The organism is Pseudomonas sp. Lb2C2, assembly GCF_052112205.1.
GTDB classification, from domain to species: Bacteria; Pseudomonadota; Gammaproteobacteria; order Pseudomonadales; family Pseudomonadaceae; genus Aquipseudomonas; species Aquipseudomonas kilonensis.
On sequence record NZ_JAUTYW010000006.1, the window covers coordinates 57,672 to 173,014 of the forward strand.

Sequence of the window (115,343 nt, forward strand, 5' to 3'; positions counted from 1 at the left end):
TACATCACCTTACGTCGCTGCCTACAACTACGCCAGAATCCGCCGGCTTGTGCGCCTTGGAGGCCCTCGGTAACTTGATTCCCGTCACTGCCCTTCAGTGATCGGGTTTAGTCGCCCGAGGTTTTCAGCGGGTTCACAAGCTTCGTCAGTCAGGTATTTCATCCCTGCACTTGATGGTGGTTGTGCGCAGGGCGCCTTTGGGCGCGCCGGTAATGCTGGACTCCCCGGTAGACTAACCTGCGTACAGCCGCCGCCCTGTGGCGAGGGAGCTTGCTCCCGCTGGGCTGCGCAGCAGCCCCAAAGAAGGTGAACGCTATTTTCCTGAACCACCGCAATGTCCGGTTTTAGGACCGCTTCGCGCCCCAGCGGGAGCAAGCTCCCTCGCCACAAGGATCTCATGCGCCCTTCAGACCCGGGCGACACTCTCGATGAGGGGCCAGCCATGCTCAGCGACCTGGCATTCGATCTGGAGGGCTCGCGACGACATATCGCGCAAGGGGTCCAGCAGATGATTGAGTTGAGCCAGTTGTTGGCAAATCGGGCGCTGGATGTGGTCGATCCGAGATAAGCGACAGGACCTTGGGTTTGATCAAAAACGATTGGTCAAACCCAACCCCTGTGGCGAGGGAGCTTGCTCCCGCTGGGCTGCGCAGCAGACCCAAAGAAGGTGAACGCTATTTTCCTGAAACACCGCAATGTCCGGCTTAGGGCCGCTTCGCGCCCCAGCGGGAGCAAGCTCCCTCGCCACAAGGATCTCATGCACCGTCAGAAGGTGGATGACATTACCAATGGAGAGTCAGTCATGGTCGAAAAACTCACGCGTTTCGACGCTGCAACCTATCTCAATACATATGAGGAAATGGTCGCTTATCTGGTTGCCTGTTTCGAAGAGGATGCCGGTGATGGGATACTGATTCGCGCGACCCTTAACGACGTCGCACAGGCAAAAGGGATGATGCAAGCCACTCTTAATGAAGATATAGAACAATCGAGTACCAACTGATCAAAATCCCTCGCCACAAAAGCACTCACTCGAAGATCTGTTGCTACTGTTAACACCAGCCCTGCGACCCTACACCGCACGTGGCCTTTTTACTTCTCAACCCCGATCAGGCTAAATACCGCCACCTGATCGCCCATCGAGCGGATTGCCCCATGTCCCGACAACGGCTTGCATTTGCCTGGATCGCCTGCTTCGCAGTGCTGTTCAACATGCTTGCCATGCCGCTTTCCAACAGTGGCGGTGCAACCGCCAATTCGCCAGCCGAGCAACTGCTGTGGGGCAGCTTCTGTTCCTCCAGCGGCACGAAAATGGTCGCGGTGTCCCTGGGCAAGTTCGAACAGGGCACGCCACAGAAAGACAATCACTCGACCATGCAACATTGCTGGTGCTGCTCAGGTTCAGCGCCGTTGGTGGCGCTCGCCGGGCATGTCCCGCAGTTGTATCTGGATGCACAGCTGGCCCATCGCAGTGCCGTCCATTCGAAGCTCGACAGCCCCACGCCACGTCAGCAATGGCCCAGCCTCAATCCCCGCGCCTCGCCTCTGGCCTGATTCTTCCCGCATAAAACTGCGCCCTGAATCGTTCCGGAGAATTGCCATGTTGAACAGACTTATCCTGCTGGCTGCCCTATTGCTTCCCGTCGGCTTCGCCCAGGCTCACCAGTACAAGGTGGGCGAGCTTGAGATCGCCCATCCGTGGTCCCAGGAGTTGCCGCCCAACGCACCGACCGTGGCCGCGTATTTCGTGATTCACAACGGCGGCACGACCGCCGACAAGCTGCTCAGCGTCGACTCGCCGATTGCCGGCAAGGCCGAACTCCACGAGCATGTGATGCAAAACGACCTGATGAAAATGCAGCCGGTGCCCGTCGTCGATATCGCCCCCGGTGCGACCGTCACCTTCGCGCCGATGGCGTATCACGTGATGCTGCTGGACCTGAAGGACCGCAGCCTGCTCAGCGATGGCAAACGCTTTGCCATGACCCTGCATTTCGAAAAAGCGGGGGATGTCACGGTCGAGGTTGCGGTGCAGAAAAAAGCACCCGACGGCACCAAGACGCACATGCACGCCCAGTAGTCGTAGCCGCCCGTGCAACCTCTTCGCGCCAGGCAGTCCATGCCCCGCCGTCAGCCCATGAGCCTGACCCGCGGCAGTTGGATCAGCCTGTTCGCCATGCTGATGATCTTTATCGGTCCGCTGATTTCCCAGTCGATGCCGATGGGTCAGCGCATGTCCATGCCTGTGTCCATGGAGATGAGCATGGACATGTCGGCGCACGAAGCGCCGGCAGCCGAACACTGCCCGCCCCAGAGCGAGCACCATGCGTTGTGGGAAAAATGCGGCTATTGCAGCCTGCTGTTCAATTGCCCCGCACTGCCTGGCGGTCACACCTTCGCGGTCTTCGACACACCCCACACCAACACCTACACCAGCCTTTCCCCACGCCTGGGCCATGCCCGGCCTGCGTTCTTCCCCGGTGCCCGCACCCGCGCACCGCCCCTCGACGCGTAAGCCCGACACTTACTCACCCCGGTCGTACAAGACAGCTTCAGGCTGCCCGACCGTGTCGTCTACGTTTGTTCGATGGAATTATCATGTCCAGGTTTTCTGCTGACATCGCTTTGGGCGCTGCCCAGGTTCGCTGCCCACTGAACGAGCCACGGGTTCGTTTACGCCAGACCATCGCCGCCCTGTGCGGCCTGCTGCTCACTCCACTCGTATTCGCCGATGAGCACGAGCATCACGACAATCAGATTGAAGAACTGAGCCCGACGGTCATCACCGCCATCGCCCCCAGCTCGCCCCTGACCGTCGTCACCAACCCCAAGGACCCGCGCCAACCGGTGCCGGCCAGTGACGGCGGCGACTACCTCAAGACCATTCCGGGCTTCGCCCTGGTACGCAACGGCGGCACCAATGGTGACCCGGTGTTGCGCGGCATGTTCGGCTCGCGGCTGAACATCCTCACCAACGGCAGCATGCTGTTGGGTGCTTGCCCAGGCCGGATGGACGCGCCGACGTCCTACATATCGCCGGAAACCTACGACAAGCTCACGGTTATCAAAGGCCCGCAAACCGTGCTCTGGGGCCCCGGCGCATCGGCCGGGACCGTGCTGTTCGAGCGCGAGCCGGAACAGTTCGGCGAACTCGGCACCCGGGTCAACGCCAGTGTGCTGGCCGGTTCCAACGGCCGTTTCGACAAAGTGGTGGATGCCGCCGCCGGTGGGCCGCTGGGGTATGTACGGGTGATCGGCAACACCGCGCATTCGGACGATTACCGCGACGGCAATAACGACACGGTGCCGTCGCGCTATGACAAGTGGAATGGCGACGTCACCCTCGGCTGGACCCCGGACGCCGATACCCTGCTGGAATTGACCGCCGGCAAGGGCGACGGTGAAGCGCGCTACGCCGGGCGCGGCATGGACGGCTCGCAGTTCAAGCGCGAAAGCCTCGGGCTGCGTTTCGAGCGCTCGAACATCGGCGAGGTGCTGGACAAGGTCGAGGCCCAGGTCTACTACAACTACGCCGACCACGTGATGGACAACTACACGCTGCGCACGCCGTCCGGCACCGGGATGATGGCTGGGCCCATGGCCTCCAACGTCGACCGCCGCACCCTCGGCGCCCGCATCAAGGCCACTTGGCGCTGGGCCGATGTGCAACTGATCAGCGGCCTGGACGCCCAGACCAACGAGCATCGCCAACGCAGCAGCATGGGCGTGGACACCTACAAGGACCTGCCGTACACCAAGGACGCCGACTTCCACAATTACGGCGTGTTCGGCGAACTGACCTGGTACGCCGCCGACCGCGACAGGGTGACCACCGGCGCCCGGCTCGACCGTGCCTCGGCCAAGGACTACCGCCAGAGCATCGGGTCCGGCATGTCGGCCCGCCCCAATCCCACCGCCGATGACACCCGTGCCGACACGCTGCCCAGCGGTTTCGTCCGCTACGAACATGACCTGGACGACAGCCCCACCACCCTCTATGCAGGCGTGGGTCACGCGCAACGCTTCCCGGACTACTGGGAGCTGTTCTCGGCGAATGTCGGCCCCAGCGGCTCGCTGAATGCCTTCGACGCGATCAAACCGGAGAAAACCACCCAGCTCGACTTCGGCCTGCAGTACAAGACCGAAACCCTCGAAGCCTGGGCGTCGGGTTATGTCGGCCAGGTGCGCGACTACATCCTGTTCGATTACACCCCTGGGATGATGGGCACTACCTCGCGGGCCGAGAACATCGATGCACGGATCATGGGTGGTGAATTGGGTGCGGCCTACAAGCTGAGCGAGCGCTGGAAAGCCGACGCCACCTTGGCCTACGCCTGGGGCAAGAACAGCAGCGACGGCAGCGCCCTGGCGCAAATGCCGCCGCTGGATGCACGCCTGGGCCTGACCTACAGCGAAGACCGCTGGAGCGCCGGCGCCCTGTGGCGTGTGGTGGCGGCGCAGCACCGGGTCGACGAGAACAAGGGCAACGTGGTGGGCAAGGACTACGGCAAAAGCTCCGGCTTCGGCGTGTTCTCGCTCAACGGTGCCTACCGCATCAACCAGCACTGGAAGGTCAGCAGCGGCGTCGACAACCTGTTCGGCAAAGCCTACGCCGAGCACTTGAACCTGGCCGGCAACGCCGGGTTCGGCTACCCGGCGAGCGACCCGCAGGCCATCAACGAACCGGGGCGCACGCTCTGGACCAAGGTGGATATGAGTTTCTAAAAGCATCGCGGGCAAGCCTTGCTCCCACAGTATTTGTCATGGCTAAGGGACAAATTGTGCTCCCTCAGCAATGGGAATACCTGTGGGAGCAAGGCTTGCCCGCGATCGGTTGCGCAGCAACCGCCAAAAACATAACAACCCCATTTGCCCTGCGGAGCGCTTTCTGATGAGCCAACCGAAACCCAATTTCTACAACCTGGCCTGGCGCTGGCATTTTTATGCCGGGCTGTTCGTGGCGCCGTTCATGGTGATGCTGGCCCTGACCGGGATCATTTACCTGTTCAAGCCGCAACTCGATCCACTGATGTACGCCAGCCTGCTGAACGTGCCGGCCGGGCATCACACCCTGGCGGCGGACGACCTGCTCAAGCAAGTCCGCCAGGCCTACCCCGAAGGCCAGGTCAAACAGTACCTGCCACCGGTCAATGCCGAGCGCAGCGCGCAATTCGTGGTGATCGACCAGGGTCGGGAACTGAATGTGTTCATCGACCCGTACCACGGTGATGTCCTCGGCGAGCAGGATGCGAAGAACAACCTGCAAGCCATGGCCCGGGCCATCCACGGCGAGCTGCTGATCGGCACGGTCGGTGACCGGCTGGTGGAAATGGCCGCCGGCTGGGGCGTGGTGCTGGTGGTCTCCGGGTTGTACCTGTGGTGGCCGCGCGGGCAATCATCGGCCGGTGTGCTGTGGCCACGCTGGAGCGCGCGCGGTCGGCTGTTCTGGCGTGACCTGCACGTGGTCGTCGGTTTCTGGGGCGCGGCCTTCCTGCTGGTGATGCTGCTCAGCGGCATGACCTGGACCGGCTTCTGGGGCAAGCAATACGCCGACCTCTGGAACCGCTTCCCAGCGGCGATGTGGAATGACGTACCCAAGTCCGACGTCGAGGCCGGCAGCCTCAACAACGCCCACCGCCAGACCGTGCCGTGGGCGGTGGAAAACACGCCGATGCCGATGTCCGGCGACCATGCCGAGCACATGGGCCACGGCGGCATGCACGAAGGCCCCGCCGCCCCGACTGTCAGCCTGAAAGCGGTGCAGGACATCGCCACTGAACGCCAGGTCACGCCCGGGTACAGCATCACCCTGCCGACCACTGCCAGCGGTGTATTCACCGTTGCCGTGTTTGCCGACGACCCGCGCAACGACGCCACCCTGCACGTGGACCAGTACTCCGGCAAGGTCCTGGCCGATGTGCGCTGGGAGCACTACGGCGTCGTGGCCCGTGCCACCGAAACCGGGGTAATGCTGCACGAAGGCAAGATGTTCGGCCCGCTGAACCAGATCATCGTGCTGCTGATTTGCCTGATGATCCTGCTCAGCGCCGTGAGTGGCCTGGTGATCTGGTGGAAGCGCCGGCCAGAGGGCAAGTTCGGCGTGCCGCCGCTGCGTCACGACCTGCCGACCTGGAAGACCGGGGTGTTCATCATGCTGGCCCTGGCGGTGGTATTTCCGTTGGTGGGGGCGTCGCTGATGGTGGTGTGGTTGCTGGATCGCCTCGTCACCCGGCTCAATCGCCAGCCTGAGATTGCTTCATCTTCAAGCTGAAGACAGTGCGTTAACGGAAGGCGGTGCGAAACCTCTACAATCGCGACCGCTTTCCAAACCACGAACACAGTTCAAACTGTGGGAGCGGGCTGTGTGGGAGCAAAGCTTGCTCGCGATCCAGGCGCTGCGGTCCTCAAGAGACCGCGTCGTTTTCATCGCGGACAAGCCTTGCTCCCACACAGCCCGCTCTCACAATGAGACTGTGTTTCACACCAAATGCCGAGTAGCTGCATGACCTCCCTGACCCTCTCCCACCTCGCCTGGACGCCCCTGGGCCATGGCCATTGTCATCACCAGTTCCAGCTGCGTGACGTGTCATTGCAGGTGGCGGCCGGGGAGTTTGTCGGGTTGATCGGGCCCAACGGCAGCGGCAAGACCAGCCTGTTGCGCTGCGCCTATCGCTTCAGCCGGCCGGAACATGGCGAGGTGAAACTCGAGCATCACAACGTCTGGAAACAGTCCTCGCGCTGGTGCGCCCAACGCATCGCCGTGGTCCTGCAAGAGTTTCCCGACGCTTTCGGCCTGACGGTCGAGGAAGTGGTCGCCATGGGCCGCACGCCCCACAAAGGTCTGTTCGACGGCGACAATCACGGCGACCGTCGGCTAGTGCTCCAGGCTCTGGAATCGGCCGGGCTTGCAGGCTTTGGCGATCATGCATTCGCCACCCTCTCGGGCGGTGAAAAGCAACGGGTGATCCTCGCCCGGGCCCTGGCCCAGCAACCGCAGTTGTTGATCCTCGACGAACCGACCAACCACCTCGACCCCCACTATCAATTGCAATTGCTGCAACTGATCAAGGGCCTGGGCATCGGCACCCTCGCCAGCCTCCACGACCTGAACCTGGCTGCCGCCTTCTGCGACCGCCTGTACGTGATCGAACACGGGGGCATCGTCGCCAGCGGCACGCCCAAGGACGTCCTCAGCGTCGAGCTGTTGCGCGAGGTGTTCGGCATCGAAGCCCTGGTGGATGAACACCCGCTGTCCGGCTACCCACGAATCACCTGGATAACCCAACCATGACCTTGCGTTCCCTGCTGTTGCTGCCCCTGCTGCTGGGCAGTGCCCACGCCTTGGCCGAAGCCACCCACTACCCGTTGACGATCCAGAGCTGCAACCGCCAGGTGGTGTTCAACGAGGCACCTCGGCACGCGGTCAGCCATGACATCAACATGACCCAGATGATGCTCGCCCTCGGGCTCAAACCGCGCATGGTCGGCTACAGCGGCATCAGCGGCTGGAAATCGGTGACGCCCGAGATGGCCAGGATCCTTGATGGCCTGCCGGAACTGGCCGCCAAATACCCCTCGGTGGAAACCCTGCTCAATGCCAACGTCGATTTCTTCTTCGCCGGCTGGGACTACGGCATGCGGGTGGGCGGCGACCTGACCCCGCAGACCCTGCAACCGCTGGGCATCAACGTCTACGAACTGACCGAATCCTGCGCGTTCGTGATGAAGCGTCCTGCGGCCTCGCTGGAGGATACCTACAACGACCTGCGCAACCTCGGGAAGATCTTCGACGTGCAGGATCGCGCCAACGCGCTGATCGCCACGATGCAGGCCCAAGTGGCCGACGTGCGCAAGCACCTGCCCGCCCAGCAACCGCGTGTGTTCCTGTACGACAGCGGCGAAGACCGCGCCATGACCTCCGGGCGCCTGGGTATGCCCCAGGCCCTGATCGACGCGGCCGGTGGGCGCAACATCCTCGATGACGTGGAAACCAGTTGGACCCGGGTGAACTGGGAGAACGTGGTCGAGCGCAACCCGCAGGTCATCGTGATCGTCGACTACGGCGAAGTCAGCGCCGAGCAGAAACAGCAATTCCTGTTGAACAACCCGGCCCTGCAATCGGTGGAGGCGATCCAGCAACGGCGCTTCATTGTGATTCCCTACGTGCAGGCCACGCCGGGCATCGACAACGTGCTGGCGGTGCAAACCCTGGCGCGGGGTTTTCACGGCCAATGAACGGTCATCGCTACGGCGCCCTGCTGATGGTCCTCGGCGCACTGCTGCTGGTGTCGTGCGTGGTGTCCCTGGGTTTCGGGCCGGCGCGGGTGCCGGTGGCCGTGGTCTGGGACATCCTGCTGAACAAGGCCTTCGGAGTGGGTGACGTCCATTGGACGCCCGGCCAGGAGCATATCGTCTGGCTGATCCGCGTCCCGCGGCTGCTGCTCGGTGCCTTGGTCGGCGCCGGGCTGGCGTTGATCGGTGCGGTGCTGCAAGCGGTGACGCGCAACCCGCTGGCTGACCCGCACCTGCTGGGCGTCACCTCTGGCGCGACTCTGGGAGCGGTGATCGTGGTGCTGCATGTCGGCGAGATTGTCGGCTTGCTGACCCTGCCGCTGGCGGCGTTCATCGGCGCGCTGCTGAGCATGCTGCTGGTGCTGACCATCGCTGCCCGCCAGGGTCGCCTGGAAAGTGATCGCCTGTTGTTGTGCGGCGTGGCGGTGTCCTTCGTGATGATGGCGGCGGCCAATCTGTTGTTGTTCCTCGGTGACCATCGCGCCAGTTCGGCAGTGATGTTCTGGATGCTCGGCGGCCTGGGCCTGGCCCGCTGGGAACTGCTGGCCGTGCCGGCGGCCAGTGTGGTGCTGGGGCTGGTGTTGCTGCTGGGCATGGCCCGGCCGCTGAACGCACTGATGGCCGGCGAACAGACCGCCGTGACCCTGGGCCTGAACGCGGCGAAGGTGCGGTTGTGGATCTTCTTGATTGCCTCGCTGATGACCGGCGTGCTGGTGTCCATCAGCGGCTCGATTGGCTTTGTCGGGCTGATGGTGCCGCACATTGCCCGGCGCCTGGTGGGCGCCGAGCATCGTCGGTTGCTGCCGGCTTGTGTGCTGCTTGGCAGCCTCTTCCTGGTGTGGGTGGACGTGGCGGCGCGGACATTGATCGCCCCGGAAGACTTGCCGATTGGTGTCGCTACAGCCGCTATCGGCGGGTTGTTCTTCATCGGCCTGATGCGACGTCGCTGAGCGGCGTCTTTTCCTGAATCACAAAAATCGCCTGTGGGAGCGAGCTTGCTCGCGATAGCGATGGATCAGTCAAATTAGCGGTGACTGACACACCGCTATCGCGAGCAAGCTCGCTCCCACAGAAGCATCGCAATTCTCTCGCCCCAATGTGGCGCACCTCTTCGCACCAGCCCCCGCAATGCGTTCACTCATGGTGCAACCGCTCGTACACGTCCCACGCCACCCCCGCATTTCAAAGCCTTCCCCCGACCGGGCACACCCCTTGCAAAAGCGCTTTCAGCGTTTGCATCTGCCACCCAAAAAACTCATAAGTCCATGGAGATCGCACAATGAAGCGTCGTAGCTTGATCAAGGCTTTTACACTCTCGGCAAGCATTGCCGCGATGGGCATGGCCTGGACCGTCCAGGCCGCCGAGACCATCAAGGTCGGCATCCTGCATTCGCTGTCCGGCACCATGGCGATCTCCGAGACGTCCCTCAAGGACATGGCGCTGATGACCATTGATGAGATCAACGCCAAGGGCGGTGTGAACGGCAAGAAGCTTGAAGCGGTAGTCGTGGACCCGGCGTCGAACTGGCCACTGTTCGCAGAAAAAGGTCGGCAGTTGCTGACCCAGGACAAGGTCGCCGTGGTGTTCGGCTGCTGGACGTCGGTGTCGCGTAAATCCGTGTTGCCGGTGTTCGAAGAGCTCAATGGGCTGCTGTTCTACCCGGTGCAATACGAAGGTGAAGAGATGTCGCCGAACGTGTTCTACACCGGCGCAGCGCCGAACCAGCAGGCGATTCCGGCGGTGGAATACCTGATGAGCGAAGAAGGCGGCAGTGCCAAGCGCTACTTCCTGCTGGGCACCGACTACGTCTACCCGCGCACCACCAACAAGATCCTGCGCTCGTTCCTGCACTCCAAAGGTGTGGCGGACAAGGACATCGAAGAGGTCTACACCCCGTTCGGCCACAGCGATTACCAGACCATCGTGGCCAACATCAAAAAGTTCTCGGCCGGCGGTAAGACCGCCGTCATTTCCACGGTCAACGGCGACTCCAACGTGCCGTTCTATAAAGAACTGGCGAACCAGGGCCTGAAAGCCACCGACGTACCGGTCGTGGCGTTCTCGGTGGGCGAAGAGGAACTGCGCGGCATCGACACCAAGCCACTGGTCGGCAACCTGGCGGCGTGGAACTACTTCGAATCCGTGGAGAACCCGGCGAACAAGAAATTCGTCGATTCCTGGAAAGCCTACGCCAAGGCCAAGAACCTGCCAGGCGCGGACAAAGCAGTGACCAACGACCCAATGGAAGCCACCTACGTCGGCATCCACATGTGGGCGCAAGCCGTGGAAAAAGCCAAGTCCACCGACGTCGACAAAGTCCGCGAAGCCCTGGCCGGCCAGACCTTCGCCGCACCGTCGGGCTACACCCTGACCATGGACAAGACCAACCATCACCTGCACAAGCCAGTGATGATCGGCGAGATCCAGGCCGACGGTCAGTTCAACGTGGTCTGGCAGACCGAAGGCCCGATCCGCGCCCAGCCTTGGAGCCCGTTCATCGCTGGCAACGACAAAAAGCCTGACTATGCGGTGAAGAGCAACTGAGCCTGGGAACAAGCCCCTAACTCTGTGGGAGCAAAGCTTGCTCGCGATCGCGGTCATCCAGACACACCGCCATCGCGAGCAAGCTTTGCTCCCACAGGGTCCGTCGTCGCCTTACAGGACGTAGCTATGTCCCTTTATCGTTTGTTCCTCCTAGCATGTTTGCTGCTACCAATGGCCGCCCACGCCGGCGACGCCGAAGACTTCGTCGCCGCCAACCCGACCCAGCAGGCCAAGCTCCTGGAAAGCTGGGCCGCGCAGCCGGAGCCTGCGCGCGTCGAACTGATCAACGCCCTGCAACAGGGCCAGTTGACCGTCGAGGGTCAACCCAAGACCCTGCGCCTGAACAACCGCTTGCGCGGGCTGATCGAAACTGCCCTCGCCAGCCATCAACTGCTCGCCGTCGACGCCCGCGTACGCCTGGCTGCCGCGCAGCAATTGCAAAAAAGTGCCCGCCCGGCGCAACTGGCGTTTCTTGATCGGCAACTGGCCGGCGAGCAGGACGAAGATGTGCATGCCGCCCTGAGCCTGGCCCTGGCGAACCTGCAACTGGTGGACACCAACCCGAACGTACGTCTGGCCGCCGTCCGGCTGCTGGGGGAAACCGGCGATCCGCTGGCCCGCACGCGCCTGGAAGGTTTGCTCGAACCCGGCGTCGAAACCGATGCCGCTGTGCGCACTGCTGCCGAAACCAGCCTCAGCCAGGTCAAACGCAAACTCCTGGTAGGCGAGTTGCTGGGCCAAGCCTTCAGCGGCATGTCCCTGGGTTCGATCCTGCTGCTCGCCGCCCTCGGCCTGGCCATCACCTTCGGCCTGCTGGGGGTGATCAACATGGCCCACGGCGAGATGCTCATGTTGGGCGCCTATTCCACCTACGTGGTGCAGTTGCTGTTCCAGCGCTTCGCCCCGAACGCCATCGAGTTCTATCCGCTGATCGCCCTGCCGGTGGCATTTTTCATCACCGCCGCCATCGGCATGGCCCTGGAGCGCACGGTGATCCGCCACCTCTATGGGCGCCCGCTGGAAACCCTGCTCGCCACTTGGGGCATCAGCCTGATGTTGATCCAACTGGTGCGCCTGGTGTTCGGCGCGCAGAACGTCGAAGTCGCCAACCCGGCCTGGCTGTCGGGCGGGATTCAGGTATTGCCGAACCTGGTGCTCCCATACAACCGCATCGTGATCATTGCCTTCGCGCTGTTCGTGGTGGTGCTGACCTGGCTGTTGCTGAACAAGACGCGCCTGGGCCTGAACGTGCGCGCGGTGACCCAGAACCGCAACATGGCCGCCTGCTGCGGCGTGCCCACAGGGCGGGTGGACATGCTCGCCTTCGGCCTCGGCTCGGGCATCGCCGGGCTCGGTGGCGTGGCGCTGAGCCAGATCGGCAACGTCGGGCCGGACCTGGGCCAGAGCTACATCATCGACTCGTTCCTGGTGGTGGTGCTCGGCGGCGTCGGCCAGTTGGCCGGCAGTGTGTTCGCCGCGTTCGGCCTGGGCATCGCCAACAAGATCCTCGAACCGCAGATCGGCGCCGTGCTTGGCAAGATCCTGATCCTCGCGCTGATCATTCTGTTCATCCAGAAGCGTCCGCAAGGCCTCTTCGCGCTCAAAGGACGGGTAATCGACTGATGAACCAGCCCCTGATGCTCACGGCCACGCAAAAGGCCGGTCCCAAAGTTACCCTCGCCGTCGGCGCGGTGATCCTGGCCGTGCTGTTGAGCCTGCCGCTGCTGTCGCTGCTGGCGGCGGACAATCCGCTGCACGTTTCGGCCTACACCCTGACCCTGGTGGGCAAGATTCTCTGCTACGCCATCGTCGCCCTGGCGCTGGACCTGGTCTGGGGCTACGCCGGTTTGCTCTCCCTGGGCCACGGCCTGTTCTTCGCCCTGGGCGGCTACGCCATGGGCATGTACCTGATGCGCCAGGCCGCCGGCGATGGCTTGCCGGCGTTCATGACCTTCTTGTCGTGGACCGAGTTGCCCTGGTACTGGGCCGGCACCGACAGTTTCCTCTGGGCCATGTGCCTGGTGGTGCTGGCGCCGGGTTTGCTGGCGCTGGTGTTCGGTTTCTTCGCCTTCCGTTCGCGGATCAAGGGCGTGTATTTCTCGATCATGACCCAGGCCCTGACCTTCGCTGGGATGCTGCTGTTTTTCCGCAACGAAACCGGGTTTGGCGGCAACAACGGCTTCACCAATTTCCGCTCGATCCTGGGCTTTGGCATCACCGAACCGGGCACCCGGGCGGTGCTGTTTTTCGCCACGGTGTTGTTGCTGGTGGCGAGCCTGTTCATCGGCTGGCGCCTGGCCCGCAGCAAGTTCGGCCGCGTGCTGACCGCCCTGCGCGACGCAGAAAACCGCCTGATGTTCTGCGGCTACGATCCCCGTGGTTTCAAGCTGTTCGTCTGGGTGTTGAGCGCGGTGTTGTGCGGCCTGGCCGGGGCGTTGTACGTGCCGCAGGTGGGCATCATCAACCCCAGCGAAATGTCGCCGACCAACTCCATCGAAGCCGCCGTGTGGGTCGCCCTTGGCGGGCGCGGCACGCTGATCGGACCGTTGCTGGGTGCTGGCGTAGTCAACGGCATGAAGAGCTGGTTCACCGTGGCGTTTCCTGAGTACTGGCTATTTTTCCTCGGTGCGCTGTTCATCGTCGTGACCCTGTATCTGCCCAAGGGCGTGATCGGTCTGCTGAAGAAAAGAGGTGAACAATGAGAATCACAGCGAGTGCCGAATTCATGCTCGAACCCGCTTTCTTTCCGCCGCAACCCAACCAGGACGCCGGCAGCAGCCGCGACGCCATCGGCCTCGGCCAAGCGGCCGGCGTGGGCCTGAACACCCGCCACGGCACCATCCTGACCCTGGAAGACATCAGCGTCAGTTTCGACGGTTTCAAGGCCTTGAACGACTTGAACCTGTACATCGGCGTCGGCGAATTGCGCTGCATCATCGGCCCCAACGGCGCCGGCAAGACCACGCTGATGGACGTGATTACCGGCAAGACCCGCCCCAGCCATGGCAAGGCCTGGTTCGGCGAAACCCTGGACCTGACCAGCATGAGTGAATTGGCGATCGCCCAGGCCGGCATCGGTCGCAAGTTCCAGAAGCCCACGGTGTTCGAAGCGTTGAGCGTGTTCGAAAACCTGGAGTTGGCGCTCAAGACCGACAAATCGGTGTGGGCCAGCCTGCGGGCAAAACTCACTGGCGAGCAGCACGACCGTATCAACGAAGTGCTCGAGACCATCCGTCTCACCACCTCGGTCAACCGCGCCGCCGGGCTGCTGTCCCACGGGCAGAAGCAGTTCCTGGAGATCGGCATGCTGCTGGTGCAAGACCCGCAATTGCTGTTGCTCGACGAACCGGTGGCGGGCATGACCGACGCCGAGACCGAGTTCACCGCCGAGCTGTTCAAGTCCTTGGCGGGCAAGCATTCGCTAATGGTGGTGGAACACGACATGGGCTTCGTCGGCGCGATTGCCGACCACGTCACCGTGTTGCACCAGGGCAGTGTGCTGGCCGAAGGGTCACTGGAACAGGTGCAGGAAAATGAGCGGGTGATCGAGGTGTATCTCGGTCGCTAGACCTGCAAGCACTGTTCCCTGTGGGAGCGAGCTTGCTCCCACAAGGGACTTGAGGAGAATCTGGAAAATGCTGCAAGTCGACAAACTGCACCAGTACTACGGCGGTAGCCACATCCTGCGTGGCCTGTCGTTCGACGCCAAGATCGGCGAGGTGACCTGCCTGCTGGGGCGCAACGGCGTGGGCAAGACCACCCTGCTCAAATGCCTGATGGGCCTGTTGCCGGCCAAGGAAGGCGCGGTGAACTGGGAAGGCAAAGCCATCACTGCGTTCAAGCCACACCAACGGGTGCATGCCGGCATCGCCTACGTGCCCCAGGGCCGGGAGATTTTCGGGCGGCTGACGGTGGAAGAAAACCTGCTGATGGGCCTGTCGCGGTTTCCCGGCTCCGAAGCCAAGGAGGTGCCGGCGTTTATCTACGAATTGTTCCCGGTGCTGCTGCAAATGAAACAGCGCCGTGGCGGTGACCTGTCCGGCGGCCAGCAACAGCAGCTCGCCATTGGCCGGGCCCTGGCCAGCCGCCCACGCCTGCTGATTCTTGACGAGCCCACCGAAGGCATCCAGCCCTCGGTGATCAAGGAGATCGGCGTGGTGATCAAAAAACTGGCGGCCCGGGGCGACATGGCGATTTTGCTGGTGGAGCAGTTCTACGACTTCGCCGCCGAGCTGGCCGATCAATACCTGGTGATGTCCCGGGGCGAGATCGTGCAGCAGGGGCGCGGAGAAAATATGGAAGCCGAGGGTGTGCGCGGGCTGGTTACGATCTAGTCTTAGCGTCCCGACGATAATTAGAAAATCATGAATCTACCTGTATCGCCATCAGCCCTGTTCACCCCCAGCTGGCACGCCGAGCTGGAACTGGGTTACGCCCGATTCGGCGATTGCTCACGCCCGGTACAGCGCCGCCATAAAGGCCCGCTGCGGGTGCAGAAGCACCTGTACGCCGAAGGCCCCGAGGTGTGTCAGCACATCATCGTCCACCCACCCGGCGGGATTGCCGGCGGTGACCGCCTGGACATCTCGGCCCACGTCGGCCCGGGCGCCTGGGCGCAGTTGACCAGCCCCGGCGCGGCCAAGTGGTATCGCGCCGCCGGCCCTGCGTACCAGCAGTTGACCCTGAGCGCGGCCCCCGGCGCGACCCTGGAATGGCTGCCCCAGGAAACCATCGTCTTCAGCGCGGCCCAGGCCGAACTCAGCACGAGCATCGACCTGCAGGGCGACGGGCGCCTGTTCTACTGGGACATGGTTGCCCTCGGCCGACCGGCCAGCGGCGAGCGGTTCGACCTGGGGCATTTCCAGTCACGGCTGGACATTCGCCGCGACGGCCAGTTGCTGTGGCACGAACGCCAGCGCATTGTGGGCGGTGATGGGTTGCTGGACTCACCCATCGGGCTGGGCGGCGATCCGGTGTTTGCCACGTTATTGGTGACCGGCGAGATCGACAGCGAGCTGTTGGAGCGGTGCCGATCCCTGGGCCATGACGTACGTGGCGACCTGACCCAATTGCCCGGCCTGGTCGTGGCCCGCTGCCTCGCGAGCGAGGCGTTGCTGGCGCGGGGGTGGTTGATTGAATTGTGGCGCTTGCTCAGGCCTGCATTGCTTGGACGAGAGGCCGTGCCTCCCCGAATCTGGAGTACCTGAATTTGCTTTTCTGTGGGAGCAATGGCATGCAAACAATGAATTTCTGTGGGAGCAATGGAGTGCAAGCAATGAATTTCTGTGGGAGCAAAGCTTGCTCGCGATGAACGATAACGCGGTCCTTCTGATCGACCGAGGCGCTGCTATCGCGAGCAAGCTTTGCTCCCACAGGTTTTGCTTTCACAGGTTTTGCTCCCACAGGCCCGCCTCCACAGTGGAATGGGTTTACCCCGAAAAAATTTTATCTGCCCTTATGGATTGCACATGGACCTGACCCCACGCGAAAAAGACAAGCTGCTGATCTTCACCGCCGGCCTCGTCGCCGAACGGCGGTTGGCCCGTGGCCTGAAACTCAACTACCCGGAAGCCATGGCCTATATTTCCGCGGCCCTGCTCGAAGGCGCCCGTGACGGCCAGACCGTCGCCGAGCTGATGCATTACGGCACCACGCTGCTGAGCCGCGAGCAGGTGATGGAAGGCATCCCGGAAATGATCCCCGAGATTCAGGTCGAGGCGACGTTTCCCGACGGCACCAAACTGGTCACCGTCCACCAGCCCATCGCCTGAGGCCACGCAATGACGCATCACGTTCGTGACGCCCAATACCCGGACCTGCCAGCGATCCGTGACATCTACAATGAAGCAGCCCTGAATACCACGGCGATCTGGAACGAGCAGGCCGTGGACCTGGGCAATCGCCAAGCCTGGTTCAGCGCCCGGCAATCCCAGGGCTATCCGGTGCTGGTGATCGTCGATGCCGATGAAAACGTGCTCGGCTATGCCTCGTTCGGCGACTGGCGACCCTTCGATGGTTACCGGCACACCGTGGAGCATTCGGTCTACGTGCGCAGCGACCAGCGCGGCAATGGTCTCGGCCCGTTGTTGATGAGCGCATTGATCGAGCGCGCCAGGGCATGCGGCAAACACGTCATGGTCGCCGCCATCGAGAGCGGCAACACGACGTCGATTCGCCTGCACGAGCGGGCCGGTTTCGTAATCACCGGGCAGATGCCCGAGGTGGGGACCAAGTTCGGCCGCTGGCTGGACCTGACCTTCATGCAGTTGAACCTCAACCCCGGGGCGCTACCGCCTGCCGTCAACAAGGAGTGAAAAACCAATGAACGCCGCCCAGTTGCGTCGAGTCCACGCCGAAAGCTTTGCGCACTATCGTCAAGGCCTGATCGATCTGTTGCTCGACGCCGTTGGGTACGGCGCCAGCGTGGGATTCATGGCCGATCTCGATGCCGTCCAGGCCCGCGCCTATTTCGACGAGGTCCAGGCCAGCCTCAACCAGGGCCACCTGCTGCTGTGGGTGGTGGTCAAGGATGAACAGGTTCAGGCCAGCGTCCAGCTTGCCCTGTGCCAGAAACCCAACGGCCTCAATCGCGCCGAAGTGCAGAAGCTGCTGGTCCGCGGCGAGGCGCGCCGCCGGGGCCTGGGCCAGCAATTGATGAGCGCCCTGGAACTCGGCGCCCGTCAGCACAAGCGCGGCCTGCTGTACCTCGACACCGAGGCCGGCTCCGAGGCCGAAGCCTTCTACCGGGCCATGGGCTACATCCGCGTCGGCGAACTGCCGGACTACTGCCAGAGCCCGGACGGGACCTACACACCGACCGCCATTTACTACAAGACTTTGGGGCAACCGCAATGATTCCAGGGCAATACCAGGTCCAGCCTGGCGACATCGAACTCAACGTCGGCCGCCGCACACTTACGCTGAACGTCGCCAACAGCGGCGACCGGCCGATCCAGGTCGGCTCGCACTATCACTTTTTCGAGACCAACGACGCCCTGACCTTCGACCGCGCCGCCAGCCGTGGCATGCGCCTGAACATCCCGGCTGGCACCGCGGTGCGCTTCGAACCGGGCCAGAGTCGCGAGGTGGAACTGGTGGACCTGGCCGGGCATCGCCGGGTGTTCGGGTTTGCCGGGCGGGTCATGGGCGACCTGGACTAAAGCGTTTCTGTGGCGAGGGAGCTTGCTCCCGCTGGGCTGCGTAGCGGCCCTCTCTTGGCGGTTGCTGCGCAACCGAGCGGGAGCAAGCTCCCTCGCCACAATGGACTGCATACGACTTAAGAACCTCAAGGCGAGCACATGAAGATTTCGAGACAAGCCTACGCCGACATGTTCGGCCCCACCGTCGGTGACAAGGTCCGCCTGGCCGACACCGAGTTGTGGATCGAAGTGGAAAAGGACTTCACCACCTACGGTGAAGAAGTGAAATTCGGCGGCGGCAAGGTGATTCGCGACGGCATGGGCCAGAGCCAGCTGCTGGCTGCCGAGGTCGTCGACACCCTGATCACCAACGCGCTGATCATCGACCACTGGGGCATCGTCAAGGCCGATGTCGGCCTCAAGGACGGACGCATCGCGGCCATCGGCAAGGCCGGCAACCCGGACATCCAGCCCGACGTGACCATCGCCATCGGCGCCAGCACCGAAGTGATCGCTGGCGAAGGCATGATCCTCACCGCCGGCGGCATCGACACCCACATCCATTTCATCTGCCCGCAGCAGATCGAAGAAGCGCTGATGAGCGGCGTCACCACCATGATCGGCGGCGGCACGGGCCCGGCCACCGGGACCAACGCCACCACCTGCACCTCCGGCCCATGGCACCTGGCGCGCATGCTCCAGGCCGCCGATGCCTTCCCGATGAACATCGGTTTCACCGGCAAGGGCAACGCCAGCCTGCCGGAGCCGTTGATCGAACAGGTCAAGGCCGGTGCCATCGGCCTGAAGCTGCACGAAGACTGGGGCACCACGCCGGCGGCCATCGACAACTGCTTGAGCGTGGCCGACCAGTACGACGTGCAGGTGGCGATCCACACCGACACCCTCAACGAGTCCGGCTTCGTCGAAACCACCCTCGCCGCCTTCAAGGGCCGCACCATCCACACTTACCACACCGAAGGCGCCGGTGGCGGTCATGCGCCGGACATCATCAAGGCCTGCGGCTTCGCCAACGTGCTGCCCAGTTCTACCAACCCGACCCGGCCGTTCACCCGCAACACCATCGACGAACACCTGGACATGCTGATGGTCTGCCATCACCTGGACCCGAGCATTGCCGAAGACGTGGCCTTCGCCGAAAGCCGCATCCGCCGCGAGACCATCGCCGCCGAAGACATTCTCCACGACCTCGGCGCGTTCTCGATGATCAGCTCCGACAGCCAGGCCATGGGCCGCGTCGGCGAAGTCATCACACGCACCTGGCAGACCGCCGACAAGATGAAGAAGCAACGCGGCGCCCTGCCAGGCGACGGCGAAGGCAACGACAACTTCCGCATCAAGCGCTACATCGCCAAGTACACCATCAACCCGGCGATCACCCACGGCATCAGCCATGAAGTGGGCTCCATCGAAGTGGGCAAGTGGGCCGACCTGGTGCTGTGGCGCCCGGCGTTCTTCGGCGTCAAGCCGACGTTGATCCTCAAGGGCGGGGCGATTGCCGCCAGCCTGATGGGTGACGCCAACGCCTCGATCCCGACGCCACAACCGGTGCACTACCGACCGATGTTCGCAAGCTACGGCGGCTCGCGGCATGCCACCAGCCTGACCTTCATCAGCCAAGCCGCCGCCGAAGCCGGGTTGCCGGAACAGCTTGGGCTGAAGAAGAAAATCGCCGTGGTCAAAGGCTGCCGCGACGTGCAGAAGACCGACCTGATCCACAACGACTACCTGCCGAGCATCGACGTTGACCCACAGACTTACCAGGTCAAGGCCGACGGCGTATTGCTGTGGTGCGAACCGGCCGAAGTGCTGCCGATGGCGCAGCGCTATTTCCTGTTTTGAGTTGAATCACACTGGGTATCCGGCCAACAGTTACATGTGGCGAGGGGATTTATCCCCGCTGGGCTGCACAGCAGCCCTAAAAAACTGATCACATCAACCTGATACATCGCGGTGGCCGGCTTTGGGGCTGCTTCGCAGCCCAGCGGGGATAAATCCCCTCGCCACAGGGTTCATTGACCCAGGCGGGAACGGGGTCGTCTTATAGGTCCGTGCTTTCCACCAGGGCGTCCAGCTCCTCTTCGGTCAATAACTGGATCAGCTCCGCTTCCTTGACCTTGTGTTGCAAGCCCAGTGTCTCGGATTGGCTGACATAGTCAGGCTCCTCCAGGGTTCCGGCCGCTTTCGCCTCATCCAGCGCAAGCTGATTGGCGATGAGGGCATCATTCATCGCCTGGAAAAGGCTCGCGCGTTTTTGCTTCACGTAATCGATCCAGAAGTCCCGGCCAACCAGCGACTGCAATTGCTTCGGTGAATCATCCAGCGCCAGGATCTCGGCTGCCGCCGCATTGAGCATCTCTGCCGTAACACCGGCCAGCTGGATAAAGCGCCCACCCTTGGGCTGTCCGGGCAGTTCCAGCCGATTCTTGAGACCGACACGGTAGGCCAGGCGCACCTCCACCTCTTCGATCTGCCTGATGAGCCGGTTCTTTTGCGCGGAGGTGAGATCCTCACGGGTATTGATCGTGTCACGCCGCTGCTGAATATCCTGCAGGGCAATGCGCTCCACTTCGTCAAGGCGAAACAGCCCCTTGGCCAGCCGGATCAGCGCCTCAGCCTCCTGTTCTCCCACCGTCAGGGCCTTGGCGTTGTGAATCATCAATTTGATTTCCAGGTAGCTGAAGGACAATGCAGCGCGATCCTCACACGTCGGCGCGCCAGCCAGGTCGAACAGTTCACGGCGCAAGTCGGTGGAATCCCTCATCGCTTCAAGCATCTGCCAGACACGCGCCTGGAGGTCCGGATAATTTTCCACGTCCTGGTAGGAGCCGGCCAATCGGTTCAACAGCTGAAAAAACTCCCTGGATTGCGTTTCAGCCTCCAGGCTCCGCCACAGCGTATTTTTGTCCTGCAGTTGCTCCCTGGGCAGGCCTAGCAGCCATCGCTCCACATCCGATAGCCTTCCCCCTGGGACATGTTCAAACGCGCCGGGCGAACGAAAGGTCACCCATTCGGGATTCGACGTTGAGAGGTTCGCCCAATAATCACGCAAGCGCTGCTGGGTCGCCTCGCTCAGTGGATTGTTCTGCACGAAGGTCACCCCATTGACCCGTGCCGTGGCGTGAGCACGCTCGGCCGGCGGATCCGTCAGCTCGGTCGGCACTTCGGTCAGCTCGTTGTTGCGCAAATCGAGCTCTTCCAGCGGCAGGTCGCGCAGGCCAGTCGGCCAAGTGCCGATATCGGTACCGTTCAGATTCAGCCCACGCAGGTCGGGCAACCGGCTGAAATCCGGCAATTGGCCCAGGGGGTTCCATTTCAGGTCGAGAATTTTCAGCTGGGTACGCCCTTCAAGGATCTGAATGCTACGCGCTGACAGGGTGATTTCATTCATCCCCACGTGCAGCCGGGTCAACCCCTCCATCAATTCCACCGAGGGGGGAAGATCGTTCAGGCGGTTGAACGACATGTCCAGCCAACGGAGCGCGGAGAAGCTCTTGAGGAACGTGTCGCAGGAGGGTTCCGCCAAGCGCATGCTACGCAGCTTCAGCGAGACCACATGGCTGAAGTCGGCCGACAGACCTGGCAGCGTCCCTAACGCCACTCCGCTCAGATTAAGCTCATAGCCGACTCTGCTGCCATCCACCGCCGCGACGATCGGGCCTTGGCGCCGCCAGCACCATTGAATTCGATTAGCCACACCCCGCTTGATCGCGGGCAGCAGTTGCTCGACACGATCATTACCCGCATCAAGCCATACTGGGGTGGTGGCCCAGCGGTCCAGATCGCGGATCAGCGTATCCAGCTCGACTTTGCGCCGCTTGAGCTCGGGAACGGCTTGATCCCCCAGGGACCGCAACAGGGTCTGGACTTGCTCGTTCGTATAGTCCGGGTACAAATCCAGCACCCGACGCTCGGGTGACCGGCCCAGGCCCAGCCACTCCCGCACGCCACTCATGGGGTAGCCAACCTTGCCCGAGGCCAGGCGCATCGGTGATTTGAAGGATGACTTGCGCGGTTGCATCTTCAAGTGTTTCGCCAGCGAAGCTCGACTCAATGGTGTTGCACCGACAGCCTTCTGCAGGAGGGCGCCGTGATGAACCGAAGGGCGGCCCATGGCCCGCCGCTCGGCATCCGGGAGCGCATGCTGCACGGCATCGTAAAGGCTATCCCAGTGGCTCAGTTCATTGCCGTTGTCGTCGAAGGCCTTGTAGCGCTCACCGTCCTTGACCACGACCTTGGTCTGCATTGCGTCCTGGGCACCAACGCTGTCGATCAAGGCGCCTGAAAATTCCTCCTCGCGCAGCTCGATGCGTACCGCGTCGTTCCAGCCGGGCAAGCTCTTCAAGGTCGCCAACACCAGTCGGGGGGTGTCGGCCGTGGCCAGTGCCTCGCGATAGAGCCCTTCGTAGGCCCGGTTCAAGCGCAGCGCCCGCTGGTAGTCCCGCAGCTCTTCGGCGATACGCAGCGGGATGGGTTTGGTCTGGGTCGTATCCGCGAAGTTCCAAGCGGCCATTTGCTGTTGCTCGGCCGGGTTGGCAAACGCCACCACCTGTTCGATGGCCGCCGCTGGAACCGAGGGAAACCGCGACTTGATCAGTGCTGCACGCGGCTCGCTCGACACGTCTTCCTTGGCGTAGAAATCGTTGAACACGTACACCTTTTCCCGCACCACCACGGCAGCGAGTGTTTTGCGCAGCTGCTGGATCCGGGCGTCCATATTGGTTTTCGCAATCGCCGGGCTCGTGCCCACCAACAGATCGCCCCCCGCAGCGTCCACCGTCTCGATCAGATTCTTCAACACCCAAGGTGTGCGGACTTTCCTCTCGGGGATGATGACGTCGCGAACCCGGTCCCCTTCTTCCGATGGGCGAACGTATTCCCAAAGCGTCTTGCCCCCGCCGTCGACTACTTTGAGCATGAGCCCTTTTGGCCACGGACCGTAGCCCGTGAGTAGATGCAACTGGGTCATCGGATCGGCGTGTTCATAGTGCAGCGGATCTTCGCTTTGCAGTTGCCCGATGAAATCGTCGACTTGCCGGCACAGGTCGAAGCGCTTGATCGTGTCGGCCAGCAAGGCCGGCATCGGTTCGCCCTCGACATGCAGTCGCCGCAGCACCTGCTCGCTGGTGCCACTGGCCGTACGGATCTGCTCCAGCTCAGCGTCGCTGAAGCCCTTGACGCAGTGACCAAGCCGGCGCATCAGCGTGGCCCCTTCCCAGCTGCGCGGCCGTTCCAGTTCATGGCTCCAGGCACCGCTGCCGTTGTCCGTCAGCCCAGGCTGATAGGCGTCCGGCCCCCGAGAAGGATGACGAATGCGATAACGCTGGGTCGTCGGGTCCTGTTGCACCTGGTAATTCTGGCCGCCCAGCGGCACGACTTCTCGACCGTCGACAAGGTACAGCCCTTGAGCATCCGGGAGCAAAGTCTCGGGCAACTCCAGCGAACTCTGGTAAGGCGTCAGCTCGGGGCGCCAGAGACGTGGATCGCCATTGGCCAGTTGGACCGGTTCCAACTGCTCCACCGTGCTCGACCACTGAATGTGCGGCAGCACCGCCGCACCGGTGGCGACGAACGCGGTGTTGAGGGCCACGCTGGAGAAATGCGCCCACATTTCCCTGGTCTCGCCGCGCTCGAACGCTTCGATGCCCTCGAACGCTTCGTTGAACATCTGCACAGCGCCCACCGTCAGCATCAGCGGCCCAAGCCCTGGCACCACGAACGCTGCCAGGTTGAAGACATCGATCACGGCATCCAGGTAACTGTCCAGCCGCGCCAGACGGGCTTTCTTGTCCTCATCACCAGTGGGCACCGCCACCGCCCGGGCATCGACCTGGATCTTCTGGATCTGCCTCAGACGTAGCGATTCCCACAACGGCTCGGGAATGGACGAAGTTTGCATAGGCAGTGCCGGCAATTTCGACTTCAGTGGGTAATCGACTTGATCATTCGCTGGCGCGCTGGGCTGATAGAGGCGGTTGAACAACTGGAAAAATCCGCCAAGTTGGCGCAACGGCACAAAACGGCTGAAGAAGCGCCGGTAGGCGACGCGATGCAAACGCCGGCGCAGATCGACCATGAATTCGCCGCTGGACGCATATTCCTTGAGAGGATGCTCAGGGTCGCCCGGCAGGTAGGCCACCACCCGTTCCACTCGACGACTGCTCTCCCGGTCGGGCCCGATCAACAGCGGGCCAACCAAGCCGATGCCGAAAATGCGCAATGAGGTGAACGTCACCGCCCGCCCATCGAGCATGGCCTCGCGCTGATCGCTGACCACCTGCTGCAACATTCGGTAAGCGGCCAGACTGATGTCACCCTTGGCCCAGGCGACCTCGACACAAAGCGCCAATCCCTCTTGGTGATGGGTGCGCAGTTGACGATCCAACTGGCCACGCGCCTCATGGTCGATCGGCCGTACGATGGCGTTGATGTGTTCCTGATACCGGCGCCCCAAGTCCAGCTTGCGGCACAGCCTGGCAAAGGCCTCGGGTGTGATCGGCAACGCCCCGGCGCGAAAGGCGTTGATGGCCGGAACAACCTCGCCCGTATAAAACGGCCGCACCGTAGTAATGAGGCTGCAGTCGTCACAGCCGGGCTTGCGCTCTTCGTCGGCGTCGAAATTGGCCAGCGCGGCCTCCAGCAACGAAGTGCCGTGGTATTCGTAGCGATCGAAATGGCTGCCCTCGCTGTCGAGCACCAACGCACCAAAAAAATCACCGCGCGCCTGGCGCCCGTACTTGCGGACGAAATAAACCTGGTTGACGTTCAGCGTGCGCTTGAACTCATCCTGGATCGCCTGGGTGAGCAGCGGCTCGGCAAAGGCGCGGATGTCCTGGACATTGCCCAGCACATTGTCGATCTGGTTCAAGGTTTCGCGGTAGTGGGCGTGGCTGTGCTTGAGGCGGGCTCGGGTTTCGTGGGAAGCCTTCACGTACCAGTCTGGAAGCTCCAGCGTGTGGTCGCTCAGTTCCTGCTGGCGCTGCACGATAGCGCCGCTGTACCAACCTGGAATTCGGGTCTTGAGCAGGTCCAGGTGCAGGCCGCGGCTTTCCGGGCGCACAGGGCCAAGAATGGGTTCTGGCATGTCGGGTCATCCTTGATGTGGAAAAACCCGAGCCTACTCAGTGCCTCAGTGCTGGATGTGGTAACTATCTATCGCTTTTTCGACGGGATATGACTCGCCAAACCGCTGTCACCCCACCCAACGTTTCAGTTGCTGTCGCAGCCGACGATTTTCGGTGCGCAACTGTTGCACCTCTTCCAGCAAGTCCAGGGCCAGGGCGACGCCTTCCCACTCCAGGTCCAGGTCGTGACGCAGCTTGGCGGCACGCTTGGCCAGGAGCAGTTCGTAATCGGTGAAACGCCAGTCCGTCGGCACCGTGCCTTCAGGCTCGAGGATCCCATGCTCGACGATTTCGATGACATGGACGTCCGCCAACGAGGCGGCCTCGCAGAACTCCCTCAGGTTCAGTTCAATGATCGGGTTGCTCATGGTCTGCTTCTCCCAATGCTTTAACTGTCGAGTCTAGCCATGATTGTGGCAAGTCTGGCCATGACCGTGGCGAGGGAGCTTGCTCCCGCTCGGCTGCGCAGCAGTCGTAAAAATCTGCCAACCGGTTTTTCCTGGTACACCGTGTTGATTGGTTTTGGGGCTGCTTCGCAGCCCAGCGGGAGCAAGCTCCCTCGCCACAGGTTGTGTGTTCAGTTGCTCATCGTCCTGCGTTCAGAAATTCTCCCGCGGATCGAACGCGGCTTTCTTCGCCAGTTCCGCCCACAACGCCTTGACCGCCTCATCGCTGGTCTTGGGCATCACGGCCTTGAGTTGCACGAACAGGTAGCCGCGCTCGCCGGCCTTGTTGCGCAGGCCGTGGCCCTTGGCGCGCATGCGCTGGCCGTTCTGGCTGCCGGCCGGGACCTTGAGGTTGATCTTGCCGGTGAGGGTCGGCACCGCCACTTCCGTGCCCAACGCCAATTCCCACGGTGCCAGGGGCAAGGTGATGATCAGGTCCTGGCCTTCGACGTCGAACTTGGGGTGCGGCGCGAAGCGAATGGTCAGGTACAAATCGCCATTGGCACCGCCACCGATACCCGGCGCACCCTGGCCCTTGAGGCGGATGCGTTCGCCGTCGGTCACGCCCAGTGGAATCTTCACGTTCAGGCTTTTGCTGGTGTTGCTCACGTGCTGGCCGGCCGCGTTGTACTGCGGCACCTGGAAGCTGACCTTTTTCGACTCGCTCGACAGGGTCTCTTCCAGGAAGATCGGTAATTCCATTTCCACGTCTTGCCCTCGACGGCCGGCGCTGCGACCTGACTGTCCGCCACCGAAACCCGGCCCGCGATTACCAAAAATCGAACTGAAGAAGTCCGAGAAATCCCCGGTGTCCTGGCCACCAAAACCACCACGGCTCTGCCAGCCCGGCGGGCCCTGGAACGGCTGGCCATGCTGGCCGTAGCGGCGCAGTTCGTCGTATTCGGCGCGTTTGTCGGCGCTTTTCAGCGCTTCATAGGCTTCGGAGACGTCCTTGAATTTGGTCTCGGCGTCCTTTTCCTTGCTCACATCCGGGTGGTACTTGCGCGCCAGTTTGCGATAGGCGGCCTTGATCGTGGCGTCGTCGGCCGTCGGCTCGACACCCAGGATCTTGTAATAGTCTTTGAAGTCCATTGAAGGATCACCATCCGTTATCGATATAGCACCGCCATGCACAGCATGCTCGTGGTACAAGCCTCGGAGTTTGACCAATCTCAAGGTTTGTGACCGGACGGTGCGTCAGAAGTTTATCGGCAGCCGGTGGCGGTTCTTGTACCGCCGTGTGCTACCAGGCCCATGCCAGCAAGTTTGGGGGTATAAGGGCCGCTTTCAAGGCCGACGATTGCGAATTAGCGGATAACCGGCCTTCGAATCCGCGCCGCACTGACATACACTGCGCGGCCGTTTTTTCAACTGGAACCCGAAAGACATGAAAAACGCATCCCCGGCCCGTGCCTGCGGCATCGACTTTGGCACGTCCAACTCCACTGTCGGCTGGCTGCGCCCCGGCATGGAAACGTTGATCGCGCTGGAGGACGACAAGATCACCCTGCCTTCGGTGGTCTTTTTCAATCTCGAGGAACGTCGCCCGGTGTATGGCCGCCTGGCCCTGCACGAATACCTGGAAGGCTACGAAGGCCGGCTGATGCGCTCGCTCAAGAGCCTGCTGGGCTCCAAGCTGATCAAGCACGACACCAGCGTGTTGGGCACTGCGATGCCCTTCAAGGATCTGCTGGGGCTGTTCATCGGCCAACTGAAGAAACGCGCCGAAGCCACCGCCGGTCGGGAATTCGAAGAAGTGGTGCTGGGGCGCCCGGTGTTTTTCGTCGACGACGATGAAATGGCCGACCAGGAAGCGGAAAACACCTTGGTGGACGTCGCCCGCGCCATCGGTTTCAAGGAAGTTTCCTTCCAGTACGAGCCCATCGCGGCGGCATTCGACTATGAATCGACCATCGAGAAAGAAGAGCTGGTGCTGATCGTCGACATCGGCGGCGGTACCTCGGACTTCTCCCTGGTGCGCCTGTCCCCCAAGCGCCGCGCCCACGACAACCGCCACGACGACATCCTCGCCACCGGCGGCGTGCACATCGGCGGGACCGATTTCGACAAGCAACTCTCGCTGGCCGGCCTGATGCCGCTGTTCGGCTACGGCAGCCGCATGAAGAGTGGCGCCTACATGCCCACCAGTCACCACATGAACCTGGCGACCTGGCACACCATCAACGCGGTGTACTCGCAAAAATCCACCCTCGCCCTGGGCAGCATGCGCTACGACATCGAAGACACCGGCGGCATCGACCGGCTGTTCAAGCTGATCGAACAGCGCGCCGGGCACTGGCTGGCGATGGAAGTGGAAGAAACCAAGATCGAGCTGACCCACGCCGACCAGCGCCACGTGCCGCTGGACCGGATCGAGCCAGGCCTGAGCGTGGACCTGAGCCGGGCCTTGTTCGAGTCGGCCATCGACGGCTTGCTGGAGCGGGTACGCGGCAGCGTCACGCAGTTGCTCAACGATGCCAACGTGCGGGTCGATCAGGTCGACACGGTGTTCTTCACCGGCGGTTCCAGCGGCATCCCGGCGCTGCGCAACAGCGTCTCGGCGATGCTGCCCCAGGCGCGGCATGTGGAAGGCAATATCTTCGGCAGTATCGGCAGCGGGTTGGCGATCGAGGCGATGAAGCGCTATGGGAGCCAGGTCTGATCCAGGACCGAGGCGCCTGAATCGCGAGCAAGCTCGCTCTCACAGTTTGACCGAGTTCTTTCAGAAGGAATGCGGCCGAATGTGGGAGCGAGCTTGCTCGCGAAAGCGGTAGACCAGGCAATACAACTACCCGATCAAACCATCCCCACCTGCTTCAACTCACTCTTGAGATACGCATAATAAATCGGCCCCGCCACCACCCCCGGCAGGCCGAATGCGGCTTCGAACACCAGCATCGCCATGAGCAATTCCCAGGACTTGGCGCTGATCTGCCCGCCGACGATACGTGCGTTGAGGAAGTATTCGAGCTTGTGGATCACGATCAGGTAACCCAGCGCCGCCACCGCCACCCAGATCGACAACGACAAGGCGACGATGGTGATCAGGGTGTTGGACATCAGGTTGCCAATGACCGGCAACAGCCCCAGCAGGAACGTCATCACGATCAGGGTCTTGGTCAACGGTAGCTGGATGCCGAACAGCGGCAGCACCACCGCCAGGAAAATCCCGGTGAAGAAGGTGTTGAGCAGGGAAATCTTGATCTGGGCGAAGACGATGTTGCGAAACGCCTTGACCAGCAGGTTCAGGCGATCGAACAGCGCCGCGGCCAGGGGTTTGCGCTTGGTCAGGTCGGGGATGCGCTGCAGGGCAACGATGGCCCCCAGCACCATGCCGATCAGCAACGTCACGAACATGTGAGCGGCGTCCTTGCCCACCAGTTGCAGGTCGCTCAGGTGCTTGCTCACCCAGTCACCGATCGCCACCCGGAACTCGGCGGCGCTGGCCGGCAGGTAAGCGTCGATGAACGGCGGCAACTGCCCACGGGCACGGTCGACCACCGCCATGAACTTGTCCAGGGACGCGCCTGGGTTTTCCGCTTCATGCAGCAGGAAACTGAAGGCGCCAGCGAAGATCAACGTCAGCACACTGACCACCAGCGTGCCCAGCAACGCCACCGCCAGCCAGCGAGCGCGGCGGCCTTCGATCAATCGCTGCAACTGCGGCGTGAGCATGTTGACCAGTTCGAACACCAGCAACCCGGCCAGCAAACTCGGCAACAGACGCAACGGCAGCACCAGCAACAGCCCACCAAAAATGATCACCCAACTGATCACCAACAACACATGACGCTGAGAAAACGTTGGCATACAGCCTCAGGACAAAACGGCGTGAAAGGATCGGCAGTCTGCCAGCGATCCGCTGGCAGCACTAGGGATTGTGTCGGCCGACCTTGGTCGCAGTTCAGGTTTTTTTTGTAAATTTTGCGCCGACCCTATCGCGAGCAAGCTCGCTCCCACAGTAGATCGGCGTTGCCCGGTCCATGTGGGAGCGAGCTTGCTCGCGATGGGACCTTACAGGTCAAACATCTACTTTTTCTTCAGGCACTCACTCATGAACGCCTTGCGGGCATCGCCCTTCAGCGCCTGCTCGGTGGCGGTGGCGTTGCAGCTCTTCATGCGCTCCTGCGGGGTAGCCTTGAGGCAATTGCTCATGAACACCTTGCGCTCATCGCCCTTGAGGGCCTTGGCGGTGGCGTCGGCGTTGCAGGTGGTCATCTTGTTCTGCTGCGCCGTCTCGGCGAAGCTCTGGGAACACAGCAATAAACCGATCATCAACAAAGGCACACGCAGCATCTTCATGGTGTTTCTCCTGGCTGCCACACGAGGGTGTGGCGATGAGGTGCAGTGTAGACAAAGCCTGTTACACCCTCATCTGCTCGATTTCCTGTGCCTGGTCTATCGCCATCGCGAGCAAGCTCGCTCCCACAGGGGGATTTGCAGCGCTCGGTCCATTGTGGGAGCGAGCTTGCTCGCGATGGAGGACAACTCGATCCGAAGCCCTACACCCCGGCAGCCTTCAACCGCTCGGCATGCTCGACAAACAACCGGATCGGCTCGGCCCCCTTGCCCACCAGCCCCAGCGACTGGTTGACGATGTCGAAGTGGTCCAGCGGATAGTCATCGCCGATGACCGTGCCCAGGTGCGAGCTGTAGCGTCCGACCATGCCGTCGCATTGCCCCGCCTCCCTTACAAAGGTGCGAGCAAATAAACGGCAACTGCGGTTGGTGCCGTCGAACAGGTTGCGCCCCTTGTCGGTCTTGCCCGGCTGCAAGGTGCCGGACCACGAGTAATAGCGCACGCCATTGACCACTTCCGGCCCATTCCCGCCCCAGGTAACCGGCAGGCCCTGTGGATAACGTTGGTTGAACACCCCCACCCCGGCGGTGGTCAGGGAGGCGTGGGAAGCGTGAACATCCACCGGCAGCTTCGGCCCACGATAGCCGGTGTCCAGCAGGCTCATCAGGGCGTTGATCAGCCGCAGCACGGCACTGAGCACACGCCCCTTGGCACTGTCGGCCGGGTAGTGGAGTTGCAGGTAATCGGCCAGTTCGGAACCGTGGTTGGTGCCGGCCACCGATGTGACCGACGCCACCAGGTCCGGGCGCTTGGCGGCTGCATAGCGCGCGGTGAGGCTGCCCTGGCTGTGGCCGATCAGATTGACCTTCTGCGCACCGGTGTGCCGCAGGATCTCCTCGATCCGTGCCAGCAATTGCTCGCCGCGCACCTCGGAAGAATGCAGCGGCGAAACCTTCACCGCCACGACCACGGCCCCGCCGCGACGCAACGCCGAGACGATCCCATACCAGTACGGATACAACACCAGGCGTATGAATCCGAGCATGCCCGGGACCAGTACCAGCGGGTAACGAGTGGCGCAGCGCTGCGACATGGCGACATCCTTGTGATCAAGAGGGGTCAGCATCGGTACCGATGATGACCAGTCTATGACATCCAGATGAATCCGTGGCGAGGGCGCTTGCTCCCGTTGGGCTGCGCAGCAGCCCCTCTCAGAAGGACTGCGCCAAGGCCAGCAAACGCTCCTCGGCCTCGGCGCAGGACAACGCAAAGCTGCGCTCGGCCGACTCTTCGCCTTCGGCCGCCACCACCGTCACATCGGTGATGCCGATAAACCCCAGGACAGTGCGCAACAGTGTGTCGGCGTGGTTCATGCTTTCCAACTGGCCGCCGGGGCCGAAACCGAAATCGCCGCGACTGGTCACGATCAGGGCCTTTTTGCCCAGCACCAGCGGCTCGTAGTGCGACACGCCGTTATCCAGGCTGTGGTTGAACGTCAGCCCGATGCGCACGATCTGGTCGATCCAGGCCTTCACGCCGCTGGGCACGCTGAAGTTGTGCATGGGCGCGGAGATCACCAATCGGTCATGGGCTTGCAACTCCTCGACCAAGGCATCGCTCAGGGCCAGGTCAGCTTGCATGATCAACGGTCGAGCCTGGGGCTCGGGGTAGAACGCCGCAGCGATGAACGCTTCGTTGACCGGCGCAATCACTGTCCGTCCGACTTCGCGACGGGTCAATTGGGATTGTGGATGGGCGGCCTGCCACGCCGAAACAAAGGCCTCGGCCAAGCGCCGGGAATGAGAACGCTCGCCACGGGGACTGCCATGCACCACAAGAATCTTACTCATCTGAATCTCCTTTATCCGGCTACAATCGATACTGCTTGTGCCTTGCAGCTTGAGGCCCAGCGCTGCTAGCAGACAAATGAGCGCTAATTCATCAGGATGAGTTAATTTCATCCATAGTTTTCAGGAGAGTTCAGATGTTCGCCAACCTGCCGCTCAACGCCCTGCGCGCCTTCGAGGCTGCCGCGCGGCTGCTCAGTTTCAAGGCGGCTGCGGCGGAGCTGTCGGTGACGCCTACGGCGGTCTCCCATCAGATTCGATCCCTGGAGACCTGGTTGGGGCTGGTGCTGTTCGAACGCCTGCCACGCCAGGTACGCCTCACCGACGGCGGGCAACGCTTGTTCCACAGCCTGCATGGGGCGTTGCTGGAAGTGGCACAAAGCGTCGACACGCTGCGCCCGCAGCGCAGCACCACGCACCTGACACTGTCCACCACCGCAGCGTTTGCCGCCCTGTGGCTGGTGCCTCGCCTGGGGCGGTTTTATGCGCGTCACCCGAACATCAACGTGCGCCTGGACACCCACTGCGAGGTGATCGACCTGCACCAGGACGCCAGCGTCGACCTGGTGGTGCGCTACAGCCTGGATGCCTACCCGAACCTCTACGGTATGTGCCTGTTCGATGAAAGCTTCGGGGTCTATGGCTCGCCTGAACAGGTGGCGCTGGCGGCACGGCAGGTGCCGACGCTGATCAGCGTGCAGTGGCACAACTCCAAGCTGTACGCCCACGGTTGGGATGCCTGGTGCGCCCAGGCCGGGGAAACCTGGCTCACCCGGCAGCCATGCATGCGCGAGTACGACGAGGAGCATTACGCCTTGCAAGCGGCGATTGCCGGGCAAGGCCTGGTGCTGGCGAGCAATATCCTGGCTTCCGAAAGCATCGCCAGTGGCTTGCTGGTGGGCTATCGCCCGGACGTCCAGGTCAATGGTGCCGGCTACAGCGCCCTGTGCGTCCCGGGCCGCGAACGCCATCCGCCGGTGCGGGCGTTCTTCCAGTGGCTAGGGGAGGAAGCACGGCTGTCCGGCTATGCGCTGAAAAACTCGGTAAAACTTTTCCAGGACCGTGTCGCTCAGACTTAGAGTGATCGCGCCATCAGAGCGTGACGCTCCCACCGGATCAGCCTCCAGGAGAACGAGATGAGCGACATGCACTTATCCGATGTAACCACCCTGCGTGAACGTGCACGGCAGAACGTGCAGAACGGTGCAGTGACCGAAGGCTACGGCGCCGATCGGCAGGAAGTTGTCCGCCTGCTCAACGAAGCGCTGGCCACCGAACTGGTCTGCGTGCTGCGCTACAAGCGCCACTACTTCATGGCCACCGGCCTCAAGGCCAGCGTGGCGGCCAGTGAATTCCTCGAGCACGCGAACCAGGAAGCCGAACACGCCGACAAGCTCGCCGAGCGCATCGTGCAGCTGGGCGGCGAGCCGGAGTTCAACCCCGACCTGTTGACCGGCAATTCCCACGCCCAGTACGTGGCGGGCAACACCCTCAAGGAAATGGTGTACGAGGACCTGGTGGCCGAACGGATCGCCATCGACAGCTACCGGGAAATCATCCAGTACATCGGCGAAAAAGACCCGACCACCCGGCGCATCTTCGAAGACATCCTGGCCCAGGAAGAAGAGCATGCCGATGACATGGCCGACATTCTGGCTGATCTCTAGTTCTAGTACCGCCATCGCGAGCAGGCTCGCTCCCACATGGAATCGCATTCCCCTGTGGGAGCGAGCTTGCTCGCGATGAGGCCAGTCGCCTCGCCGCAAGCCTGGCTTATCGGGTGGGCTTGACCGTCACCGGTGCCTTGCCCGCCTTCATCTGCTCCAGCAGCGGCGCGCACTGGTTCGGCTCACCACCGCTGGGTGCTACCAGCGCGAGCAAGCCGGCGGCCGGTGCAGCGATCACACCCAATGCCACCATCCCGGCGCCGCGCAGCATCAGCGGCACTGCCTTGACCCCGGCGGCGGGCTTGGCGAACGAGCCCCGCACGTACAACGGCGAGCGCAGGGAAATCAGGCGCCAGCCCTTGGATTCGGGGGTGATGGTCAGGTCCAACTGTTCAGTCGCCATGTTCGCCGTGCCGTCGATGTAGATGATCGCGTTCTCGGTGTCGAATACGAACAGGCGCGTGGTTGCCAGGCCAGTCTTGATGTCGAAGTCCGCCGCCGCGCAGTTGATCTTCACTTCCTTGTCGCCAAAAATTTTCCCCACCACGTAGTTGCCGACGTTCAGCCCCGCCAGCTCCATCAGCTCACGACTGATGGCACCATCGTTGATGAGCATTTTCAGCGTGCCATTGGAAGTGCCCAGCAACGCCGCCACCGAATTGCCGCGCCCGGTGATATCGGCATCGCCGTTCAATTCGCCGAAGCTGGTTTTCATCGGCTCAAAACCAGGGAACAGTTGCTTGAGCTTGAAACCTCGCGCCGTCAGCTTCGCCTGGCCTTCAAGGGGCCGGGTGCGCCCGTTGAGGCGGATCTGTGCATCAAGGCGGCCACCGGCCACGCCGAAGCGCAGCGGCTCGAGGCTCAACTGCCCATCGTTGAGCACCAGATGCGTGTAAAGGTCGGTAAACGGCAACTGCTCGCTGTGGACAATGCGTTTGCCGGTGAACTCGACATCGGCGTCCATCACGCTCCAGCGCTCAGTGCGAAACTCCTCCACGGGCAAGACCTTGTCGGTCGGCTGCTTGCTGGCGCCGCCCCGGGCCTTTTGCTCGGCATTGGAGTCAGCGCCGATCAGCGGCGCCAGATCACTGAACAGCAGTTGATTGGAGACCAGCGCGCCACTGAGTTTCGGCCGGGGCTGGCTGGCGACATAGGCCAGGTCGCCATGGATATCGCTGTCGCCGATCTTGCCGTTGAACGCCTCATAGCGAAACAGCGCCCCTCCCGGCTCATGCAGCTTGGCAATCAAGCGGCCATCGGTGGCATAAGGCGGCGAATCGGGCAGGGTCACGCCGGTCAGTGGGTAGAGATGGGCGAGGCTGTTGCCGGCCAGTTTCAGGCGCAAATCCAGGGCCCCGAGGTTCATTGGGTCGGTGAGGGTGCCGGCCAGTTCGACGCGGGTCTCGGCGATCTTCGCCTGAGCCTGGAGCGGAAAGGGTCGTGACGCATCCTGCAAGGCCAGCAAACCACCGACCTTGCCGGAGCCGGCCAGGTTTTGCCCGTGATACTGCCCGTTGACCTTGAAGGCGAACGCGTAGTCCTGCGGTGTGGCGCCCTGGTCCTGGGCTTTTTTGGCGGCCTTGTCACCGACGATATCGCTGAACGGGATGGGTTTGCCCAACGGGTCGATCAACAGGTCGAGCCGGGTCTTGAGCGTCTGGTCGTCAAGGGTGACGTGGCCTTTGTCGAAGCCGATGGCGCCGATGCCCACCTCCCAGCTGGACGGCTCGGCGTCCGGGTCTTTCGGATCGAATTGGAAGGTCCAGTTGGCGCGTCCGTCAGCCAGGCGCTGCAGGTTGGCATTGGGCTCAGTCAGGTCGATGCGCGGGATCTCCACCCGCCGGGCCAGCAAGGCCAAGGGGGACACGCGCAACTCGACACGCTTGAGCGTGACCATTTGCGGGTTTTTCGACCAGTCAGGGTTGCCCAGGCTCAAATCCTCAGCCACCACATGGGGCCAGGGCAGCCAGGCACGCCAGCCCCCTTCCTCGGGCTCACGCTGCCAGGCCACCGCCAGGTTGCCGTTGATGGCAAAGGGGCGATGCAACTCCTCGGAAACCTTGGCATTGAGCGTGGGCTTGATGCGGTTCCAGTCGAAGAATGCGATGACCAGGACCAGCACGGCCAGCAGGACAACAAGGCTGGCAAAGCTCCAGGCGAGGATTTTCGAGGTGCGCGTCATGCACAAGGCTCCTGATGACAAGTCAGCGTCCGCAACCGCGACGCCGTTGGAAACACGAACCTGCAGCCGGTTCGTCATAAAGGGTTGGACTGGTAAAACAGCCTACAGGTGCCGATGAACGGCACAAAAAAATGCCAGGATCCTGACCGATCAGCCAACAAACTGTTACCGCACCCGCACATTTGCGAGGCAACAGTGGGTACAAAATACCCACCTCGGTGCAAAACGGCACCTCGGAAACGCCCGTTCTAGAGGCTTCGCGCTGAACAATCAATTCCGTTGATTATTACCATTGCGTTTATGAACTTTTATATCGACTTATCGAGAGTAGCATTGCCCTCGTACCCACTTTATCGCCCTCCCAAGGAGCAACGATCATGAAACGCCAATTACTGATGAGCCTGTCCCTTTCACTGCTGGCCTCGACTGCCTTCGCACTGCCAGCTTCCGAACAAGCTACGCCACAGGTCAAGGACAGCCACTCTGTCTACAGCCAGACTGTTGCCGAAGGTGGCCGTGACAAACTGGAAGAAAAAGGCCTGGTTGAGGACGGTTATGACCGTACCAAACAGAGTGATGCCCTGGCCGCAGACGGTTCTGACCGCACTCCTGGCCAGACCATTGCCGCAGACGGTTCCGACCGCACCCCTGGCCAGACCCTCGCCGCAGACGGTTCCGACCGCACCCCAGGCCAGACCCTCGCCGCAGACGGTTCCGACCGCACTCCTGGCCAGACCCTCGCCGCAGACGGTTCCGACCGCACTCCTGGCCAGACCCTTGCCGCAGACGGTTCCGACCGCACTCCTGGCCAGACCCTTGCCGCAGACGGTTCTGACCGCACCCCTGGCCAGACCCTTGCTGAAGACGGGTCTTCCCGCACCAAACTGGGCGAAACCGTGGCCGAAGGCGGTGGTGATCGCACGATCGAACGCAATGGCACAGTGAGCTGAGCCCATGGTGGCCCAAAAAAAAGCCCGATTCCTGCAATCGGGCTTTTGACTTTTCAAGCCCTTCGTTTTCCCCGTCTGATCCCTCTCTACCGTTCGACGTCGGCAAAGCCGATTTGCTAGAGTGCGTCGCTCCCGTGAATCAGAAGCCAGCCCTGCGATGCTGCCCCGCGCCGAACAGAAACAACAGACCCGAATTGCCCTGATGGATGCAGCCCGTCATTTGATGGAGTGTGGCCGGGGATTCGGTAGCCTGAGCCTGCGGGAAGTCACCCGGACAGCCGGCATCGTGCCCACCGGGTTCTACCGCCACTTTGACGATATGGACCAACTGGGCCTGGCACTGGTCAGCGAAGTCGGCCAGACCTTCCGCGAAACCATCCGCCTGGTACGCCACAACGAATTTGTCATGGGCGGCATTATCGATGCCTCGGTGCGGATCTTTCTCGATGTGGTGCAGGCCAACCGATCGCAGTTCCTGTTCCTGGCCCGCGAGCAATACGGCGGCTCCCTGCCGGTGCGCCAGGCCATCGCCCAATTGCGCGAAGACATCAGCTCGGACCTGGCCGCCGACCTGGCCTTGATGCCCAAGTTGCAGCACCTGGACCTGGCCGCCCTGGGCGTGATGGCCGACCTCATCGTCAAGAGCGTATTCGCCACCCTGCCCGACATCATCGACCCACCCGCCCAAGCCCTCCCCGAACACCTCACGCCCCAGGCGAAGATTACCCAGCAACTGCGGTTCATCTTTATTGGCCTCAAGCATTGGCAAGGGCTGGGCAGCACCGAATAAACCCCGGATGTACCCCACTGTGGGAGCGAGCTTGCTCGCGATAGCGGTGCATCAGTCCCCATCAATGCCAACTGAACCAACGCCTTCGCGAGCAAGCTCGCTCCCACAGGTTCTTTTTGTGCCCGTCGCATAATGGTGCGCTACATCTCGGCGCGCACCAACATGGCACGCGATCCGCCCCACCCTGAAACGCCATCCCAGCTATTTCCTACACCTCTTTCGGTTGGCAAGCCCCTTGCTCTAAACACAGCACTGTTCATTGCTGGAAGCACTCCGATGCTGGTGATTCACCGCAGAATCGACACTCAACCGCGCTGGGACGCCGAGCTGCACCTGACCTTTGACGCCCGCAGCAAAAGCCGTCTGCGCTGTTTCAGTGCCGAGGGTGAAGATGTGGGGTTGTTCCTGGAACGAGGCCAACCGCCGCTGTACGACGGCGAATGCCTGCAGGCCGAAGACGGGCGCATCGTGCGCGTCTGCGCTCGCGCCGAACAACTGCTGCATGTCACCTGCGCCAACGCGTTTGAACTGACCCGCGCCGCCTATCACCTGGGCAATCGCCATGTCGCCTTGCAAGTGGGCGATGGCTGGTTGCGCCTGCTGGACGATTACGTGCTCAAGGCGATGCTCGAGCAACTGGGCGCCCGCGCCGAACCCATCGAAGCCCCGTTCCAGCCGGAACACGGCGCCTATGGCGGCGGTCATCATCACTCCCGGCACGGCGACGAAGATTTCAACTACGCGCCGCGCCTGCATCAGTTTGGCGTGCGCACATGAACCCCGCCTGGGCGCTGCTGCGTCTGGCCAGCCCGCAGTTGCCGATTGGCGGCTACAGCTATTCCCAGGGACTGGAGATGGCGGTGGACAACGGTCTGGTCAAGAATTGCGACGACGCCCGTCGCTGGATCAGCGATCAATTGCTGCTGAACCTGGCGCGTTTCGAAGCGCCTTTGCTGCTGGCGCACTGCAGCGCAGCAGCCGCTGACGATTGGAACGCGTTGCTGCAACGCTGTGAAGAGCATCGCGCCAGCCGGGAAACCCGCGAGCTGTACCAGGAAAGCCGGCAGATGGGCTACTCGTTGCAGCAACTGCTCGCCGGCCTGCCGGAACTCGACCTTCCCGCCCGGGACTTTCTCCAACAGCGCAGCGAGCCGCACCTGGCCTTGTGCTGGGCCCTGGCAGCCCGCGCCTGGCATATCGCCCCCCAGGACGCCCTCGCCGCCTGGCTGTGGAGCTGGCTGGAAAACCAACTGGCGGTGCTGATGAAAACCCTGCCCCTGGGCCAGCAAGCCGCCCAGCGCCTGACCAGCGAGCTGCTGCCGCTGCTGCAACAGGCCCAGCACGACGCCTCGAACATCGACCCCGATCATTACGGCAGCGCCGCCTTTGGCCTGTCCCTGGCGTGCATGGCCCATGAGCGCCAGTACAGCCGTCTGTTCCGTTCCTAGGAGACACTCATGAATACACAACCTCTGCGCGTCGGTATCGGCGGCCCGGTAGGTTCCGGCAAGACCGCCCTGACCCTGGCCCTGTGCCTGGCTCTACGTGAACGCTACAACCTGGCAGTGGTCACCAACGACATCTACACCCGCGAAGACGCCGACTTCCTGGTGCGCAACGAGGCCCTGGCGCCAGAGCGGATCATCGGCGTGGAAACCGGCGGCTGCCCGCACACGGCGATTCGCGAAGACGCGTCGATCAACCTTGAGGCGGTGGACCAGTTGAACCGACGCTTCCCGGGTCTGGACCTGATCCTGGTGGAATCGGGCGGCGACAATCTGTCGGCGACCTTCAGCCCGGAGCTGTCGGACCTGACCATCTATGTGATCGACGTCTCGGCCGGCGACAAGCTGCCGCGCAAGGGCGGACCGGGCATCTGCAAATCCGACCTGCTGGTGATCAACAAAATCGACCTGGCACCGCTGGTGGGTGCATCCCTGGAAATGATGGACAGCGACACCCGGCGGATGCGCAATGGCAAGCCCTTCGTGTTCAGCAACCAGAAGACCGGCCAGGGCCTGGACGACATCATCGCCTTCATCGAGCGCCAGGGTCTGCTGACCGCCGCCTGATCTTTCCGACTGACCACAAGGAAGCTTATCCATGACCTTCAAACGCATCCTCGGCGCCCTCGCCCTGCTGCTGACCCCGGCCCTGGCCTTCGCCCACCCAGGCCATGGCGACAATGGCCTGATCGCCGGCCTCGGCCACCCCATCGGCGGGCTCGACCACTTGCTGGCAATGCTGGCGGTCGGTTTGTGGGCCGCACAACAACAAGGGGCCGCGCGCTGGGCGCTGCCTTGCACCTTCGTCGGTACTATGCTGCTCGGCGGCCTCTTGGGTTTTGAAGGCCTGGACCTGCCAGCGCTGGAAAGCGGGATCGCCGCCTCGGTACTCGCCCTCGGCCTGGCGGTGGCACTGGCGGTACGTCCGCCGTTGAGCCTGGCGGTCGGTGCGACGGCACTGTTTGCGCTGTTCCATGGCGTGGCCCATGGCTTGGAACTGCCGGACATGTCGAGCCCGTGGGCCTATGCGGCGGGCTTCGTCGCGGCCACGGCGGCGTTGCATGGCGCCGGGTTTGCCCTGGTGCGGGTGTTGCCGCGAGCGGCGGCGCCATTGGTTCGATTGGCCGGGGCGGCTTCGGCGGGGGCTGGGGTCTGGTTGCTGGCGGGCTGATTCTCTAGCGCCTGCCAGGCCGCTATCGCGAGCAAGCTCGCTCCCACAGTTTGATCGGGTACACCAGCCCTTGTGGGGGCCAGTCTGCTTCCACACTTTGATCGGTGTACACCGCCCCCTGTGGGAGCCAGCCTGCTTCCACACTTTAATCGGTGTACACCGCACCCTGTGGAAGCGAGCTTGCTCGCGATGACGGACTTGCAGGCGCCATCTCTCTGAAGTCGGTCACTCTGCTACCATGTCGCGCAATCGCCCCCAGCCGTGACGACGTCCGCCAATGCCTGATGCTTCCCGCCCCGCTCCCCAGCCTGAATTGACTGCCCTGTTTGCAACGGTGCGTCAGCATTTTCACGACGTGATCGTGCCGATGTGGCAAGGCCCGGGCTGGAATGCCGAACTGGCGCTGCCCTATGAATCCCTGGATGCCGAACATGCGCCGCTGCCACCCCAGCGCTACCGCGCCATGGCCTGTGCGCGGCAGCTGTATGTGTTCGCCAGCCTGATTGGCGAAATGCCCCAGGCCGAGGAACGGGCCAGCGCACTGTTCCGCTCGCTGCAACGTCATTTCCACGACGCCGAACACGGCGGCTGGTTCTACAGCATCGACCCGCAAGGCGCGCCGCTGGACACCGGCAAAGACCTCTACACCCACGCCTTTATCCTGTTCGCCTGCGCCCATTACTGGGGCAAGGTTCGCGAACCGCTGGTGGAATCGGTGCTCAACGCAAGCCTGGAGGTCATTGCCAAGCGCTTTGCCAGCGCAGACGGTCTCTACGAGGCCAGCCTCAAGCGCGATTGGTCAACGACCGGATCCGGACCGTTGCAAAACCCCTTGATGCACTTGGCCGAAGCGTTCCTCGCCACCCTCTCGGTCCGCGAAGACGCCAACGCCCGCCAGGCGTTGCTGAGCCTGTGCGACGGGATGTCCAAGCAGTTCATCGAGCCGCAGCAACGCGTGATGATGGAGAAGCCGCTCAAGGCTGTGGATAACTGGTTCGAACCGGGACACCAGTTCGAATGGTATTACTTGCTGGCTTCATCGCCGCTGTTGCGCAACGGCAAGTTGCACACGGCCCTGGAGCGCAGCTTCGGCCATACCGAACAACTAGGTGTCGATCCGGACTCCGGCGCTGTGTGTGCAATGCTGGCCTTGGGATCCCAGGCAGGCCCACGCGATGCCACCCAACGCATCTGGGCCCAGGCGGAATACTTGCGGGCACTCACTTTGCGCCCGGGCAACCAGGGGCTGCTGCTGCGTCAATTGCAGGCGCTGCAGCAGCATTTCCTGCATGCCAAGGGCTGGAACGAATGCCTGGACGCCGACGGCATCGTCAGCCGCCGGGACATGCCGTCCACCACGCCGTATCACCTGCTGACCTGCTATCGCGGGCTGGCCGATTATCTCGCGTAACAGCTCTGTGGCGAGGGGATTTATCCCCGTTGGGGAGCGTAGCTCCCCTAAGACCCGAGCCCCGATCTATCTTTTTAGGGCTGCTGCGCAACCCAGCGGGGATAAATCCCCTCGCCACAGGCGCCCTATTAAGCCTTGTTGCGCTCAATGGCGAAACCGGCCCAGGTCTGGCTCACCGGCATCAGCTCCAGGCTGTTGATGTTGATGTGTGCTGGCGCATTGAGCACCCAGAAAATCGTATCGGCGATGTCCTGTGGCTGGATCGGCTCGGCACCAGCGTAGGTCGCGTTGTAGCGCTCCTGGTCGCCACCGAAGCGCACCAGGGAGAACTCGCTCTCGCACAGGCCCGGCTCAATATTGCTCACCCGCACGCCCGTGCCTTGCAGGTCGCAACGCAGGTTCAAGGAGAACTGTTTGACGAACGCCTTGCTCGCGCCATACACGTGGCTGCCCGGATACGGGTAGTTGCCGGCGATAGAGCCCAGGTTGACGATCCCGGCCCCACGACCATGGGCTATCAGGCGCGGCAACAGCAGGCGAGTGCTGTAGAGCAGTCCTTTCACATTGGTGTCGACCATGGTGTCCCAGTCATCGAGGTCGCACTTGGGCGCCGGGTCAACGCCCAGGGCCAGGCCGGCGTTGTTGATCAGCCCGCGCAATTTGGCGAAGGATGGCGGCAGGTTGGCGATTGCCTCTTCCATGGCCTTGCGATCACGCACATCCAATACCAAGCCATGGACTTCGGTCTGCTTCGACAGCTCGGCACAGAGGGCATTGAGGCGTTCTTCACGACGACCGGTCAGCACCAGTTTCCAACCGGCCTCGGCAAAACGACGGGCACAGGCTTCACCAAAACCGGACGTCGCGCCGGTAATAAACAGGGTGTCAGACATCGTGTTCTCCTTGTTTGAACTTCAACAGCCATTAAATGGAAATCGGCCCACAGCATGCCCGCCCTGGCACGGTAGGGGCAAGGCTTGCACACGGCTTTTGCCCCACAACTGCTCATAAAATAACCAATCAGCGCCAGGCCTTGTCCAACAAGGGCCGCAGCCGGTTGCCCGCACCTTATCCACAGGCACGTCCACAGTAATCGGGGGCAAGTGCAAAACCCGCAAGCCGCTGTGCATAAGGCTTTGCGGGGTATTTGGAAAATTTTTTCGCTTGACCCTGCAAGTGAGGTTGTGCAGCGCAAGTTATCTGCTATAAGCCAACGCGAGATGGGCGATGGCTCCAAGCCAGTAACGACGGTACTCAGCGCGGTCTTTCCAGAGTTTAATCACAGACTTATCCACAGGCTTGCCCACCGACTTTCGAGCCCATTGCAGTGTTCATAAAAGTGTTGACAACAGTCACTCCCGCTTGACGAAAAACGCCTGTTCAAAAAACAACCACAGGCCTGCAAGCCACGTATTCAAAGGCTTGCAGCCAGCTACTCCCACGTTACCCACAGCCAGTTCCACAGCAAACGGGGACAAGTCAAAACCGTGACAAAACAACTGTTTGCGGCGACTTTGTGTCGCGGTTTCGCAAGGACTCAGGATTGTTGTCCACAATTGCAAAAACGCATAAAAACCCTGTGGGGTTGGTGGTGTTTTGCAGAGATAAAAAAACCGGCGATCACTCGCCGGTTTTTTCATTGCAACAGCCGCCTCAATGCCCGCCCAGGTACGCGTTGCGTACTTCCTCGTTGGCGAGCAGCTCCTTGCCTGTGCCGGTCAGGCGGATTTCGCCGTTGACCATCACATAGGCCCGGTCCGACAGCCTGAGGGCGTGGTTGGCGTTCTGTTCCACCAGGAAGATGGTCATCCCGGTGGAGGCCAGCTCGCGCAGGGTGGCGAAGATCTGCTTCACCACGATCGGCGCCAGCCCCAGGCTCGGCTCATCGAGCAGCAACAACTTGGGCCGGCTCATCAATGCCCGAGCGATGGCGAGCATTTGCTGCTCGCCGCCGGACATGGTCATGGCCCGCTGGTTGCGGCGCTCCTTAAGCCGTGGAAACAGCTCGAACATGCGCTGCATGTCTTCGCTGGCATATTTGTCACCGATGGGAATGGTGCCCATCAGCAGGTTTTCCTCGACGGTCATGTCCGGGAATACCCGCCGCCCTTCCGGCGACTGCGCGATGCCGTTGGAGGCAATGTAGTGCGACGACTTGTGGGTGATGTCCACGCCCTGGTAGATGATCTGCCCGCCGGCTGCACGCGGCTGGCCGAAAATCGACATCAGCAACGTGGACTTGCCGGCCCCGTTGGAGCCGATCAGGCTCACGGTTTCACCTTCACCGATGTGCATCGAGACTTTTTTCAGGGCCTGGATCGGCCCGTAGAACACGTCCAACTCCTTGAGCTCGAGGATAGGTCCACTCATACCAGTTCCTCTTCATCGGCACCCAGGTAGGCCGCGATCACCTTCGGATCGTTGCGAATCGCCTCGGGACCGCCCTCGGCGATCACGTTGCCGTGGTCCAGCACCACGATGTGGTCGGAAATGCTCATTACCATGCCCATGTCGTGTTCGATCAGCACCACGGTCAGATCATGCTCGTCGCGCAGCAGCCGGATCATCGCGCTCAGCGCTTCGGTTTCCTGAGGGTTGAGGCCGGCGGCCGGTTCATCGAGGCAGATGATCTGTGGGCGTGTGCACATGGCCCGGGCGATTTCCAGGCGCCGCTGCTGACCATAGGAAAGCTCGCCCGCCAAGCGGTTGGCGCAATCCACCAGGTCCACCACTTCCAGCCAATAGAAGGCATGGTCCAGGGCGTCGCTTTCGGCCTTGCGGTAGCCCTTGGTGTTGAGGATGCCCGCCACCATGCTGCGGTTGACCCACATGTGCTGGGCCACCAGCAGGTTTTCCAGCACCGACATTTCCTTGAACAGGCGAATGTTCTGGAAGGTGCGCGCCAAACCGGCGCGGTTCACCAGATGGGTGCCGCCGAACATCTTGTAGTACAGCCGGCTGGCGAAGGACTTCGGCGAGACGAAGTCAGTCAGGCGAAACGCTTCGCCCAACAGCTTGATGACGTTGGTTTGCTCGCCACGCACACTGAGCTCGATCTTGCCGCCCGAAGCCTTGTAGAAGCCGGTCAGGCAGTTGAACACCGTGGTCTTGCCCGCACCATTGGGGCCGATCAGGGCGAAGATCGAGTTGCGCTTGACTTGCAGGCTGACGTCGCTGAGGGCCTTGATACCACCGAACTGCATCATCAGGTTTTCGACTTTGAGTACGACTTCGCTCATGGCGCTACCCCCTTGCGCGGCGTTACCCCGGTACGGCTGATACGGATCAGGCCGCGAGGCCGCCAGATCATCATCAACACCATCAGCACGCCGAACAGCAGCACCCGGTATTCAGAGAAACTGCGCAGCAGCTCCGGCGCCACGGTGAGCACAAACGCGGCAATCACCACGCCGACCGTCGAGCCCATGCCCCCCAGCACCACGATCGCCAGGATCAGCGCCGACTCGAAGAAGGTGAACGACGACGGGTTGACGAAACCCTGGTAACTGGCGAAGAACACCCCCGCCAGGCCAGCCGTGGACGCGCCGATGGTGAAGGCCGAGAGCTTGACCAGCACATGGTTCAGGCCCATGGAGCGACAGGCGATTTCATCCTCGCGCAAGGCTTCCCAGGCACGCCCGACCGGCATGCGGGTCAGGCGATGCTTGACGTAGAGCACCAGCAGCACCGTGATGAACAGCACGATGTAGATGAACAGGAATTTGATATTGGGGTTGTAGTCGAGGCCGAAGAACTCATGGAACGGCACCCCGCCATCTTTCGCTCGTCGGCTGAACTCCAGGCCGAAAAAGGTGGGCGACGGCACGGGCATGCCATTCGGCCCGCCGGTGAACGACAGCCAGTTGTTGAGTACCAGGCGAATGATCTCGCCAAAACCCAGGGTCACGATGGCCAGGTAGTCACCGTGCATTCGTAACACCGGGAATCCCAATATGCACCCCGCCATCGCCGCCGCGATGGCCGCCAGTGGCAGTACGGTCCAGAACCCCAGCCCCAGGTATTGGTAGCCCAGCGCCAGGCCATAGGCGCCGATGGCGTAGAACGCCACGTAACCCAGGTCGAGCAGCCCCGCCAGGCCGACCACGATGTTCAGGCCCAGGCCCAATAGCACATAGATCAACCCGAGGATGACCACGGTGAGCACGTATTTGTTGGCGAAGAACGGAAACACGATGGCAATCACGATCAGCGCCGGGATGATCCAGCGCAGCCGCGACTTGTAGTCGGGTGGCAGCACATGCACGCCGGAACCGGTGCTCTCGAACCCCTGGAGAATCTTCAGTCCCTTGGGGGTTTGCAGGAACAGGCTCAAGGCAAAGCGCCCGATCATCACGATCGCCACCAGCCAGCCGACGCGGGCCGGTTGCAGGTTGAAGCTGTAGCCGTCGAGCACCACGCCGACGATCGGCCCGAACACGATCAGCGAGATCAGGCCGGCCAGGATCGCGTCGATGACGCTCTGTTTGATATCAAGCGGTTTATTGGCAGCAGACATACTTATACCTTCGCCACGAGTGGGCGACCCAGCAGGCCTTGGGGACGGAAAATCAGAATCAGCACCAGAAGAGAGAAACTGAACACGTCTTTGTAGTCAGAGTTGATCAGACCGGCGAACAGCGACTCGGAAATGCCGAGGATGATCCCGCCGAGCATCGCCCCAGGCAGGGAACCGATGCCGCCGAGTACCGCCGCGGTGAACGCCTTGATGCCGATGATGAAGCCGGCATAGAAGTCGAACGTGCCGTAGTTCATGGTGATCAGTACACCGGCCAAGGCCGCCATGGCCGCGCCGATGATGAACACGTAGGAAATAACCCGGTCAGTGTTGATCCCCAGGATCGAGGCCATCTTGCGGTCTTGCTGGGTCGCGCGGCACATGCGTCCGAGCTTGGTGTACTTGATGATGTAGGTCAGCAAGGCCATCCCGGCGAATGCGGCGATCAGGATGAAAATCTTGGTGTAGGTGAGCTGGACGAAACCGCTGCCTATGTCGACGCGCATGGCGCCTTCAAGCAGTGTCGGGATACCCTGTTGGCGGGCGCCCTGGCTGATCTGTGCGTAGTTCTGCAGGATCAGCGAGATGCCGATGGCACTGATCAGCGGTGCCAGGCGGGTCGAGTTGCGCAGGGGTTTGTAGGCGACGCGTTCGATGACCCAGCCATAGACCCCGGTGACCACGACCGTGAACACGAGGGTGCCGAGGATCATAAGCGGAAAGGATTCAATACCGAAGTAAGCCAGCAGAGCCAGACTGATTGCCGCGAGGTAAGCGGAGATCATGTAAACCTCGCCGTGGGCGAAGTTGATCATGCCGATGATGCCGTAGACCATTGTGTAGCCGATGGCGATCAGACCATAGACCGACCCGAGGGTCAGGCCATTGATCAGTTGCTGCAGGAAAATACCATCCATAACGCAATCTCACGCAGTGAGAACCTGCACACCCTTGAGTGTGCGGTTCTTCTAAGGAAAATACAGATTTACGTCGGAGCAATGTCAGGCGCGACCGATGCGCGCACCTTGGAAACCGGGGCTTGCCCGGCTGCCAAAGGAGGCGTGGACGGTCGCTTCAGCCCTTACTTCTGTTTTTCCAACTGGTGGTATTTGCCGTCCTTGTCCCACTGGTAGACCACATAGTCGGAGACTTTCAAGTCGCCCTTGGTGTCCCACTCCTTCTTGCCCATCACGGTCTGGACGGGGTTGGCCTTGAGCCACTTGGCCGCGTCTTCGCCTTTGTTGGACTTGGCGCCATTGAAACCGGCGGCCAGGGCCTGGACCGAAGCGTAGGCGTACAGGGTGTAGCCTTCAGGCTCGGTGCCATTCTTGCGGAACTCTTCAACCACGGCCTTGCTGTCTGGCAGCAGGCGCGGGTCGGCGCCGAAGGTCATGTACACGCCATCGACGTATTGCGCGCCGCCGGCGGTGGTGACCAGTTCGTCAGTCACGATGCCGTCGTCGGACATGAACTTCACGTCCTTGAGACCTTGCTCACGCAGTTGGCGAACCAGTGGACCGGCTTCCGGGTGCAGGCCCCCGAAATAAACCACGTCGGCACCGACCGAACGGATCTTGGTGACCACGGCGCTGAAGTCTTTCTCGCCGCGGGTCAGGCCTTCGTACAGCACCTCTTTCACGCCACGCTTGGCCAGTTGTGCCTTGGTGGCATCCGCCAGGCCTTGGCCGTAGGTGTCCTTGTCGTGCAGCACGGCCACTTTCTTGCCCTTGAGCACGTCAACGATGTAGTCGCCTGCCACGATGCCCTGCTGGTCGTCACGACCGCACATGCGGAACATGGCGCTCAGGCCGCGCTCGGTAACCTGTGGGTTGGTGGAACCCGGGGTGATGGCGATGATGCCGGCTTCGTCGTAGACCTCGGAGGCCGGGATGGTGTTGGACGAGCAGAAGTGCCCGACCACGCCGATCACCTTGTCCTGGTCGACCAGGCGGTTGGCCACGGCCACGGCCTGCTTGGGTTCGCAGGCGTCGTCGCCGGCGACCAGTACGATCTTCTCACCGTTGACGCCACCGGCCTTGTTGATGGCATCGGCTGCCGCCTGGGCACCTTTCATGTACTGCTCGCCAAATGCAGCGTTGGCACCGGTCATCGGCCCCGCCACACCAAATTTCACATCAGCTTGAGCAAACGCAGAAACACCCAACGCAGCTGCCACTGCGAGGGCCAGGAAACCTTTCTTGTAAAACGTCTGGGACATGAGGTGGTGCTCCAAGGTTTTTTTTAGTTGGCACTGCGACTTCATTTCACTGAAAAGCTCAGAGCAAGGGCCGTGCCATCGGTTTTTTATTCTGAAAAAAGTCGCTGCTTTATTGTTATTTCGACTGTTTCGAGCCCTTTTTCATAGGGCGTGCAACCGTCTAAACCGCACGAGGTGCAACCTTTTATTTAAATGGGTGGAACCCTCCGTGAGCCATCATTGCAACCATCGCACGAAACGGCGTGCAACCACTGTGTAACAACCCGCGTCACCGAACTGCACACTGTCGGTGCGCGATTGCTACAACCCGCACCATAACAGGCTAGACGCTACGCCGGAAAAAGCGGGCTCCAGCAACAATTTTCAACACTCAAATGACGATCCGCAGGCACTGGCCCGCGTGATACAGCGAGAAGCCTGCCTCATACAAGCAACTGCGCAACCCCACCCCGGCCACCGGCTGCATGGGGGCGAACGGGATCGGCAGGGCCTGGGCATCGCCGTGGCACAGGTAGTCGGCGAACGCCTTGCCGACCACAGTACCGGTGGTCACGCCCCGGCCGTTGTAGCCGGTCACGGCCACCAGCCCGGGGGCCGGTTCGAACAGGCGCATCAAGTGATCGGGGGTGAAGGCAATGCAACCGGTCCAGGTGCACTCCCACTCCACCGATTTGAGGTAAGGAAAATAGTGCTGCTGCACCCGATCGGCCCAAGCCTTGAGGAACCAGGTCGGCTTGCGGTTGCCATTGCCCAGGCTGCCCAGCAGCAAACGGCCATCCTTGTCCCGGCGGATGCTGCTCAACACCTGGCGGGTATCCCACGAGCCCTGCCCGCCCGGCAGAATGCGTCGGGCGGCCTCGTCAGTCAGTGGGGCCGAAGCGACCTGATAGTAATAACCGGGGAAGAAATTTCGCCGCAGTTCGGTCCAGTCGCCCTCGGTATAGGCGTTGGAGGCGATCACCACCTGCTCGGCCAGCACCGAACCCTGGGCAGTCTGCACCGACCAGCGCTGGCCTTGGCGTTCCAGGCGCGTCACCGGTGAATGGTCGAACAACTGGCCGCCAAGGTCTGTGGCCGCCTTGGCCAACCCGCTGGTGTAGGCCATCGGGTTGAGCGTGCCGGCGCGACGGTCGAGCAGTGCCGCGGCGATTTTCGACGTGCCGGTGGCATCGACACAGGCCTGGCCGGTGAGCAATTCCACCGGGGCACCGCGGCGCTTCCATTGTGCTTCACGGCTGCGCAGGTCGGCCTCGCCCCGGGCGTTATGGGCCATGTGCAGGGTGCCTTCGCGGCGCAGTTGGCAATCGATGTTGTATTTATCGATGAGACTGAACACCAGGGCCGGCGCGGCCCCCAGCATGCGGTTGAGCTGGCTGCCCACCGCCTCGCCGAACCCGGCCTCGATGTCATCCGGCGGGATCCACAGGCCGGCGTTGACCAGGCCGACGTTACGCCCCGATCCGCCGTGCCCGGCCCGATGGGCCTCCACCACAACCACGCGCTTGCCTTGTTCGAGCAAATGCACCGCCGCCGACAACCCGGTAAAACCCGCGCCGATCACGCAGACGTCGGCCGTGACTTCACCGGTGAGCGCGCTGTTTTCAGGCCTTTGCGGCGTCAGTTTTTCCCACAGACATTCTTCGCGTAACGGCATTGCCAGACTCCGAAAAAGAAACCCAACCACCACACCATTTCATTTGTGGGAGCGAGCTTGCTCGCGATGACGGTTTATCTACCGATATTGATGTCGGCTGATTCGACGCTATCGCGAGCAAGCTCGCTCCCACAGGGGATTTCCGTTGACTCGACCTCAGTCGAAAGTAATCCCCTGCGCCAACGGCAACTCCAGCGAGTAGTTCACGGTGTTGGTCTGGCGGCGCATGTAGCCGCGCCACGCGTCGGAGCCGGATTCGCGACCGCCGCCGGTTTCTTTTTCGCCACCGAATGCGCCGCCGATCTCGGCGCCGCTCGGGCCGATGTTGACGTTGGCGATGCCGCAGTCGCTGCCCACGGCCGACATGAATTGCTCGGCTTCACGCACGTCGGTGGTGAAGATGCAGGACGACAGGCCCTGGGGCACGGAATTGTTCAGGTGCAAGGCCTCGGCAAAGTCCTTGTAGCCGACCACGTACAGGATCGGTGCGAACGTTTCGTGGCGCACCACATCGCTCTGCTCGGGCATCTCGACGATGGCTGGCGAGACGTAATAGGCATTCGGGAACTGGTCTTCAAGCTGACGCTTGCCACCAAAGACTCGCCCACCTTCGCTCAAGGCCTGCTCCAGCGCATCCTGCATGCTGTCGAAGCTGTGCTTGTCGATCAGCGGCCCGACCAGGTTGCCTTCCAGCGGATGGCCGATACGCACTTTCGAATAGGCGGCCTTGAGGCGGGTGACGATTTCTTCCTTCACCGATTCATGGGCAATCAGCCGGCGCAGGGTAGTGCAACGCTGGCCGGCGGTGCCGACGGCGCTGAACAGGATGGCACGCACGGCCATGTCCAGGTCGGCGCTCGGCGCCAGGATCATGGCGTTGTTGCCGCCCAGTTCCAAAATGCTGCGAGCAAAACGCGCGGCGACTTTCGGTGCCACTTCACGGCCCATGCGAGTGCTGCCCGTGGCGCTGATCAACGCCACGCGCGGGTCATCCACCAGCGCTTCACCGGCATCACGGCCGCCAATGATCACCTGGCTCAGGTACGGCGGTGCGTCACTGAAATTCTTCAGCACGCGCTCGAACAACGCCTGGCACGCCAGGGCGGTGAGCGGGGTCTTTTCCGATGGCTTCCAGATCACCGCGTTACCACACACCAGGGCCAGCGTGGTGTTCCAGGCCCAGACCGCCACCGGGAAGTTGAAGGCACTGATCACCCCAACCACACCCAGCGGATGCCAGGACTCTCGCATGTGGTGACCCGGACGCTCGGAAGCGATGGTCAGGCCGTACAGCTGGCGGGACAGGCCGACGGCAAAGTCGCAGATATCGATCATTTCTTGCACTTCACCCAGACCTTCCTGGGTGATCTTGCCAGCTTCCCACGACACCAGCTCGCCGAGGTCGGCCTTGTATTCACGCAACAGGTCGCCAAATTGACGCACCAGCTCGCCGCGACGTGGGGCCGGCACCTTGCGCCACAGGTCGAAGGCGTGTTCGGCACGGCTGACCTGCTGCTCGACTTCAGCCGCGCCTTCCCAGTTCACGGCGCCGATACGGCTGCCATCAATGGGCGAATGCACCGGTTGTGTGCCGTTCTGGTACAAGGCCGAGTCGACGCCCAAGCGATCAAGCAATGCAGCAACCATGGAAAATTTCCTCACACGAAAAACAAAGGATTGGCAGCCGGACGAATGCGACTGATCAGACCTGTAGTTGTAGCTGGCCTGAGTCTTGCCAACAAACGACCTTTAAGCGAGATATCATTCCGTTTATTCATGCTGGCCATGACCGGATAAGCAGAGCCACAAGAAATAAGGCCTCATCATGCTCAATAAACGCTATTTGCCGTCGATCACGGCGCTGCAATGCTTCGAAGCGGTGACCCGTCACCTGAGCTTCACCCGTGCTGCCGAAGAGCTGAACCTGACCCAGAGCGCCGTCAGCAAACAGGTCGCGCAACTGGAAGAGTTGCTGCAGCACTTGCTGTTCCGGCGCGTGCGCCGACGCTTGCAGCTAACGCCTGCCGGTGATTTGTACCTGGGGGAAGTGCGAAAAATCCTCACGCAGGTGGAGATGTCTACCCATTACCTGCGCTCCTACGGCGGCGACACCGAAGTCCTGCGCGTTTCCACGCCCCCGACCTTCGGCGCCCGCTGGTTGGTCCCACGCTTGAAGGGCTGGCGATTGCGGCATCCGAAGATTCATCTGGACCTGTGCAGCGAGCAGGAGGCCGACGACTTGCTGCAAGGGCGCAGCGACCTGGCGTTCTATTTCGGCCAAGGCTCGCGCCCCGGCACCGAATCCCTGAAGCTGTTTGGCGAAGAACTGGTACCGGTCTGCGCGCCCGGCAGCCTGCCTGAGCAGCCCTTCACCGACCCGACCCAACTAGCCGAGCTGGTGCTGCTGCAAAACGCCTCGCGCCCCCAGGCCTGGCACGACTGGTTCGACCACCAGGGCTACCACACCGAACACAGCTACCACGGGCCGCGTTTCGAAACCTTCTACATGTGCATCCGCGCCGCCCAGGTAGGCTGCGGCGTCGCCCTGCTGCCGCGGTTTCTGGTGGAAGAAGAACTGGCCGACGGCAAACTGGTCATCCCTTGGCCGCACGCGATGCCCAGCACCAACGCCTATTACCTGGCCTATCCAGAACATTCGGCGGAAGTGCCCAAGGTGCGGCTTTTTGTGGAGTGGATGCTGGAGCAGATCGACAGCCCGGATGCACCGCAATAGGGGCAGCCAACACAAAGCCTTGTGGCGAGGGAGCTTGCTCCCGCTCGGGTGCGCAGCGCCCGCATGGAAAGAGGGCCGCTTCGCGCCCCAGCGGGAGCAAGCTCCCTCGCCACAAAAAACACTGGCAATACCCACCACGGTTATGCGCCACTAGCCCTTTCACTACAAACCGCCGAACCTCGTTGCCCACTGCGCGGCCTGTCTGGAGAACCCTATGAGCGAGAGCGTATTTGCCGATCGTATCGTGCAGAACCTGCTCGACACCGACTTCTACAAACTGACGATGATGCAGGCGGTGCTGCACAACTACCCCAACGTCGAAGTCGAATGGGAATTCCGCTGCCGCAACAGCGAAGACCTGCGCCCGTACCTGGCGGAGATCCGCTTTCAGATCGAGCGCCTGGCCGAGCTGAGCCTGAGCGCCGACCAGTTGGGTTTCCTGGAGCGCATCAGTTTTCTGAAGCCGGACTTCCTGCGTTTCCTGGGGCTGTTTCGCTTCAACCTGCGCTACGTGCACACTGGTATCGAAAACGGCGAGCTGTTCATCCGCCTGCGCGGGCCGTGGCTGCACGTGATTCTGTTCGAAGTGCCGCTGCTGGCCATTGTCAGCGAGGTGCGCAATCGTTATCGCTACCGTGAAATCGTCCTGGAACAGGCTCGGGAGCAGTTGTATCGCAAGTTCGACTGGCTGAGCGCCAACGCCAGCGCCGAAGAACTGTCCGAACTGCAAGTCGCAGACTTCGGCACCCGCCGCCGCTTTTCCTTCCGCGTCCAGGAAGAAGTGGTCAACGTGCTCAAGCATGACTTCCCCGGGCGTTTCGTCGGCACCAGTAACGTGCACCTGTCCCGGGAGTTGGACATGAAGCCCCTGGGCACCATGGCCCATGAGTGGATCATGGCCCACCAGCAATTGGGCCCGCGGCTGATCGACAGCCAGATCGCCGCCCTCGATTGCTGGGTGCGCGAGTACCGAGGCCTGCTGGGGATCGCCCTGACCGATTGCATCACCATGGACGCCTTCCTCAAGGATTTCGATCTGTTCTTCGCCAAGCTGTTCGACGGTTTGCGCCACGACTCGGGCGACCCGGTGATCTGGGCTGAAAAAGCCATTGCCCACTACCACAAGCTCGGCATCGACCCGATGAGCAAGACCCTGGTGTTTTCCGATAGCCTGACACTACCCAAATGCCTGGAGATTTTTCGGGCATTGCGTGGTCGCATTAATGTCAGCTTCGGTATTGGCACCAACCTGACGTGTGACATTCCGGGTGTAGAGCCCATGAGCATCGTGCTTAAAATGATCAGCTGTGGCGGGCAACCCGTGGCCAAGATTTCAGATGAGCCCGGCAAGACCCACTGCAAGGACCCGAATTTCGTCGCCTACATGCGACACGTTTTCCAAGTACCTGCCGCCCTTTCAGACACATCAAGCAAGGAGTGAATTCATGCAAGCCGTACAGCGTGAGATTGCTGAACAGCTCAAGGTCCAGCCACCGTTCGCCGATGACGCCGCCCTCAAGGCCGAAATCGCCCGGCGGGTGAGCTTTATCCAGGATTGCCTGGTCAACTCCGGCCTCAAGTCCCTCGTACTGGGCATCAGCGGTGGCGTCGATTCGTTGACCGCCGGGCTGCTGGCCCAACGCGCCATGCGCGAACTGCGGGAGAAAACCGGTAACGCCGCCTACAAGTTCATCGCCGTGCGCCTGCCGTACGAAACCCAGTTCGACGAACATGAAGCGCAAGCCTGCGTGGACTTCATCGACCCGGACGAGCGCCATACCGTCAACATCGGCCCGGCGGTCAAGGCCCTGGCCGATCAAGTCGCGGCGTTCGAAGGCAAGGCAGCGGTCTCGCGGGACTTCGTGCTGGGCAATACCAAGGCGCGGATGCGCATGGTGGCGCAATACACCATCGCGGGCACCGAGCACGGCCTGGTGATCGGCACCGACCATGCCGCCGAAGCGGTGATGGGTTTCTTCACCAAGTTCGGTGATGGCGCTTGTGACCTGGCGCCGTTGAGTGGCCTGGTGAAAAACCAGGTCCGGGCCATCGCCCGAGACTTTGGCGCGCCGGAGTCGCTGGTGGAAAAAATCCCCACCGCCGACCTTGAGGACCTGTCCCCAGGCAAACCGGATGAAGCCTCCCATGGCGTGACCTATGCCGAGATCGATGCTTTCCTGCATGGCGAGCCTGTGCGGGACGAGGCGTTCAGGATCATCTGCGAGACCTATCGCAAGACTGAGCACAAGCGGGTGATGCCTTACGCTCCGTAACGGGTAATCACTGTGGGAGCGAGCTTGCTCGCGATAGCGGTGTGTCAGCTTGCATTGATGTTGAATGTAGAGAGGCGTGGGTTGGTGTGTATATCCGTTGCTGCGTAACGACGGCTGGCGGTTTCGCCCTTACGGCGAGTCACTTTCGAAAAGCCCGGAAGCCGGCCCAGTCGAAAGTAACCAAAGCGCTTCTGCCCCACCACTCGGCACCTCGCCTAGGCTCGGTGTGCCCGAACGAAGGCATTGCTCCGTGGGCCCGCCGCGAAGGGCCATCCATGGCCCAGCGCGGCTATCCCGGCATCCATGCCGGGATGCCCACTGCGCAATGCCTGCGTTCGGCCAGCGTGGTTTAACGGGGCGTCCAGATCAAGATCCAAAGCAAAGCAAAGCAAAGCAAGGCAAGAGCAAGAGCAAGAGCAAGAGCAAGAGCGGGGCATGCCGGCATCTATGTGGCTGAGCCACCGCTATCGCGAGCAAGCTCGCTCCCACATTGGATCTTCCGTAGACACAATATTTATGTGCATCCAGAGCCCCCTGTGGGAGCGAGCCTGCTCGCGAAGAGGCCGGCACATCCAACATCTTCATTGACTGGGACACCGTCATCGCGAGCAAGCTTTGCTCCCACAGATCTAATGGGTGTACGACCGCAAGAACCAGGTCGGCTACTAGGCCGCCTCGTGGAGGACGTTGATCTCGGGCGCCCCGTTAACCACGCTGGCTGAACGAAGGTGTTGCGCAGTGGGCAACCCGGCATGGATGCCGGGTTAGCCGCGATGGGCCATGGATGGCCCTTCGCGGCGGCCCACGGAGCAATGCCTTCGTTCAGGCATGCCGAGCCTAGGCGAGGCACCAAGTGGTGGGGCAGGAGCGCTTTGGTTACTTTCGCGCTTTTCGAAAGTGACCCGCTGTAAGAGCGGAACCATAAGCCGCCATTACGCAAAAAACGGATATACACCCCAAAGCAACTAAACACCGAGCTTTCTAAAAAGACAAAAAACGGCGCTTCCCATTTCTGAAAGAAGCGCCGCTTTTTTTGTGCCTGAAGCTGATTACTTCAGAGTAACGGTGCCTTTCATCATCGAGATGTGGCCCGGGAACGAGCAGAAGAAGCCGTACTTCTCGGAGGCATTGAGCTTCGACACATCGAAGGTCACTGAGTCGGTTTCCTTGGCACCAATGAGCTTGGTGTGGGCGATGATGCGTGCATCACCTTCCGGCAGGTAGTTCTTGTCGATGCCTGCTGCCAAACCAGCCGTGGCAATCGGCTGCATGTCAGCCTCTTTGCTCAGTACCCAGTTATGGCCCATGACGTTTTTCGGCAAGTTGCCCGAGTGAGTCAGCTCAACGGTGAACGTCTTGCAGCTCTTGTCGATCTCGATGGCCTTGGTGTTGAAGGACATCTGGTCGGTCGAGTCGATGGTGGTCTTGCACTCCGCTGCCATCAGTTGGCTGCTGGCCAGCGTCAACAGGGATACTGCAACAAGTTTGGCAAACATCGTGAATCTCCAAGGCATGGTTAACAAAAATCCGTCAAAGGGGAAGACTGCCTGAATTTCAGACAAGTTCCTATGACCTGAATCAAAGATTGTATACAACTTAAGGCTATCAGCCTGATGGACACAATCAACCAGCCAGAGGGATGACACCGCTCTATGATCAGCCTCACCACCTCTCGGGAGCGCCCATCATGAACGTCAACAGCCTGTTATGCAGCTTGCTCGCCGCCTACGCCTGCGGTGCCAGTGGCACCTACGAAAAACCCCAACGCGAGGTTTAATCGCTTTGCGCCACCAAGGCCAGGCTTTACTCTGGGTCGGTTACTGATCATGGAGTAAAGCATGTCCATCGCGTCTGTTTGTGTATTTTGCGGCGCCAGCACCGGCACCGATCCAGCGTATCGTGAAGCGGCGCAGGCCCTGGGTCGAGCATTGGCGGAACGAAAATTGACCTTGGTCTACGGCGGTGGCGCCGTCGGCCTGATGGGGATCGTCGCCGATGCGGCCCTGGCGGCCGGCGGCGAGGTCATCGGCATCATCCCGCAAAGCCTCAAGGACAAGGAAATCGGCCACAGCGGCCTGACCCGTCTGGAAGTGGTGGACGGCATGCACGCCCGCAAGGCGCGCATGGCCGAACTCAGCGATGCCTTCATCGCCCTGCCCGGCGGCCTCGGCACGCTGGAGGAGTTGTTCGAGGTCTGGACCTGGGGCCAGCTCGGCTACCACGGCAAACCGCTGGGGCTGCTGGAAGTGAACGGCTTCTACAGCAAGCTCACCGCTTTTCTCGATCATATCGTCGGCGAAGGCTTCGTCCGCACGCCCCATCGTGACATGCTGCAAGTGAGCGAATCAGCGCAGGACCTGCTCGATGCGCTGGACGAATGGCAACCGTCAGTGCAGCCAAAGTGGGCCGAACAAAAACCCAGCTAACGGCTCGGCCCCGATACAGGGCAGAATATGCGCCGCTCAACCTCACCTTCGACCCCAGAGGATCGCCCATGGCCAAACCCAATTATTCCTTCGCCAAACGTCAGAGAGACTTGGCCAAGGAGCAGAAGAAAGAGGAAAAGCTGCAGCGCAAGAAAGCCACAGCTGAAGAAGAAGCCGCACTGACCCCGGATACCGAAGGCGAAGTAGCAGCAGAAGATGATGTTGATGCACCGAAAGATCAGGCACCCGAGGCCTGATACCCCCAGGGCCCGATGATCCGATCCGGCCCCCCGGTTTTGTGTCCAGGGCCGGCAGTCCCACTGCCGGCCCTCACAATCCCAGCGCTTTGATAATCGACAGGCGATAGCCTGTAGGCAGGTTCACCGGTAATTGGTCCGGCTCGAACAACCCGATCTGCTTGTGCTCATGGCTGATCATCGGCACGAAACCGCCCAGCAACTGGCAGCGGTACGTGGAAATGAAGACGTGCTTGCCGGGAATGACCTCGAACAAGTACGAATCCAGCGGCTCCCCCACGCGCACCTCAACCGCCAGTTCCTCATCGATCTCCCGTGCCAGGCATTGCGGCGCCGTTTCGCCCAGCTCGATCCGTCCGCCGGGCAGTTCCCATTCGTCCCGTTCGTTGAGCATCAGCACGACCAGGCCCTCGGGAGATTGAAGCACGCCTTTGATGGAAACCGGGAACATGAAGAGGCCTCGTGGTTAATGTTTTACCTGTGGCGAGGGAGCTTGCTCCCGCTCGGTTGCGCAGCAACCGCCAAGAACCTGGGGGCCGCTGCGCGCCCCAGCGGGAGCAAGCTCCCTCGCCACAGGTATTTTCACTGGACAGCTGGGTCATGACTCCAGCGGCATCACCGTCACCCGCACCTCAGGATCATGATTGCCGCCCCCCAGGATCACCCCCCGCAGCGGCGACACATCGGAAAAGTCCCGCCCCCAGGCCAGGGTGATGTGTTCCAGGGCCGGCTGTACGTTGTTGGTCGGGTCGAAGTCCACCCAACCCAACACCGGGCAATACACCGAAACCCAGGCATGGGACGCATCGGCGCCAATCAGCCGTGGCTGGCCGGGTGGCGGCTGGGTCAGCAGGTAGCCGCTGACGTAACGCGCCGCCAGACCGCGCGAGCGCACGCAGGCCAGCATCAGATGGGCAAAGTCCTGGCATACGCCCCGCCGCCGCTCCAGCACCTCCACCAGCGGCGTCGCCACCTGAGTCGCCTCGGCATCGAAGGTGAACTCTTCGAAGATCTTCTCCATCAGCGCTCGAACGCCAACCATCAGCGGTCGCCCCGGCGGGAAGCAACTTTCGGAAAACTCGACGAAGCTGCGCTTGAGGTGCACATACGGCGACTCGAAACGATAACGGCACGCCTCCAGCAATGGTGCCGCCAGTGGCCGGCCACTGTAGCTCAGCGCGTTGCAGGTCGATTCCCAGGCCGGGGACAGGTCGAAATCCAGCGCGGGGCGCGCCAGCACTTCGACGCTCAAGCGAGCATTGACCAGCAGCTCGTCATGGGGCCGTTCGAAGGCCAGTCGGGTCAGCGGGTTGCCGAACACATCCAGCTCATCGCGACGGGTCGTCGGCTCCGGGCTGATCAGCAACTGCTGTTCGGTGCAACGCTGCCAGTCACAGGCGCGCGGCCACAGATGGGCAAGCTGCTGGGCCAGGGACACCGGGCTGTCGTAGTGGTAATGGGTGTCGTGGAGAATCTGGTAACGAGCGCTCATCAGACAGACACCGTGCGTTGGCTGACGTCATCGACGTGGGCGAAATGACGCAAGGCCAGGCGATCGGACACCTGTCCACCGACATCGGCCACTTCCTGCAACAGGTCGGCCAGCCCATCAAGTGCTGCGCGCAGGCTGGCTTCGCCAAACAGGGGATTTTCCAGGCAACGCAAGTCAAAGCGAGAAAGACGCGTCACCAATTCGGGCAAGGCCGTTTCCTTCGGTGCGCCAAAATCGTCGTTCAGGCGTTTGAGCGTGCGGGCCACCAGCTTTAACTGGAAAAGCACCGCGTGAGGGTTCTGTTCGTCCAGCAACAACAGGTCCAGCACCGGGATCAGTTGCGCCACCGCCAAGTAGCGCGAACGGTAGGTGATGCTGCTGTTGCCCAGTTCCAGCAGCCACTCCAGCCCGGCCTGGTCGAACACTGCATCGCTGCGCAAAAACGCCGCCAGGCTGCTGCTGAGGAACTGCAAGCGTTCCAGGCGTCGGCCAATCATCAAGAAGCGCCAGCCCTCGTCGCGGGTCATGTCGTCCAAGGCAAAACCAGACAACGCCGCCAGGGACATCACTAGCCGATTGAGAAAATCCAGCAACTCACCGAAATCCGGCTCCTCGGTTTCCAGCTCCATCGCTTCGCGCTGCAACTCCACCAGCGCCTGCCAGTTCTCCCGGGACAGCTTGCCGCGAACCTGCGAGGCCGCCCACTGCAAGCGCTGCAAGTTGGAGCGCAGGCTGAACGACCAGTCGTCCCCCAACAGCGCCGCCAGCAAACGCTCATGCAGCTCGCCCTCTTCAGGCAGCAGCATCAGGCTTTCACCCAGGGACACCGCCGACTGCAGGGCCTGCGGGTCATCGCCATCGACATAACGCCCCAGCATGATCCGCAGCAGCCGCGCGCTGTCGTCGCAACGCTCGCAGTAGCGGCCGAACCAGAACAGGTTTTCCACCACCCGTGAAGGCAGGTACGGATCGCGTCGAACCAGGTCGTGGACCCCCACGGTTCGCTGGGCCTTCCATTGTTCACCGCCGGGCGCCTGCTCGCCCAGCACCCAGGTGTCCTTGCTGGCGCCACCACGTTGCATCGACACCACTTCGGCGTCGGCCTCGGCGGCCACGCGGGTCAGGCCACCCGACAGCACCCGATAATCATCCTTCCCGGACACGGCATACACGCGCATGCCGATGGCCCGAGGCTGGATGTGCCCGTCTTCGGCCTGCCAGACCGGGGCCTGGGACAGTTGCGCCAACTCCTGGGCGACATAGGCATAGGGCCGAGCCTGCATGCGCGCCGCCAGTTGGCCACGCTGCGCCTCGTTAAGATCACGACCGAACACCGGGGTGAAGCTTTGGGAAGGAAACGCCGGCTTGATCAACAGTTGCGGAAGTTTTTCCAGGGCCTGGGCCAGCACCGGCGGCTCACCGCACCACCAGGTGGCGATGGACGGCAGTATCAATTCCTCACCGAACAGATACTGGTTGATCTTCGGCAGGAACCCCAACAGGCCCGGTGACTCCAGCACGCCGCTGCCCAGGGCATTGGCCACCAGCACCCGGCCCTGACGCACCGCTTCCAACAACCCCGGCACGCCGAGGGCTGAATCGGTACGCAGCTCCAGGGGGTCGCAGAAATCGTCGTCGAGCCGGCGCATGATGGCGTGGACCCGGCGCAGGCCACTGAGGGTCTTGAGGTAGACCGTGGCGTCCCGCACGGTCAGGTCGCCTCCCTCTACCAGCGGATAGCCTAGCTGGCGCGCCAGATAAAGATGTTCGAAATAACTTTCGTTGAACCGCCCCGGCGTCAACAGCACCACCAGCGGCGACTCACCGTCGCTGGGGGCCTGTCGTGCCAGGGTTTCTTGCAAGGTGCGGAAGAACCCCGACAAGTGCCGCACCTTCAAGTCGCGATACAAATCGGGGAAGGCGCGGGAAACGATCATGCGATTTTCCAGCGCATAACCGGCCCCCGAAGGCGCCTGGGTCCGATCCGCCGTGACCCACCAGCGGCCATCGGGCGTGCGCGCCAGATCCACCGCATACAAGTGCAGGAAGCTGCCGTCCGGCGGCGCGATGCCCTGGCAGGGCCAAAGGAAATTGTTGTGCCCGAACACCAGCTCTGCCGGCAACAGCCCTTCGCTGATCAGCCGCTGTGGCCCATACAGGTCGGCCAGCACCGCATTGAGCAGCCGCGCACGCTGGGCGATCCCGGCCGACAGGTGCTTCCATTCCTGCGGGTCGATCACGTGGGGCAGCAAGTCCAGCTCCCACGGCCGGTCGGCGCCCTTCGGATCGGCGTAGACGTTATAGGTGACACCGTTTTCCTGGATCTGCCGAGCCAGCAGCGCCTGTCGCTGGATCAGGTGAGCCGGCGTGCTGCGCTGCAACTGATCGAACAACCGCCGCCAGTGCGGACGCACCGCACCGTTGTCGTCCAACAGTTCGTGATAGGTGCCCGTCGTCAGCGGGTAACGGTCAAGCAGGTCAGGCATGGAAAGCTCGGCAGACGGCAATAAAAGGTGAGACTAGCGCAAGCGCATGACGCCCGGATAGGTGTGTTTGTGTTGGATCCGGCCTGGGTCTTCAGACTGCAATCATTGTGGCGAGGGGATTTATCCCCGCTGGGCTGCGCAGCAGCCCCCAAACCAGGCAACTCGGTGTGCCAGGAAGATTGAGCTAACTGCTTTAGGGCTGCTGCGCAGCCCAGCGGGGATAAATCCCCTCGCCACAAGGGCCACCTAGCGCTTTAACGCTCCTGGAAAACGTCGCAGATCGAGCGTGAGCGGAAACTCGTCATCCATGGCCAGGCTGGGTATCGGAAGTTTCCCAGGCGTGTGTCCGAGCCGGAAGAAACGCGCCATCCGCCGACTTTCGGCCTCGTTGGCATTCACCGGCAGGCTGTCGTAGTTGCGCCCGCCCGGATGGGCCACGTGATACTGGCAGCCGCCCACGGAACGTTGCATCCAGGTGTCGAGCAAATCGAAGACCAGCGGCGCATGCACCGGGATGGTCGGTTGCAGGCAGTTGGCCGGTTGCCAGGCGCGGAAACGCACCCCGGCGACGAACTCGCCGACCCGACCAGTGGGTTGCAAGGGCACCGGCACACCATTGCAGGTCAGCAGGTAGCGTTGCGGCGCCAGGCCGCTGAGCTTGACCTGCAAGCGCTCCAGGGAAGAATCCACATAACGCACGGTACCACCCACCGCGCCCTCTTCCCCCAGCACATGCCAAGGCTCGAGGGCTTGGCGCAATTGCAGTTCGATACCGCTGACCGCGTAATCGCCCACCTTGGGGAAGCGGAACTCCAGGTGCGCGGCGAACCACTCGGCCCGCAGCGGGTAGCCGGCGGCGTTCAGCTCATGGATGACGTCGGCAAAATCCTGCTCGATAAAGTGCGGCAACAGGAAACGGTCATGCAGCTCGGTGCCCCAGCGCGCCAGTTTCGCCGGCGCATAAGGCTCGCGCCAGAACCGCGCCACCAGCGCCCGCAGCAGTAATTGCTGGGCCAGGCTCATGCGGGCGTGGGGTGGCATCTCGAAAGCACGCAACTCCAACAGACCGAGACGCCCCGTGGCGCCGTCTGGCGAATAGAGCTTGTCGATGCAGAATTCGGCACGGTGCGTATTGCCGGTCACGTCGATCAACAGGTTGCGCAACAGGCGATCGACCAACCACGGCGGGCACTCCTCGCCGGGTTGCGGCATTTGCGCGAAAGCGATTTCCAGTTCGTACAACGCGTCATTGCGCGCCTCGTCCACGCGAGGCGCCTGGGAGGTCGGGCCGATGAACAATCCGGAAAACAGGTAGGACAACGACGGGTGGTTATGCCAGTAACTGATCAGGCTGCGCAGCAGGTCGGGACGCCGCAGAAACGGTGAGTCAGCCGGTGTCGCGCCACCCAGTACGAAATGGTTACCGCCGCCGGTGCCCGTATGCCGGCCATCGATCATGAATTTCTCGGTGGTCAGTCGGGTCTGTCGCGCTTCTTCGTATAGAAATTCAGTGCGCTCGACCAACTCATCCCAGGTGGCCGAAGGTTGCACGTTGACCTCGATCACACCCGGGTCAGGGGTAATGCGAAAATTGCCCAGGCGCGGGTCGCTCGGCGGCTCGTAGCCTTCCAACAGCACCGGACAGTGCAGCTCCTCAGCCGTCGCCTCGATGGCAATGACCAGTTCCAGGTAATCCTCGACCCGCTCCAGTGGCGGCATGAACAGGTACAGCCGGCCATCGCGGGCCTCGGCACAGAAGGCGGTGCGGGTCAGCCAGTCGGCGGATTTGTCGATCTCCGGGACACGCTCCTGCTCGGCCGCCGGCTCGCCGTGACGCGCCAGTTGCTCGGTGCCGGGCAGCTCGGGCAAGTCCTGGTTCGGGTCGGTGGGGTGGATGAACGGGTATTCGGCCGCCGTCACCCAAGGCTGCGACGCCAGTGGCAAGCGATAACCCAGGGGCGAATCCCCCGGCACCAGGCGGCAGTGGTTGTCGCGCAGGTACCAGCGACCGCTTTGCCATTGATCGCCCTTGGCGGTGCGGGCCAGCGGCAGGACCTGGCCGATGACCTTGTCCAGGCCCTGGCTGAAGACCTTGCGCAGCCGTGCACGCTCCAGGGCGTCCTCCAGGCGTGGGTCCTCGGCCGTGACATTCGAAGGCAATGCACCTTCGCGCCAGAGGTAATAGAAGTTGTCTTCGTAGGCCGGAAACACAAACCGCGCAGGAATTTTCAAACGCTCGGCAACGCTCGCCAGGAAACGCCCAGCCAGTTCGCCATCGGCGCCGTAGTCCTCCTGCTCGTCGGCGATCAACGCGCTGTTGTGCCAGATCGGCACCCCGTCGCGCCGCCAATAGCAGTTGAGCGACCAGCGCGGCAATTGTTCGCCGGGGTACCACTTGCCCTGGCCGAAATGCACCAGCCCCTTGGGCGCATAGTGATTGCGCATGCGCTGGAACAGCTCGGCGGAGAGCCTGCGTTTATCAGGCCCGAGTGCCGCGGTGTTCCACTCGGCACCGTCCGGGTCATCGATGGAGACAAAGGTCGGTTCGCCACCCATGGTCAGGCGCACGTCGCCCTCCAACAGGTCGGCATCGATCTGGCGCCCCAGCGCCTGGATCGCCAGCCACTGTGCGTCGGTGTAAGGCTTGGTCACCCGCGGCGCTTCCCAGACCCGCTCGACGGACATTTCGTGGCTGAACTCACACTCGCAAGGCTCCACCAAACCACTGATCGGTGCCGCCGAGGACGGATCGGGACTGCACGCCAACGGGATGTGGCCTTCACCGGCGAACAACCCGGACGTTGCATCCAGGCCGATCCAGCCCGCACCGGGCAGGTAGACCTCGCACCAGGCATGCAAATCGGTGAAATCCACGTCAGTGCCGGACGGGCCATCGAGGCTTTTCACATCGGCGGTCAACTGGATCAGGTAACCGGAAACGAAACGCGCGGCCAAGCCGAGGTTGCGCAACAGCTGCACCAACAACCAGGCCGAGTCGCGACAGGAACCGGACGCGTGCTCCAGGGTATGCTCCGGGGTCTGCACGCCGGGTTCCATGCGGATCAGGTAGTTGATGTCTTCGCTCAGGCGCTGGTTGAGCGCCACCAAAAAATCCACCGCGGGCAACGGCGTCCGGTCGATGCCGTCCAGATAGGCCTGGAACCTCGGCGTCAGCGGCAGGGTTTCCAGGTAAGGCGCCAGCTCCTTGCGCTCGTCGGCCGCGTAGGCGAACGGAATCTTTTCGGCGTAGGGCTCGAGGAAGAAGTCGAACGGATTGAACACCGCCATTTCCGCCAACAGATCGACCTCGATCCGCATCTCCCGGGTTTTCTCGGGAAACACCAACCGCGCCAGGTAATTGCCCTGGGGGTCTTGCTGCCAGTTGATGAAATGCTGCTCGGGCGAAACCTTCAGCGCATAGGAAAGAATGCGCGTGCGGCTGTGGGCCGCCGGGCGCAGGCGAACGATCTGCGGGCCGAGTTCGACGGCGCGGTCGTAGCGGTAATGCGTGACGTGATGCAATGCGACATGGATCGACACGACGTGCCTCCTGCGAGCCTGGGCGTTATCGAAAGCGGCGCAAGACTTATGCCATGCAGGCAGGCCGGACACTTTCTTTGTCTACTCAAGGCAGTAGAGCACTAAAAACGCGCGCTGCTCGCATTCGTGTGCAAAGAGGCGCACATAAATGTGGCGCAGAGGTAGCGAATCGACTCAGCGGCGCGTGCGTGGGGTCTTGGCAGCCTGGATGATGAGTTCGCGTTGGCGGCGGATTTCTACCAGTTTGCGGCGCATCTCACGATGGCGCTTACTATTGAGCAACAACAACCCCAACAACGGCAGCACCACAGCGAAGAGGTAGACGCCTTGATGCGGCCGGTAGGCAAACATCGGCAACGCCGCAACCAGACATGTCAGGAAATAACCCGTCACCAACCAGGCCGCCCAAGTGCGCCCGCGAGCAATCAAGAGGTTGCCCACGACCAGAACGATCACCAGGGCCAAAGTGCCGAGCCCGACATAGTCGGTCCTGGCTGACGGCTCCAGGGCACGCCAATAAGTGGTCCCAGCCAACACAAGCAGCGTGGACCCGGAAAAGCATCCCAGCAGGATCGTCCCCATGAAAACTGGAAAGTAACGGGCGAGAAATGATTTCAGCGATCCGCCACCGATCATTCCGTGAACTCCTCATATAGGCCGACGGCCACGGTCTTCACATGGCCGCCGCCGGTATAACTGCCGATAACGCCCAGGGCGCCACCCAACGAGTCCTTGATCTGAGTCAGGGTCGCGTGGCGGATTTCAGCGGAAGAATAACGTTTGGGCACGGCCCCCGCGCGTTGCTGCAACTTGAGTAGCTTCGCCGTCAGGCTCGGGTCCTTGAGCGTTAACAGCTCTTTGGTCAGCTTGCTTCGCTCTTGCCGATTCAGGCCCTTGAGCAACTGATACCAACTCTTTCCAGTGCCGGCCGCTTTGTTGGCCTTGAGCAGCCGGACAGTCGTCAGCGCCGAGCCACCGACACCCACCAGGGAAACCCCGTCAAGGATCGGCGACACTATGTTGTACCAGTCCGCGTCATTCATCTCATCGTTGCCGGTCGGATTGGTCAGCTCATTGGCCACCCGCATCCCGCCAATGACGCATTGCGCGGTGCTGGCCGTCGCGGCAGCGGCGCCCAGGGCAACGACAAAGGCGCTTGCCCCCGCCGTAAAGGGCACGGCGACGCTTCCACTGAACACCACCACCCAACCAATCACAGCGGCGACACAGGACAAGCCGGCATTGGTTGCTTCAAGCCCAAGCTTGGACTCGCGCGGGCTGCTTTTTACCTGATCGATGAATTGCTGCGGTGCGATGTATTTTTTCGCCTCGCGCAGAATGATGCGCTTGGGCGCGATGCTGCAAATCGGCTTGAATTCGCGTAGGACCACTACGTTGAACTCAGCATCGATGTACACCACGCCCGCACCGACAATGCCCGGATCGGCATCAATGGCGGCGAACAGCCGTGGCAGGTTGATTTGGCTTTCAATGCGGCGGCGGGCCATCATCTGGGAGATGCTGTTGTCCATGCCGATGCCGGGTAACGGAGTGCTCATATGAATCGTCCTTGAGAATCGGAGGGTGATACTTTATCCACACTGAACCTTGTGGCGAGGGGATTTATCCCCGCTGGGTTGCGAAGCAGCCCCAAAAAGGCTTAACGCAAACAGACTGCCCCGCCGAGGCGGAAGGTTTTAGGGCCGCTTCGCAGCCCAGCGGGGATAAATCCCCTCGCCACAAAGGCTACGCGTCCGCCATTGCGCGATAAGGCGGGCGCCACGATAACAAACGGCCAGTACTCTCGCTAGAAAGCAAAACGCCAGCACTTAGGCTGGCGTTTTACGAGGCGGCAGGGCAATCAGCGTGGCACGACAGGCTTGCGCGCCGGTTTCGGGCCCTTGCCCTTGGCGGCGTCCTTGCGTTCCTTGGCAGCCTGTTGGTTGCGGGCGAATGCCGCGGCCTTGGCTTGCTCGCGCTTGTCCCATGCGTTGCCACCATCGCTGGCGCGCGGTGGCAGGCCGGTGTGCTGGGTCAGGATCTTGGTGGTTTCCTTGCCCACCTTGTGGCTGCCGGCTGGCGTCGAGTTCTTGCGACGGGCGCTCTGGTAGCTGTCGGTGGCCGGCTGGTGCAACGGAATCAATTGGTTCTTGCCCGGCCCGATCAGGTCGGCGCGGCCCATGCGGGTCAGCGCTTCGCGCAGCATCGGCCAACCCTTGGGGTCGTGATAACGCAGGAAGGCCTTGTGCAGGCGGCGCTGCTCCTCGCTCTTGACGATGGTCACCGCGTCACTCTTGTAGGTGACCTTGCGCAGCGGGTTCTTGCCCGAGTGGTACATGGCGGTCGCCGTGGCCATCGGCGACGGATAGAACGCCTGCACCTGGTCGGCACGGAAACCGTTGCCCTTGAGCCACAGCGCCAGGTTCATCATGTCTTCGTCGGTGGTGCCCGGGTGGGCGGCGATGAAGTACGGAATCAGGTACTGCTCTTTCCCGGCTTCCTTGGTGTACTTCTCGAACATCCGCTTGAATTTGTCATAGCTGCCGATGCCCGGCTTCATCATCTGGTTGAGCGGGCCTTCCTCGGTATGCTCCGGAGCGATCTTCAGGTAACCGCCGACGTGGTGGGTCACCAGTTCCTTGACGTACTCCGGCGACTCGACCGCCAGGTCGTAACGCAGGCCGGAGGCAATCAGGATCTTCTTCACCCCAGGCAAGGCCCGGGCGCTGCGGTACAGCTGGATCAACGAAGAATGGTCGGTGTTCAGGTTCGGGCAGATGCCGGGGAACACGCACGATGGCTTGCGGCACGCGGATTCGATTTCCGGGCTCTTGCAGGCAATGCGATACATGTTCGCGGTCGGGCCGCCGAGGTCGGAAATGACTCCGGTGAAGCCCGGGACCTTGTCGCGGATCTCTTCGATCTCGCGAATGATCGACTCTTCGGAACGGTTCTGGATGATCCGGCCTTCGTGCTCGGTGATCGAGCAGAACGTGCAGCCGCCAAAGCAGCCACGCATGATGTTCACCGAGAAACGGATCATCTCGTAGGCCGGGATCTTCTCCTTGCCGTACGCCGGATGGGGAACACGTGCGTAAGGCATGCCAAACACGTAGTCCATTTCTTCGGTGGTCATCGGAATGGGCGGCGGGTTGAACCAGACATCGACTTCGCCGTGCTTCTGCACCAGGGCACGGGCATTGCCTGGGTTGGTTTCCAGGTGAAGCACGCGGTTGGCGTGAGCGTAGAGCACCGCGTCGCCACGAACCTTTTCCACCGATGGCAGACGAATCACGGTTTTGTCGCGGGTCATTTTCGGGCTCGCCAGGATCTGTACGACCTTGGCTTCGCTCGGGTCTTCGACCGGCCCCTTCTCCTGCTCGATGGCGCAGGCTTGAGTGTCCTGGGTATTGACGTACGGGTTGATGATCTTGTCGATCTTGCCTGGGCGGTCGATGCGCGTGGAATCGACTTCGTACCAGTCTTTCGGCGTATCACGACGGATGAAGGCCGTACCGCGTACATCGGTAATGTCTTCGATCTTGTGGCCGTAGGACAGGCGCTGGGCGACTTCGACGATCGCCCGCTCAGCGTTGCCGTAAAGCAGGATATCGGCGCAGGCGTCGATCAGGATCGAGTTGCGGACCCGGTCCTGCCAGTAATCGTAGTGAGCGATACGACGCAGCGACGCTTCGATACCGCCAAGCACGATCGGGACATGCTTGTAGGCTTCCTTGCAGCGCTGGCTGTAGACCAGGCTCGCACGGTCCGGCCGCTTGCCCGCCATGCCGCCCGGGGTGTAGGCGTCATCGGAGCGAATTTTCTTGTCGGCGGTGTAGCGGTTGATCATCGAATCCATGTTGCCGGCCGCGACGCCGAAAAACAGGTTGGGCTCGCCAAGCTTCATGAAGTCGTCTTTGGACTGCCAGTTCGGCTGGGCAATGATCCCGACACGAAAGCCCTGGGCTTCCAGCAAACGGCCAATGATCGCCATGCCGAACGACGGGTGATCGACGTAGGCATCACCGGTCACGATGATGATGTCGCACGAATCCCAGCCGAGCTGATCCATCTCCTCCCTGCTCATGGGCAGGAACGGCGCCGGGCCGAAACATTCGGCCCAGTACTTGGGATAGTCAAATAACGGCTTGGCTGCTTGCATGTCGATGACCGGTATAAAAGATGAAAAATCGCGGGCGCGGAATATAGCACAAAAAATAACCAATTCCGACGACTATGGTCGGAAATTGGTGGCCCCCCTGTTATTCGTCGTCGTCAAAATTGTAGCTACCCGGCGCCAGGTTCTCGAACCGGGTGTACTTACCGATGAACGCCAGGCGGATAAAGCCGATCGGGCCGTTCCGCTGTTTGCCGATGATGATTTCGGCGATGCCCTTGTGCTCCGTCTCGGGGTGATACACCTCGTCGCGGTACACGAACATGATGACGTCGGCGTCCTGCTCGATCGCTCCGGATTCCCGCAAGTCGGAGTTCACCGGACGCTTGTTGGGGCGCTGTTCCAGGGAACGGTTCAACTGGGAAAGAGCTACCACCGGGCAGTTGAATTCCTTGGCCAGGGCCTTGAGGGAACGGGAGATTTCGGAAATCTCGTTGGTCCGGTTGTCGCCGCTGGAACCGGGGATCTGCATCAGTTGCAGGTAGTCGATCATGATCAACCCGACCTCACCGTGCTCACGCACCAGGCGACGGGTCCGAGCGCGCATTTCCGATGGGCTGATACCGGCCGTATCGTCGATGAACAGCTTGCGGTCGTTGAGCAGGTTGACCGCCGAAGTCAGGCGTGGCCAGTCGTCGTCTTCCAGTTGGCCGGAACGAACCTTGGTCTGGTCGATACGCCCCAGGGACGAGAGCATACGCATGATCAGCGATTCACCTGGCATCTCGAGGGAGTACACCAACACCGCCTTTTCGCTGCGTAGCACGGCGTTTTCCACCAGGTTCATCGCAAAGGTGGTTTTCCCCATGGACGGACGGCCGGCGACGATGATCAGGTCGGACGGCTGCAGGCCGCTGGTCTTCTCGTCGAGGTCGGTGTAGCCGGTGGACAGGCCGGTAATGGCGTTGTCGGTGTTGAACAAGGTGTCGATGCGGTCGATGGCCTTGGTCAGCAGGTCGTTGACGCTGACCGGGCCACCGGTTTTCGGGCGGGCCTCGGCGATCTGGAAGATCTGCCGTTCGGCTTCGTCAAGGATCTCGGCGGCGGTGCGGCCTTCCGGGTTGAAGGCGCTGTCGGCGATCTCGGTACTGATGCCGATCAATTGGCGCAAGGTCGCCCGTTCGCGCACGATCTGCGCGTAAGCCTTGATGTTGGCGACAGACGGCGTGTTTTTCGCCAGCTCACCCAAGTAACCGAGCCCGCCGACCTGGGATGTCTGGCCTTCCTTGTCCAATTGCTCGGCCAGGGTCACGACGTCGATCGGCATGTTCTGATCGGCCAACTTGGCGATCGCACGGAAAATCAGCCGGTGGTCATGCCGGTAGAAATCGCCATCGGAGACTTGATCAAGCACGCGTTCCCAGGCGTTGTTGTCCAGCATCAGGCCACCGAGCACGGCTTGTTCGGCCTCGATGGAATGCGGAGGCACCTTCAGGGCAGCGGTTTGCAGATCGTATTGCTCGGGAGCGGTGATTTCGTTCATGGCCACTTCTGGTTATGAAAATCAGGAATTGCAGAAAGACAAAGGGCACGACCTGTAAACAGGATCGTGCCCGATGTTACCGGCAAGCACCCGAGGGTGCCAACCGACAGGTGTTGCTTAAGCTGCTACCACGACAACGCGTACGGTGGCTTCAACTTCGGCGTGCAGGTGCACGGCTACGTCGAATTCACCTACGTTGCGGATGGTGCCGTTCGGCAGACGAACTTCGCTTTTCGCAACTTCAACGCCGGAGGCGGTCAGTGCGTCAGCGATGTCGTGAGTACCGATCGAACCGAACAGCTTGCCTTCGTCGCCAGCGGTGGCAGTGATGGTCACTTCCAGCTCGGCCAGTTGGGCAGCACGGCTTTCAGCCGAGGTTTTACGGTCTGCGGCAGCTTTTTCCAGCTCAGCACGACGCTCTTCGAACGCAGCCAGGTTGGCAGCGGTCGCAGCGGTAGCTTTGCCGTAAGGCAGCAGGTAGTTACGACCGTAGCCGGCCTTAACGTTTACTTTGTCACCCAGGTTGCCCAGGTTGGTGACTTTTTCCAGAAGGATCAGTTGCATGTGAAAATCCTCTAACTTTTAACCTTCACCGTTCGCGTTGTCGGCGTCTTTCGGCGCCATACGACCGCGAAAATCAATCAGGCTGTCGACGATGGCCAAGACCACCAGCAACGGATAGATCAGTTGCATGAACAGCAACAACGTGACGTACAACCCCACCAGCCAGAACCTGGCCAGTCGCTTTTGCGCCACCAGCCCATGAATCAGGGCCAGGGCGGCAAAGACCAGCGGTACACTGCACAACGGCGTGAGCATCGCCATCTGCGGACCGAAGTTCGGCCCCAGTAGCATGCCCGCCAACAGCAACATCGCCAGCCCAAGCGGGAAACGGATGGCGCGAAACTCGCGACCAAAACCACCCGGGTTGTACAACAACGCCTGCCAGTAGCGCCCGATAACCAGGCTCAGCACACTGACGATTTGCAACAAGGCCGCAATCAGTCCGGTCAGGACGGGGGCGATCAGGGACGCGAAACGCGCCTGCTCTTCTACCGACATCTGCTGGTAGAGATCACCGAGCGCCTCGGGCAGGATTTTTATCAAAGCCTGCGACAGCATCTCGATCTGGGGTGCGAAAGCCACCCCGAGCACCACTGAAAACACCACACCTATCGCTATGCTGACCAGCAGCACGCGGTTCCAGGATTCGCTAGCGCGCAACACCAACGCCAGCGCCGAAGTCCCCAGCAGTACCATGACTGCACGCGGGTCCGCGGAATACAGCCACCAGAGCAAGGCCGGCAGCAGTCCTAGAGCAAGAACGCCCAAGGCGTCCCTCAATCCGCGCCGCAGGAGTACAAGACTCCCGGCGGCAGCACCCAACCAATACAACAACGGCAATGCCGCGCATCCAGCCACTACCAGAGTGGCCTGCATACGACCGCGCATGATGAACTCAGCTAAGGCGCGCATGCATTCAATCCCTTACTACTCGTCGACTGCCCGGTCTCAGCGGCCGTGGCTGTCGGTGTAGGCCAGCAGGGCCAGGAAGCGGGCGCGCTTGATAGCGGTGGCCAGCTGACGCTGATAACGAGCTTTGGTACCGGTGATACGGCTTGGAACGATTTTGCCGGTCTCGGATACGTAGGCTTTCAGAGTGTTGAGATCTTTGTAATCGATCTCTTTCACGTCTTCAGCGGTGAAGCGGCAGAATTTACGACGACGGAAGAAACGTGCCATGTGATTGGCTCCTTAAAAGGTCCGTGGATTACTCGTCAGCGTTATCGCTGTTGTCGCTGTCGCTATCGCTGTCATCGCCATCGGCGCTGTCAGAGTGCTCAGGACGGTCGCGACGCTCACGGCGCTCACTGCGGTTTTCTTCAGCCTTGAGCATCTCGGATTGGCCGGTGACGGCTTCTTCGCGACGGATGACCAGGTTACGGATCACTGCATCGTTGTAGCGGAAGTTGTCTTCCAGCTCGGCCAGGGCCTTGCCAGTGCACTCAACGTTCAGCATCACGTAGTGAGCCTTGTGAACATTGTTGATTGCGTAGGCCAGTTGACGACGGCCCCAATCTTCCAGACGGTGGATTTTGCCGCCGTCTTCTTCGATCAGCTTGGTGTAACGCTCAACCATGCCGCCGACTTGCTCGCTTTGATCCGGGTGGACCAAAAAGATGATTTCGTAATGACGCATGAATGCTCCTTACGGGTTGTAGCCTGCCGCTCAAAAACGGTCAGACAAGGAGTGAATGACACTTATGGACTTGTGGACGCTAGACACATAAGTGCCTGCCATCACAGCAAGGGGCGCAATTGTAGAGAAGGGCCGAGGGCGGCGCAAGGCAATTGGCGATTATTTGAACAACCGCCGATCCTTGCCCTGCACAAAGCACTGTGGGAGCGAGCTTGCTCGCGATAGCGGCGTGCCAGTCGACATTTCTGGCACTGATACACCGTCATCGCGAGCAAGCTCGCTCCCACATTTGATACACGTCTGGCTCAGGCTTTTTTGGCGGAAGCCTTGACGCTGCGCTGGCGCAGCGCTTCGAACAGACACACGCCGGTCGCCACCGAGACGTTGAGGCTGCTGACGCTGCCGGCCATTGGCAACTTGACCAGGTAGTCGCAATGCTCGCGGGTCAGGCGGCGCATGCCCTTGCCTTCGGCCCCCATGATCAGGATCGTCGGGCCCGTCAAGTCCTGGTCATAGATGCTGACCTCGGCCTCACCCGCCGTGCCGACCACCCACAAGCCGCGCTGCTGGAGCTTTTCCAGGGTGCGCGCCAAGTTGGTCACCGCCACCAGCGGAATCACTTCCGCCGCGCCGCAGGCCACCTTGCGCACCACCGGCGTCAAGGTTGCCGACTTGTCTTTGGGCACGATCACCGCCAATGCACCGGCCGCATCTGCCGAACGCAGGCAAGCGCCCAGGTTGTGCGGATCGGTCACGCCATCCAGCACCAGCAACAGCGGCGCGCCTTCGGTGCGGTCGAGCAACTCGTCGAGCATCGCCTCGCCCCAGACCTGGCTCGGGCTTACGTCCGCAACCACACCCTGGTGAACGCCTTCGACCCACACGTCCATTTCACGACGCTCGGCCTGGCCGATGGCAACCTTGTTTTGGGTGGCCAGTTCGACCAGCGCTTGCACACGCGGCTCGCTGCGACCTTCTGCCAACCACACTTGCTTGACGCGTTTAGGGTGGTGACGCAGCAGTGCTTCTACGGCGTGCACGCCGTAGATTTTTTCCAGACTCATGACTTGGCCTTAGGTTTGCGCGACCCGCCGCTTTTGGCGGGGGCCGAACCCGCTTTGGGCGGGCCTTTACGGTGTTTACTTGGCTTGCTCGACGGCTTTTCCGCCCCGTGGGACTTTCCCCCAGACGCCGCTTTACCACCGCTTTTGGCTTCGTTGAGCAACTGCTGCTTCAACTCGCGGCTCTTGCGCAGTTCGGCGTTTTTCGCCGCTGCGTCGCTGGGGCGGTAGGCTTCGGGAGCCTTGTCCTTGGCAGACGAACGGCGACCAGCCCTGGCTGGCTCAGGCTCTGCGGTTTTTGCAGGAGCACCTTTACCTTTGGTCGCAGGCGCTGCGGTCTCGTTGCCACGCTTTTTACGGCCAGTCGGTGCTTCGGCGGGCTTGTCAGACATTCCGAAGTCGATCTTGCGCTCATCGAGGTCGACGCGCATGACCTGCACTTCCACGGTGTCGCCCAGACGGAAGCTGCGACCGGTGCGTTCGCCCGCCAGGCGGTGGTGCACAGGATCAAAGTGGTAGTAATCACCCGGCAAGGCGGTGACGTGCACCAAGCCCTCGACGTAGATGTCGGTCAGTTCGACAAACAAACCAAAGCCGGTCACCGCAGTGATCACGCCAGGGAACGACTCGCCCACGCGGTCTTTCATGAACTCGCACTTGAGCCAGTTCACCACGTCGCGGGTAGCTTCGTCGGCGCGGCGCTCGCTCATGGAGCACTGCTCGCCCAACTGTTCCAGGCCCGCCTCGTCGTACGGATAGATCCGCGCCTTCGGAATGGTCATGGCACCGGCGCGCTTGACGTGCGGGGTGTTCTGCTTGGAATGGATCACGCTGCGGATCGCGCGGTGCGTGAGCAAGTCCGGGTAACGGCGAATCGGCGAGGTGAAGTGGGTATACGCCTCGTAATTCAGGCCAAAGTGACCCTGGTTGTCGGCGCTGTACACCGCCTGGCTCAGGGAGCGCAGCATCACGGTCTGGATCACATGGTAATCCGGACGGTCCTTGATGCTGGCCAGCAGTGCCTGGTAGTCCTTCGGCGTCGGGCCGTCCTTGCCTTTGTGCAGGGACAGGCCGAGCTCGCCGAGGAAGGCGCGCAGTTTTTCCAGACGCTCCGGCGGCGGGCCGTCGTGCACGCGGTACAACGCAGGAATCTCGTGCTTCTTGAGGAATTCCGCGGTGGCCACGTTGGCCGCCAGCATGCACTCTTCGATCAGCTTGTGCGCATCGTTACGGGTCGTCGGGGTGATTGCGGCGATCTTGCGCTCGGAACCGAAGACAATCCGGGTTTCCTGGGTCTCGAAATCGATCGCGCCACGCACGTGACGGGCCCCCAGCAACACCTTGTACAGCGAGTACAGCTGCTTGAGGTGCGGCACCACGCCAGCGTATTCGGTACGCAGGGCCTTGGCTTCACTGGTCTTCGGCGTTTCCAGGATGGTGCTGACCTTGTTGTAGGTCAGGCGCGCCTGGGAGTGGATCACCGCTTCGTAGAACTGGTAGTCGGTCATTTCGCCGGTTTTGGAGATGGTCATCTCGCACACCATGGCCAAACGGTCGACTTTCGGGTTCAGCGAGCACAGGCCGTTGGACAGCTGCTCAGGCAGCATCGGGATCACGCGCTCAGGGAAATACACGGAGTTGCCGCGCACCTGGGCTTCGTTATCCAGGGCCGAACCGATCTTCACGTAGCTGGACACGTCGGCAATCGCGACGAACAACTTCCAGCCGCCGGAGAACAGGCGCAGCTTGCCAGGCTTGGCTTCGCAGTAGACCGCATCGTCGAAGTCGCGGGCGTCTTCACCGTCGATGGTGACGAACGGCAGATGGCGCAGGTCGATGCGTTTTTCTTTATCTTTCTCTTCAACTTCCGGCTTGAGCTTGGCGGCTTCCTTGAGCACAGCCTCGGGCCAGACGTGAGGAATGTCGTAGGTGCGCAGCGCAACGTCGATTTCCATGCCCGGCGCCATGTAGTTGCCGACCACTTCAACGATATCGCCCTGTGGCTGGAAGCGCGCAGTTGGCCAGTGGGTGATTTTCACCTCGACGAACTGACCCACCTTGGCGGCGCCATTACGGCCCGGGGTAATCAGCACTTCCTGCTGGACCTTCGGGTTATCCGGCACAACAAAACCAATACCGCCTTCTTCGAAGTAACGGCCGACGATGGATTCGTGGGCACGGGACACCACTTCGACGATCACGCCTTCGCGACGACCGCGGCGGTCCAGGCCAGACACGCGGGCCAGCGCCCGGTCGCCATCGAACACCAGGCGCATTTGCGCCGGGCTCATGAACAGGTCGTCGCTGCCGTCGTCCGGGATCAGGAAACCGAAGCCATCACGGTGGCCGGCGATGCGACCCAGGATCAAGTCAAGCTTGTCCACCGGCGCATAGGTGCCGCGCCGGGTGTAGATCAGTTGAGCGTCGCGCTCCATGGCGCGCAGACGGCGGCGCAGGGCTTCGAGTTGGTCCTCGGTGGTCAGACCGAACTCTTCGACCAACTGCTCGCGGCTAGCAGGCGAACCCCGATCGGCGAGATGCGCCAGGATCAGTTCGCGGCTAGGAATAGGGTTTTCATATTTTTCCGCTTCACGAGCGGCCTCGGGATCGAGGGACTGCCAATCGGCCATTAGAGAGTTTTCACCTTGTCTATATGCGGGTTAGTTTGGCATAGGCTTAATGAAACGGGAAATTTCAAGCATCCGATCGCTTTTCTAAAGTCATTTGGCCTGCCTTGGAAGCCCGGAAAAGCGCCGCTCGTGAAATTTAGCGGTTTTTTTCTCAGGAGGGGTTTACAGTTAAAAAGACGCTCCGTATAGTGCGCGCCATCGACGACGTACACACGATGTCGATATTGCCCAGATGGTGAAATTGGTAGACACGCCAGCTTCAGGTGCTGGTGACCGCAAGGTCGTGGAAGTTCGAGTCTTCTTCTGGGCACCAATTTCGAGCAACAGGTCAATGGCCTGCTGGCTCAACAAAAACCCGCGAAAGCGGGTTTTTGCATTTTTGCCCCCTGCAATTGCGTTTGGCAATTACTAAAACAAAAACAGGGGTTTACAGATCAAAATGCGCTCCGTATAGTGCGCCACATCAACAGCGGCAACGCTGAAGATGCTGCCCAGATGGTGAAATTGGTAGACACGCCAGCTTCAGGTGCTGGTGACCGCAAGGTCGTGGAAGTTCGAGTCTTCTTCTGGGCACCAATTCAAGCTTCAAGGTTACACCTTGAACCTCACAGAAACCCGCGAAAGCGGTTTTTTGCGTTTCCGCACGCCTAAAATTGCCCCCCCCTGTGGCGAGGGAGCTTGCTGTGGCGCCCGCCTATGCGCTGGTGCTCCTGGATGCAATGGAGGAACTGACCACCGCGCTGCTGAGCCCGACCGGGCTCAATACATTGGCAACGCCGTTTGGGCCCATACCTCGAATGTGGAGTTCGCGGCGGCGCCTTATGCGGCGCTGTTGATTCTGGTATCGGGGTTGCCGGTTTATTTGCTGACGACGCGGATGTACCTGAGCCGCTGAGACCGCCATCGCGAGCAAGCTCGCTCCCACAATTGGATCGGGGCACGGCCGGAGAGACTGGTTGGCTGTTAGGCCGCCTTCGCGGGCAGGCCCGCTCCCACAATTGGATCGGGGTATGACCGGAGAGCTAGGTCGGCTATCAGGCCGCCTCGCGAGCAAGCTTTGCTCCCACACATCTGACGGGTGTACAACCGGGAGAGCCAGGTCGGCTACTAGGCCGCCTCGTGGTGGACGTTGATCTCGGCGCCCCGTTAACCACGATGGCCGAACGCAGGCATTGTGGAGTGGGCATCCCGGCATGGATGCCGGGATAGCCGCGCTGGGCCATGGATGGCCCTTCGCGGCGGCCCACGGAGCAATGCCTTCGTTCAGGCATGCCGAGCCTAGGCGAGGCACCGAGTGGTGGGGCATGAGCGTTTTGGTTACTTTTGCGCTTCTCAAAAGTGACCCGCTGTAAGAGCGGAACCATAAGCGGCCGTTACCACAGCAATGGATATGTACTCAGTCAAGCCGCCAGATCAGGCCCGGAACTGCCCCAGACTCGCCTTCAACTGAGCCGCCAACCCATCCAGGACCTTACCGCTGGCCGTGGTCTCGACCACAGCCTGGGCCGCCTTCTCGGCCTGGGCATGGATGGTTTCCACCCGCCCACGCACCGCTTGCGCACCCTGGGCCTGATGGGCCGCGGCCTGAGTCGCCAGGCCAATGGCCGCATGCACCTGCTCGACGGACGCCTGAACCGACTGCTGCAACCGCGCACTGTCTCGCAGCACCAACAAGCCTTCGCTGGCCTGGCGCCCGGCCTGGCCGATGGCGGCCACCGCCTCGCGAGCGCCCTGCTGCAAGGCCACGATATGCGCCTGGATATCGCCCGTTGAGCTTTGGGTCTTGCTCGCCAACGCCCGCACCTCATCTGCCACCACAGCAAACCCGCGCCCGGTTTCCCCGGCACGTGCCGCCTCGATGGCCGCATTCAAGGCCAGCAAGTTGGTCTGCTCGGCAATGCCGTGGATCACCGTCAGCACCACTTCGATCTGTTCGCTCTGCTGCGCCAGCCGCTCGATCACTTTCGCCCCGGTGTCTACCTGCCCAGCCAGCGCCTCGATCAAGCTGCCGACCTTGGCCGAAGTGCGGGTGTTTTCATCGGTGGCCTGGCGGATCTCCACCACCTGCTGCAAGGCCGCCTGCATCGCCTGGCTTTCCGATTGAGCTTCATCAGCCATTTGCGACAGCGCACGCAGGCTCTCGGCCACTTCATCACGCTGCATCCCGGCCGCCGCATCGGCACCGGAGTTGCGCAAGGTCATCGCACCGATTTCCACACCGGTACGCTGAGCCACATCGCCCGCCTCGCGCACGATGGGTTGCAACTTATCCACAAAACGATTGACCGCCGAGGCCATGTCGCCGATTTCGTCCTTGCTGTTGATTTGCACGCGCTTGGTCAGGTCACCCTCGCCTGCCGCCAGGTCGTTCATGGCCGCGATCAGCAACTTCAGGCGATTGACCACCCGACGCCCCAGCACCACGGCCAGCAGGGCCAGCACACCAAAGCCCACCAGCGCCAGTCCCAGGCCGATGCGCCAGCGCAAGGTGCCTGCCGCTTCCTGCACGGTGCTGGCGGTGTTGGTCTGCATCTGTGTGGCGGTGGCCTGGGCCGACTCCAGGCGACCGCGCATGGCAGTGGCGCTGTCGGCCGCTGCCCCCTTGAGGCTGTCACCGACCAACTGGTCACCGCTGGCGATCAAGGCCAAAAAGCGTTGGTCCAGCGCCTTCAGGTCAGCTTCAACGGAAGCCGTGGAAACCCCCATCAATACCTTGCCGATCTCTACGCCGTTGGGGCTGATCGAGGCTTCGAGGTAATACACCGAGGGGTCGCTCTTCGCCGCATCCAGCACTTTGTCCAACGCCCGCTCGCCCTTGCCTTTTTCCAGCAGCGCCTTGTTGATCGGGTTTTCCCGGTTCAGGTAGCGGGTCAGGTGCTCACCATTGGCGTCATCATAGATAACGAACAGCACATTGGGATTGCGCTGGGCCCGACGGGCGAATTCGGAAAGGGTCGGTATGTCGCTGTCCCACATGGCGCGGGGCGCGACCGAGGCCAGGAGTTGCGCCATATCGTTGGCGGAATCCTTGAGCGATTGCTCGAGCGTCCTGCGCAACTGCGCCTGTTCGTCCTTCAGCCGCGTCGACAAACCGACGGTGAGGCGCTGACGAGTACTGGCAGACAAACTGTCCAGGCTCGAGGTGACCTCGCGCCCGGCCTGCTCCAGCTCGCCAGACAATTTCTGACTATCAACCCCCAGCCGGGCCCCTAGTTCGGCCTCCAACGCGGTGACCGTGCTTCGAGTCAGCGCGACGGCCACCAGCACTTGCACCAAAAGGGCGATACCCAGAGTAACGAACACAGGCCGCAACAGACGGCTTTGTAACAGTGAGAGAACGGCCGACACAGGGGAATCCCTCTACTAAACGCCATTAAATTGATGGCACTTCAAAGAAGTACTTATTATTAACGATGCATAGCAAAGGTCGTGCCGTTCGACCGGCAGAGACGACAAAGGCCCCAAACGAGGGGCCTTTGTGTTTTACATCAACGACTTATCAGGCAAACGGGTGACGCAGAACGATGGTTTCGTTGCGGTCCGGCCCCGTCGAAATAATGTCGATCGGCGCACCGACCAACTCTTCGACACGCTTGATGTAGTTGCGGGCCGCCACTGGCAGCTCTTCCAGGGTCTTGGCGCCCACGGTCGATTCAGTCCAGCCTGGCATCTGCTCGTACACAGGCTCCAGGCCGATGTAGCTGTCGGCGTCGGTCGGTGCATCGATGACGGCGCCGTCCTGGTTCTTGTAGCCCACGCAAATGTTGATGGTTTCCAGGCCGTCCAGCACGTCCAGCTTGGTCAGGCACAGGCCCGAAATGCTGTTGACGTCGATGGCGCGACGCAGGATGACGGCATCGAACCAGCCACAACGACGGGCACGGCCGGTGGTAGCACCGAACTCGTGGCCACGCTTGGCCAGGAAGGCGCCGACGTCGTCGAACAGCTCAGTCGGGAACGGACCCGAACCCACGCGAGTGGTGTAGGCCTTGGTGATACCCAGGATGTAGTCCAGGTACATCGGACCGAAACCCGAACCCGTGGCGATGCCGCCGGCGGTGGTGTTGGAGCTGGTGACGTACGGGTAGGTCCCGTGATCGATGTCCAGCAGCGAACCCTGGGCACCTTCGAACATGATGTCCTTGCCGGCGCGACGCAGCTCGTGCAGCTCGGCAGTGACGTCGAGCATCATCGGCTTGAGCAGCTCGGCGTACTCCATGCACTCGTCCAGGGTTTTCTGGAAGTCGATGGCCGGTTCTTTGTAGTAATTGACCAGGACGAAGTTGTGGTAGTCCAGCAACTCGCCCAGCTTGGCGGCGAAACGCTCACGGTGGAACAGATCACCGATGCGCAGGCCACGACGAGCCACCTTGTCTTCGTAGGCCGGGCCGATGCCGCGACCGGTGGTGCCGATCTTCAGCTCGCCACGCGCCTTTTCACGGGCCTGGTCCAGCGCGACGTGATAGGACAGGATCAGCGGGCAGGACGGGCTGATACGCAGGCGCTCGCGCACCGGTACGCCTTTTTCTTCCAGCTTGATGATTTCCCGCAGCAAGGCGTCGGGAGCAACCACCACACCGTTGCCGATCAGGCACTGGACGCCTTCGCGCAGCACGCCCGACGGAATCAGGTGCAGGACGGTTTTTTCACCGTCGATCACCAAGGTGTGACCTGCGTTGTGGCCACCCTGGTAGCGCACTACGGCGGCAGCATGTTCGGTCAGCAGATCAACGATCTTGCCTTTGCCCTCATCACCCCACTGGGTGCCCAGGACTACGACATTCTTACCCATAACACTTGTCCTCATTCGCGCAAACTTGGTGCCGGCCGCAGCCGGCAGGAAAACTCAAGAAGCCAGCGGCAATACTTGCCAAAGCCCGTTCTGCTGAATCAATTGCCGGTCGCAGTCCGCTTCACGGGCGGCGGCCAAAGGTTGTCCAGGCAAGGCCTGGACAACACGCTGACCCTCACTGCGCAACTGGCAGACTGCTTGCCAGAGTGCCGCATCCGTACTGTCAGGCATCCAGATACCGCCAGACGGTAGCTCGACTTCAGCACGCCCCAGGGTCACCAGGGTTTTCAAATCGGTAGAGAAACCGGTCGCCGGACGGGCACGACCAAAGTCGGCACCGATGTCGTCATAACGGCCGCCCTGGGCGATGGATTGACCCACGCCCGGTACGAACACAGCGAACACGACACCGGTGTGGTAGTGATAGCCGCGCAACTCACCCAGGTCGAAATACAGCGGCAACTCAGGGAAGCGCACCGACAGACGCTCGGCAATCGCCAGCAAGTCGTCCAGCGCCGCCAACACAGGCGCCGGCGCGTGGGCCAGGCGCTCACGGGCAGCGGCCAATACTTCACGTCCGCCACACAGGTCCACCAGCGCCCGCAGCATGCCCGACAGATCGGCCGGCAGACCCTCGGTCAGGCTGATGACTTCGTCGATAGCCTTGCGTTGCAGGGCATCGAACAGCTGTTGCTCCACTTCGCCGGACAAACCGGCCGCACGGGCCAGTCCGCGATAGATGCCAACATGCCCCAGGTCCATGTGGACATCCGGCACGTCAGCCAGTTGCAGCATGGCCAACATCAGGCTGATGACTTCTACGTCGCTGCTCGGGCTGGCGTCGCCATACAACTCGGCGCCCAGCTGGATCGGGCTGCGCGAAGACGACAAGGCACGCGGCTGGGCATGCAGCACACTGCCGGCGTAGCACAGGCGGCTCGGACCTTCACGGCGCAGGGTGTGGGCATCGATGCGCGCCACTTGCGGCGTGATGTCGGCCCGAAAGCCCATCTGCCGGCCCGACTGCGGGTCGATAACCTTGAAGGTGCGCAGGTCCAGGTCCTGGCCCGCACCGGTGAGCAGGGATTCCAGGTACTCGATATGCGGGGTGACGACGAACTCGTAACCCCAACTCTGGAACAGATCCAACACCTGACGACGCGCTACTTCGATACGCGCAGCTTCCGGTGGCAGTACTTCTTCGATGCCATCTGGCAGCAGCCAGCGGTCTACCGTTGCCATTACGCCATTCCCCTATGGTCCGGGCGGCCAGCTTTCGGGCTGGCCTTGAGTGAAGCAGAAAATGCCTGCGCCAGGCGCGCATCCTGGGCAAAAAACGCGCAAGAGCGACGTGACGAATGGCCCACAATCGGCCTCGCCCGGCACTTCCCTCGAAAAACCTGTCGGGTCGTTCAACCCGACGCCTGCATCTATAAACCGCAATCGAACGTGCAGACGCAAAAAAGCCGGGAATTTCCCGGCTGCCGCATCATACACACGTTTTCCCAAAGGATCACCCCGCCCGACGCTTTAGCCGCCGGGCGGAGTGTCTCAGGTCAACGTCGCATCAAGGCTTGGACTTTTCCAGGTAGTGGAAGAAGTCACTGCTTGGGTCCAGGACCAGGACGTCGGATTTGTTCGCGAAGCTTTCACGGTAGGCACGCAGGCTACGGTAGAACGCGTAGAACTCCTGATCCTGACCGTAGGCCTTGGAGTAGATCGAAGCGGCCTGGGCATCACCATCACCACGGACCTCTTCCGATTCACGATAGGCTTCGGCCAGCAACACGCGGCGTTGGCGATCGGCGTCGGCACGGATGCCTTCGGCCAGCTCGTTACCCTTGGCGCGGTGCTCGCGGGCTTCACGCTCACGCTCGGTGCTCATCCGCTCGAACACGCTGCGGTTCACTTCCTTCGGCAGGTCGATAGCCTTGACCCGGACATCGACCACTTCGATGCCCAGTTCTTTTTCCGCCATCGCATTCAGCGAACGGGTGATGTCGGCCATGAGCGCATCACGCTCACCGGAAACCACTTCATGCAGCGTGCGCTTACCGAACTGGTCACGCAGGCCCGATTCCAGACGACGGGACAGACGCTCGTCGGCGATCTGCTTCAGACCAGAGGTCGCGGTGTAGAAGCGCTCGGCATCCTTCACACGCCACTTGGCATAGGCATCCACCATCACGGCTTTCTTTTCCAGCGTCAGGAAGCGTTGCGTCGGCGCATCCAGCGTCATCAGGCGAGCGTCGAACTTGCGCACCTTGTTGACGTACGGCACCTTCACATGCAGCCCTGGCTGGACATCAGCCTGGACCACGCGACCGAATTGCAGCAACACCGCGCGCTCGGTCTGAGCCACGATGTAGAAGCAGTTCCAGGCAGCGATCGCCACGACGACACCGACAATAAGGGCGATCAGCGATTTATTGCTCATCAGCGACTCTCCCTGGTACGTGCTTGCTGTTGTTGCAGGTCCGCCGCCGCACGGGTGCCGGCCTCATTGCCGGTCGCCGTCGAGCTGGTCGGTGGCGTGCTGGTGTTGCGACCGCTCTCGACCATCTTGTCCAGCGGCAGGTACAGCAGATTGCTCTGGCCGTTCTTGTTGCCCGTCACGAGGACCTTGCTTGTGTTGCTGAAGACTTCCTGCATGGTGTCCAGGTACAGGCGCTGGCGGGTCACTTCAGGGGCCTTGCGATACTCGGCCACCAGCTTGGTGAAGCGATCAGCCTCACCCTTGGCACGGGAGACCACTTCGTCACGGTAACCGTTGGCATCCTCGATGATGCGCTGGGCCTGACCACGGGCTTCCGGCACGACACCGTTGGCATAGGTCTCGGCCTGGTTGCGCGAACGCTGCTCGTCTTCACGGGCACGGATCACGTCGTCGAAGGCTTCCTGGACCTCACGCGGGGCTGCCGCGCTCTGGACGTTGACCTGGGTGACGGTGATGCCGGTGCGATAGGTATCGAGGAACCGCTGCAGGCGCTCCTTGATTTCGCTGGCCATCAGTTCACGACCTTCAGTCAGCACCTGGTCCATGGCGGTGGAACCCACCACATGGCGCAAGGCACTCTCGGTCGCGTGCTGCAGGCTGATTTCCGGCTGGTCGACGTTCAGCACGAAGTCCTGCAGGTTGGTGATCTTGTATTGCACGGTCAGCGGCACTTCGACGATGTTCTCGTCTTCGGTCAGCATCTGGCCCTGCTTGGTGTACGCCCGCTCACGCGTGACGTTCTCCATGTACTTCTGGTCGATCGGCGGGAAATAGATGTTCAAGCCCGGGCCAACCGTCTCGTAGTACTTGCCGAAGCGCAGCACTACCGCCTGCTCCTGCTCGTCCACGACATAGACCGCGCTGTACAGCCAGACAGCCGCCAGCACGACCAGACCGATGCCGAGCAGGCCAAAACCGCCGCCCTTGCCCGGACGACCGCCTCCATCGTCACCGCGTTTTTTACCACCACCGAACAAACCGTTCAGGCTTTCCTGCAGCTTTCGGAAGGCCTCGTCGAGATCCGGCGGCCCCTTGCGGTCGCCGTTGTTACGACGTTTGCCACCCCAAGGATCCTGATTATTCGAGTTGCCACCCGGCTCATTCCAAGCCATAGCGCTCTCCATCTGATAAAGCAAAGACGCACCCACGGCGCGCCGACCAATGCTACAGAATGCCTGACACAGCTTTCTCAGGCTTTTATTGCAAAGTGTGTTGCTCGATGAATTCCATCGGTTGCAGCCCTTCGCGGCTGACCAGCCGGTTGAGCTCCGCCCGAGGCAGGCGAACAGCCAGCAGGCAGACGCCTTCGTCGTCGTGTTCCTCTTTTTGCACAGCCCCCAGCTCAAAGAACTGGGCTCGCAGCCGGGCGAAACGTTGCGGCAACTTCAGGGTGCCGACAAACAGATCGTTGCCCAACAGCTCGGCCACGGCCTGCTTGAGCAGGTCCAGGCCGCTGCCATCACGGGCCGACAGCCAGACCCGTTGCGGCTTGCCGTCGGCATCGCGCTGGATCTGCGGCTCCACACCTTCGAGCAAATCGAGTTTGTTGTATACCTCCAGGATCGGCAAGTCCTGGGCTCCGATCTCGCCCAGCACCACCATCACCTGCTCGATCTGCAGCATCCGGTCCGGCTCGGCGGCATCGATCACGTGCAGCAGCAGGTCGGAGTTGCTCGACTCTTCGAGCGTAGCCCGGAAAGCCTCGACCAGCTTGTGCGGCAGGTGACGAATGAAGCCCACAGTGTCGGCCAGCACGATCGGCCCGAGGTCGTCCAGGTCGAGCCGGCGCAGGGTCGGGTCGAGCGTGGCAAACAACTGGTCGGCGGCGTAGACGTCGGATTGGGTGACATTATTGAACAGGGTCGATTTGCCGGCGTTGGTATAGCCCACCAGTGAAACCGTCGGGATATCTGCCCGTTTGCGGCCGCGCCGCGACTGCTCGCGCTGGCTGCGGACCTTTTCCAGCCGCCCCTTGATCTGGCGCAGGCGCACCCGCAACAGGCGTCGGTCGGTTTCCAGCTGGGTTTCACCCGGGCCGCGCAGGCCAATACCGCCTTTTTGCCGCTCAAGGTGAGTCCAACCGCGAACCAGCCGCGTACTCATGTGCTCAAGCTGGGCCAGTTCGACCTGGAGCTTGCCTTCATGGGTGCGGGCGCGTTGGGCGAAAATATCGAGGATCAGCCCCGTACGGTCGATCACGCGACACTCGAAGACACGTTCGAGGTTACGTTCCTGACTGGGTGTGAGGATGTGATTGAAAATCACCAGATCGACCTGTTCGGCCTTGACCAGGTCGCGCAACTCCTCGACCTTGCCACTGCCGATCAGGAACTTGGCGGTTGGCCGATGACGCGGCACGTTGAAAAACGCGACGGTCTCGGCGCCGGCCGAAAGTGCCAATTCCTGAAACTCCTGCGGATCTTCGCGCGCCTCAGGGTCCTGTCCATCCAAGTGAACGAGAATGGCCCGTTCACCACCACCGTGGCGCTCAAAGAACAAAGGAGGCTCCTATCAGGCGTTACCCGGTTCAGCGTCACCGCCTTCGGATTCGGTTGCGCTAGGCAGACGAATTGGACGAACTGGCACGACTGTCGAGATCGCGTGCTTGTAGACCATTTGGCTGACGGTGTTTTTCAGAAGGATGACGAACTGGTCGAAAGACTCGATCGTGCCTTGCAGTTTGATCCCGTTGACCAGATAGATGGACACCCCAACTTTCTCTTTACGTAAAGTGTTCAAGTAAGGGTCTTGTAGCGAATGCCCTTTTGACATGTGCCGCACTCCTTTAAGGATCAATAATAAAAATCGGAATCAGATGGCTTGGGCCGTCACACCCCCAAGGATAGACGGCAATTGCAAGGACTCAGCTCAATATGGAGATGGTCCCAAGGTATTTCAAGGCGCGTGGCAGATTGTCGCAATCGAGACTGTCGAGCCAATGCAGGTCAGTCCAGCTGCGCAGCCAGGTGAACTGGCGTTTCGCCAATTGGCGCGTGGCAATGATCCCACGCTCCTGCATCTCGGCTGACGTCAGCTTGCCGTCCAGGTAATCCCAGACTTGTCGATAACCTACCGCACGTATAGACGGCAACCCGGCATGCAGGTCACTTCGCTCACGCAGGGCTACGACCTCGTCTATGAACCCCTGTTCCAACATTAATGTGAATCTTTGTTCAATTCGCCGATGCAGCACTTGCCGGTTCGCCGGAGCGATGGCCAGATTCGCGACAGTATAGGGCAATTGTTGCAGTCCCGAAGCGGCTGCTTCAGTACTTTGCGCAGATTGTCGCTGGCGCAGGGCGGTCATGCTCTGGCCGCTGACCCGATAAACCTCCAGGGCCCGACTGAGACGCTGTGGGTCATTGGGGTGAATACGCGCCGCCGATTCCGGGTCGATAACTGCCAATTGCTCGTGCAGGGCTTGCCAGCCAAGGCGCGCGGCCTCTTCTTCGATCTTCGCGCGCACCTCTGGATCGGCCGCCGGCATGTCCGCCAACCCCTCGACCAAGGCCTTGTAGTACAGCATCGTGCCACCCACCAGCAGCGGAATCTTGCCCCGCGCGGTGATCTCGGCCATGGCCTGGAGGGCGTCACGACGAAAATCGGCCGCCGAATAAGCCTCGGCCGGGTCGAGGATGTCGATCAGGCGATGGGGAAATTCGGCCAGCAGCGCTTTCGACGGCTTGGCGGTGCCGATGTCCATGCCCCGGTAGACCAGGGCCGAATCGACGCTGATCAACTCGCAGGGCAGGACTTTGGTCAATTCGATGGCCAGGTCGGTCTTGCCGGCGGCGGTCGGTCCCATCAGGAAAATCGCGGGGGGCAACTGGCTCATCAACGACCGCGCAGGAACAGTTTGTCCAGGTCGTCCAGGCCCAATTGGGTCCAGGTCGGCCGGCCATGGTTGCATTGGCCGCTGCGTTCGGTGTTTTCCATGTCCCGCAGCAGGCCGTTCATTTCCGGCAGGGCCAGGCGCCGGTTGGCGCGGATCGCGCCGTGGCAGGCCATGGTGCCGAGAAGTTCGTTCAGGTGCGCCTGGATGCGGTCGCTGGTACCGTACTCCATCAAGTCCGCCAGCACGTCGCTGACCAGGCGATTGGCCTCGGCCTGTTTCAACAGGGCCGGGATCTGTCGGATCGCCAGGGTTTCCGGGCCCAGGCGCTGCAATTCGAAGCCCAGGCGCTGGAACCAGGCCACATGTTCCTCGGCGCAATCGGCTTCGCGCTGGCTGACGGCCAGGGACTCGGGTACCAACAATGGCTGGCCGCTCAAGCCTTCGCTGGCCATGGCGATTTTCAGCCGCTCGTACATGATCCGCTCATGGGCGGCGTGCATGTCCACCAGGACCAGGCCCTGGGCATTTTCCGAGAGGATATAGATGCCTTTGAGTTGCGCCAGGGCATAGCCCAGAGGCGGGATATCGCCTTGGCCGTCGGGCATCGCCGCCGCTCCGGCTTCCGGCAAGGGTTTGAAGAACTCGCGATAGGCCGCCTGGGCCTCGGCTGCCGGCACGCTGGATTGCGGGCGCGGGCTGTATTGATATTGATAGCCGCTGCCAGCACCGCTCCCGGCCGTGTTATAGCTCGGCTGAGGCTGGGGTTGCTCCAGCAGTGCGTTGGCCGCCAGGCGCATTTCCCCCTGGGGCCCGAATTCGCCAGCGTCCAACCCCGTTGGCCGGACCATGCCGCCCACCGCCGCCGGCGCCGCCAGTTGATCTTCCGGGCGCACATCGCCCAAGGCGCGGTGCAGGGTGCCGTAGAGGAAGTCGTGGACCATGCGCCCGTCACGGAAGCGCACCTCGTGCTTGGTAGGGTGCACGTTGACGTCCACCACCGCCGGATCGACTTCAAAAAACAGCACGAAGGTCGGATGCCGGCCATTGAACAGCACATCGCGATACGCCTGGCGCACCGCGTGGGCCACCAGCTTGTCGCGCACCGCCCGGCCGTTCACGTAGAAATACTGCAAGTCCGCCTGGCTGCGCGAGAAGGTCGGCAACCCGACCCAACCCCACAGGTGCAGGCCATTGCGCTCCACCTCGATGGGCAAGGCCTGTTCCAGGAAACCTGCGCCGCACACCGCGCCGACACGTCGGGCGCGGGCCGCATCATCATGGGCCTCGTGCAGGCTGAGAATGGTCTTGCCGTTGTGGCGCAAATGGAACGCCACGTCAAAACGCGCCAGGGCCAGGCGCTTGATGACTTCTTGCAGATGATCGAATTCAGTCTTCTCGGCCTTGAGGAACTTGCGCCGGGCCGGGGTGTTGAAGAACAGGTCACGCACCTCCACCGAGGTGCCCACCGGATGGGCCGCAGGCTGCACGCGAGACGCCATGTCACGGCCCTCGGTCTCGACCTGCCAGGCCTGCTCGGCGTCGCGGGTGCGGGAGGTGAGGGTCAGGCGCGACACCGAACTGATGGAAGCCAGCGCCTCGCCCCGAAACCCCAGGCTCATGACCCGCTCGAGGTCTTCCAGGTCGCGGATCTTGCTGGTGGCGTGGCGCGCCAGGGCCAGCGGCAGGTCGTCGGAAGAAATACCGCCGCCGTCATCGCGCACCCGCAGTAGCTTGACGCCGCCCTGCTCGACATCCACATCAATGCGCTTGGCCCCGGAATCAAGGCTGTTTTCCAGCAGTTCCTTGATGACCGATGCTGGCCGCTCGACCACTTCACCGGCGGCGATCTGGTTCGCCAGCCGGGGGCTGAGCAGTTCGATGCGGGCGGTGCTGCCGATCACTTCGTCACTCATTGCTTGGCCGCCACTTCATTGCCCGGAATGGTCAAGGTCTGGCCAATCTTGAGCTCATCGCTCTTGAGATTGTTGGCGCTGCGCAAGGTGGCGGGCGACACCTGGTAACGCACGGCGATCATCGCCAGGGTTTCACCGGGATTGACCCGATGGTCCCTTGGGCCCTGGGCGATCTTGCCGGAGTCGCGCAGCCAGGCGATGTAGGTGCCTGGCGGTGGGTTCTGCTGGAAGAACTGCCGCACGCCACTGCTGATGGAACGGGCCAGGGCCTGCTGATGACTGGAGGACGACAGCTTGGACGCCTCGTTGGCGTTGGAGATGAAGCCGGTTTCCACCAGGATCGACGGGATATCTGGCGATTTGAGCACCATGAACCCGGCCTGCTCGACGCGCTGCTTGTGCAGCGGCGTGACGCGACCGATGTTGCTCAGGACTTTCTGGCCGACGTTCAGGCTGGAGGTCAACGAGGCGGTCATCGACAAATCGAGCAATACACCGGCAAGCATGCGGTCCTTGTCGTCGAGGCTGACGTTGCCGGCACCGCCGATCAGGTCGGAACGGTTTTCGCTGTCGGCCAGCCAACGGGCGGTTTCGGACGTGGCGCCGCGGTCGGACAGGGCAAACACCGAGGCCCCGAACGCTGCCTTCGAAGGCGCGGCATCGGCGTGGATGGAGACGAACAGGTCGGCGCCTTTCTTGCGGGCGATTTCGGTACGCCCGCGCAAGGGGATGAAGTAGTCGCCGGTACGGGTCAGTTCGGCGCGGAAGCCTTTCATGCCGTTGACCTGGCGCTGCAATTCACGGGCGATGGACAGCACCACGTCTTTTTCACGCTGCCCGCGCGAGCCCGAGGCTCCCGGGTCTTCGCCGCCGTGACCGGCGTCGATCACCACGATGATGTCGCGCTTGCCGGCCGGAGCCGGTGGCAGCTTGAGTGCAGGCTCGGGCGGGGTCACCGGCACCGCTGGCAGCGTGGCGACATTGGTCGGCGGCGGCGCAGGTGGCGCCGCATCGGCCGGGTTGTCGAACAGGTCCACCACCAGCCGATTGCCGTACTGGGCGTTGGGGGCCAGGGTGAAGCTTTTCGGGGTCACGGCTTTTTTCAGGTCGATGACCACCCGCAGGTCGGTCGGCGTACGCTGGGCCGAGCGCATCGCGGTAATCGGCGTGTTGGCGGTCGCTACGTTCAACGGCGCGCCCAGGGACGCCCCATTGATGTCGATCACCAGGCGATCCGGGGCGGTCAGGGTGAATACGCTGTGCTGCACCGGGCCCGTCAGGTCAAACACCAGCCGTGTGTTGTCCGGCGCCCGCCAGAGGCGAACGCTGTTGACCTTTGTCTCGGCCACAGCATCGACGGCCAGTGCCGTAAGCAACAGTCCTACGACAGCAACCACCGCGCGAAAGCGCATACCAAACCCCATCATCAATTAGTTTTCCAATGCCAAAGCGGCACACCACGACTCGCCACGCGAGCCTTGCGGCGTCAGTTTCAACGAACGCCCGCCGTTCTGCGCGCCAATGGTAATGGTCAGGTCGGGCTTTGGCAAAAAGCCTGCACCCTTCTGGGGCCATTCGATCAGGCACAAGGTGTCATCTTCGAAATAATCGCGGATACCGAGGAACTCCAGCTCTTCAGGATCCACCAGTCGATACAGGTCGAAATGGAAGGCGCGAATGTCGCCAATCTCATAGGGCTCGACCAGGGTGAACGTGGGGCTCTTGACGGAGCCGACGTGCCCGAGGCCGCGAATGATGCCACGCGACAGGGTGGTTTTCCCCGCGCCGAGATCGCCTTCGAGAAAAATCAGGCCGTGGCCGGCGGTGACCTGCGCGATGCGAGCGCCAAATTGTGTCATGGCTTGTTCGTCCGCCACGTACAGGGTTACTTCAGACACGGTGAATGCTCCTCCAACAACTGACGAATGGCCGGGATCAGATCGGTCGCTGCCAATCCCCGGCCCGAGCGACCGGCCTGGGCACCGGCACTGGCATGCAGCCAGACCGCCAGGCAGGCGGCCTCGAACCCCTCCATGCCCTGGGCCAGCAAGGCGCCGACCACGCCGGCCAGCACATCCCCCAGGCCCGCCGTGGCCATGGCCGGATGGCCCTGGCTGCAAACCGCCAGGCGACCGTCCGGGCTGGCAATCAGGCTACCGGCGCCCTTGAGGATCACCGTGGCGGTGTATTTCTGGCTCAATGCATGGGCCGCCGCTGGGCGATCGGCCTGCACCTGGGCTGTGGATATCTCCAACAATCGCGCCGCCTCGCCCGGGTGCGGGGTGATGACACACCGCTCAGGCAAACCAACATCGCCGCGACTCAGCAGGTTCAACGCATCGGCATCCCACACTTGCGGCAGTGACGCGTTAGCCGCCGCCGACAACAGGCTACGCCCCCAGGCGGCCTGGCCCAGGCCTGGCCCGACCACCACCACGCTGGCTTGGTGGAGCAAGCCCATCAACTGGTTCGCCGAATGGGTGCCCTGCACCATGACTTCCGGCAAACGCGTCAGCGCGGCGGATACATGCTCGCTGCGGGTCGCCATCGAAACCATGCCCGCACCGCAGCGCAGGGCACTTTCGGTGCTCATCTGGATCGCGCCGCCAAAGCCCCGGTCGCCACCGATCAACAGCACGTGACCGAACTTGCCTTTGTGGGCAGTGGCCGCGCGAGGCGTCAGGCATGGCAGATTATGGGGTAAGAGCAGTCGGGCACTGGCCGGTGCCGCTTCAACAATATCTGGATCGGCGTGCAGGTCGTTGAATACCAGCTCACCGACCCGGTCCGCCGCTTCGCCGGTAAACAGGCCCAGTTTCAGACCAATGAAGGTCACGGTCAGGTCGGCCGCTACCGCCGTGCCCAGCACCCGACCGGTGTCAGCACACAACCCCGAGGGGATATCCACCGCCGCGACCGGCAGGCCGCTGACATTGATCGTATCGATCGCTTGCACATAAGGCTCGCGCACATCGCCACTCAGCCCCGTGCCGAGCAGCGCATCCAGCAACACGCCACGCAACTCTGCCGCATCCGACCACGGCTCCATTGGCACGCCCACCGCTACAGCCTCGGCGTGGGCAATGGCGGCGTCGCCCTGCAATCGCCGGGGTTCGCCCACCGTCAGCACCCGCACCGACCAGCCGGCGCGCCGGGCCAGGGTCGCGACCAGATAGCCATCGCCAGCATTGTTGCCATGACCGGCCAGCACCGTCAGCTCGCGGGCGTCAGGCCAGCGCCGGACCATCGCTCGCCAGGTGGCGCGGGCGGCGCGCTGCATCAATTCGAAACCGGCGGTGCCGGCCGCGATCAGTTGTGCGTCGAGGGCCCGGACCTGCGCAGCGCTGTACAGCGCGTCGGGAAAATCATCTTTAGTGTGCGGCATGCGTCTTCGGGCTCCGATGTCTGGCAGAATTATACGCATCTCAGCTCTGGTTTCTCTCGCCTCATGCCTGCCATTCCCACAGACCTCCCCGCCCTCGCCCAATCCATCAAGGAGTGGGGCCGCGAGCTGGGCTTCCAGCAGGTCGGCATCAGCGGCCTGGATCTTGCCGAGCATGAGCAACACCTGCAACGCTGGCTCGATGCCGGTTACCACGGCGAAATGGACTACATGGGCGCCCATGGCAGTAAACGCTCGCACCCCGAGGAACTGGTGCCAGGTACGCTGCGGGTGGTGTCCCTGCGCATGGACTACCTGTCGGGCGATACGCACATGGCGCAAATGCTCGGCCAACCGGAGAAAGCCTACGTCTCGCGTTATGCGTTGGGCCGCGATTACCACAAATTGATCCGTAAACGTGTGCAGCAATTGGCAGAAAAAATCCAGGCGGTCATCGGCCCCTTCGGTTATCGCGCCTTCGTCGACAGCGCGCCGGTCCTGGAAAAAGCCATCGCCGAACAGGCCGGCCTGGGCTGGATCGGTAAAAACACCCTGGTGTTGAACCGCAAGGCCGGCAGCTATTTCTTCCTGAGCGAGCTGTTTGTCGACCTGCCGCTGCCGGTGGACCCGCCCCATGCCAGCGAACATTGCGGAAAATGCACCGCGTGCCTGGACATCTGTCCTACGAATGCCTTCGTCGGGCCCTACGTGCTCGATGCCCGCCGCTGCATTTCCTACCTGACCATCGAGCTGAAAAGCGCCATCCCCGAGGAACTGCGGCCGCTGATCGGCAACCGGGTGTTCGGCTGCGATGACTGCCAGATCGTCTGTCCATGGAACCGCTTCGCCCGACCGTCCGGGGAAAGCGACTTCAAACCACGGCACAACCTGGACAATGCCGGGCTGGCCGAGCTGTTCATGTGGGACGAGGCGACGTTCCTGAGCAGCACCGAAGGTTCCCCCCTGCGTCGCGCCGGATACGAGCGCTGGCTGCGCAACCTGGCGGTGGGCCTGGGTAATGCGCCGTCAACGATCCCCGTGCTGCAAGCGCTGGAGGCACGGCGCGACTATCCGTCAGAGCTGGTGCGCGAGCACGTGGAGTGGGCCCTGCGTCAACATGCCAAGCGTCAAACCTCGTCGTTGTAGACGAACTTCGGCATTTCCCAGTGAAAGCGAATCGCCAAGAGCCGCAGCAGGAAACCGCCGAACAAGGTGATGAGGATCGCCTGTTCGTTCGGCAATTGCAGGTAGACACAGAGTAGATAGCACCACGCCGCAGCAAACGAGACGCTGGCATAGAGTTCGCGACGAAATATCAGCGGAATATCGTTGCAGAAAATGTCCCGCAGGATACCGCCGAACACCCCAGTGATGACCCCGCTGACCGACGCCACCAGCATGCCATGGCCCATTTCCAGGGCCGTCATGCAGCCGATCAGGGTGAACGCCACCAAACCCACGGCGTCGAGCACCAGGAACAACGAGCGCAAATGACGCATCCAGCGCGCCAGGAACACCGTCAGCATCGCCGCCGCCGTGGTAAGCACCAGGTATTCCGGGTGCTTGACCCACGTAAGCGGGTAATGACCGAGCAGCACGTCACGCACCGAACCGCCACCCAGCGCCGTGACACAGGCGATCAGCACCACGCCGAACCAGTCCATGCCCCGACGCCCGGCAGACAAGGCGCCAGTCATGGCTTCAGCGGTGATGGCGATCAGATAGAGCATCAGCAACATGATGGCGGTCCTTACGAGAAGGCGCGCAGTCTAGCCAGTTTGGGCAGGCACCAAAAGAGGGCAGCTCCGACATGTCCAACACAGAACCCGTGGCGAGAGGGTTTGTGGGAGCAAGGCTTGCCCGCGATGAAGGCGATGCGGTCTTTCAGGGACCGAGTCGCCTGTTTCGCGAGCAAGCTTTGCTCCCACAAGCTTTGCCCCCACAAATCCCCGCGGCACAAGAGCGCCGCACGCTGGAATCAGAACTTGATGAAGTGCTTACGGTAATGCTGCAACTCGGCAATGGACTCGCGGATGTCGTCCAGGGCCAGGTGGCTACCGCCCTTCTGGAAGCTGTCGCGCACTTCTGGCGCCCAGCGCGCGGCCAGCTCCTTGAGGGTGGAGACGTCCAGGTTGCGGTAGTGGAAGTAGCTTTCCAGGGACTTCATGTGGGTGTACAGGAAGCGACGGTCCTGGCAGATGCTGTTGCCGCAGATCGGCGACTTGCCCTTGGGCACCCATTGCTCCAGGAAGGCGAGGGTCTGGGACTCGGCCTCGGCCATGCTGATCTTGCTCTCGCGCACCCGCTGGGTCAGGCCCGAGCCGCCGTGCTGGCGAGTGTTCCACTCGTCCATGCCGGCCAGGATCTCGTCGCTGTGATGGATCGCGATCACCGGGCCTTCGGCCAGGGTGTTGAGGTCGCTGTCGGTGACAATGGTGGCCATTTCGATGATGACGTCGGTGTCTGGGTTCAGACCGGTCATTTCCAGGTCGATCCAGATCAGGTTCTGCGGGTTTTGCATAGGGAAGCTCCTCGGCGTAGCCACGCAGTTTAGCCTAGGCCGGCCTTTGGGCGTGCTAAACTCGCGGCCGTTTTACCCTATTCGCTGCATTTCTTCATACGGAACACCCATGGCCAAACGCCAACTCAATCGTCGCCAAAACTGGCGCATCGAAAAGATCCAGGGCGAGCGCGCAGCTCGCGCCGCCAAACGCGAATCCAGTGCTGTCGAAGCCCTGGAGGGAGGCGACCTGGGCCCTGAACAGACCGGCCTGGTGATCGCCCACTTCGGCGTGCAGGTCGAGGTCGAGGCCCGGGAAGGCGAACTGGCCGGCCAGGTGTTCCGCTGCCACTTGCGCGCCAACCTGCCAGCGCTGGTGACGGGCGACCAGGTGGTCTGGCGTGCCGGCAATCAGGGCATCGGCGTGATCGTCGCGCAATTGCCGCGCCACACCGAGCTGTGCCGTCCGGACAGCCGGGGCCAGCTCAAGCCCGTGGCCGCCAACGTCGACATGATCGTCATCGTGTTCGCCCCGTTGCCCGAGCCCCACGCCAACCTGATCGACCGCTACCTGGTAGCCGCCGAGCACGCCGGTATCCGCCCGTTGTTGCTGCTCAACAAATTCGACCTGATCGACGAGCACAACGCCCCGGCGCTGAACGCCCTGCTGTCGGTCTATCGGGATTTGGGTTACCCAGTGCTGGAAGTCTCGGCCCATCACGGCAACGGCATGGAGCAATTGCAACAGCAACTGGACGGGCGCATCAGCGTGTTCGTCGGCCAGTCCGGCGTCGGCAAGTCGTCGCTGGTCAACAGCCTGCTGCCGGAAGTCGAGACGCGCGTCGGGCCGTTGTCCGAGCTCTCCGGCCAGGGCACTCACACCACCACAACGGCGCGGCTGTTCCACTTCCCTGGCGGCGGTGAATTGATCGACTCGCCGGGCATCCGCGAGTTCGGTCTGGGCCACGTCAGCCGGGCCGATGTGGAAGCCGGGTTCATCGAGTTCAACGAGCTGATCGGCACCTGCCGCTTCCGCGACTGCAAGCACGACCGCGAGCCTGGTTGCGCCTTGCTCAAGGCCCTGGAAGAAGGCCGCGTGCATCAGCAACGGATGAACAGCTACCGCTCGATCATCGCCAGCCTGCCGGAAAGCAGTTACTGACCTGCACGCAATATCAAGCCGATCACTCTTGTGGCGAGGGAGCTTGCTCCCGCTGGACGGCGAAGCAGGCCCCAACAGTCTCCAGCCAGACCGAGTTGCCCGGTCTTGCGACTGCTGCGCAGCCGAGCGGGAGCAAGCTCCCTCGCCACAAAGGCAAGCAAGTCACAAGTAAACAGTAGCCCACAAAAAAGCCGACACTGGTGTCGGCTTTTTTGTGGGCTACTGCGCCGGCGGTTCGGCCGGTTTCGGCGCCACGTCGTCGAACAGGTTCAAGCGCTCGCGCAACTCATGGGCCGGTACGGGTTGCTGGTCCGCCGGCAACGCGTTCGGATCGACCGCCGCGCCAGGTGTGACGGGCGAAGCAGGAGCTTCACCCGGCGCACCCTCGCCCTGGGCCGGGTCTGGCGGCAGGTCGTTGGTTTGCGAACCTTCGATGGCCTGCTGGGCCTTCTTGGTCAACACCACGATGTCGATACGCCGATTGACCGGGTTGAACGGATCCTTGCGGTCGAACAACGCCGACGACGCATAACCGACCACCCGTGCCACCTGCTCATCCGGGTAACTGCCGGCCACCAGGGCGCGACGGGCCGCGTTGGCGCGGTTGGCGGACAGTTCCCAGTTACCGAAATCGCCTTTGCCAATGAAGGGTTTGGCATCGGTATGACCGCTGATGCTGATCTTGTTCGGCACCGCCTTGATGGTGTCGGCCATGGCCAGCAGGATGTCCTCGAAATAAGGCTTCAGGCGCGCGCTCCCAGAGTCGAACATCGGCCGGTTCTCGGCGTCCATGATCTGGATGCGCAAGCCGTTCGGCGTAATCTCGAACAGAATCTGATCCTTGAACTTCTGCAGTTCAGGATTCTCTTCGACCTTGTTCTGCAATTCCTGCAGCAGCAACTCCAGGCGCTCGCGCTCGACCTGCTCGGCCATGCCTTCGACCTGCTCGGAATCCACCGTCACCTTGTCCGGCTGGGGCTGGGACTTGACCTCGGGGTTGAGGGTGTTTTCCGGCGCCAGGGTCGGCGAACCACCCAGGTCGATGATGTAGGGCGTGCCACTTTCAGAGAAACCGACCGGGTCCTTGAAGTAACCGGCGATGGCGATCTTCTGTTCCGGGGTTGCCGTGGACAGCAGCCACAGCACCAGAAAGAACGCCATCATCGCCGTGGCGAAGTCGGCGAAGGCGATTTTCCAGGCACCGCCATGGTGCCCGCCGGCAATGCGCTTGACGCGCTTGACGATGATCGGCTGGTTATTTTCCATAACTTAACGACCGCGAACCGCTTGTTCCAGCTCGGCGAAGCTAGGACGGTGCGCCGGGTACAGGACCTTGCGACCGAACTCCACCGCCAGCGATGGCGGCATTCCCGAGGCCGAGGCCACCAGGGACGCCTTGATGGCTTCGTAGACGTTGAGTTCTTCCTTGGCATCGTGGGCCAGGGAATGGGCCAGCGGACCGAAGAAACCGTACGCGGCCAAAATACCGAAGAAGGTACCTACCAGTGCCGCACCAACGTGCAGGCCGATGGATTTCTGGTCGCCATCGCCCAGGGAGGCCATGGTCACCACGATCCCCAATACCGCCGCAACGATACCGAAACCGGGCATGCCGTCGGCGATGCCGTTGACCGCGTGGGATGGGTGCTCCAGGTCTTCCTTGAGGCTGTACAGCTCCATGTCGAACAGGCCTTCGAGCTCATGGGGCGCCATGTTGCCGGACGACATGATGCGCAGGTAATCACAGATGAACGCCGTCATGCGGGCGTCCTTCAGCACCGAGGGGTACTTGGCGAAAATCGGGCTGGCGGCGGCGTCTTCGATATCGCCTTCAATCGCCATCATGCCTTCGCGGCGGCTCTTGTTGAGGATCTCATAGATCAGTCCCAGCACCTCCAGGTAGAAGGTGTGGCTGAAACGCGAACCGAACATGCTCAAGGACTTCTTGAGCACATGCCTCGTCATGTAGCCGGGGTTGGCCTGCAAAAATGCGCCAAGGGCCGCACCACCGATGATCAACACCTCGAAAGGCTGGATCAGGGCGGCAATCTTGCCATGGGAGAGTACGTATCCGCCGAGCACGCTCGCGAACACGACGATGATGCCGATAATTTTAGCCATAGATAGAAAGTACTTACTTAAGTCGGGTTCAAGGTCATATTCGGAAGCTTAAAAATCTCTTCTTCTCCTTATCGGCAAAACTGCGCCAGACTATAGGCTGTTCTGGCGAAAAGCCAATTTGCCCCGTTCCGGGCGTAGAGAATTCATACGATGATCACGTCCAGCCATGACTAACGAAACGAAGGTTCCAACACCCCGACCGACCACCCTCGAGGGCTGGGTGAAGTTGCTCAATGGCGTGCACCTGCCGGTGCCCCAGGCCAGCCATGACCTGGTCTGCAAGGCCATTGCCGACAGCCGCCGCTCGTTGCGTGACATCGCCGAACTGATGCAGGACAGCCCCGCCCTGGCCCTGAGCGTCATTCGCGAGGCCAACCATCACACTCATGGCAGCCTCGCCGAACCTGCGGAAAACCTTGAAGTGGCCATCAACCGCCTCGGCCTCAAGCGCACCGAGGAACTGCTCGCCCGCCTGCCGTCGTTGCCGGGGCACGAAATCCCCATCGCCTTGCGCCAGCTGCAATTGATCAGCCAACACGCCACGCAACAGGCCAATGGCTTTTTTGCCAGCCGCCTGGCGCGGCTATGGCAGGACATACACTGGGGCAGCCTGTTGTTTCTCTCACCGCTCTGGCCGCTGGCCCTGACTCACCCGCGGTTGCTGGGGGAATGGGAATTGCGGGTCGTCCATAAAGGCGAGCCGGCGAGCAAGGTCGAACGCGAACTGTTCGGCGTCAGCCTGCTGAAAATCTGCCTGGCGCTGGTGGAGACCTGGCGCTTGCCTATCTGGGTGATTCAGGGTTATCGCCTGCTGCTCAATGAACGCCGCGAGCTGGTGCAGGTCCTGCGCATCGCCCGGGACAGCGAGCACCCGCTGCGCCAGCAGAATCGCCTGGACGATGACCCGACCCTGCGTCGCTGGCTCAATCAACCGGCCAATACCGCGTTGCTGGCCAACGGCCTGGCACTTTCAGCGCAACATGCCTGGGACAGCCCCCACAGCGCCCGCTGGCAATACCTCACCAGTTTGTATCTGCAGATGCCGATCGATGAGGTCCAGCAACAGCTGCACCAACAAGCCGTCACCAGCGCCCGTCATGACGCCATGCCGGACCTCTGGCATCCAGCCGTAGCGTTGCTCTGGCCCTGGGGCAGCCGCCGCATCCACCCCGGCTTGCTACCTCCTCCCCCACCCAGCGCCGAAGACCTGAGCCAGTGGCGCAAGCAATGTTCCGCACTGCTGGTGGAACCGAGCCCCTTCAGCAATGCCATGCACCTGACCACCTCGGCACGGGACGTGTTGGTGGCCTGTGGCATGCGCCGGGTGATGATCCTGATGGCCGACCGCACCCAGACCAGCGTGCGCGTACACCAGACCGCGGGCCTGCCCAAAGAAGCCGCGGCCATGAGCTTTACCATCAGTCAGAGCAAAATCTTGCAGCGGTTGCTGGCCCAGCAGGCCCAGGTTCGCCTGAACCCGGACAACAACGCGCAGTTTTCGGCGCTGCTGCCACCGGGCCTGCGCAGCCTGTTCCGCGGGGAGCACCTGCTGCTGCGCTCCCTGACCTGCAATGGCCGGGTGATCATGCTGGTGGCGGTGGACCAGGGCGGCGGGCCGTTGTCGGACGTGACCGTGCAAGCCTTCGGCAAAACCGTGCAATGCATCGAAAGGGCCCTGCATACCTTTACCAACCGCGGCCGCTGAACTTGCTACAATCTTTTCCCTTTGCGCCCCTGGAGACCTCACATGCCTGACTTCTCTGGCTTGCCGTTGGTGATCGAGCCGAGCGAGCTGCTGCCGCGCCTCGACGCCCGCGAACTGATTCTGGTGGACCTGACCAGCGCCGCCCGCTACAGCACCGGCCATATCCCCGGCGCACGCTTCGTCGACCCCAAGCGTACCCAGCTCGGCCAACCGCCGGCGCCGGGCCTGCTGCCGGCCAAAGCCGACCTGGAAACCCTGTTCGGCGAGCTCGGGCACAACCCGGATGCGGTCTACGTGGTCTATGACGATGAAGGCGGCGGCTGGGCCGGGCGGTTTATCTGGCTGCTGGACGTGATCGGCCACTCGAACTACCACTACCTCGACGGCGGTTTGCTGTCGTGGCTGGACGAAGGCCTGCCGGTGTCCGTCGAAGTGCCTGCACCCGTCGCAGGCCCGGTCAGCCTGACACTGCACGAAGCGCCCACCGCCACCCGTGAGTACCTGCAAAGCCGTCTCGGTGCTGCCGACCTGGCGATCTGGGACGCTCGCGGCCCGCTGGAATACTCCGGCGAGAAAGTCGTCGCAGCCCGAGGCGGGCACATTCCCGGCGCGGTCAATTTCGAATGGACTGCCGGCATGGACCAGGCGCGCAACCTGCGCATCCGCAAGGACATGCCGCAAATCCTCGAACAATTGGGCATCACGCCTGACAAAGAAATCATCACCCACTGCCAGACTCACCACCGCTCCGGCTTCACCTACCTGGTGGCCAAGGCGCTCGGTTATCCACGGGTCAAAGGCTATGCCGGTTCCTGGGGCGAATGGGGCAACCACCCCGACACCCCCATCGAGCTTTGAAGGTTCTTAAGGACAGTTAATGAAAAACCGTTTGTTCATCCTCACTCAATACCTGCTGCCCCACCACCTGCTGTCGCGGCTGGCCGGCTGCATTGCCGAATGCCGCGTGCGCTGGTTCAAGAACGCCTTCACCGCGTGGTTTGCCAAGCGCTACCAAGTGGACACGTCCCAGGCCCTGGTGGAAGACCTGACTGCCTACGAGCACTTCAACGCCTTCTTCACCCGTGCCCTGAAAGACGGCGCGCGCCCACTGGACGAAACCCCGGGCGCGATCCTCAGTCCCGCCGACGGTGCCGTCAGCCAGCTGGGCCCGATCGAGCACGGCCGGGTCTTCCAGGCCAAGGGCCACAGTTTCAGCGTGCTGGAATTGCTCGGCGGTGATGCGGCCAACGCAGCGCCGTTCATGGGCGGCGATTTCGCCACCATCTACCTGTCCCCCAAGGACTATCACCGCGTGCACATGCCACTGGCCGGCACCCTGCGGGAGATGGTCTACATCCCCGGGCGGATTTTCTCGGTCAACCAGACCACCGCCGAAAACGTTCCGGAGCTGTTCGCCCGTAACGAGCGCGTGGCGTGCATTTTCGACACCGAACGCGGGCCGATGGCCGTGGTGCTGGTGGGCGCGATGATCGTGGCGTCCATCGAAACCGTCTGGGCCGGGCTGGTGACGCCGCCCAAGCGCGAGCTGAAAACCTTCCGTTATGACGAAGCCGCCCGTGCGCCGATTCATCTGGAAAAAGGCGCCGAACTGGGTCGCTTCAAGCTGGGTTCGACGGCCATCGTGCTGTTCGGGCCGGACCAGGTGAAATGGGCCGAAGGCCTGGTGGCCGGTTCGCCAGTACAGATGGGCCAGGGCCTGGCACGACCAAACGCCTGATTCACGCCCGCCCTTGAAGCAGACCTGTAGAAGCAGGCCTGCGAGAGTAGGAGTGTGAGAGCAAGGCCTGTGGGAGCAAGGCTTGCCCGCGATGAACGATGACGCGGTCTAAAAAACGCGGCGCCTGCATCGCGAGCAAGCTTTGCTCCCACAGCACACTCAGGCCAACACGCCGGCCTGTCAGCTGCTAGAGTTGGAACATCACGTTCATTTCCCGCCGGAGCCCGTACACGGCATGAATGAGACCAGCCCTCTCCAGCTATTGCGCGTCCTGACCCCGACACAATCACGCCTGTCGTTCTGCGATGCTACGCCAAAGGACCTCAAGCGCTGGATCGCCAACCTGCCCAAGGCCAACATCGGCGAAACAGCCCGCCTGTTGTACCAAGCCCTTGGCGAACTCAACCAACTGCTCACGCCCAGCGAAAATCGCCTGCAACTGCTCGAACTGCTGCGGCCCGAGGTGTATTACGTCTGCAAGCATCTGGAGCGGCACTTCCTGCAACAGGCCATCGTGCTGGATGATCGCTCGCGCAAGATCGTCAACCTGTGCCAGGCCCTGCAAACCCAGCTGGCGATGGGCTACAAACAGATCGTGACGCGTATCGCGTCGAAATACACCAAGGACCGGGCCCGCTTGCTGAGCACCGCGCTGCAACGGGCGATGCATGCCCTCAACGGCCCACTGCTGCGCGCCAGTCAGTTGTACAGCCCAGTGCCTGAAGGGCTGTGGCTCGATTTGCATCAGTTGTACCGGATCGCCTGCCAGCATCGACTGCAGCACCTGAGTGTGGGTGACGAACTGGCGAGCCAGGTTCATCAATTGAACCCCGAGCAAACCTATATCGTTGCCCTGTTGCTGGGAGCGTCACGCAGCAATCAACTGCGCCAGAGCCAGATCGGGCGGCTGACCGAAGTGCTCGAATCCTGGAGCCAGTGGGTCAAGTTGGATCCCGCCAGCAGCGCTGCCAGCCTGTTCGCGGTCGCTCCGCAACTGGATGTCGGGCCACGCTACCGTTCCAAGTTCCGCGCCGAACAACAGCCGACCTTGCAAGGGTTCGACCCACAGCCCCTGGTGCGCGCAATCGCCACACATCTGGAAAACCCTGCCGAGCACAGCCTGCCGGTACCGGGCGGCATGAGCGTCGATACCTTGCATCACCTGCAAGCCGCCTGGGGCGAAGCGGCCGAACGCAGTTTCCAGCGCACTGAGGGCAACGGCACGCTGACCCTGTGCGTGGGCATGAGTGCGCTGCACTACTACCTCGGCGGCGAGCGCTCTTTCAACGAGATCCTGAAAAGCCCCACCACGCGCAAGGCCCGCTTCGAGGCCTCGCCGAGCAAGACCAACGACACCTGGAGCCAGGCCTTCGACGCCGCCCCCGCTGGCGACAGCGATCTGCTGCCCTATGAAGAAATCGAGTACCCGGTCAACCCGAGCGATGACGATGGCACCAGCTCCGACAACCAGCATCACTTTCCGACCTACGACCTGCCGATCATCAACCACAGCCCTGGCGGCTATTGCCTCGGCTGGCCCAAGGAAGTGCCGGAACAACTGCAGGCCGGGGAAATGATCGGCATCCGGGACACCAGCGACCAGGCCTGGAGCGTTGCCGTGGTGCGCTGGATCCGGCAAGTGCGCAACGGCGCCATGCAAATGGGCATCGAACTGGTCGCACCGCATGCCCAGCCTTGCGGGCTGCAACTGGTCCGGGAAGAACATGAGCACGGTCACTACCTGCGCGGGCTGTTACTCCCCGAGATCAGCGCCATTGACCTCCCACCGACCATGATCGCCCCGCGCCTGCCGTTCCAGGAGGGCCAGCAGGTGTTGATCAACACCAACGGCCAGGAACGCCGCGCCGGCCTGGACCGCCGGGTCACCAGCACTCACAGTTTCAATCAGTTTGCTTATCACCCGGAAGACTCCACTGCCAACGGGGACGGCGGCGAGCAAGAAGGGAATTTTGATTCGTTGTGGAAGTCGCTGTAGGCAGCCAACGCGTAACCCTTTGTGAAGAGAGAACTCTCTGTGGGAGCAAAGCTTGCTCGCGATGCTGGCACTGCGGTTCTTTATAGACCGCGTTATCGTTTATCACGGGCAAGCCTTGCTCCCACAGCCAGATCCCCTCGCCACAAAGATTGCGACAGACTCAGAGCTGCCCGTCACGATCCCTGAAGCCCAACAGGTACAACACCCCATCGAGCCCCAAGGTTGAAATCGCCTGCCTGGCCGACTGCTTGACCAGGGGCTTGGCGCGGAACGCCACGCCCAGGCCCGCTATCGCCAGCATCGGCAAGTCGTTGGCACCGTCGCCCACGGCGATGGTCTGCTCCAGGCGCAGGCCTTCTTTTTCAGCCAGTTCACGCAGCAGGTCCGCCTTGCGCTGGGCATCGACGATCGGCTCGACGGCCACGCCAGTCACCTTGCCATCCACCACTTCCAGCTCGTTGGCGAACACATAGTCGATGCCGAGCTTGGCCTGCAACTGCTTGGCGAAGTAGGTGAAGCCGCCGGACAGGATGGCGGTCTTGTAGCCCAGGCGCTTGAGTTCGGCGAACAGCGTCTCGGCGCCTTCGGTCAGGCGCAGGGAAGCGCCAATGGAATCCAGCACGCTGACGTCCAGCCCCTTGAGCAGCGCCAGGCGCTCCTTGAAGCTGGCGCGGAAATCCAACTCGCCAGCCATGGCTCGCTCGGTGATGGCCGAGACCTTGTCGCCCACGCCGGCCGCCTTGGCCAGTTCGTCGATGACTTCGGCTTCGATCAGCGTCGAGTCCATGTCGAACACCGCCAGGCGGCGGTTACGACGGAACAACGAGTCTTCCTGGAAGGCGATGTCGACATTCAGTTCCTGGGCCACGCTGAGGAACTCGGCACGCAACGCCTGGGGATCGGCCGGTTCACCGCGCACCGAAAACTCGATGCAGCCCTTGCCCTTGTCGTCCGGGGTGTCCAGCGGCATGCGCCCGGACAGTCGGTCGATGTGGTCGATGTTCAGGTCATATTTGGCGGTGATCGAGCTGACGCGCTGCAACTGCTCGGCGGTGACCTTGCGGGTCAACAAGGTAACGATGTGGCGTTTCTTGCCCTGGCCAGCCACCCAATGCCGGTAATCGTCCTCGGACACCGGAGTGAAGCGGACCTGTTGGTCGAGCTTGTAGGCGGTAAACAGGATGTCCTTGAGCACGGACTTGCCTTGTTCGGCGTCCGGGATTTCAACCAGGATGCCGAACGACAGCGTGTCGTGGATCACCGCCTGACCGATGTCGAGAATGTTCACACCACCCTGGGCCAGAACGCCGGTAATGGCCGCAGTCAGACCCGGACGGTCGCTGCCAGTGATGTTTATCAGGACGATTTCGCGCAAGGCGCACCCCCGCAGGTGGAAAAAAACCGCATTCTACCCACATTCAGTGACCATCGGGCACCGCCAGTGCTTTGCCGGTCATGGGGCTGTCGCTATACTGCGCGTCAATTTCACGGACAAAGAGCCGAGCTCAGTGAACCGGCCCACGCCAGTCAAAACCGACAACTTCTTCCTGCTGATCTTCCGTGCACTGCGTCACCGTCGTGTGCCGATTGCATTGCGCATTGCCAGCCATAACGTGATCCTGGTCGCCCTGGCCCTGGTCATCTATGCCTGCGTGATGGGTTTGCAATTCAAGCAGGCCATGCACGAACAGGCCGATGCCCTGGGTGAAAGCCTGACCACCCAGACCGCCACGTCCGCCACCGAGCTGCTGGTGTCCAACGACATCCTCAGCCTCAATGTGCTGCTCAACAACCTGACCAAGAACAAACTGGTGGCCCACGCCGCCATCTACAGCGTGGACAACCGCATCCTCGCCGAGGCCGGCCAGCGTCCCAAGCCGGGCCTGCTGGGCGAGTCCGGCGGCATGTACCAGAGCAAGATCACCTTCCAGGACGTGACCGCCGGGCAGCTGCGCATCAGCCTGGACATGGACCAGTTCCAGCAACCGATGACCATCAGCCTGCAAAGCATGGGCATCCTCAGCGCGATACTGCTGGCGCTGGCACTGGCCTTGAGCCTGCGCCTGGGGCGACACATCTCTACGCCGCTGCTGCAATTGCGTGTCTGGCTGCGGGACATCGACGAACACACGCCAGCCACCCAGCGCCAGGACGAAATCGGCGACCTGGCCCGGCAACTGCACGCCAGCTTCGCGCCAGAACCTGAGCCGTTGCCGGAACCTGAAGAAATCGACTACGTGGACGACGATGCCGAGCCTGGCTTCGAAGTGCGTAACCTGCGCGACCCAGGGTTTGATGAAAGCCAGCCGATGCCCGCCTCCAGACCGGCACCACGCCACATGGTACGTACGGTAGAGGACGAGGACGACGACGCATTCGCCGACCTGCGTGACGAATCAGTCGATGGAGCACCTCAACCGGTCGCCAGGCCAGTCGCCTCGAACCTGCCCCAGCACAGCGCCGTACTGGCCGTGCAACTGGGCGCCCAGGACCAACTGCGCCGCCTGCCCCAGGCGCGCCTGAAGGAATTGCTCGAGCGCTACCGCGACTGCCTCGACCAGGCCGCATCGCTCTATCAGGGCGAACTGCACACCCTGAACGATGGCAGCACGCTGATGCTGTTCCACACCGAAGACAGCGGTGACGACTACCTGACCAACGCCATTTGCTGCGGTGAGTTGCTGCGCGCCTTGGGCCACCAGTTGCAGATCGAAGTCGCCGACAGCGGCATCACCCTGCAACTGCAATTGGGCCTGACCCTGGGCGATGGCTTGTTCGGCCTGAGCCAGATCGACCTGCTGCTGACCGAAACCGCCCAGGACGCCCTGGCGCTGTCGCAACACAGCCGCAACCTGCTGCTGGTGGAGCGCAAGATCAACGACGACGCCCTGATCCGCCAGCGCGCCCGCATCCGCCCCATCGCCAGCCCCGAAGGCGCGTGCTGCGTGGAGCGCTTGATGGAGCCTTATCCATCGATGCTGGAGCGGCAACTGGCACGGATGCATGAGCGCCAGGCCTGAACCTCTGCACCTGAAATGACGAAGCCCGCAGATGAGTGATTGTCTGCGGGCTTTTTTGTTGTCTGGGCCGGCCTCATCGCGAGCAAGCTCGCTCCCACGGGGCCTGTGGCCATACAGAGAACCTCCTGTGGGAGCGAGCCTGCTCGCGATAGGGCCGATACAGGCGCCGGAAAACCCAATCGGCAGAAACAACAAAGCCCGCATCAACGCGGGCTTTGTCTTGTATCCGGTCCAACCATCAGAACCTGAACACTTCCATGTCCGTGCGAATTGGCAAGGCCATGGGAATCTTGTCCTTTTCCTTTTCTACCGGCTTGGCCGGGGCAGGAGCAGCCTTGCGCGGGACTTCAGCCGCAACAGGAGGCTGGTTGGCCAAAGGCTTGAGCGACACGGACAACTGTTCGGCCAGGCGTTGCAGGAGCACGCCCTGGGCCTGGACCTGTGCCGCCGTGGTGCCGGCATGTTGCTCTTGCAGATGAACGATGCGGTTCTCACGCACCTTGCCACGACGGTCGATCAATCGCCATTGGGCATCGAGCACTGCCGGCTGGGCTTTACCCGAGTCCAGGCGGGTAATCGACAGCAGCACCTGTACATCCGGGGTGAAGCCTTGGGTCGCGGGTGCCAGCACTACACGCTGGCTGTCCAGATGCCCGGCGACCTGGCGCAGCAGCAACTGATCGATGTCAGAAGACAGGCTGCCAGCCCAACGACCATCAGTGGCGGCCTGCAGGCTGCCGTCCGGTTGGCGTTGCAACAAGGTTTCGCGTTGCAGGTAGTCGGCGATCAGGACCGGCCCCAGCAATACTGCCATGCCTGTGCTTTGCGCAGGCTGGGCCGGGGTTCCGCTGTCCAGTTGGTACAGCGACACCGGCTGGTTCATGCTGCAGCCCGCCAGGCCAAGCAGGCCGGCGAGCCACAAAATAGGAAGGCGCAGAGCAGTCATCGTTCCGTCCAGGTGGCAGCCACAAGGCTTACCACAGTGAAAAAATACTCGGTCATTATGAAGAACGCTCGGCCACGCCGGCGCTTGAAAGGGCCTATCATCCGTGAATATGCGCGCCGACTCCAGCGCGAAAGTATCGATCTGCGGCATTTAATCGCAGACCGAGCCCTCTAGTACGCCTAATTGAGGTTTTCGACGAGCAGCGCATCGACTCGCTGAAACCCCCTTGGAAGCTTGTTGCCCCGCCGACCGCGTTCACCCTTGTAATGCTCAAGATCGTCCGCCTTCAACGAAAGCGTGCGCTTGCCTGCCTGTAGCACAAGCGTGGCGCCTTCCGGCAACACTGCAATATCCGTGACATATTCCTCACGGCTGGCGACCCGTTCGCCGGAAATACCAATAATCTTGTTGCCCTTGCCTTTACCCAACTGCGGCAGGTCGCTGATCTTGAACACCAGCAACCGGCCTTCAGTGGTGACCGACGCCAGCCAGTTGTTCTCCCGATCGGCAACCGGCCGCGGCGCAATCACCTTGGCGTTGTTTGGCAGGCTCAACAAGGCCTTGCCCGCCTTGTTCTTGGCTTGCAGGTCCTCACCCTTGACCACGAACCCGTAACCTGCGTCCGATGCTATTACGTACAGTCCATCATCATCAGGCATCAGCACACATTCAAAAGTTGCACCCGGCGGTGGCGTTAAACGACCGGTCAGCGGTTCGCCCTGGCCGCGAGCCGACGGCAGGGTATGCGCCGGCACCGAATAGCTGCGTCCGGTAGAGTCGACGAACACCGCAAACTGGTTGGAACGCCCGGCCGCCAAGGCCTTGAAGCCGTCCCCAGCCTTGTAGGAAAGCCCCGTCGCGTCAATATCATGACCCTTGGCGGAGCGCACCCAACCTTTTTCTGACAGCACGACGGTGACTTTCTCGTTCGGCAACAGGTCGTGTTCGGTCAGCGCCTTGGCTTCGGCACGCTCGACGATGGGCGAGCGACGGTCGTCGCCGTAGGTTTCGGCGTCCTTGAGCAGTTCGGTACGCACCAGCTTCTTGAGCTTGGCTTCGCTTCCCAGCAGGGCTTGCAGCTTGGCCTGCTCTTTGAGCAATTCATCCTGTTCGGCGCGCAGCTTCATCTCTTCCAACCGCGCCAACTGCCGCAGGCGGGTGTCGAGGATGTAGTCGGCCTGGATTTCACTCAGGGCAAAACGGGCGATCAGGCTGGCCTTGGGATGCTCCTCGGTGCGGATGATGTGGATCACTTCATCCAGGTTGAGGTAGGCAATCAGCAAGCCGTCCAACAGGTGCAGGCGGCGCTCGACCTTGTCCAGGCGGAATTGCAGGCGCCGGCGCACGGTCTTGACCCGGAACTCGAGCCATTCCACCAGCAATGCCCGCAGGTTTTTCAACTGCGGTTTGCCGTCCAGGCCAATGATGTTGATGTTGACCCGGTAGCTGGACTCCAGGTCAGTGCTGGCGAACAGGTGCTGCATCAACGCGTCGTGGTCGACCCGGCTGTTGACCGGGATAATCACGATGCGGCACGGGTTTTCGTGGTCAGATTCGTCGCGCAAGTCCGCCACTTGCGGCGCTTTCGACGGTTTTGCCTGCATCATCGCGGCAATTTGCTCCAACACCTTGGCCCCGGAGACCTGATGCGGCAGCGCCGTGACAATGATGTCGCCGTCTTCAATGTGGTACACGGCGCGCATGCGCACCGAACCGCGACCGGTCTCGTAGATTTTCAGCAGGTCGGCACGCGGCGTGATGATCTCCGCTTCGGTCGGATAGTCCGGGCCCTGGATATGTTCACAGAGCTGCTCCACCGTGGCTTTGGGCTCATCCAGCAGACGCACGCACGCCGTGGCCACTTCCCGCAGGTTGTGGGGCGGCACGTCAGTGGCCATGCCCACGGCAATGCCGGTGGTGCCATTGAGGAGAATATTCGGCAAACGTGCCGGCAAAACCAGGGGTTCGTCGAGGGTGCCGTCGAAGTTCGGCCCCCAGTCCGCAGTGCCCTGGCCCAGCTCGCTGAGCAGCACTTCGGAATAGCGCGACAACCGCGCCTCGGTGTAACGCATGGCCGCGAACGACTTGGGATCATCCGGCGCACCCCAGTTGCCCTGGCCGTCCACCAGCGTGTAGCGATAGCTGAATGGCTGGGCCATCAGCACCATGGCTTCATAGCAGGCCGAGTCGCCGTGGGGGTGGAACTTACCAAGCACGTCACCGACGGTACGCGCCGATTTCTTGTGCTTGGAATCCGCGTCCAGCCCCAGCTCACTCATGGCATAGATGATCCGCCGCTGAACCGGCTTCAAACCATCGCCGATGTGCGGCAAGGCGCGGTCCATGATCACGTACATGGAGTAATTGAGGTAGGCATTTTCGGTGAAGTCAGCCAGCGATCGGCGTTCTACGCCGTCTAAGCTGTCTGCAAGAATGTCGCTCATGCGGGCCTCATCAGTTCGTTGTCTGGCGCAGCAGCATGGTGCCGTCGCGCTGGGTAAATTCAAGTTTGTTCAGGGCGCTCATGCCCAGCAGCACTTGCGTGCCACCCAGGCCTGGTGCCACCAGGGCACGGACATCGCGCAAGACGATGTCACCCAATTGCAGCCGGTCGATGCGGGTGCGATAGCCCTCGCTCAAACCGTTGGCGGTACTCAGCGTCACGCCGAAACCTTTTTCCAGCTTGAGGCGCTCGGCCAACTCCACCGGAATCGCCACGTCGGTGGCGCCGGTGTCGAGCATGAAGTCCACCGGCTGGCCGTTGATCTGGCCGCTGGCGACAAAATGCCCCTGCGTATTGCCGACCAGCTTCACCTCGATAAAACCTTCGCCTTTTTGCGAATACACCTGGGTATTGGGATTTTGCTGACGCTGCTCCCATTGGGCAAAAAACCGCGTCGCCAGAAACAGCGCCGCACACCAGGCCAGGATCATCAGCACCCGACCGGCGCGCTTGCCTGGCAGTTGCTGGCTCATGGCGAGGCACTCCAGCCACCCTCGGGCGCGGCGAAGCGCCAGACGATTGGCCGCTGTTCACCGTCGGCCCGCGAGCCATCGTTGTTGTCCAGGCCGATCCAGGCACCCTCGGCGTCCACCACCAGCGCTTCGGCCAGCCCATAGGGCTGGGGATAACGGCGGTTATCCTGCAACGCCTCGGCGGCGAACGACCAGCAACGTTCCACCTGGGCGCTCTGCGGGTTACGCCGGCAGATCTGATAGGCATTGCGCTCCAGGGTAAACAGCTTGCCATCGAACAATGACAGGTCGGCGAAATCCCGCGAAACCGCCTTGGCCTTGGGGACCTGCGCCGGCTGCATTTCCAACCCCGCTTCGCTCAGCAACACGCAGTTGCCATCGCAGTCCCACACCGTTTGCTGGCGCTTGATCAGCAGCAGGCCGCGACGCTCGCGCTCGGTCGCCAACCACAACTGGTCACCGGCAGGATTGATTGCCAAGCCTTCGAACAACGCATTGAAATGCAACAACATGCCACTGGCGCGGGCCTGGCGGATCATTGTTGGTGCGATTTTCAACCAGGACGCCGGTCCCGCTGGTGGTACCTGCAACACCGCGGCGTGAGATTCGCTGACCACATAGCGATTACCGGCGCTGTCGCAACTGATGCCTTCAAAATCCAGCTCGCCACCGCGCAGGAACGACGCCGCCCAGGTTCGGGATTTCAAGCCCCAGGGCAAACCGCTGTCCGGCACCTTCGGCACCTCGATTTCAACCACTTCGGCTTGCCAGACCGGCGCATCGACGGGCGTGAGGCGGTAGATCCGATCATCGTCGCGATCAGACACCGTCCACATGTCGCTGCCGCACAGCGCCAGCCCCGACAAATTGCCGCCGCGCATGCCATCAACGGCATGCTCGGACAGCAGCTTCAGTTCCGATGCAGGCCCTGCGACCACAACCCCCGCCCACAGCAACAACGCCAGGGCGAAACCGTTGCGCATCAGGCCAGCACCTCGGCCAGGTTCCCTTTGGATTCAAGCCAGGATTTGCGGTCACCAGCGCGTTTCTTCGCCAGCAGCATGTCCATCATTTCCGACGTCGCTTCGAAATCATCCAGGGTCAACTGCACCAAGCGGCGCGTGTTGGGATCCATGGTGGTTTCACGCAACTGCGGCGGGTTCATCTCGCCCAGGCCCTTGAATCGGGTGACCTGCGGCTTGCCGCGTTTCTTCTCGGCCACCAGGCGATCGAGAATGCCGTCGCGCTCGGCTTCGTCCAGGGCGTAGTAGATTTCCTTGCCCAAGTCGATGCGATACAGCGGCGGCATCGCCACATAGACGTGGCCGGCATCCACCAGCGGGCGGAAATGCTGAACGAACAAGGCACAGAGCAACGTGGCGATGTGCAGGCCGTCGGAGTCGGCGTCGGCGAGGATGCAGATCTTGCCGTAGCGCAGCTGGCTCATGTCCTCGGCGCCCGGATCGACACCGATGGCCACCGCGATGTTATGCACTTCCTGGCTGGCCAGCACTTCGCTGCCGTCCACTTCCCAGGTATTGAGGATCTTGCCCCGCAGCGGCAGGATCGCCTGGAACTCCTTGTCCCGCGCCTGCTTGGCAGAGCCGCCGGCGGAGTCACCTTCCACCAGGAACAGCTCGGAACGCATCGGGTCCTGCCCGGCACAATCGGCGAGCTTGCCCGGCAATGCCGGCCCCTGGGTGATGCGCTTGCGCTCGACCTTCTTGCTGGCCTTGAGACGACGGCCGGCGTTATTGATTGCCAGCTCGGCCAGGGCCAAACCGGTTTCCGGGTTGGCGTTGAGCCACAGGCTGAACGCGTCCTTGACCACCCCGGAGACAAACGCCGCCGCTTCGCGGGACGACAGGCGTTCCTTGGTCTGGCCGGAGAATTGCGGTTCCTGCATCTTCATCGACAGCACGAAGGCGATGCGTTCCCAGACGTCTTCCGGCGCCAGCTTCACGCCACGGGGCAGCAAGTTGCGGAACTCACAGAACTCGCGCATCGCATCGAGCAACCCTTGGCGCAAGCCGTTGACGTGGGTACCGCCCTGGGCCGTGGGAATCAGGTTGACGTAGCTTTCCTGGACGCTTTCGCCGCCTTCGGGCAGCCACAACAGTGCCCAGTCCACCGCTTCCTTGTTACCGGCCAGGCTGCCGCAGAACGGCTCGTCGGGCAGGCGTTCGAAACCGTTGACCGCGTCCACCAGGTAGGAGCGCAGGCCATCTTCGTAATGCCATTCGACTTTCTCGCCGGTGGCCTTGTCCTCGAAACTGACCAGCAGCCCCGGGCACAACACAGCCTTGGCCTTGAGCACGTGCTTGAGGCGGCTGACGGAAAACTTCGGTGAGTCGAAATACTTCGGGTCCGGGGCGAAATACACGCTGGTCCCGGTGTTGCGCTTGCCGACGGTGCCGACCACTTCCAGCTCGGTGGCCTTGTAGCCGTCGGCGAAGGTCATCTGGTATTCGTTGCCGTCACGCTTGACCCGCACCCGTACCTGGGTCGACAAGGCGTTGACCACGGAAATACCCACCCCGTGCAGACCGCCGGAGAACTGGTAGTTCTTGTTGGAAAACTTGCCGCCGGCATGGAGCTTGGTGAGGATCAGCTCGACGCCCGACACACCCTCTTCGGGGTGAATGTCCACCGGCATGCCGCGGCCATCGTCGCTGACTTCCAGCGAGTGATCGGCGTGCAGGATGACCTGCACCGAACGGGCGTGCCCGGCCAAGGCTTCGTCGACACTGTTGTCGATGACTTCCTGGGCGAGGTGGTTCGGCCGACTGGTGTCGGTGTACATGCCGGGGCGCTTGCGCACCGGGTCGAGGCCCGAGAGGACTTCGATGGCGTCTGCGTTATAAGAGCTAGCGCTGGGAGTGGCCATGGGGTCTCGTCGTCAGTGTTCAATGAAAAAGGGGCGATGGGCTCACAGCGACGTGAAGTCGATCGCCTGGTACAAATCGGCGCCAATGCCGGCAAAACTCAACAGCGCCGGCAACTGCTGGGCAAACCCTTGGAAACTGTGGTCGCCGCCGGCCTGGATGCGCAAGGCACAGGCGCGGTAATACTGCTGGGCGTGGCGATAATCCAGCGTTTCGTCACCGGTTTGCAACCATACCTGAAATCGCTGCGGATCCCGGGGCGCCGGCACTTGCAGTTCGGCCAGGGCCGTGACGTGGTCGTGGGTCAATTCCCAGGTTTCGTCGGTGTACAAATTCTTCTGCGTGCCCAGGTAGCCGTCGAACATCCGATGCGGGCTGACGGCAGGGTTGATCAACAGGGCCTTGAGGCCGTGGCGCTCGGCCAAGTGAGTCGCATAGTAGCCGCCGAGCGAGCTGCCGACCAGCAGCGGGCGCCCCAGTTCTGTAATCGCCTGTTCCAACTGACCGATGGCCTGGCGGGGGTGGTGATGCAAGGCGGGCACCTGCAACTGGTCGCCCAAACCCAGGCGTGCCATCACCTCGGTCAACTGACAGGCCTTGGTCGACGCTGGGGCGCTGTTGAAGCCATGGATATAAAGGATCGAACCCGACATTGCCGACTCCCTGGGTGTTGGGCAAAAGCCGGAGTTTACAGGGAGATTGCGGTGGTTGGGGGGGATTTGACCGTGTTGTCGCCTCCTATGACCCGTCGATCTCGGCGGCTGTGGGAGCAAAGCTTGCTCGCGATGGCGGTTTGGTGTCCGACCAGGTTCTCCCAGTTGTACTTCGATCAAACTGTGGGAGCGAGCCTGCTCGCGATGGCGGCCTGACAGCCGACCAGGATTTTGTTGACCGGGTACATATCCATTGCTGCGGTAACGGCCACTTAGGGTTCCGCCCTTACACCGGCTGTGGGAGCAAAGCTTGCTCGCGAGGCGGCCTTGTAGCCGACTTGGTTCTCCCGGTTGTACTTCGATCAAACTGTGGGAGCGAGCTTGCTCGCGATAGCGGCCTGACAGCCGGGCAGGTTTTTGTTGACCGGGTACATATCCATTTCTGCGGTAACGGCCGCTTAGGGTTCCGCCCTGACGGCGGGTCACTTTCGAAAAGCGCGAAAGTAACCAAAGCGCTCCTGCCCCACCACTCGGCACCTCGCCTAGGCTCGGTGTGCCCTCACTCCGGCATTGCTCCGTGGGCCCGCCGCGAAGGGCCATCCATGGCCCAGCGCGGCTAACCCGGCATCCATGCCGGGTTGCCCACTCCACAATGCCTGCGTTCGGCCATCGTGGTTAACGGGGCGCC

Annotated in this window: 97 protein-coding genes, 2 tRNA genes and 3 pseudogenes; 46 read left to right on the forward strand and 56 right to left on the reverse strand. The window is 62.0% G+C overall.

What is annotated here, in order from left to right:
* Positions 1-439 precede the first annotated feature (439 nt).
* The 21 genes and pseudogenes from Q7F16_RS18910 to ureC form a co-directional block, all read left to right on the forward strand.
* Positions 440-568: pseudogene (locus Q7F16_RS18910) on the forward strand (DUF6124 family protein); the annotation flags it as partial.
* Between the two features lie 234 nt (positions 569-802).
* Positions 803-1,003 carry a helix-turn-helix domain-containing transcriptional regulator gene (locus Q7F16_RS18915; protein ID WP_409556728.1) on the forward strand — a complete coding sequence of 67 codons (201 nt, stop codon included), beginning with the start codon at positions 803-805 and terminating at the stop codon, positions 1,001-1,003.
* Between the two features lie 152 nt (positions 1,004-1,155).
* Entirely contained in the window at positions 1,156-1,554 is a 399-nt protein-coding gene (locus Q7F16_RS18920; protein ID WP_046064381.1) for a DUF2946 domain-containing protein, read from the forward strand.
* Positions 1,555-1,600: 46 nt separating this feature from the next.
* On the forward strand, positions 1,601-2,080 hold the full coding sequence (locus tag Q7F16_RS18925) for a copper chaperone PCu(A)C (RefSeq protein ID WP_046064380.1): 480 nt from the start codon (positions 1,601-1,603) through the stop codon (positions 2,078-2,080).
* 57 nt (positions 2,081-2,137) lie between these two features.
* A complete protein-coding gene (locus Q7F16_RS18930) occupies positions 2,138-2,515 on the forward strand; it encodes a DUF2946 domain-containing protein (RefSeq protein WP_186651177.1) in 378 nt (125 codons plus the stop codon).
* 83 nt (positions 2,516-2,598) lie between these two features.
* The gene (locus Q7F16_RS18935; RefSeq protein ID WP_046064378.1) at positions 2,599-4,725 is read left to right on the forward strand and encodes a TonB-dependent copper receptor; all 2,127 of its coding nucleotides are present in this window, start codon (positions 2,599-2,601) and stop codon (positions 4,723-4,725) included.
* Between the two features lie 166 nt (positions 4,726-4,891).
* Positions 4,892-6,271: a PepSY-associated TM helix domain-containing protein gene (locus Q7F16_RS18940; protein WP_046064377.1), complete on the forward strand. Its 1,380-nt coding sequence runs from the start codon at positions 4,892-4,894 to the stop codon at positions 6,269-6,271.
* Positions 6,272-6,502: 231 nt separating this feature from the next.
* Positions 6,503-7,291 (forward strand): ABC transporter ATP-binding protein, encoded by a 789-nt coding sequence (locus tag Q7F16_RS18945; protein ID WP_409556727.1) that lies wholly within the window; start codon positions 6,503-6,505, stop codon positions 7,289-7,291.
* Positions 7,288-8,235 carry an ABC transporter substrate-binding protein gene (locus Q7F16_RS18950; RefSeq protein ID WP_095963420.1) on the forward strand — a complete coding sequence of 316 codons (948 nt, stop codon included), beginning with the start codon at positions 7,288-7,290 and terminating at the stop codon, positions 8,233-8,235. Before Q7F16_RS18945 ends, Q7F16_RS18950 begins: the two co-directional genes overlap by 4 nt.
* Positions 8,232-9,242 carry a FecCD family ABC transporter permease gene (locus tag Q7F16_RS18955; RefSeq protein WP_014336361.1) on the forward strand — a complete coding sequence of 337 codons (1,011 nt, stop codon included), beginning with the start codon at positions 8,232-8,234 and terminating at the stop codon, positions 9,240-9,242. Before Q7F16_RS18950 ends, Q7F16_RS18955 begins: the two co-directional genes overlap by 4 nt.
* Positions 9,243-9,571: 329 nt before the next feature.
* Positions 9,572-10,837 (forward strand): urea ABC transporter substrate-binding protein, encoded by a 1,266-nt coding sequence (gene urtA, locus Q7F16_RS18960; RefSeq protein WP_014336360.1) that lies wholly within the window; start codon positions 9,572-9,574, stop codon positions 10,835-10,837.
* Between the two features lie 126 nt (positions 10,838-10,963).
* Entirely contained in the window at positions 10,964-12,460 is a 1,497-nt protein-coding gene (gene urtB, locus Q7F16_RS18965; protein ID WP_409556726.1) for an urea ABC transporter permease subunit UrtB, read from the forward strand.
* Entirely contained in the window at positions 12,460-13,539 is a 1,080-nt protein-coding gene (urtC, locus tag Q7F16_RS18970) for an urea ABC transporter permease subunit UrtC (RefSeq protein ID WP_046064374.1), read from the forward strand. Before urtB ends, urtC begins: the two co-directional genes overlap by 1 nt.
* Positions 13,536-14,405: an urea ABC transporter ATP-binding protein UrtD gene (gene urtD, locus Q7F16_RS18975; protein WP_409556725.1), complete on the forward strand. Its 870-nt coding sequence runs from the start codon at positions 13,536-13,538 to the stop codon at positions 14,403-14,405. Before urtC ends, urtD begins: the two co-directional genes overlap by 4 nt.
* A gap of 67 nt (positions 14,406-14,472) precedes the next feature.
* Positions 14,473-15,171, forward strand: coding sequence for an urea ABC transporter ATP-binding subunit UrtE (gene urtE / locus Q7F16_RS18980; RefSeq protein ID WP_046064372.1), 699 nt, complete (start codon positions 14,473-14,475; stop codon positions 15,169-15,171).
* A 30-nt stretch (positions 15,172-15,201) separates the two neighbouring features.
* Positions 15,202-16,044, forward strand: coding sequence for an urease accessory protein UreD (locus Q7F16_RS18985; RefSeq protein WP_046064371.1), 843 nt, complete (start codon positions 15,202-15,204; stop codon positions 16,042-16,044).
* Positions 16,045-16,305: 261 nt separating this feature from the next.
* The gene (gene ureA, locus Q7F16_RS18990) at positions 16,306-16,608 is read left to right on the forward strand and encodes an urease subunit gamma (protein ID WP_003197350.1); all 303 of its coding nucleotides are present in this window, start codon (positions 16,306-16,308) and stop codon (positions 16,606-16,608) included.
* 9 nt (positions 16,609-16,617) lie between these two features.
* Positions 16,618-17,151 (forward strand): GNAT family N-acetyltransferase, encoded by a 534-nt coding sequence (locus tag Q7F16_RS18995; protein ID WP_046064370.1) that lies wholly within the window; start codon positions 16,618-16,620, stop codon positions 17,149-17,151.
* A gap of 7 nt (positions 17,152-17,158) precedes the next feature.
* A complete protein-coding gene (locus tag Q7F16_RS19000; RefSeq protein WP_046064369.1) occupies positions 17,159-17,692 on the forward strand; it encodes a GNAT family N-acetyltransferase in 534 nt (177 codons plus the stop codon).
* Positions 17,689-17,997 (forward strand): urease subunit beta, encoded by a 309-nt coding sequence (locus Q7F16_RS19005; protein ID WP_003186307.1) that lies wholly within the window; start codon positions 17,689-17,691, stop codon positions 17,995-17,997. Before Q7F16_RS19000 ends, Q7F16_RS19005 begins: the two co-directional genes overlap by 4 nt.
* A gap of 138 nt (positions 17,998-18,135) precedes the next feature.
* Positions 18,136-19,836: an urease subunit alpha gene (ureC, locus tag Q7F16_RS19010; RefSeq protein ID WP_003197341.1), complete on the forward strand. Its 1,701-nt coding sequence runs from the start codon at positions 18,136-18,138 to the stop codon at positions 19,834-19,836.
* A gap of 199 nt (positions 19,837-20,035) precedes the next feature.
* Here ureC and Q7F16_RS19015 read toward each other — a convergent pair whose 3' ends face one another.
* The 3 genes from Q7F16_RS19015 to Q7F16_RS19025 all read right to left on the reverse strand — a co-directional run bounded on the left by Q7F16_RS19015 (position 20,036) and on the right by Q7F16_RS19025 (position 26,656).
* Entirely contained in the window at positions 20,036-25,078 is a 5,043-nt protein-coding gene (locus tag Q7F16_RS19015; protein ID WP_409556724.1) for an NEL-type E3 ubiquitin ligase domain-containing protein, read from the reverse strand.
* A 108-nt stretch (positions 25,079-25,186) separates the two neighbouring features.
* Entirely contained in the window at positions 25,187-25,486 is a 300-nt protein-coding gene (locus Q7F16_RS19020; protein ID WP_014336349.1) for a chaperone modulator CbpM, read from the reverse strand.
* 231 nt (positions 25,487-25,717) lie between these two features.
* A complete protein-coding gene (locus Q7F16_RS19025) occupies positions 25,718-26,656 on the reverse strand; it encodes a DnaJ C-terminal domain-containing protein (RefSeq protein WP_409556723.1) in 939 nt (312 codons plus the stop codon).
* Between the two features lie 295 nt (positions 26,657-26,951).
* Between Q7F16_RS19025 and Q7F16_RS19030 the strand changes: the two genes are divergently transcribed.
* Complete coding sequence (locus Q7F16_RS19030) at positions 26,952-28,226, forward strand: Hsp70 family protein (protein ID WP_409556722.1); 1,275 nt, start codon at positions 26,952-26,954, stop codon at positions 28,224-28,226.
* A 134-nt stretch (positions 28,227-28,360) separates the two neighbouring features.
* On the opposite strand, the gene Q7F16_RS19035 is transcribed toward Q7F16_RS19030, so the two are convergent.
* From Q7F16_RS19035 to Q7F16_RS19050, 4 genes are all read right to left on the reverse strand, one after another.
* Positions 28,361-29,374, reverse strand: coding sequence for an AI-2E family transporter (locus tag Q7F16_RS19035; protein ID WP_014336346.1), 1,014 nt, complete (start codon positions 29,372-29,374; stop codon positions 28,361-28,363).
* Between the two features lie 219 nt (positions 29,375-29,593).
* A complete protein-coding gene (locus tag Q7F16_RS19040) occupies positions 29,594-29,866 on the reverse strand; it encodes a PsiF family protein (RefSeq protein WP_079301672.1) in 273 nt (90 codons plus the stop codon).
* Between the two features lie 200 nt (positions 29,867-30,066).
* Positions 30,067-30,957: an esterase/lipase family protein gene (locus tag Q7F16_RS19045; RefSeq protein WP_046064362.1), complete on the reverse strand. Its 891-nt coding sequence runs from the start codon at positions 30,955-30,957 to the stop codon at positions 30,067-30,069.
* A 118-nt stretch (positions 30,958-31,075) separates the two neighbouring features.
* Positions 31,076-31,714: an FMN-dependent NADH-azoreductase gene (locus Q7F16_RS19050; RefSeq protein WP_014336343.1), complete on the reverse strand. Its 639-nt coding sequence runs from the start codon at positions 31,712-31,714 to the stop codon at positions 31,076-31,078.
* A 134-nt stretch (positions 31,715-31,848) separates the two neighbouring features.
* On the opposite strand from Q7F16_RS19050, the gene Q7F16_RS19055 reads away from it, so the two are divergent.
* Both Q7F16_RS19055 and Q7F16_RS19060 read left to right on the forward strand, forming a co-directional pair.
* The gene (locus Q7F16_RS19055; RefSeq protein ID WP_046064361.1) at positions 31,849-32,790 is read left to right on the forward strand and encodes a LysR substrate-binding domain-containing protein; all 942 of its coding nucleotides are present in this window, start codon (positions 31,849-31,851) and stop codon (positions 32,788-32,790) included.
* A 57-nt stretch (positions 32,791-32,847) separates the two neighbouring features.
* The gene (locus Q7F16_RS19060) at positions 32,848-33,378 is read left to right on the forward strand and encodes a ferritin-like domain-containing protein (RefSeq protein WP_046064360.1); all 531 of its coding nucleotides are present in this window, start codon (positions 32,848-32,850) and stop codon (positions 33,376-33,378) included.
* 106 nt (positions 33,379-33,484) lie between these two features.
* Here Q7F16_RS19060 and Q7F16_RS19065 read toward each other — a convergent pair whose 3' ends face one another.
* Positions 33,485-35,560: an AsmA family protein gene (locus tag Q7F16_RS19065; RefSeq protein ID WP_046064359.1), complete on the reverse strand. Its 2,076-nt coding sequence runs from the start codon at positions 35,558-35,560 to the stop codon at positions 33,485-33,487.
* 377 nt (positions 35,561-35,937) lie between these two features.
* On the opposite strand from Q7F16_RS19065, the gene Q7F16_RS19070 reads away from it, so the two are divergent.
* The 7 genes from Q7F16_RS19070 to Q7F16_RS19100 all read left to right on the forward strand — a co-directional run bounded on the left by Q7F16_RS19070 (position 35,938) and on the right by Q7F16_RS19100 (position 41,387).
* Positions 35,938-36,510, forward strand: coding sequence for a hypothetical protein (locus Q7F16_RS19070; protein WP_046064358.1), 573 nt, complete (start codon positions 35,938-35,940; stop codon positions 36,508-36,510).
* A gap of 157 nt (positions 36,511-36,667) precedes the next feature.
* The gene (locus Q7F16_RS19075; RefSeq protein ID WP_018606248.1) at positions 36,668-37,300 is read left to right on the forward strand and encodes a TetR family transcriptional regulator; all 633 of its coding nucleotides are present in this window, start codon (positions 36,668-36,670) and stop codon (positions 37,298-37,300) included.
* 276 nt (positions 37,301-37,576) lie between these two features.
* A complete protein-coding gene (gene ureE / locus Q7F16_RS19080; protein WP_018606250.1) occupies positions 37,577-38,077 on the forward strand; it encodes an urease accessory protein UreE in 501 nt (166 codons plus the stop codon).
* Positions 38,074-38,748: an urease accessory protein UreF gene (locus Q7F16_RS19085; RefSeq protein ID WP_409556720.1), complete on the forward strand. Its 675-nt coding sequence runs from the start codon at positions 38,074-38,076 to the stop codon at positions 38,746-38,748. The genes ureE and Q7F16_RS19085 overlap by 4 nt, the downstream gene beginning before the upstream one ends.
* Positions 38,749-38,757: 9 nt before the next feature.
* A complete protein-coding gene (gene ureG / locus Q7F16_RS19090) occupies positions 38,758-39,372 on the forward strand; it encodes an urease accessory protein UreG (RefSeq protein WP_003197309.1) in 615 nt (204 codons plus the stop codon).
* Between the two features lie 31 nt (positions 39,373-39,403).
* Positions 39,404-39,976, forward strand: a complete 573-nt coding sequence (locus Q7F16_RS19095) for a HupE/UreJ family protein (RefSeq protein WP_409556719.1) — start codon at positions 39,404-39,406, stop codon at positions 39,974-39,976.
* A gap of 277 nt (positions 39,977-40,253) precedes the next feature.
* Positions 40,254-41,387, forward strand: a complete 1,134-nt coding sequence (locus Q7F16_RS19100) for an AGE family epimerase/isomerase (protein ID WP_409556718.1) — start codon at positions 40,254-40,256, stop codon at positions 41,385-41,387.
* A gap of 128 nt (positions 41,388-41,515) precedes the next feature.
* Here the strand turns inward: Q7F16_RS19100 and Q7F16_RS19105 are convergent, their stop codons facing one another.
* The 9 genes from Q7F16_RS19105 to amaB form a co-directional block, all read right to left on the reverse strand.
* Positions 41,516-42,280, reverse strand: a complete 765-nt coding sequence (locus tag Q7F16_RS19105; RefSeq protein WP_014336332.1) for an SDR family oxidoreductase — start codon at positions 42,278-42,280, stop codon at positions 41,516-41,518.
* 459 nt (positions 42,281-42,739) lie between these two features.
* A complete protein-coding gene (locus Q7F16_RS19110; protein WP_409556717.1) occupies positions 42,740-43,027 on the reverse strand; it encodes a hypothetical protein in 288 nt (95 codons plus the stop codon).
* Between the two features lie 13 nt (positions 43,028-43,040).
* Positions 43,041-43,757, reverse strand: coding sequence for an ABC transporter ATP-binding protein (locus Q7F16_RS19115; protein WP_018606262.1), 717 nt, complete (start codon positions 43,755-43,757; stop codon positions 43,041-43,043).
* The gene (locus Q7F16_RS19120) at positions 43,754-44,626 is read right to left on the reverse strand and encodes an ABC transporter ATP-binding protein (protein WP_014336330.1); all 873 of its coding nucleotides are present in this window, start codon (positions 44,624-44,626) and stop codon (positions 43,754-43,756) included. The genes Q7F16_RS19115 and Q7F16_RS19120 overlap by 4 nt, the downstream gene beginning before the upstream one ends.
* A complete protein-coding gene (gene livM / locus Q7F16_RS19125) occupies positions 44,623-45,903 on the reverse strand; it encodes a high-affinity branched-chain amino acid ABC transporter permease LivM (RefSeq protein ID WP_079301662.1) in 1,281 nt (426 codons plus the stop codon). Before livM ends, Q7F16_RS19120 begins: the two co-directional genes overlap by 4 nt.
* Positions 45,904-45,905: 2 nt before the next feature.
* Positions 45,906-46,820, reverse strand: coding sequence for an ABC transporter permease subunit (locus Q7F16_RS19130; RefSeq protein ID WP_079301661.1), 915 nt, complete (start codon positions 46,818-46,820; stop codon positions 45,906-45,908).
* Positions 46,821-46,984: 164 nt separating this feature from the next.
* Positions 46,985-48,121, reverse strand: coding sequence for a branched-chain amino acid ABC transporter substrate-binding protein (locus tag Q7F16_RS19135; RefSeq protein ID WP_060739399.1), 1,137 nt, complete (start codon positions 48,119-48,121; stop codon positions 46,985-46,987).
* 370 nt (positions 48,122-48,491) lie between these two features.
* Complete coding sequence (gene amaA / locus Q7F16_RS19140; protein WP_079301659.1) at positions 48,492-49,775, reverse strand: L-pipecolate oxidase; 1,284 nt, start codon at positions 49,773-49,775, stop codon at positions 48,492-48,494.
* Positions 49,776-49,931: 156 nt separating this feature from the next.
* The gene (gene amaB, locus Q7F16_RS19145; protein WP_018606272.1) at positions 49,932-51,422 is read right to left on the reverse strand and encodes an L-piperidine-6-carboxylate dehydrogenase; all 1,491 of its coding nucleotides are present in this window, start codon (positions 51,420-51,422) and stop codon (positions 49,932-49,934) included.
* A 178-nt stretch (positions 51,423-51,600) separates the two neighbouring features.
* On the opposite strand from amaB, the gene Q7F16_RS19150 reads away from it, so the two are divergent.
* From Q7F16_RS19150 to nadE, 3 genes are all read left to right on the forward strand, one after another.
* Positions 51,601-52,509 carry a LysR family transcriptional regulator gene (locus Q7F16_RS19150; RefSeq protein WP_409556716.1) on the forward strand — a complete coding sequence of 303 codons (909 nt, stop codon included), beginning with the start codon at positions 51,601-51,603 and terminating at the stop codon, positions 52,507-52,509.
* Between the two features lie 214 nt (positions 52,510-52,723).
* On the forward strand, positions 52,724-53,950 hold the full coding sequence (gene pncB, locus Q7F16_RS19155; RefSeq protein WP_079301656.1) for a nicotinate phosphoribosyltransferase: 1,227 nt from the start codon (positions 52,724-52,726) through the stop codon (positions 53,948-53,950).
* Between the two features lie 4 nt (positions 53,951-53,954).
* Positions 53,955-54,782, forward strand: a complete 828-nt coding sequence (nadE, locus tag Q7F16_RS19160) for an ammonia-dependent NAD(+) synthetase (protein ID WP_095963260.1) — start codon at positions 53,955-53,957, stop codon at positions 54,780-54,782.
* A gap of 1,049 nt (positions 54,783-55,831) precedes the next feature.
* On the opposite strand, the gene azu is transcribed toward nadE, so the two are convergent.
* Positions 55,832-56,278, reverse strand: a complete 447-nt coding sequence (gene azu, locus Q7F16_RS19165; protein WP_046064345.1) for an azurin — start codon at positions 56,276-56,278, stop codon at positions 55,832-55,834.
* 342 nt (positions 56,279-56,620) lie between these two features.
* Here azu and Q7F16_RS19170 point away from each other — a divergent pair, with 342 nt between their 5' ends.
* Positions 56,621-57,208 carry a TIGR00730 family Rossman fold protein gene (locus Q7F16_RS19170; protein WP_409556715.1) on the forward strand — a complete coding sequence of 196 codons (588 nt, stop codon included), beginning with the start codon at positions 56,621-56,623 and terminating at the stop codon, positions 57,206-57,208.
* A gap of 68 nt (positions 57,209-57,276) precedes the next feature.
* Positions 57,277-57,465 (forward strand): hypothetical protein, encoded by a 189-nt coding sequence (locus Q7F16_RS19175; protein WP_018604316.1) that lies wholly within the window; start codon positions 57,277-57,279, stop codon positions 57,463-57,465.
* Between the two features lie 73 nt (positions 57,466-57,538).
* On the opposite strand, the gene Q7F16_RS19180 is transcribed toward Q7F16_RS19175, so the two are convergent.
* The 14 genes from Q7F16_RS19180 to rnr all read right to left on the reverse strand — a co-directional run bounded on the left by Q7F16_RS19180 (position 57,539) and on the right by rnr (position 76,534).
* Positions 57,539-57,916: an NUDIX hydrolase gene (locus Q7F16_RS19180; RefSeq protein WP_046064344.1), complete on the reverse strand. Its 378-nt coding sequence runs from the start codon at positions 57,914-57,916 to the stop codon at positions 57,539-57,541.
* 147 nt (positions 57,917-58,063) lie between these two features.
* Positions 58,064-58,957 (reverse strand): transglutaminase family protein, encoded by an 894-nt coding sequence (locus Q7F16_RS19185; protein ID WP_014336318.1) that lies wholly within the window; start codon positions 58,955-58,957, stop codon positions 58,064-58,066.
* Positions 58,957-61,443: a circularly permuted type 2 ATP-grasp protein gene (locus Q7F16_RS19190; protein WP_046065544.1), complete on the reverse strand. Its 2,487-nt coding sequence runs from the start codon at positions 61,441-61,443 to the stop codon at positions 58,957-58,959. The genes Q7F16_RS19185 and Q7F16_RS19190 overlap by 1 nt, the downstream gene beginning before the upstream one ends.
* A gap of 246 nt (positions 61,444-61,689) precedes the next feature.
* Complete coding sequence (locus Q7F16_RS19195) at positions 61,690-64,983, reverse strand: transglutaminase family protein (protein ID WP_409556714.1); 3,294 nt, start codon at positions 64,981-64,983, stop codon at positions 61,690-61,692.
* Positions 64,984-65,157: 174 nt separating this feature from the next.
* Positions 65,158-65,619, reverse strand: a complete 462-nt coding sequence (locus tag Q7F16_RS19200) for a lipoprotein (RefSeq protein WP_046065546.1) — start codon at positions 65,617-65,619, stop codon at positions 65,158-65,160.
* Positions 65,616-66,542: a hypothetical protein gene (locus tag Q7F16_RS19205; protein WP_014336314.1), complete on the reverse strand. Its 927-nt coding sequence runs from the start codon at positions 66,540-66,542 to the stop codon at positions 65,616-65,618. Before Q7F16_RS19205 ends, Q7F16_RS19200 begins: the two co-directional genes overlap by 4 nt.
* Before the next feature lie 302 nt (positions 66,543-66,844).
* Entirely contained in the window at positions 66,845-69,145 is a 2,301-nt protein-coding gene (locus Q7F16_RS19210) for a YgiQ family radical SAM protein (RefSeq protein ID WP_024618454.1), read from the reverse strand.
* A 100-nt stretch (positions 69,146-69,245) separates the two neighbouring features.
* Positions 69,246-70,643: a replicative DNA helicase gene (gene dnaB / locus Q7F16_RS19215; RefSeq protein WP_014336312.1), complete on the reverse strand. Its 1,398-nt coding sequence runs from the start codon at positions 70,641-70,643 to the stop codon at positions 69,246-69,248.
* A 117-nt stretch (positions 70,644-70,760) separates the two neighbouring features.
* The gene (rplI, locus tag Q7F16_RS19220; RefSeq protein ID WP_003197251.1) at positions 70,761-71,207 is read right to left on the reverse strand and encodes a 50S ribosomal protein L9; all 447 of its coding nucleotides are present in this window, start codon (positions 71,205-71,207) and stop codon (positions 70,761-70,763) included.
* Between the two features lie 18 nt (positions 71,208-71,225).
* Positions 71,226-72,119, reverse strand: a complete 894-nt coding sequence (locus tag Q7F16_RS19225) for a hypothetical protein (protein WP_024618455.1) — start codon at positions 72,117-72,119, stop codon at positions 71,226-71,228.
* 36 nt (positions 72,120-72,155) lie between these two features.
* Positions 72,156-72,386 (reverse strand): 30S ribosomal protein S18, encoded by a 231-nt coding sequence (gene rpsR, locus Q7F16_RS19230; RefSeq protein ID WP_002551829.1) that lies wholly within the window; start codon positions 72,384-72,386, stop codon positions 72,156-72,158.
* A gap of 28 nt (positions 72,387-72,414) precedes the next feature.
* The gene (gene rpsF, locus Q7F16_RS19235; protein WP_003186395.1) at positions 72,415-72,843 is read right to left on the reverse strand and encodes a 30S ribosomal protein S6; all 429 of its coding nucleotides are present in this window, start codon (positions 72,841-72,843) and stop codon (positions 72,415-72,417) included.
* 305 nt (positions 72,844-73,148) lie between these two features.
* The gene (gene rlmB, locus Q7F16_RS19240) at positions 73,149-73,907 is read right to left on the reverse strand and encodes a 23S rRNA (guanosine(2251)-2'-O)-methyltransferase RlmB (protein ID WP_014336310.1); all 759 of its coding nucleotides are present in this window, start codon (positions 73,905-73,907) and stop codon (positions 73,149-73,151) included.
* Entirely contained in the window at positions 73,904-76,534 is a 2,631-nt protein-coding gene (gene rnr / locus Q7F16_RS19245; protein WP_409556713.1) for a ribonuclease R, read from the reverse strand. The genes rlmB and rnr overlap by 4 nt, the downstream gene beginning before the upstream one ends.
* Positions 76,535-76,760: 226 nt before the next feature.
* Here rnr and Q7F16_RS19250 point away from each other — a divergent pair.
* From Q7F16_RS19250 to Q7F16_RS19260, 3 genes and pseudogenes are all read left to right on the forward strand, one after another.
* Positions 76,761-76,847: transfer RNA gene (locus Q7F16_RS19250), tRNA-Leu, on the forward strand.
* Positions 76,848-77,023: 176 nt separating this feature from the next.
* Positions 77,024-77,110: transfer RNA gene (locus Q7F16_RS19255), tRNA-Leu, on the forward strand.
* Positions 77,111-77,235: 125 nt separating this feature from the next.
* A pseudogene (locus Q7F16_RS19260) lies at positions 77,236-77,429 on the forward strand (iron ABC transporter permease); the annotation flags it as partial.
* A gap of 518 nt (positions 77,430-77,947) precedes the next feature.
* Here Q7F16_RS19260 and Q7F16_RS19265 read toward each other — a convergent pair.
* From Q7F16_RS19265 to Q7F16_RS19325, 13 genes and pseudogenes are all read right to left on the reverse strand, one after another.
* Positions 77,948-78,832, reverse strand: coding sequence for a methyl-accepting chemotaxis protein (locus Q7F16_RS19265; RefSeq protein ID WP_412177602.1), 885 nt, complete (start codon positions 78,830-78,832; stop codon positions 77,948-77,950).
* Positions 78,806-79,546 (reverse strand): annotated as a pseudogene (locus Q7F16_RS19270) (HAMP domain-containing protein); the annotation flags it as partial. The pseudogene Q7F16_RS19270 and the gene Q7F16_RS19265, both read right to left, overlap by 27 nt.
* Positions 79,547-80,033: 487 nt before the next feature.
* Positions 80,034-81,326, reverse strand: coding sequence for an adenylosuccinate synthase (locus Q7F16_RS19275; RefSeq protein WP_003186407.1), 1,293 nt, complete (start codon positions 81,324-81,326; stop codon positions 80,034-80,036).
* A 54-nt stretch (positions 81,327-81,380) separates the two neighbouring features.
* Positions 81,381-82,568 carry an ATP phosphoribosyltransferase regulatory subunit gene (locus tag Q7F16_RS19280; RefSeq protein ID WP_046065549.1) on the reverse strand — a complete coding sequence of 396 codons (1,188 nt, stop codon included), beginning with the start codon at positions 82,566-82,568 and terminating at the stop codon, positions 81,381-81,383.
* A 325-nt stretch (positions 82,569-82,893) separates the two neighbouring features.
* On the reverse strand, positions 82,894-83,763 hold the full coding sequence (gene hflC, locus Q7F16_RS19285) for a protease modulator HflC (protein WP_018610083.1): 870 nt from the start codon (positions 83,761-83,763) through the stop codon (positions 82,894-82,896).
* A complete protein-coding gene (gene hflK, locus Q7F16_RS19290; protein WP_409556712.1) occupies positions 83,763-84,935 on the reverse strand; it encodes an FtsH protease activity modulator HflK in 1,173 nt (390 codons plus the stop codon). The genes hflC and hflK overlap by 1 nt, the downstream gene beginning before the upstream one ends.
* Before the next feature lie 85 nt (positions 84,936-85,020).
* Positions 85,021-86,322, reverse strand: coding sequence for a ribosome rescue GTPase HflX (gene hflX / locus Q7F16_RS19295; RefSeq protein WP_014336304.1), 1,302 nt, complete (start codon positions 86,320-86,322; stop codon positions 85,021-85,023).
* Positions 86,323-86,334: 12 nt separating this feature from the next.
* On the reverse strand, positions 86,335-86,595 hold the full coding sequence (gene hfq, locus Q7F16_RS19300; RefSeq protein ID WP_003186419.1) for an RNA chaperone Hfq: 261 nt from the start codon (positions 86,593-86,595) through the stop codon (positions 86,335-86,337).
* Positions 86,596-86,686: 91 nt separating this feature from the next.
* A complete protein-coding gene (gene miaA / locus Q7F16_RS19305; RefSeq protein ID WP_046065551.1) occupies positions 86,687-87,658 on the reverse strand; it encodes a tRNA (adenosine(37)-N6)-dimethylallyltransferase MiaA in 972 nt (323 codons plus the stop codon).
* Entirely contained in the window at positions 87,658-89,571 is a 1,914-nt protein-coding gene (mutL, locus tag Q7F16_RS19310; RefSeq protein WP_046065552.1) for a DNA mismatch repair endonuclease MutL, read from the reverse strand. The genes miaA and mutL overlap by 1 nt, the downstream gene beginning before the upstream one ends.
* Positions 89,568-90,998, reverse strand: coding sequence for an N-acetylmuramoyl-L-alanine amidase (locus Q7F16_RS19315; RefSeq protein WP_046065553.1), 1,431 nt, complete (start codon positions 90,996-90,998; stop codon positions 89,568-89,570). The genes mutL and Q7F16_RS19315 overlap by 4 nt, the downstream gene beginning before the upstream one ends.
* Positions 90,999-91,001: 3 nt before the next feature.
* Positions 91,002-91,469 carry a tRNA (adenosine(37)-N6)-threonylcarbamoyltransferase complex ATPase subunit type 1 TsaE gene (gene tsaE, locus Q7F16_RS19320; protein ID WP_409556711.1) on the reverse strand — a complete coding sequence of 156 codons (468 nt, stop codon included), beginning with the start codon at positions 91,467-91,469 and terminating at the stop codon, positions 91,002-91,004.
* Entirely contained in the window at positions 91,457-92,956 is a 1,500-nt protein-coding gene (locus tag Q7F16_RS19325) for an NAD(P)H-hydrate dehydratase (protein WP_095974837.1), read from the reverse strand. The genes tsaE and Q7F16_RS19325 overlap by 13 nt, the downstream gene beginning before the upstream one ends.
* Before the next feature lie 63 nt (positions 92,957-93,019).
* Between Q7F16_RS19325 and queG the strand changes: the two genes are divergently transcribed.
* Positions 93,020-94,099, forward strand: a complete 1,080-nt coding sequence (gene queG, locus Q7F16_RS19330) for a tRNA epoxyqueuosine(34) reductase QueG (RefSeq protein WP_046065555.1) — start codon at positions 93,020-93,022, stop codon at positions 94,097-94,099.
* On the opposite strand, the gene Q7F16_RS19335 is transcribed toward queG, so the two are convergent.
* Entirely contained in the window at positions 94,081-94,695 is a 615-nt protein-coding gene (locus Q7F16_RS19335; RefSeq protein ID WP_172436093.1) for a trimeric intracellular cation channel family protein, read from the reverse strand. The two genes, queG and Q7F16_RS19335, sit on opposite strands and share 19 nt — an antisense overlap.
* Positions 94,696-94,931: 236 nt before the next feature.
* Positions 94,932-95,474, reverse strand: a complete 543-nt coding sequence (gene orn / locus Q7F16_RS19340) for an oligoribonuclease (RefSeq protein WP_409556710.1) — start codon at positions 95,472-95,474, stop codon at positions 94,932-94,934.
* Between the two features lie 109 nt (positions 95,475-95,583).
* On the opposite strand from orn, the gene rsgA reads away from it, so the two are divergent.
* Entirely contained in the window at positions 95,584-96,615 is a 1,032-nt protein-coding gene (gene rsgA, locus Q7F16_RS19345; RefSeq protein WP_014336294.1) for a small ribosomal subunit biogenesis GTPase RsgA, read from the forward strand.
* A gap of 219 nt (positions 96,616-96,834) precedes the next feature.
* Here rsgA and motB read toward each other — a convergent pair whose 3' ends face one another.
* Positions 96,835-97,881, reverse strand: a complete 1,047-nt coding sequence (motB, locus tag Q7F16_RS19350) for a flagellar motor protein MotB (RefSeq protein ID WP_409556709.1) — start codon at positions 97,879-97,881, stop codon at positions 96,835-96,837.
* A 3-nt stretch (positions 97,882-97,884) separates the two neighbouring features.
* Positions 97,885-98,736 carry a flagellar motor stator protein MotA gene (motA, locus tag Q7F16_RS19355; protein ID WP_409556708.1) on the reverse strand — a complete coding sequence of 284 codons (852 nt, stop codon included), beginning with the start codon at positions 98,734-98,736 and terminating at the stop codon, positions 97,885-97,887.
* Positions 98,737-98,902: 166 nt separating this feature from the next.
* On the opposite strand from motA, the gene Q7F16_RS19360 reads away from it, so the two are divergent.
* The 4 genes from Q7F16_RS19360 (at position 98,903) to Q7F16_RS19375 (ending at position 104,175) form a co-directional block, all read left to right on the forward strand.
* Positions 98,903-100,441, forward strand: a complete 1,539-nt coding sequence (locus Q7F16_RS19360; RefSeq protein ID WP_409556707.1) for an HDOD domain-containing protein — start codon at positions 98,903-98,905, stop codon at positions 100,439-100,441.
* Between the two features lie 42 nt (positions 100,442-100,483).
* Positions 100,484-101,299, forward strand: a complete 816-nt coding sequence (locus Q7F16_RS19365) for a rhodanese-like domain-containing protein (protein WP_014336290.1) — start codon at positions 100,484-100,486, stop codon at positions 101,297-101,299.
* 19 nt (positions 101,300-101,318) lie between these two features.
* Positions 101,319-102,179 (forward strand): archaetidylserine decarboxylase, encoded by an 861-nt coding sequence (gene asd, locus Q7F16_RS19370; RefSeq protein ID WP_409556706.1) that lies wholly within the window; start codon positions 101,319-101,321, stop codon positions 102,177-102,179.
* Positions 102,180-102,414: 235 nt separating this feature from the next.
* Positions 102,415-104,175 carry a molecular chaperone gene (locus Q7F16_RS19375; protein ID WP_409556705.1) on the forward strand — a complete coding sequence of 587 codons (1,761 nt, stop codon included), beginning with the start codon at positions 102,415-102,417 and terminating at the stop codon, positions 104,173-104,175.
* Between the two features lie 160 nt (positions 104,176-104,335).
* On the opposite strand, the gene serB is transcribed toward Q7F16_RS19375, so the two are convergent.
* Positions 104,336-105,550, reverse strand: a complete 1,215-nt coding sequence (gene serB / locus Q7F16_RS19380; protein ID WP_003197189.1) for a phosphoserine phosphatase SerB — start codon at positions 105,548-105,550, stop codon at positions 104,336-104,338.
* A 133-nt stretch (positions 105,551-105,683) separates the two neighbouring features.
* Here serB and Q7F16_RS19385 point away from each other — a divergent pair, with 133 nt between their 5' ends.
* The gene (locus tag Q7F16_RS19385; RefSeq protein WP_409556704.1) at positions 105,684-107,195 is read left to right on the forward strand and encodes an AhpA/YtjB family protein; all 1,512 of its coding nucleotides are present in this window, start codon (positions 105,684-105,686) and stop codon (positions 107,193-107,195) included.
* Between the two features lie 238 nt (positions 107,196-107,433).
* Here Q7F16_RS19385 and Q7F16_RS19390 read toward each other — a convergent pair whose 3' ends face one another.
* From Q7F16_RS19390 to Q7F16_RS19415, 6 genes are all read right to left on the reverse strand, one after another.
* Complete coding sequence (locus Q7F16_RS19390; protein WP_046065562.1) at positions 107,434-108,141, reverse strand: PqiC family protein; 708 nt, start codon at positions 108,139-108,141, stop codon at positions 107,434-107,436.
* 179 nt (positions 108,142-108,320) lie between these two features.
* Positions 108,321-110,585: a DNA topoisomerase IV subunit A gene (gene parC, locus Q7F16_RS19395; RefSeq protein WP_014336284.1), complete on the reverse strand. Its 2,265-nt coding sequence runs from the start codon at positions 110,583-110,585 to the stop codon at positions 108,321-108,323.
* A gap of 10 nt (positions 110,586-110,595) precedes the next feature.
* A complete protein-coding gene (locus Q7F16_RS19400) occupies positions 110,596-111,117 on the reverse strand; it encodes a retropepsin-like aspartic protease family protein (protein WP_046065563.1) in 522 nt (173 codons plus the stop codon).
* A complete protein-coding gene (locus Q7F16_RS19405) occupies positions 111,114-112,100 on the reverse strand; it encodes an esterase-like activity of phytase family protein (RefSeq protein ID WP_409556703.1) in 987 nt (328 codons plus the stop codon). The genes Q7F16_RS19400 and Q7F16_RS19405 overlap by 4 nt, the downstream gene beginning before the upstream one ends.
* On the reverse strand, positions 112,100-114,004 hold the full coding sequence (gene parE / locus Q7F16_RS19410; protein ID WP_014336281.1) for a DNA topoisomerase IV subunit B: 1,905 nt from the start codon (positions 114,002-114,004) through the stop codon (positions 112,100-112,102). Before parE ends, Q7F16_RS19405 begins: the two co-directional genes overlap by 1 nt.
* A gap of 42 nt (positions 114,005-114,046) precedes the next feature.
* A complete protein-coding gene (locus Q7F16_RS19415; RefSeq protein ID WP_046065565.1) occupies positions 114,047-114,655 on the reverse strand; it encodes a YqiA/YcfP family alpha/beta fold hydrolase in 609 nt (202 codons plus the stop codon).
* Between the last annotated feature and the right edge of the window lie 688 nt (positions 114,656-115,343).

Excerpts from the sequence above, each read along its gene's own strand:
- Q7F16_RS18915 (WP_409556728.1), top strand. The coding sequence starts at position 803 with ATGGTCGAAAAACTCACGCGTTTCGACGCTGCAACCTATCTCAATACA.
- Q7F16_RS18920 (WP_046064381.1), top strand. The coding sequence starts at position 1,156 with ATGTCCCGACAACGGCTTGCATTTGCCTGGATCGCCTGCTTCGCAGTG.
- Q7F16_RS18925 (WP_046064380.1), top strand. The coding sequence starts at position 1,601 with ATGTTGAACAGACTTATCCTGCTGGCTGCCCTATTGCTTCCCGTCGGC.
- Q7F16_RS18930 (WP_186651177.1), top strand. The coding sequence starts at position 2,138 with ATGAGCCTGACCCGCGGCAGTTGGATCAGCCTGTTCGCCATGCTGATG.
- Q7F16_RS18935 (WP_046064378.1), top strand. The coding sequence starts at position 2,599 with ATGTCCAGGTTTTCTGCTGACATCGCTTTGGGCGCTGCCCAGGTTCGC.
- Q7F16_RS18940 (WP_046064377.1), top strand. The coding sequence starts at position 4,892 with ATGAGCCAACCGAAACCCAATTTCTACAACCTGGCCTGGCGCTGGCAT.
- Q7F16_RS18945 (WP_409556727.1), top strand. The coding sequence starts at position 6,503 with ATGACCTCCCTGACCCTCTCCCACCTCGCCTGGACGCCCCTGGGCCAT.
- Q7F16_RS18950 (WP_095963420.1), top strand. The coding sequence starts at position 7,288 with ATGACCTTGCGTTCCCTGCTGTTGCTGCCCCTGCTGCTGGGCAGTGCC.
- Q7F16_RS18955 (WP_014336361.1), top strand. The coding sequence starts at position 8,232 with ATGAACGGTCATCGCTACGGCGCCCTGCTGATGGTCCTCGGCGCACTG.
- urtA (WP_014336360.1), top strand. The coding sequence starts at position 9,572 with ATGAAGCGTCGTAGCTTGATCAAGGCTTTTACACTCTCGGCAAGCATT.
- urtB (WP_409556726.1), top strand. The coding sequence starts at position 10,964 with ATGTCCCTTTATCGTTTGTTCCTCCTAGCATGTTTGCTGCTACCAATG.
- urtC (WP_046064374.1), top strand. The coding sequence starts at position 12,460 with ATGAACCAGCCCCTGATGCTCACGGCCACGCAAAAGGCCGGTCCCAAA.
- urtD (WP_409556725.1), top strand. The coding sequence starts at position 13,536 with ATGAGAATCACAGCGAGTGCCGAATTCATGCTCGAACCCGCTTTCTTT.
- urtE (WP_046064372.1), top strand. The coding sequence starts at position 14,473 with ATGCTGCAAGTCGACAAACTGCACCAGTACTACGGCGGTAGCCACATC.
- Q7F16_RS18985 (WP_046064371.1), top strand. The coding sequence starts at position 15,202 with ATGAATCTACCTGTATCGCCATCAGCCCTGTTCACCCCCAGCTGGCAC.
- ureA (WP_003197350.1), top strand. The coding sequence starts at position 16,306 with ATGGACCTGACCCCACGCGAAAAAGACAAGCTGCTGATCTTCACCGCC.
- Q7F16_RS18995 (WP_046064370.1), top strand. The coding sequence starts at position 16,618 with ATGACGCATCACGTTCGTGACGCCCAATACCCGGACCTGCCAGCGATC.
- Q7F16_RS19000 (WP_046064369.1), top strand. The coding sequence starts at position 17,159 with ATGAACGCCGCCCAGTTGCGTCGAGTCCACGCCGAAAGCTTTGCGCAC.
- Q7F16_RS19005 (WP_003186307.1), top strand. The coding sequence starts at position 17,689 with ATGATTCCAGGGCAATACCAGGTCCAGCCTGGCGACATCGAACTCAAC.
- ureC (WP_003197341.1), top strand. The coding sequence starts at position 18,136 with ATGAAGATTTCGAGACAAGCCTACGCCGACATGTTCGGCCCCACCGTC.
- Q7F16_RS19015 (WP_409556724.1), bottom strand. The coding sequence starts at position 25,078 with ATGCCAGAACCCATTCTTGGCCCTGTGCGCCCGGAAAGCCGCGGCCTG.
- Q7F16_RS19020 (WP_014336349.1), bottom strand. The coding sequence starts at position 25,486 with ATGAGCAACCCGATCATTGAACTGAACCTGAGGGAGTTCTGCGAGGCC.
- Q7F16_RS19025 (WP_409556723.1), bottom strand. The coding sequence starts at position 26,656 with ATGGACTTCAAAGACTATTACAAGATCCTGGGTGTCGAGCCGACGGCC.
- Q7F16_RS19030 (WP_409556722.1), top strand. The coding sequence starts at position 26,952 with ATGAAAAACGCATCCCCGGCCCGTGCCTGCGGCATCGACTTTGGCACG.
- Q7F16_RS19035 (WP_014336346.1), bottom strand. The coding sequence starts at position 29,374 with ATGCCAACGTTTTCTCAGCGTCATGTGTTGTTGGTGATCAGTTGGGTG.
- Q7F16_RS19040 (WP_079301672.1), bottom strand. The coding sequence starts at position 29,866 with ATGAAGATGCTGCGTGTGCCTTTGTTGATGATCGGTTTATTGCTGTGT.
- Q7F16_RS19045 (WP_046064362.1), bottom strand. The coding sequence starts at position 30,957 with ATGTCGCAGCGCTGCGCCACTCGTTACCCGCTGGTACTGGTCCCGGGC.
- Q7F16_RS19050 (WP_014336343.1), bottom strand. The coding sequence starts at position 31,714 with ATGAGTAAGATTCTTGTGGTGCATGGCAGTCCCCGTGGCGAGCGTTCT.
- Q7F16_RS19055 (WP_046064361.1), top strand. The coding sequence starts at position 31,849 with ATGTTCGCCAACCTGCCGCTCAACGCCCTGCGCGCCTTCGAGGCTGCC.
- Q7F16_RS19060 (WP_046064360.1), top strand. The coding sequence starts at position 32,848 with ATGAGCGACATGCACTTATCCGATGTAACCACCCTGCGTGAACGTGCA.
- Q7F16_RS19065 (WP_046064359.1), bottom strand. The coding sequence starts at position 35,560 with ATGACGCGCACCTCGAAAATCCTCGCCTGGAGCTTTGCCAGCCTTGTT.
- Q7F16_RS19070 (WP_046064358.1), top strand. The coding sequence starts at position 35,938 with ATGAAACGCCAATTACTGATGAGCCTGTCCCTTTCACTGCTGGCCTCG.
- Q7F16_RS19075 (WP_018606248.1), top strand. The coding sequence starts at position 36,668 with ATGCTGCCCCGCGCCGAACAGAAACAACAGACCCGAATTGCCCTGATG.
- ureE (WP_018606250.1), top strand. The coding sequence starts at position 37,577 with ATGCTGGTGATTCACCGCAGAATCGACACTCAACCGCGCTGGGACGCC.
- Q7F16_RS19085 (WP_409556720.1), top strand. The coding sequence starts at position 38,074 with ATGAACCCCGCCTGGGCGCTGCTGCGTCTGGCCAGCCCGCAGTTGCCG.
- ureG (WP_003197309.1), top strand. The coding sequence starts at position 38,758 with ATGAATACACAACCTCTGCGCGTCGGTATCGGCGGCCCGGTAGGTTCC.
- Q7F16_RS19095 (WP_409556719.1), top strand. The coding sequence starts at position 39,404 with ATGACCTTCAAACGCATCCTCGGCGCCCTCGCCCTGCTGCTGACCCCG.
- Q7F16_RS19100 (WP_409556718.1), top strand. The coding sequence starts at position 40,254 with ATGCCTGATGCTTCCCGCCCCGCTCCCCAGCCTGAATTGACTGCCCTG.
- Q7F16_RS19105 (WP_014336332.1), bottom strand. The coding sequence starts at position 42,280 with ATGTCTGACACCCTGTTTATTACCGGCGCGACGTCCGGTTTTGGTGAA.
- Q7F16_RS19110 (WP_409556717.1), bottom strand. The coding sequence starts at position 43,027 with ATGAAAAAACCGGCGAGTGATCGCCGGTTTTTTTATCTCTGCAAAACA.
- Q7F16_RS19115 (WP_018606262.1), bottom strand. The coding sequence starts at position 43,757 with ATGAGTGGACCTATCCTCGAGCTCAAGGAGTTGGACGTGTTCTACGGG.
- Q7F16_RS19120 (WP_014336330.1), bottom strand. The coding sequence starts at position 44,626 with ATGAGCGAAGTCGTACTCAAAGTCGAAAACCTGATGATGCAGTTCGGT.
- livM (WP_079301662.1), bottom strand. The coding sequence starts at position 45,903 with ATGTCTGCTGCCAATAAACCGCTTGATATCAAACAGAGCGTCATCGAC.
- Q7F16_RS19130 (WP_079301661.1), bottom strand. The coding sequence starts at position 46,820 with ATGGATGGTATTTTCCTGCAGCAACTGATCAATGGCCTGACCCTCGGG.
- Q7F16_RS19135 (WP_060739399.1), bottom strand. The coding sequence starts at position 48,121 with ATGTCCCAGACGTTTTACAAGAAAGGTTTCCTGGCCCTCGCAGTGGCA.
- amaA (WP_079301659.1), bottom strand. The coding sequence starts at position 49,775 with ATGCCGTTACGCGAAGAATGTCTGTGGGAAAAACTGACGCCGCAAAGG.
- amaB (WP_018606272.1), bottom strand. The coding sequence starts at position 51,422 with ATGGTTGCTGCATTGCTTGATCGCTTGGGCGTCGACTCGGCCTTGTAC.
- Q7F16_RS19150 (WP_409556716.1), top strand. The coding sequence starts at position 51,601 with ATGCTCAATAAACGCTATTTGCCGTCGATCACGGCGCTGCAATGCTTC.
- pncB (WP_079301656.1), top strand. The coding sequence starts at position 52,724 with ATGAGCGAGAGCGTATTTGCCGATCGTATCGTGCAGAACCTGCTCGAC.
- nadE (WP_095963260.1), top strand. The coding sequence starts at position 53,955 with ATGCAAGCCGTACAGCGTGAGATTGCTGAACAGCTCAAGGTCCAGCCA.
- azu (WP_046064345.1), bottom strand. The coding sequence starts at position 56,278 with ATGTTTGCCAAACTTGTTGCAGTATCCCTGTTGACGCTGGCCAGCAGC.
- Q7F16_RS19170 (WP_409556715.1), top strand. The coding sequence starts at position 56,621 with ATGTCCATCGCGTCTGTTTGTGTATTTTGCGGCGCCAGCACCGGCACC.
- Q7F16_RS19175 (WP_018604316.1), top strand. The coding sequence starts at position 57,277 with ATGGCCAAACCCAATTATTCCTTCGCCAAACGTCAGAGAGACTTGGCC.
- Q7F16_RS19180 (WP_046064344.1), bottom strand. The coding sequence starts at position 57,916 with ATGTTCCCGGTTTCCATCAAAGGCGTGCTTCAATCTCCCGAGGGCCTG.
- Q7F16_RS19185 (WP_014336318.1), bottom strand. The coding sequence starts at position 58,957 with ATGAGCGCTCGTTACCAGATTCTCCACGACACCCATTACCACTACGAC.
- Q7F16_RS19190 (WP_046065544.1), bottom strand. The coding sequence starts at position 61,443 with ATGCCTGACCTGCTTGACCGTTACCCGCTGACGACGGGCACCTATCAC.
- Q7F16_RS19200 (WP_046065546.1), bottom strand. The coding sequence starts at position 65,619 with ATGATCGGTGGCGGATCGCTGAAATCATTTCTCGCCCGTTACTTTCCA.
- Q7F16_RS19205 (WP_014336314.1), bottom strand. The coding sequence starts at position 66,542 with ATGAGCACTCCGTTACCCGGCATCGGCATGGACAACAGCATCTCCCAG.
- Q7F16_RS19210 (WP_024618454.1), bottom strand. The coding sequence starts at position 69,145 with ATGCAAGCAGCCAAGCCGTTATTTGACTATCCCAAGTACTGGGCCGAA.
- dnaB (WP_014336312.1), bottom strand. The coding sequence starts at position 70,643 with ATGAACGAAATCACCGCTCCCGAGCAATACGATCTGCAAACCGCTGCC.
- rplI (WP_003197251.1), bottom strand. The coding sequence starts at position 71,207 with ATGCAACTGATCCTTCTGGAAAAAGTCACCAACCTGGGCAACCTGGGT.
- Q7F16_RS19225 (WP_024618455.1), bottom strand. The coding sequence starts at position 72,119 with ATGCGCGCCTTAGCTGAGTTCATCATGCGCGGTCGTATGCAGGCCACT.
- rpsR (WP_002551829.1), bottom strand. The coding sequence starts at position 72,386 with ATGGCACGTTTCTTCCGTCGTCGTAAATTCTGCCGCTTCACCGCTGAA.
- rpsF (WP_003186395.1), bottom strand. The coding sequence starts at position 72,843 with ATGCGTCATTACGAAATCATCTTTTTGGTCCACCCGGATCAAAGCGAG.
- rlmB (WP_014336310.1), bottom strand. The coding sequence starts at position 73,907 with ATGAGTCTGGAAAAAATCTACGGCGTGCACGCCGTAGAAGCACTGCTG.
- rnr (WP_409556713.1), bottom strand. The coding sequence starts at position 76,534 with ATGGCCGATTGGCAGTCCCTCGATCCCGAGGCCGCTCGTGAAGCGGAA.
- Q7F16_RS19265 (WP_412177602.1), bottom strand. The coding sequence starts at position 78,832 with ATGGCCTCGGCGGTCAATCGTTTTGTGGATAAGTTGCAACCCATCGTG.
- Q7F16_RS19275 (WP_003186407.1), bottom strand. The coding sequence starts at position 81,326 with ATGGGTAAGAATGTCGTAGTCCTGGGCACCCAGTGGGGTGATGAGGGC.
- Q7F16_RS19280 (WP_046065549.1), bottom strand. The coding sequence starts at position 82,568 with ATGGCAACGGTAGACCGCTGGCTGCTGCCAGATGGCATCGAAGAAGTA.
- hflC (WP_018610083.1), bottom strand. The coding sequence starts at position 83,763 with ATGAGCAATAAATCGCTGATCGCCCTTATTGTCGGTGTCGTCGTGGCG.
- hflK (WP_409556712.1), bottom strand. The coding sequence starts at position 84,935 with ATGGCTTGGAATGAGCCGGGTGGCAACTCGAATAATCAGGATCCTTGG.
- hfq (WP_003186419.1), bottom strand. The coding sequence starts at position 86,595 with ATGTCAAAAGGGCATTCGCTACAAGACCCTTACTTGAACACTTTACGT.
- miaA (WP_046065551.1), bottom strand. The coding sequence starts at position 87,658 with ATGAGCCAGTTGCCCCCCGCGATTTTCCTGATGGGACCGACCGCCGCC.
- mutL (WP_046065552.1), bottom strand. The coding sequence starts at position 89,571 with ATGAGTGACGAAGTGATCGGCAGCACCGCCCGCATCGAACTGCTCAGC.
- Q7F16_RS19315 (WP_046065553.1), bottom strand. The coding sequence starts at position 90,998 with ATGATGGGGTTTGGTATGCGCTTTCGCGCGGTGGTTGCTGTCGTAGGA.
- Q7F16_RS19325 (WP_095974837.1), bottom strand. The coding sequence starts at position 92,956 with ATGCCGCACACTAAAGATGATTTTCCCGACGCGCTGTACAGCGCTGCG.
- queG (WP_046065555.1), top strand. The coding sequence starts at position 93,020 with ATGCCTGCCATTCCCACAGACCTCCCCGCCCTCGCCCAATCCATCAAG.
- orn (WP_409556710.1), bottom strand. The coding sequence starts at position 95,474 with ATGCAAAACCCGCAGAACCTGATCTGGATCGACCTGGAAATGACCGGT.
- rsgA (WP_014336294.1), top strand. The coding sequence starts at position 95,584 with ATGGCCAAACGCCAACTCAATCGTCGCCAAAACTGGCGCATCGAAAAG.
- motB (WP_409556709.1), bottom strand. The coding sequence starts at position 97,881 with ATGGAAAATAACCAGCCGATCATCGTCAAGCGCGTCAAGCGCATTGCC.
- motA (WP_409556708.1), bottom strand. The coding sequence starts at position 98,736 with ATGGCTAAAATTATCGGCATCATCGTCGTGTTCGCGAGCGTGCTCGGC.
- Q7F16_RS19360 (WP_409556707.1), top strand. The coding sequence starts at position 98,903 with ATGACTAACGAAACGAAGGTTCCAACACCCCGACCGACCACCCTCGAG.
- Q7F16_RS19365 (WP_014336290.1), top strand. The coding sequence starts at position 100,484 with ATGCCTGACTTCTCTGGCTTGCCGTTGGTGATCGAGCCGAGCGAGCTG.
- asd (WP_409556706.1), top strand. The coding sequence starts at position 101,319 with ATGAAAAACCGTTTGTTCATCCTCACTCAATACCTGCTGCCCCACCAC.
- Q7F16_RS19375 (WP_409556705.1), top strand. The coding sequence starts at position 102,415 with ATGAATGAGACCAGCCCTCTCCAGCTATTGCGCGTCCTGACCCCGACA.
- Q7F16_RS19390 (WP_046065562.1), bottom strand. The coding sequence starts at position 108,141 with ATGACTGCTCTGCGCCTTCCTATTTTGTGGCTCGCCGGCCTGCTTGGC.
- parC (WP_014336284.1), bottom strand. The coding sequence starts at position 110,585 with ATGAGCGACATTCTTGCAGACAGCTTAGACGGCGTAGAACGCCGATCG.
- Q7F16_RS19400 (WP_046065563.1), bottom strand. The coding sequence starts at position 111,117 with ATGAGCCAGCAACTGCCAGGCAAGCGCGCCGGTCGGGTGCTGATGATC.
- Q7F16_RS19405 (WP_409556703.1), bottom strand. The coding sequence starts at position 112,100 with ATGCGCAACGGTTTCGCCCTGGCGTTGTTGCTGTGGGCGGGGGTTGTG.
- parE (WP_014336281.1), bottom strand. The coding sequence starts at position 114,004 with ATGGCCACTCCCAGCGCTAGCTCTTATAACGCAGACGCCATCGAAGTC.
- Q7F16_RS19415 (WP_046065565.1), bottom strand. The coding sequence starts at position 114,655 with ATGTCGGGTTCGATCCTTTATATCCATGGCTTCAACAGCGCCCCAGCG.